General features: G+C 42.6%; 99 protein-coding genes (2 of these 99 cut by a window edge). 63 read left to right on the forward strand and 36 right to left on the reverse strand.

Annotated elements, in window-relative coordinates; genetic code table 11:
- On the forward strand, positions 1-539 hold the 3' portion of the coding sequence (gene trmD / locus BDE36_RS00270) for a tRNA (guanosine(37)-N1)-methyltransferase TrmD (protein WP_128769832.1). The gene continues 136 nt to the left of window position 1, outside the view; only the last 539 of its 675 coding nucleotides appear in the window; the start codon falls outside the window, past its left edge; its stop codon occupies positions 537-539.
- A 43-nt stretch (positions 540-582) separates the two neighbouring features.
- On the opposite strand, the gene BDE36_RS00275 is transcribed toward trmD, so the two are convergent.
- Positions 583-921, reverse strand: a complete 339-nt coding sequence (locus tag BDE36_RS00275) for a hypothetical protein (RefSeq protein WP_141813293.1) — start codon at positions 919-921, stop codon at positions 583-585.
- Positions 922-1,053: 132 nt separating this feature from the next.
- On the opposite strand from BDE36_RS00275, the gene BDE36_RS00280 reads away from it, so the two are divergent.
- From BDE36_RS00280 to rplS, 3 genes are all read left to right on the forward strand, one after another.
- Positions 1,054-1,320 (forward strand): hypothetical protein, encoded by a 267-nt coding sequence (locus tag BDE36_RS00280; RefSeq protein ID WP_128769830.1) that lies wholly within the window; start codon positions 1,054-1,056, stop codon positions 1,318-1,320.
- Position 1,321: 1 nt separating this feature from the next.
- Entirely contained in the window at positions 1,322-2,017 is a 696-nt protein-coding gene (locus BDE36_RS00285; protein ID WP_128769829.1) for a sensor histidine kinase, read from the forward strand.
- A gap of 116 nt (positions 2,018-2,133) precedes the next feature.
- Entirely contained in the window at positions 2,134-2,481 is a 348-nt protein-coding gene (rplS, locus tag BDE36_RS00290; RefSeq protein WP_128769828.1) for a 50S ribosomal protein L19, read from the forward strand.
- Between the two features lie 75 nt (positions 2,482-2,556).
- On the opposite strand, the gene BDE36_RS00295 is transcribed toward rplS, so the two are convergent.
- The 3 genes from BDE36_RS00295 to BDE36_RS00305 all read right to left on the reverse strand — a co-directional run bounded on the left by BDE36_RS00295 (position 2,557) and on the right by BDE36_RS00305 (position 6,044).
- Complete coding sequence (locus BDE36_RS00295; protein ID WP_128769827.1) at positions 2,557-3,216, reverse strand: phosphatidylserine decarboxylase family protein; 660 nt, start codon at positions 3,214-3,216, stop codon at positions 2,557-2,559.
- A 37-nt stretch (positions 3,217-3,253) separates the two neighbouring features.
- A complete protein-coding gene (gene hpt, locus BDE36_RS00300) occupies positions 3,254-3,808 on the reverse strand; it encodes a hypoxanthine phosphoribosyltransferase (RefSeq protein ID WP_128769826.1) in 555 nt (184 codons plus the stop codon).
- A 97-nt stretch (positions 3,809-3,905) separates the two neighbouring features.
- Positions 3,906-6,044: a biosynthetic peptidoglycan transglycosylase gene (locus BDE36_RS00305; protein ID WP_141813294.1), complete on the reverse strand. Its 2,139-nt coding sequence runs from the start codon at positions 6,042-6,044 to the stop codon at positions 3,906-3,908.
- 237 nt (positions 6,045-6,281) lie between these two features.
- Here BDE36_RS00305 and BDE36_RS00310 point away from each other — a divergent pair, with 237 nt between their 5' ends.
- The 3 genes from BDE36_RS00310 (at position 6,282) to BDE36_RS00320 (ending at position 8,419) form a co-directional block, all read left to right on the forward strand.
- Entirely contained in the window at positions 6,282-7,355 is a 1,074-nt protein-coding gene (locus tag BDE36_RS00310) for an Mrp/NBP35 family ATP-binding protein (protein ID WP_141813295.1), read from the forward strand.
- A 36-nt stretch (positions 7,356-7,391) separates the two neighbouring features.
- Positions 7,392-7,661: a NifU family protein gene (locus BDE36_RS00315; RefSeq protein WP_128769823.1), complete on the forward strand. Its 270-nt coding sequence runs from the start codon at positions 7,392-7,394 to the stop codon at positions 7,659-7,661.
- Positions 7,662-7,780: 119 nt separating this feature from the next.
- Positions 7,781-8,419, forward strand: coding sequence for a peptidase associated/transthyretin-like domain-containing protein (locus tag BDE36_RS00320; RefSeq protein ID WP_141813296.1), 639 nt, complete (start codon positions 7,781-7,783; stop codon positions 8,417-8,419).
- On the opposite strand, the gene def is transcribed toward BDE36_RS00320, so the two are convergent.
- The 8 genes from def to BDE36_RS00360 all read right to left on the reverse strand — a co-directional run bounded on the left by def (position 8,416) and on the right by BDE36_RS00360 (position 17,906).
- Positions 8,416-8,979: a peptide deformylase gene (def, locus tag BDE36_RS00325; protein ID WP_141813297.1), complete on the reverse strand. Its 564-nt coding sequence runs from the start codon at positions 8,977-8,979 to the stop codon at positions 8,416-8,418. The two genes, BDE36_RS00320 and def, sit on opposite strands and share 4 nt — an antisense overlap.
- A gap of 124 nt (positions 8,980-9,103) precedes the next feature.
- Positions 9,104-10,333: a M16 family metallopeptidase gene (locus BDE36_RS00330; protein ID WP_141813298.1), complete on the reverse strand. Its 1,230-nt coding sequence runs from the start codon at positions 10,331-10,333 to the stop codon at positions 9,104-9,106.
- 692 nt (positions 10,334-11,025) lie between these two features.
- On the reverse strand, positions 11,026-12,249 hold the full coding sequence (locus BDE36_RS00335; protein WP_141813299.1) for a hypothetical protein: 1,224 nt from the start codon (positions 12,247-12,249) through the stop codon (positions 11,026-11,028).
- Between the two features lie 329 nt (positions 12,250-12,578).
- Entirely contained in the window at positions 12,579-13,220 is a 642-nt protein-coding gene (gene msrA, locus BDE36_RS00340) for a peptide-methionine (S)-S-oxide reductase MsrA (protein WP_141813300.1), read from the reverse strand.
- Positions 13,221-13,293: 73 nt separating this feature from the next.
- Positions 13,294-14,832, reverse strand: a complete 1,539-nt coding sequence (locus BDE36_RS00345) for a YifB family Mg chelatase-like AAA ATPase (protein WP_141813301.1) — start codon at positions 14,830-14,832, stop codon at positions 13,294-13,296.
- Positions 14,833-14,908: 76 nt separating this feature from the next.
- Positions 14,909-15,382 (reverse strand): gliding motility lipoprotein GldH, encoded by a 474-nt coding sequence (locus tag BDE36_RS00350; RefSeq protein WP_141813302.1) that lies wholly within the window; start codon positions 15,380-15,382, stop codon positions 14,909-14,911.
- Entirely contained in the window at positions 15,375-16,760 is a 1,386-nt protein-coding gene (locus BDE36_RS00355; RefSeq protein WP_141813303.1) for a PSP1 domain-containing protein, read from the reverse strand. The genes BDE36_RS00350 and BDE36_RS00355 overlap by 8 nt, the downstream gene beginning before the upstream one ends.
- Entirely contained in the window at positions 16,761-17,906 is a 1,146-nt protein-coding gene (locus BDE36_RS00360) for a DNA polymerase III subunit (protein WP_141813304.1), read from the reverse strand. It lies immediately after the preceding gene.
- A 269-nt stretch (positions 17,907-18,175) separates the two neighbouring features.
- On the opposite strand from BDE36_RS00360, the gene ruvX reads away from it, so the two are divergent.
- The 9 genes from ruvX (at position 18,176) to ffh (ending at position 26,255) form a co-directional block, all read left to right on the forward strand.
- On the forward strand, positions 18,176-18,592 hold the full coding sequence (ruvX, locus tag BDE36_RS00365; protein WP_128770742.1) for a Holliday junction resolvase RuvX: 417 nt from the start codon (positions 18,176-18,178) through the stop codon (positions 18,590-18,592).
- Between the two features lie 8 nt (positions 18,593-18,600).
- On the forward strand, positions 18,601-20,421 hold the full coding sequence (gene recQ / locus BDE36_RS00370) for a DNA helicase RecQ (protein ID WP_141813305.1): 1,821 nt from the start codon (positions 18,601-18,603) through the stop codon (positions 20,419-20,421).
- A 73-nt stretch (positions 20,422-20,494) separates the two neighbouring features.
- A complete protein-coding gene (locus BDE36_RS00375; protein ID WP_128770740.1) occupies positions 20,495-21,130 on the forward strand; it encodes an O-methyltransferase in 636 nt (211 codons plus the stop codon).
- A gap of 4 nt (positions 21,131-21,134) precedes the next feature.
- Complete coding sequence (locus BDE36_RS00380; protein ID WP_128770739.1) at positions 21,135-21,809, forward strand: glucosaminidase domain and LysM peptidoglycan-binding domain-containing protein; 675 nt, start codon at positions 21,135-21,137, stop codon at positions 21,807-21,809.
- A gap of 6 nt (positions 21,810-21,815) precedes the next feature.
- A complete protein-coding gene (locus tag BDE36_RS00385; RefSeq protein WP_128770738.1) occupies positions 21,816-22,643 on the forward strand; it encodes a glucosaminidase domain-containing protein in 828 nt (275 codons plus the stop codon).
- A 58-nt stretch (positions 22,644-22,701) separates the two neighbouring features.
- A complete protein-coding gene (locus tag BDE36_RS00390) occupies positions 22,702-23,448 on the forward strand; it encodes a peptidase associated/transthyretin-like domain-containing protein (RefSeq protein ID WP_141813306.1) in 747 nt (248 codons plus the stop codon).
- A gap of 1 nt (position 23,449) precedes the next feature.
- Positions 23,450-23,779: a hypothetical protein gene (locus BDE36_RS00395; RefSeq protein ID WP_141813307.1), complete on the forward strand. Its 330-nt coding sequence runs from the start codon at positions 23,450-23,452 to the stop codon at positions 23,777-23,779.
- 48 nt (positions 23,780-23,827) lie between these two features.
- Positions 23,828-24,814 (forward strand): DUF3078 domain-containing protein, encoded by a 987-nt coding sequence (locus BDE36_RS00400; protein WP_170205908.1) that lies wholly within the window; start codon positions 23,828-23,830, stop codon positions 24,812-24,814.
- A 100-nt stretch (positions 24,815-24,914) separates the two neighbouring features.
- Positions 24,915-26,255 carry a signal recognition particle protein gene (ffh, locus tag BDE36_RS00405; RefSeq protein WP_141813308.1) on the forward strand — a complete coding sequence of 447 codons (1,341 nt, stop codon included), beginning with the start codon at positions 24,915-24,917 and terminating at the stop codon, positions 26,253-26,255.
- A gap of 462 nt (positions 26,256-26,717) precedes the next feature.
- On the opposite strand, the gene BDE36_RS00410 is transcribed toward ffh, so the two are convergent.
- Complete coding sequence (locus tag BDE36_RS00410) at positions 26,718-28,013, reverse strand: UDP-N-acetylmuramoyl-tripeptide--D-alanyl-D-alanine ligase (RefSeq protein WP_141813309.1); 1,296 nt, start codon at positions 28,011-28,013, stop codon at positions 26,718-26,720.
- A gap of 46 nt (positions 28,014-28,059) precedes the next feature.
- A complete protein-coding gene (locus BDE36_RS00415) occupies positions 28,060-30,477 on the reverse strand; it encodes an outer membrane beta-barrel protein (protein WP_141813310.1) in 2,418 nt (805 codons plus the stop codon).
- 204 nt (positions 30,478-30,681) lie between these two features.
- Here BDE36_RS00415 and BDE36_RS00420 point away from each other — a divergent pair, with 204 nt between their 5' ends.
- Positions 30,682-31,254 carry an RNA polymerase sigma factor gene (locus BDE36_RS00420; protein WP_128770732.1) on the forward strand — a complete coding sequence of 191 codons (573 nt, stop codon included), beginning with the start codon at positions 30,682-30,684 and terminating at the stop codon, positions 31,252-31,254.
- Positions 31,255-31,337: 83 nt separating this feature from the next.
- On the opposite strand, the gene BDE36_RS00425 is transcribed toward BDE36_RS00420, so the two are convergent.
- Positions 31,338-31,838 (reverse strand): hypothetical protein, encoded by a 501-nt coding sequence (locus BDE36_RS00425; protein WP_128770731.1) that lies wholly within the window; start codon positions 31,836-31,838, stop codon positions 31,338-31,340.
- A 305-nt stretch (positions 31,839-32,143) separates the two neighbouring features.
- Here BDE36_RS00425 and BDE36_RS23855 point away from each other — a divergent pair, with 305 nt between their 5' ends.
- Together BDE36_RS23855 and BDE36_RS00435 are read left to right on the forward strand one after the other, a co-directional pair.
- Positions 32,144-32,401, forward strand: a complete 258-nt coding sequence (locus BDE36_RS23855; protein WP_141813311.1) for a hypothetical protein — start codon at positions 32,144-32,146, stop codon at positions 32,399-32,401.
- Between the two features lie 161 nt (positions 32,402-32,562).
- On the forward strand, positions 32,563-34,320 hold the full coding sequence (locus BDE36_RS00435; protein WP_141813312.1) for a glycoside hydrolase family 3 protein: 1,758 nt from the start codon (positions 32,563-32,565) through the stop codon (positions 34,318-34,320).
- Here BDE36_RS00435 and BDE36_RS00440 read toward each other — a convergent pair.
- Entirely contained in the window at positions 34,317-37,172 is a 2,856-nt protein-coding gene (locus BDE36_RS00440; protein WP_141813313.1) for an outer membrane beta-barrel protein, read from the reverse strand. The two genes, BDE36_RS00435 and BDE36_RS00440, sit on opposite strands and share 4 nt — an antisense overlap.
- Positions 37,173-37,488: 316 nt before the next feature.
- Entirely contained in the window at positions 37,489-38,745 is a 1,257-nt protein-coding gene (pepT, locus tag BDE36_RS00445; protein ID WP_128770727.1) for a peptidase T, read from the reverse strand.
- 88 nt (positions 38,746-38,833) lie between these two features.
- Here pepT and BDE36_RS00450 point away from each other — a divergent pair, with 88 nt between their 5' ends.
- Positions 38,834-39,439, forward strand: a complete 606-nt coding sequence (locus BDE36_RS00450) for a rhomboid family intramembrane serine protease (protein ID WP_128770726.1) — start codon at positions 38,834-38,836, stop codon at positions 39,437-39,439.
- A 7-nt stretch (positions 39,440-39,446) separates the two neighbouring features.
- On the opposite strand, the gene BDE36_RS00455 is transcribed toward BDE36_RS00450, so the two are convergent.
- The 3 genes from BDE36_RS00455 to BDE36_RS00465 all read right to left on the reverse strand — a co-directional run bounded on the left by BDE36_RS00455 (position 39,447) and on the right by BDE36_RS00465 (position 43,567).
- Positions 39,447-40,370, reverse strand: a complete 924-nt coding sequence (locus BDE36_RS00455) for a hypothetical protein (RefSeq protein WP_128770725.1) — start codon at positions 40,368-40,370, stop codon at positions 39,447-39,449.
- A 73-nt stretch (positions 40,371-40,443) separates the two neighbouring features.
- Positions 40,444-42,966, reverse strand: coding sequence for a M1 family metallopeptidase (locus BDE36_RS00460; protein ID WP_128770724.1), 2,523 nt, complete (start codon positions 42,964-42,966; stop codon positions 40,444-40,446).
- Between the two features lie 112 nt (positions 42,967-43,078).
- Positions 43,079-43,567, reverse strand: a complete 489-nt coding sequence (locus BDE36_RS00465) for a thioredoxin family protein (protein ID WP_141813314.1) — start codon at positions 43,565-43,567, stop codon at positions 43,079-43,081.
- 160 nt (positions 43,568-43,727) lie between these two features.
- On the opposite strand from BDE36_RS00465, the gene BDE36_RS00470 reads away from it, so the two are divergent.
- Entirely contained in the window at positions 43,728-44,156 is a 429-nt protein-coding gene (locus tag BDE36_RS00470; RefSeq protein ID WP_141813315.1) for a DUF4890 domain-containing protein, read from the forward strand.
- Between the two features lie 194 nt (positions 44,157-44,350).
- A complete protein-coding gene (locus tag BDE36_RS00475) occupies positions 44,351-45,337 on the forward strand; it encodes a pyruvate dehydrogenase complex E1 component subunit beta (protein WP_141813316.1) in 987 nt (328 codons plus the stop codon).
- Between the two features lie 80 nt (positions 45,338-45,417).
- Here BDE36_RS00475 and BDE36_RS00480 read toward each other — a convergent pair whose 3' ends face one another.
- On the reverse strand, positions 45,418-45,894 hold the full coding sequence (locus tag BDE36_RS00480) for an Lrp/AsnC ligand binding domain-containing protein (protein ID WP_128770712.1): 477 nt from the start codon (positions 45,892-45,894) through the stop codon (positions 45,418-45,420).
- Positions 45,895-46,372: 478 nt separating this feature from the next.
- Here BDE36_RS00480 and BDE36_RS00485 point away from each other — a divergent pair, with 478 nt between their 5' ends.
- The 10 genes from BDE36_RS00485 to BDE36_RS00530 all read left to right on the forward strand — a co-directional run bounded on the left by BDE36_RS00485 (position 46,373) and on the right by BDE36_RS00530 (position 62,241).
- The gene (locus BDE36_RS00485) at positions 46,373-47,125 is read left to right on the forward strand and encodes a hypothetical protein (protein WP_141813317.1); all 753 of its coding nucleotides are present in this window, start codon (positions 46,373-46,375) and stop codon (positions 47,123-47,125) included.
- 170 nt (positions 47,126-47,295) lie between these two features.
- The gene (locus BDE36_RS00490; RefSeq protein WP_141813318.1) at positions 47,296-47,619 is read left to right on the forward strand and encodes an energy transducer TonB; all 324 of its coding nucleotides are present in this window, start codon (positions 47,296-47,298) and stop codon (positions 47,617-47,619) included.
- 583 nt (positions 47,620-48,202) lie between these two features.
- Entirely contained in the window at positions 48,203-52,324 is a 4,122-nt protein-coding gene (locus BDE36_RS00495; protein ID WP_141813319.1) for a hybrid sensor histidine kinase/response regulator transcription factor, read from the forward strand.
- A 116-nt stretch (positions 52,325-52,440) separates the two neighbouring features.
- Positions 52,441-55,524 carry a SusC/RagA family TonB-linked outer membrane protein gene (locus BDE36_RS00500; protein WP_141813320.1) on the forward strand — a complete coding sequence of 1,028 codons (3,084 nt, stop codon included), beginning with the start codon at positions 52,441-52,443 and terminating at the stop codon, positions 55,522-55,524.
- A gap of 17 nt (positions 55,525-55,541) precedes the next feature.
- The gene (locus tag BDE36_RS00505; protein WP_141813321.1) at positions 55,542-57,029 is read left to right on the forward strand and encodes a RagB/SusD family nutrient uptake outer membrane protein; all 1,488 of its coding nucleotides are present in this window, start codon (positions 55,542-55,544) and stop codon (positions 57,027-57,029) included.
- A gap of 67 nt (positions 57,030-57,096) precedes the next feature.
- Positions 57,097-58,158, forward strand: a complete 1,062-nt coding sequence (locus tag BDE36_RS00510) for a glycoside hydrolase family 130 protein (RefSeq protein ID WP_317132932.1) — start codon at positions 57,097-57,099, stop codon at positions 58,156-58,158.
- Positions 58,148-59,416 (forward strand): MFS transporter, encoded by a 1,269-nt coding sequence (locus tag BDE36_RS00515; protein ID WP_141813322.1) that lies wholly within the window; start codon positions 58,148-58,150, stop codon positions 59,414-59,416. The genes BDE36_RS00510 and BDE36_RS00515 overlap by 11 nt, the downstream gene beginning before the upstream one ends.
- Positions 59,409-61,121 (forward strand): hypothetical protein, encoded by a 1,713-nt coding sequence (locus BDE36_RS00520; RefSeq protein ID WP_141813323.1) that lies wholly within the window; start codon positions 59,409-59,411, stop codon positions 61,119-61,121. Before BDE36_RS00515 ends, BDE36_RS00520 begins: the two co-directional genes overlap by 8 nt.
- Before the next feature lie 69 nt (positions 61,122-61,190).
- Complete coding sequence (locus BDE36_RS00525; RefSeq protein WP_141813324.1) at positions 61,191-61,784, forward strand: GNAT family N-acetyltransferase; 594 nt, start codon at positions 61,191-61,193, stop codon at positions 61,782-61,784.
- 7 nt (positions 61,785-61,791) lie between these two features.
- Complete coding sequence (locus tag BDE36_RS00530; RefSeq protein ID WP_128770709.1) at positions 61,792-62,241, forward strand: DUF2059 domain-containing protein; 450 nt, start codon at positions 61,792-61,794, stop codon at positions 62,239-62,241.
- 12 nt (positions 62,242-62,253) lie between these two features.
- On the opposite strand, the gene BDE36_RS00535 is transcribed toward BDE36_RS00530, so the two are convergent.
- Both BDE36_RS00535 and BDE36_RS00540 read right to left on the reverse strand, forming a co-directional pair.
- Complete coding sequence (locus BDE36_RS00535; protein WP_141813325.1) at positions 62,254-62,751, reverse strand: hypothetical protein; 498 nt, start codon at positions 62,749-62,751, stop codon at positions 62,254-62,256.
- A gap of 27 nt (positions 62,752-62,778) precedes the next feature.
- Positions 62,779-63,099 carry a YidH family protein gene (locus BDE36_RS00540; protein ID WP_141813326.1) on the reverse strand — a complete coding sequence of 107 codons (321 nt, stop codon included), beginning with the start codon at positions 63,097-63,099 and terminating at the stop codon, positions 62,779-62,781.
- Positions 63,100-63,282: 183 nt separating this feature from the next.
- Between BDE36_RS00540 and BDE36_RS00545 the strand changes: the two genes are divergently transcribed.
- The 5 genes from BDE36_RS00545 (at position 63,283) to hflX (ending at position 68,276) form a co-directional block, all read left to right on the forward strand.
- A complete protein-coding gene (locus BDE36_RS00545) occupies positions 63,283-63,723 on the forward strand; it encodes a cytochrome B (RefSeq protein WP_141813327.1) in 441 nt (146 codons plus the stop codon).
- A gap of 229 nt (positions 63,724-63,952) precedes the next feature.
- Positions 63,953-65,383, forward strand: coding sequence for an anthranilate synthase component I family protein (locus BDE36_RS00550; protein WP_202618209.1), 1,431 nt, complete (start codon positions 63,953-63,955; stop codon positions 65,381-65,383).
- On the forward strand, positions 65,380-65,949 hold the full coding sequence (locus tag BDE36_RS00555) for an anthranilate synthase component II (protein ID WP_141813329.1): 570 nt from the start codon (positions 65,380-65,382) through the stop codon (positions 65,947-65,949). Before BDE36_RS00550 ends, BDE36_RS00555 begins: the two co-directional genes overlap by 4 nt.
- 212 nt (positions 65,950-66,161) lie before the next feature.
- Complete coding sequence (trpC, locus tag BDE36_RS00560) at positions 66,162-66,992, forward strand: indole-3-glycerol phosphate synthase TrpC (RefSeq protein WP_141813330.1); 831 nt, start codon at positions 66,162-66,164, stop codon at positions 66,990-66,992.
- A 108-nt stretch (positions 66,993-67,100) separates the two neighbouring features.
- Positions 67,101-68,276, forward strand: coding sequence for a GTPase HflX (hflX, locus tag BDE36_RS00565; protein ID WP_141813331.1), 1,176 nt, complete (start codon positions 67,101-67,103; stop codon positions 68,274-68,276).
- Here hflX and BDE36_RS00570 read toward each other — a convergent pair.
- Entirely contained in the window at positions 68,273-69,121 is an 849-nt protein-coding gene (locus BDE36_RS00570) for a universal stress protein (protein WP_141813332.1), read from the reverse strand. The genes hflX and BDE36_RS00570 overlap by 4 nt on opposite strands.
- A gap of 271 nt (positions 69,122-69,392) precedes the next feature.
- On the opposite strand from BDE36_RS00570, the gene rbfA reads away from it, so the two are divergent.
- Positions 69,393-69,767, forward strand: a complete 375-nt coding sequence (gene rbfA, locus BDE36_RS00575) for a 30S ribosome-binding factor RbfA (RefSeq protein ID WP_128770701.1) — start codon at positions 69,393-69,395, stop codon at positions 69,765-69,767.
- 165 nt (positions 69,768-69,932) lie between these two features.
- On the forward strand, positions 69,933-70,508 hold the full coding sequence (locus tag BDE36_RS00580) for an energy transducer TonB family protein (protein WP_161987505.1): 576 nt from the start codon (positions 69,933-69,935) through the stop codon (positions 70,506-70,508).
- A gap of 1 nt (position 70,509) precedes the next feature.
- On the opposite strand, the gene BDE36_RS00585 is transcribed toward BDE36_RS00580, so the two are convergent.
- Both BDE36_RS00585 and BDE36_RS00590 read right to left on the reverse strand, forming a co-directional pair.
- A complete protein-coding gene (locus BDE36_RS00585; protein WP_141813334.1) occupies positions 70,510-71,706 on the reverse strand; it encodes a DUF1501 domain-containing protein in 1,197 nt (398 codons plus the stop codon).
- A gap of 65 nt (positions 71,707-71,771) precedes the next feature.
- Entirely contained in the window at positions 71,772-73,163 is a 1,392-nt protein-coding gene (locus BDE36_RS00590) for a DUF1800 domain-containing protein (RefSeq protein ID WP_141813335.1), read from the reverse strand.
- 174 nt (positions 73,164-73,337) lie between these two features.
- Here BDE36_RS00590 and BDE36_RS00595 point away from each other — a divergent pair, with 174 nt between their 5' ends.
- The 7 genes from BDE36_RS00595 (at position 73,338) to aat (ending at position 79,430) form a co-directional block, all read left to right on the forward strand.
- Entirely contained in the window at positions 73,338-73,535 is a 198-nt protein-coding gene (locus BDE36_RS00595; protein ID WP_141813336.1) for a hypothetical protein, read from the forward strand.
- Positions 73,536-73,658: 123 nt separating this feature from the next.
- A complete protein-coding gene (locus tag BDE36_RS00600; protein WP_244939601.1) occupies positions 73,659-73,937 on the forward strand; it encodes an ISAon1 family transposase N-terminal region protein in 279 nt (92 codons plus the stop codon).
- Positions 73,930-74,913 carry an ISAon1 family transposase gene (locus BDE36_RS00605; protein WP_244939602.1) on the forward strand — a complete coding sequence of 328 codons (984 nt, stop codon included), beginning with the start codon at positions 73,930-73,932 and terminating at the stop codon, positions 74,911-74,913. The genes BDE36_RS00600 and BDE36_RS00605 overlap by 8 nt, the downstream gene beginning before the upstream one ends.
- Positions 74,906-75,715: a DUF3857 domain-containing protein gene (locus tag BDE36_RS00610; RefSeq protein ID WP_150309384.1), complete on the forward strand. Its 810-nt coding sequence runs from the start codon at positions 74,906-74,908 to the stop codon at positions 75,713-75,715. The genes BDE36_RS00605 and BDE36_RS00610 overlap by 8 nt, the downstream gene beginning before the upstream one ends.
- The gene (locus tag BDE36_RS00615; RefSeq protein WP_141813339.1) at positions 75,624-76,757 is read left to right on the forward strand and encodes a hypothetical protein; all 1,134 of its coding nucleotides are present in this window, start codon (positions 75,624-75,626) and stop codon (positions 76,755-76,757) included. The genes BDE36_RS00610 and BDE36_RS00615 overlap by 92 nt, the downstream gene beginning before the upstream one ends.
- Positions 76,754-78,691, forward strand: coding sequence for a DUF3857 domain-containing protein (locus tag BDE36_RS00620; protein ID WP_141813340.1), 1,938 nt, complete (start codon positions 76,754-76,756; stop codon positions 78,689-78,691). The genes BDE36_RS00615 and BDE36_RS00620 overlap by 4 nt, the downstream gene beginning before the upstream one ends.
- A 100-nt stretch (positions 78,692-78,791) precedes the next feature.
- The gene (gene aat / locus BDE36_RS00625; protein ID WP_141813341.1) at positions 78,792-79,430 is read left to right on the forward strand and encodes a leucyl/phenylalanyl-tRNA--protein transferase; all 639 of its coding nucleotides are present in this window, start codon (positions 78,792-78,794) and stop codon (positions 79,428-79,430) included.
- 86 nt (positions 79,431-79,516) lie between these two features.
- On the opposite strand, the gene BDE36_RS00630 is transcribed toward aat, so the two are convergent.
- Positions 79,517-82,411 carry a DEAD/DEAH box helicase gene (locus tag BDE36_RS00630; RefSeq protein ID WP_128770694.1) on the reverse strand — a complete coding sequence of 965 codons (2,895 nt, stop codon included), beginning with the start codon at positions 82,409-82,411 and terminating at the stop codon, positions 79,517-79,519.
- Positions 82,412-82,705: 294 nt separating this feature from the next.
- On the opposite strand from BDE36_RS00630, the gene BDE36_RS00635 reads away from it, so the two are divergent.
- From BDE36_RS00635 to BDE36_RS00655, 5 genes are all read left to right on the forward strand, one after another.
- Positions 82,706-85,111, forward strand: a complete 2,406-nt coding sequence (locus BDE36_RS00635) for a TonB-dependent receptor (protein WP_317132930.1) — start codon at positions 82,706-82,708, stop codon at positions 85,109-85,111.
- A gap of 88 nt (positions 85,112-85,199) precedes the next feature.
- Positions 85,200-86,849 carry an alkaline phosphatase PafA gene (gene pafA / locus BDE36_RS00640; protein WP_141813342.1) on the forward strand — a complete coding sequence of 550 codons (1,650 nt, stop codon included), beginning with the start codon at positions 85,200-85,202 and terminating at the stop codon, positions 86,847-86,849.
- Between the two features lie 127 nt (positions 86,850-86,976).
- On the forward strand, positions 86,977-87,612 hold the full coding sequence (locus BDE36_RS00645) for a thiamine phosphate synthase (protein ID WP_128770692.1): 636 nt from the start codon (positions 86,977-86,979) through the stop codon (positions 87,610-87,612).
- A 94-nt stretch (positions 87,613-87,706) separates the two neighbouring features.
- Positions 87,707-88,273, forward strand: coding sequence for a thiamine pyrophosphokinase (locus BDE36_RS00650; protein WP_128770691.1), 567 nt, complete (start codon positions 87,707-87,709; stop codon positions 88,271-88,273).
- A gap of 90 nt (positions 88,274-88,363) precedes the next feature.
- A complete protein-coding gene (locus BDE36_RS00655) occupies positions 88,364-88,849 on the forward strand; it encodes a GNAT family N-acetyltransferase (RefSeq protein ID WP_128770690.1) in 486 nt (161 codons plus the stop codon).
- A gap of 22 nt (positions 88,850-88,871) precedes the next feature.
- On the opposite strand, the gene BDE36_RS00660 is transcribed toward BDE36_RS00655, so the two are convergent.
- Positions 88,872-89,990 (reverse strand): DUF4407 domain-containing protein, encoded by a 1,119-nt coding sequence (locus tag BDE36_RS00660; protein ID WP_141813343.1) that lies wholly within the window; start codon positions 89,988-89,990, stop codon positions 88,872-88,874.
- A 168-nt stretch (positions 89,991-90,158) separates the two neighbouring features.
- Between BDE36_RS00660 and BDE36_RS00665 the strand changes: the two genes are divergently transcribed.
- Together BDE36_RS00665 and BDE36_RS24315 are read left to right on the forward strand one after the other, a co-directional pair.
- A complete protein-coding gene (locus BDE36_RS00665; protein WP_128770688.1) occupies positions 90,159-90,476 on the forward strand; it encodes a rhodanese-like domain-containing protein in 318 nt (105 codons plus the stop codon).
- A gap of 25 nt (positions 90,477-90,501) precedes the next feature.
- Positions 90,502-90,687: a DUF6358 family protein gene (locus tag BDE36_RS24315; protein WP_394366870.1), complete on the forward strand. Its 186-nt coding sequence runs from the start codon at positions 90,502-90,504 to the stop codon at positions 90,685-90,687.
- Positions 90,688-90,702: 15 nt separating this feature from the next.
- Here BDE36_RS24315 and BDE36_RS00670 read toward each other — a convergent pair whose 3' ends face one another.
- Complete coding sequence (locus BDE36_RS00670; protein ID WP_141813344.1) at positions 90,703-91,431, reverse strand: peptidase associated/transthyretin-like domain-containing protein; 729 nt, start codon at positions 91,429-91,431, stop codon at positions 90,703-90,705.
- Positions 91,432-91,596: 165 nt separating this feature from the next.
- Here BDE36_RS00670 and BDE36_RS00675 point away from each other — a divergent pair, with 165 nt between their 5' ends.
- Genes BDE36_RS00675 through nadD form a run of 3 tightly spaced genes read left to right on the forward strand, consistent with a single transcriptional unit; the run spans position 91,597 to position 93,678 of the window.
- Entirely contained in the window at positions 91,597-92,460 is an 864-nt protein-coding gene (locus BDE36_RS00675; protein ID WP_141816460.1) for a YicC/YloC family endoribonuclease, read from the forward strand.
- A 39-nt stretch (positions 92,461-92,499) separates the two neighbouring features.
- Positions 92,500-93,069: a guanylate kinase gene (gmk, locus tag BDE36_RS00680; RefSeq protein WP_128770686.1), complete on the forward strand. Its 570-nt coding sequence runs from the start codon at positions 92,500-92,502 to the stop codon at positions 93,067-93,069.
- 36 nt (positions 93,070-93,105) lie between these two features.
- Positions 93,106-93,678 (forward strand): nicotinate (nicotinamide) nucleotide adenylyltransferase, encoded by a 573-nt coding sequence (nadD, locus tag BDE36_RS00685; RefSeq protein WP_141813345.1) that lies wholly within the window; start codon positions 93,106-93,108, stop codon positions 93,676-93,678.
- 8 nt (positions 93,679-93,686) lie between these two features.
- Here the strand turns inward: nadD and BDE36_RS00690 are convergent, their stop codons facing one another.
- Entirely contained in the window at positions 93,687-95,282 is a 1,596-nt protein-coding gene (locus BDE36_RS00690) for an FAD-dependent monooxygenase (protein ID WP_141813346.1), read from the reverse strand.
- Positions 95,279-95,986, reverse strand: a complete 708-nt coding sequence (locus BDE36_RS00695; RefSeq protein WP_141813347.1) for an SAM-dependent methyltransferase — start codon at positions 95,984-95,986, stop codon at positions 95,279-95,281. Before BDE36_RS00695 ends, BDE36_RS00690 begins: the two co-directional genes overlap by 4 nt.
- Before the next feature lie 54 nt (positions 95,987-96,040).
- On the opposite strand from BDE36_RS00695, the gene BDE36_RS00700 reads away from it, so the two are divergent.
- From BDE36_RS00700 to lacZ, 7 genes are all read left to right on the forward strand, one after another.
- Positions 96,041-96,760: a hypothetical protein gene (locus BDE36_RS00700; RefSeq protein WP_141813348.1), complete on the forward strand. Its 720-nt coding sequence runs from the start codon at positions 96,041-96,043 to the stop codon at positions 96,758-96,760.
- Between the two features lie 142 nt (positions 96,761-96,902).
- Entirely contained in the window at positions 96,903-97,496 is a 594-nt protein-coding gene (locus BDE36_RS00705) for an RNA polymerase sigma-70 factor (RefSeq protein WP_141813349.1), read from the forward strand.
- 105 nt (positions 97,497-97,601) lie between these two features.
- On the forward strand, positions 97,602-98,768 hold the full coding sequence (locus BDE36_RS00710) for a FecR family protein (protein WP_141813350.1): 1,167 nt from the start codon (positions 97,602-97,604) through the stop codon (positions 98,766-98,768).
- Positions 98,769-99,035: 267 nt separating this feature from the next.
- Entirely contained in the window at positions 99,036-102,335 is a 3,300-nt protein-coding gene (locus BDE36_RS00715; protein ID WP_161987507.1) for a TonB-dependent receptor, read from the forward strand.
- Between the two features lie 17 nt (positions 102,336-102,352).
- Positions 102,353-104,101, forward strand: coding sequence for a RagB/SusD family nutrient uptake outer membrane protein (locus BDE36_RS00720; protein ID WP_141813352.1), 1,749 nt, complete (start codon positions 102,353-102,355; stop codon positions 104,099-104,101).
- Positions 104,102-104,128: 27 nt separating this feature from the next.
- Complete coding sequence (locus BDE36_RS00725) at positions 104,129-105,100, forward strand: BT_3987 domain-containing protein (RefSeq protein ID WP_141813353.1); 972 nt, start codon at positions 104,129-104,131, stop codon at positions 105,098-105,100.
- A gap of 104 nt (positions 105,101-105,204) precedes the next feature.
- Entirely contained in the window at positions 105,205-108,840 is a 3,636-nt protein-coding gene (gene lacZ / locus BDE36_RS00730; RefSeq protein WP_141813354.1) for a beta-galactosidase, LacZ type, read from the forward strand.
- A 62-nt stretch (positions 108,841-108,902) separates the two neighbouring features.
- Here lacZ and BDE36_RS00735 read toward each other — a convergent pair whose 3' ends face one another.
- From BDE36_RS00735 to BDE36_RS00755, 5 genes are all read right to left on the reverse strand, one after another.
- On the reverse strand, positions 108,903-109,529 hold the full coding sequence (locus tag BDE36_RS00735; protein WP_128770675.1) for an alpha-ketoglutarate-dependent dioxygenase AlkB family protein: 627 nt from the start codon (positions 109,527-109,529) through the stop codon (positions 108,903-108,905).
- A 15-nt stretch (positions 109,530-109,544) separates the two neighbouring features.
- Positions 109,545-110,399, reverse strand: a complete 855-nt coding sequence (locus BDE36_RS00740) for a bifunctional helix-turn-helix domain-containing protein/methylated-DNA--[protein]-cysteine S-methyltransferase (RefSeq protein ID WP_141813355.1) — start codon at positions 110,397-110,399, stop codon at positions 109,545-109,547.
- A gap of 73 nt (positions 110,400-110,472) precedes the next feature.
- Positions 110,473-111,579, reverse strand: a complete 1,107-nt coding sequence (locus BDE36_RS00745; RefSeq protein WP_141813356.1) for a hypothetical protein — start codon at positions 111,577-111,579, stop codon at positions 110,473-110,475.
- 40 nt (positions 111,580-111,619) lie between these two features.
- Positions 111,620-113,074, reverse strand: coding sequence for a sulfatase (locus tag BDE36_RS00750; RefSeq protein WP_141813357.1), 1,455 nt, complete (start codon positions 113,072-113,074; stop codon positions 111,620-111,622).
- Between the two features lie 424 nt (positions 113,075-113,498).
- Positions 113,499-115,343 carry the end of a hybrid sensor histidine kinase/response regulator transcription factor gene (locus BDE36_RS00755; protein ID WP_141813358.1) on the reverse strand. 2,196 nt of this gene lie beyond the right edge of the window, so 1,845 of the gene's 4,041 nt are visible here — the last part of the coding sequence; its start codon lies off the right edge, out of view — the gene reads right to left on this strand; its stop codon occupies positions 113,499-113,501.

Raw genomic sequence — 115,343 nt, forward strand, 5'->3', positions numbered from 1 at the left:
ATAAAAACGTCGACGACTACCCATTCGGCGGGGGGAGTGGCATGGTAATGTCAATCGAACCTTTTGCGGCTTGCATTGAAAAACTAAAGGGCGAAAGAGAGTACGATGAGGTCATTTTTATGACCCCTGACGGAGAAACCCTCAACCAATCTATCGCCAATCATCTATCAACGAAAAAGAACATTATTATTCTATGCGGGCATTATAAAGGCATTGACCAGCGCATCAGGGACATATTTGTTACACGTGAGATCTCAATAGGTGACTACGTCCTTTCGGGAGGAGAGCTACCCGCGGCCGTTTTGGTAGATGCTATCGTTCGGCTGATACCAGGGGTGCTTTCGGATGAAACGTCTGCCCTCTCCGATTCATTCCAGGGAGACTTGCTGGATGCACCAGTCTACACACGACCAGCGGAATGGCGTGGCATTAAAGTCCCCGATATCCTAATTAGTGGCAATAAGGCTAAGATAGAGGAGTGGAGATATGAACAGTCCCTGGAGCGTACCAGGCAACGGCGTCCCGATCTGCTTAAGTAAAGTAATCAGCGGAAATTTCTGCCACACAGTAATACTTCGTAAGTCAGGATTTGTTGTCCAGAAGATTAATTATTTTTTCTTTATCGCTTAGCTGACTCTTCAAAGCCTCAACAAGCTCCCGGCAGGAAGCCAGTTCACTCTTCAGCCCCGTATAAGGCACTTCCTCTTCCAAGACAACACTTTTTGGAGCATCTTCATTGAACAGCACTGAGGCGGGCACCTTTAAAATCTTCGACATCCGCTTCAGGTCGCTGTACTTAATTGACTCCTTAACAAGACTGAGCTTCAGGCCATCAAACGTCTTATCCATCTCACCCGCCAGCCAGCTTAATGAGCGGTTTTGTTGTTTAAGAAGCTGGTCTACTATCTTCTTTAGCTCCATTAATAAATATTTTTTGTAATAATTTAAATAATACCTACTTTTATTGGCAGATATTAACAAATATTTTTAGCTAAACCTCAATATTTTGGGGCAACACTTCAATATTTTGGTATAAATATACAATCTTTAATTATGTATAAGTACCGTATAAATGATCTTCTGTCTGAACTACCAATGAAGGACTACAGAAAGGCACTTAAAATAATACCTAAAGCCCTGGGGATTTCACCCAACACCTTTTCGAATTATCGAAATATCAGAATTTCGGAAGAGCGCGATATTCCTTATCAAAAGGCTTTATTGCTCGAAAAGATCTTCGAGCTAAAACCGGGGGAGCTTTTAAACTTCCAGCCCGAATACAAATCAATTAAGCAACTACTTAAAGAATACAAGGAATGAGATGACCAGATTAAAACCCAAACAAAAAGAGACACTTCCGTTTAAACTACTGGCGATGATCTCGCATGACATCAAAATCCCTCTGGATAACTTCGCTGCTTATCTCGCGGATCTCCCGATGTCGAAGCCTCTTCAAACAGGGGGTGATGAAATCGTTGAAGGTCTGACAAGTTATGTAAACAGCTGCCGAAGCCTTATGGATAACGTACTATTCTGGGCGAGATTGCACCTCAATGGCTATGGAATAATAAGCCAACCAGCACTATTAAGACTGCAAACTGATCTGATCATATTATCACTTAAGCATCAAGCTTTATCCAAAAGGCTGAACATATCGAACAAAATACCTGAAATGCCACAGGTAAAAATTAATCTCTCCGTCTTTGAATTTGTATTACGAAACCTCCTGAACAACAGCATCAAATTTACCCCGGCTTCAGGGCATATTGAAATAAGGAGCCGCACTGGCAGAGACAGTATCACAGTATCGGTATCCGACTCCGGGCCGGGTATTTCTGCAGATAAACTGGAACGTATCTTTAGTGCCAGGAAAGCAATAAGTTCAAGTGTAAATGGAAGTGGTATAGGGTTAATCCTGTGTAACGACCTGTTGAATATTTGCGGAGGAAGAATATGGAGCGAAAGCACCGAGGGTAAAGGAGCTACGTTTCATTTTAGTATTCCTGCAGAGTACTGATAATAAATCATATAATTTCAAATCTCTCTTTTAAATTTAAAAAAAAATCCCTAATATTGCACTCCGAAAAAAAGGAGCGGTCATTAAAGGTTAATACCGATTAATTACTTAAAATCATGGATTTAGTAAAATTTGTTGAAGAGCAGGCTGTAGCCAGGAAAGAAGTGCCTGCATTCAAATCTGGCGATACAGTAAGTGTGCATTATAAAATCCGCGAAGGAAACAAAGAGCGTATCCAGATTTACCAGGGAGTTGTAATCCAACGTAATGGTATTGGAAGTACCGAGACCTTTACTGTAAGAAAAATGTCGAATGGGGTTGGTGTTGAACGTATTTTCCCTATCAACTCACCTAACATTGACAAAATTGAGGTTAACAGCCATGGTAAAGTTCGCAGAGCTAAGTTATTCTATCTTCGCGCCCTTACCGGTAAAGCTGCACGTATTAAGACTAAAAGAGTTTAATCAGCATAAGCATAAAAAAGCCTGCTATACGCGATATAGCAGGCTTTTTTATGCTTATGCTTTTATTGATTCCTGTTATTTGAACGTAGCCAGCACAGTAATTCCACCTTTAACCACTTCACCCAGGTTCACATTAACAGGCGTTCCAACGGGAAGAAAGACATCCACTCTTGAGCCAAATTTGATAAAGCCAAACTGCTCGCCTTGTTTTACCTCATCTCCTTCCTTAACGTACCAAACAATTCTTCTGGCTAATGCACCTGCTATCTGTCTGAACAAAACCTGCACTCCAAGCTTGTTTTCTACTACCACTGTAGTTCGCTCATTGTCTGTAGATGACTTTGGATCCCATGCTACAAGATATTTCCCCGGGTGATACTTAAAGTACTGTACCACTCCTGATACCGGATTTCTGTTTACGTGCACATTTACCGGCGACATAAAAATTGAAACCTGCAGCCTTTTGTCTTTAAAATACTCTGTCTCTACAGTCTCTTCTATTACTACCACTTTTCCGTCAGCTGGACAGATCACCTGCTGATCATTTAGAGAAGTAACTCTTTTTGGATGCCTGAAGAACTGGAGGACTATGATGAAAAGGGCGAAAGAAAATATATATACCGCCCAGAGCAACCACTGTTTATCTGATGCATAATAATGCGTAAATGCATTTAAGATAAAAATTACAAGGACTGTAAGAGCAATGGACGTATAGCCTTCTTTATGGATGGTCATTGGTGTTCAATTATATTCAAAGATGTTAAAAAAAGTGTTATGTATCAGTTGGATCGGGAACGAAACGATAGATATCACGAAGGTTCCGGCCTAAGCCTTTATAATCCAGTCCATAACCGACAACAAATTCGTTAGGAATCTCAAATCCTACATAAGCAATTTCTTCAATTTCATGTTGAAGCGACTGAGGCTTCAGAAGCAGGGTACATATTGCTATCGATGCTGGCTCGTGCTTTTTTATAACGTCAAGAAGAAAACTTAGGGTGATACCGGTATCCACGATATCTTCCACGATAATCACATCCCGCCCTTTAAGGTCAATATCAAGGCCTATAACACTCTTAACTACTCCCGATGAAGTATCCTGCCCCATATAGGAAGAAACCTTGATAAAGCTCATCTCCGCCGTAACATGCACCTCTTTCATAAGATCTGCCATAAACAGAAAGCTGCCATTTAACACGCCTATAAAAACAGGTACCCGATTTTCGTAGTCAACGTTCAGTTGTATTCCGAGTAGGCGCGTGCGCTTCTTTATTTTCTCATACTCAAGGAAACAACTAAACTCCTTATCTTCTATTTGTACTTTCATTTAATTTCATCTATAAAACTGTTCTTCAAAGGAAGATGAGAGACCGTTTGAGTTAGAAGCGTCAGCTACTTAACAAGCATTTGCAAAGTTAGTATTTTTAGTCGTCGTTTCGACGCTGTTCACGCTCCTTTTTACGCTGCTCTCTCTTTAGACGACGTTTTTCAGCCCTGGATAATGTTGTGTCCTCCTGTATCACTTTCAACTTGCTCACCTGGTCGACATGTATAGTATCAGGCTTTTTACCCCCAAAAATATTTTTCAGAAATAGATCGGTATCTTCTTCATCGGCCTCAAAAAGAGAGTCAACCACCACTGAATCTGCAGGTGCAATCTGTTGCCGGAGGCTCTCTTTCAACCTTACACTATAAAATCCATATGCATTCGTATCCCGGGCAACGTAGCCCCTTGCAGCCATCAGATTACCAATGAGCTTAAAATAGCCTCTTAAACTAGTACGAAGACTTCCATCTGGCTGAAAGTAATACAGCGACTTCTTCGGACGGGGGATAATATTCGCCAAAAATATACTTTCACCAAGGTTGAGATTAGAAGGACTCTTATCAAAATAATACCTCGAAGCTTCGCCAATGCCGTACACATTGCGCCCCCATTCAATAAGGTTGAGATAAACCTCAAACATCCGCCTTTTATCAGAAATACGATTATTCTCAATTAACCATACTATAAGTATTTCTTCAACTTTACGGGCAAGGGTCTTTTGCCGGTTCAGAAAAACATTCTTTACCAGCTGCATGGAGATCGTGCTTCCACCTCTTTTGAAAGCCTTTTCCTTGAAATTGGTAGCTATTGAGCGCCTTATCGACTTTTCAACAAACCCCCTGTGCGAAAAAAACGACGGATCCTCGGCAGTCAAAACCGCATTTCTCAACTCTGGAGCAATCTGGTCGATAGGAGTATAATCAGGGTTTTCGGGCCCGATTTTTATATCACGCATGGGTTTGCCATATTCGTAAGGCGTATATATAAAAGGCGAGTTTATTTTCTGAAGATTAATCTTGCCCCATTTCAAAATCCTGAAGCCCTGCGGCTGCAAAGTAGAGCTGAACCTTACACTATCAGGCTGAGCAGCATCTAAAAAGAAGTCGAGACTATATTGCAGCTTCCCAGCTACTTTCATTCCCTCCAGCGATTCAAAAAGCCCTATAGGGAATGAATCAAAAACATGCTGAGCCTCCATCTCTTCTGTCCGAAGCTTGAGCTCATACGTTTTTGTTGGAGAGACAGTATATTTAATGTAAGGCCTGGCCTCAATGTCCCTGAGGTGAATTACAGAGGAGCTGTCTACCGCAATATAGTTTTCACCAATTAACAAGTCCGCATCTATAGATCCATAGGGCACAACTATATCATTAGCTGCAATTTTAGGATGATTAATAAGCAGGTTCTTAATCCCCCATGAACCATAAATATGAAATTCGTCGCCACTCTTTTTTGTGTTCTTTAACTGGGTATAAACCGTATCAAAGTTTAATTTCAGCCCAAGCTTTTGTTCTATCAGAGGGAGTTCAACCTTTTTCCCCTCTGCGTAAAGCTTAAAGTCCAGCTTATTGTCTGAGGGCTCGACAGTCCCGTCGATATGCCATACAGACTCTTTATTATTTATTAAGATGCTTGATCGCAGGTCGCCATCATCAATTACAGCAGAAGTCACATAAAACTTCATCCGGCTGTCGTCTCTCACAATAAGAAACTCAAAATTCCTCAGGTCCATATCATCCGGAATTTTGTATAAAAGCTGATTCAACAACTTGTTTGCCAGCTGTGCATAATTAGGCTTTGAGCTTACATTGGCATTATCGTCGTTCTTCTTTTTAAACAAAAAATCATAATTCCGGATACTATCTCTTTTAGTCAGCTGAACTTTACCACTTTTAACTTTCAGGCCCGACAGCTTGATGTCGCCTAAAAGAAGAGGCAACAACTTCACCTTTATGTGAAGATCGCTCATCTGAAGCAGACTATCCCTGTTTTCGGGAACGATAGAAACATCCGAAAAGGCGATAGTGCTTAAACCTTCGAAATGAGGATTGACGATAGCAAGGTTTAACCCATAATCTCTTTTTGCCTTTCCCTTCGCTTTTTGTACCAAAGTTTCAAGAATAGCTTCACGTTTAGAGTAGGCTATCAACCCGGCAACGAAGGCAATTACGATTAAAACCGCTACGACAACGCCACTTATTTTTATATATTTTAAATACTTAGAAGGAATATGCATGTATTCAACTGCTTAAATATCACAGGGATCCGCTTTAAGAACGCCATATAAAGGCGCTTGATTTCCATAGCGTAAATATCCATAAAAACACTAATCAATCAAGGTTAGTTTCATAAATTTCATTTGTTGCTGCTATGCCGGCCGAATCCAGCAGACACGGGCGACATTAATATGTTGTTTCCATGAAATTCCTCGTCAAAATTTTGTATATGTTTGCAGCTTTAAATGATTTCAGGAATGATAACAAAAGAAGAGGTTTTAAATGCCCTTCGTCATGTGGAAGAACCCGATTTGAAAAAGGATCTGGTGACCCTTAACATGATCGAAGATATAAAAATTGAAGGAAACAACATCAGTTTTACAGTCATACTAACAACTCCGGCCTGCCCCTTAAAAGGATTAATAGAGAACGCATGCCGGAACGCTATTGCACATTTTATAAGTGCAGATGCCAATGTCGACGTAAAAATGACATCAAGAGTTACTGCTCAGAAAAACCAGCCGCTAACCAACATCAACAATATTATAGTTGTGGCCTCCGGTAAAGGAGGAGTAGGAAAATCTACTGTCTCGGCTAACCTGGCTATCGGTCTGGCACAAACAGGAGCGAAAGTAGGATTAATAGATGCCGACGTATATGGCCCTTCTATCCCAATGATGTTCGGTTTGGAGGACACCAAGCCACTGGCAATGCAAACCGAGGACGGCAAAACCAGGATTGTTCCTGCCGAAAAATACGGCATTAAGATCTTGTCTATCGGATTCTTTACCAATCCGGATCAACCTGTGCCATGGCGCGGCCCGATGGCATCAAACGCCGTTAAACAACTATTTAACGACGCTGAATGGGGCGATCTTGATTATCTCATTGTCGACCTTCCTCCCGGAACAGGGGATATCCATATTACGTTAACACAAACCTACCCTGTAGCCGGAGCAGTTATCGTAACAACACCTCAAAATGTCGCTTTAGCGGATACCAAAAAGGGAATGGCAATGTTTCTGATGAATTCCATTAATGTTCCGTTGTTAGGTATTGTAGAGAACATGTCGTATTTCAGTCCGGCAGAGCTTCCCGAAAATAAATACTATATTTTTGGCGAAGGAGGGGGCCGAAAATTAGCTGAGCAGTTCAGCATTCCATTCCTCGGTGAAATTCCACTGGTACAAAGCATCAGCGCAGCCGGAGATTCGGGTGAACCGGTAATACTTCAGGAAAACAACCCTACTTCCAAAGCCTTTTCAGAGGTAGCAGAAAGAGTTGCACAGCAGGTATCTATACAAAATGCCAGCGAGGTAAAACGTTTTTAATCAGAATTTTTCGTAATTTTAGCAAAATTATTTGATATGGATTTGTTGCAAAAAGTGGAAAGTGCGTTGGATTCAATCCGGCCTTATCTGGAAGCAGATGGAGGAAACGTATCTGTTGAGGAGATTACTTCAGATAATATCGTAAAGATAAAATTGTTAGGCGCATGTGGATCCTGTCCCATGAGCATTATGACTCTGAAAGCAGGCATCGAACAAGCCGTAAAGAAGTCTGTGCCCGAAATTGCGGCGATTGAGGCAATTAACCTCACAGATATAGACGATCCGAATGCTGTGATGCCCGGATAGAGCTGAAACATTATTTGAAAATATTTATAAAGCGGATACGTTCTAAATGCGTACCCGCTTTTTTTCCATTTAACAGTATTTAACGAAAGAGTTGCACAATTTTTGGTAGGTTTACAACGATGAAATATTTGCTGACTTTATTAGCCGTTCTGCTTAGCCTGACCGCATCGCGGGCACAGGACAGACCGCTTGTACAGTTTTCGGGGGTGATTTATAACGTTGACTCCAATATCGTGGTGCCCTATGTTTCGGTAACAAACAGAAGCGACCGGAACAGAGCCTCTTCAGCAAATTTCCAGGGATACTTTTCTTTCGTTGCACACGAAAGAGATACCATCGTGTTTAGCGCAGTGGGATACCGGCGTGAGGCTATTGTTATTCCGTCTAATCTTAAAGATAAAAGCTATACGGTCATCATAAAAATGAAAGCGGAGGTTATCAATCTTCCCACCGTTGCTGTGCTGCCATGGGCAAGCGTCGACCAGTTCAATAAGGAGTTCATGGAATTGAAATTTGCTGACGACGATCTCGAAATAGCAAAGAAAAACGTAGCAAAAACATCCCTGTTAGCTATGGCGCGCGATCTTCCCCGCGACGGGCAGGAGATGCGTGGAATTAATTTCCAGAATAACCATATTGCTTTAACAAATAAAGCCATCAACCAGCGTTATGCCAACCCTCTGCTTAATCCCTTTGCCTGGGGCTCCTTCATTCAGCAAATTATACAGGGAGATAAAAACAGAAACAATTCGGATTAACGCTTTTTAGAAGCTGCCGGAAATTTCATCTTATAAGCTACCTTGATTGCTCCTCTCGATATAGCATCCAGCCTGCTTTTTATCATTGCCCGTCTTAAGGGGCTGAGTTTATCTGTAAACAGTTTTCCTTCGATATGATCGTACTCATGCTGAATTACTCTCGCTGGTAAGCCGGTGTACGTCTCTTCGTAATGCTGCCAGTTTTCATCATAATAAGATATTCTGATGGTATCAAGCCTCTTAATATCTTCCCTTACATCCGGTATGCTCAGACATCCCTCATTAAAATCCCATAAGGAGCCTTGCTCGTCGAGAATCTGCGCATTGATAAAGACCTTTTTAAAGTCTTCGAGCCCGGGTTCTTCTTTATCAGTGATGTCTATTACAAAAAGTCGTATAGAAAGTCCGATCTGAGGAGCTGCAAGACCAACACCACTTGCATTATACATGGTCTCAAACATGTCGCCTATCAACTTGTTCAACTCAGGATAATCAGCCGTAATATCAACAGCTTTCTTTTTTAAAACCGGATCGCCATACGCCACTATTGGTAATTTCATTTTACAAAATTATATAAAATTTGCTTATCCATTTTACACGAACAACAGACAAGCTGTTTTTCCTAAATTATAGAACCTCCCGAAGACAGAAGACGAACGTTGTTAGTACCTCAATAATAACCTGTTAATCCTCTTCAGGCTCAAACATCAGAGTGCTCATAGCAGCAGGACTACATATTTCGTTGGCAATTTCGAGAAGTTGCACAGAAGTAACGTTGTTTACTTTTTCAAAAACCTCGTTTAATGAGTCTACTTTGTTGTAGTCGATTAAGCTTTTTGCCATAGCTATAATCACACCAAGCCTGTTATCTTCTGCCAGCGCAACTAATCCATTAAGCTTCTTCTTTGCCCTTTCGAGAGTAAGGTCAGTCATCTTGTTCTCCCTTAAAAGCTTAAGCTGTTTATTTACCAGACTTAAAGCTTTTTCGGCCTTTTCGGCATCTGTCCCGAAATAAATAGAAAAAATACCGCTGTCGGATAAAGGAGTATAGTTCGATTCGATGGTGTACGCAATCCCATATTTTTCGCGGATCGTCAGGTTCAGGACAGAGCTCATACCACTTCCCCCGAGAATATTATTGAGAAGCAGCAAGCCGGTTTTGTGAGGATGATGAATGGAATAGGCCTGGTTACCTAATACACAATGAGTCTGAGCAATAGCTTTTTCAACCCTCTTAGTCTCCGCTTTATGTTGAGGCGCATTACGCTGAAGTGTTATCCTGTTATGAGGAATGCCGTTGTAATATTTTGAAAAGACCCTGGTAAGCTTCTTAAAATCGTAGTTTCCGCTCACTCCAATCACAATTTCCTCGGTATTATAACAGGAAGAAAGGAATGAAAAAACATCTTCGCGATGAAGGCCTTTAACCGATTCGGAAGTCCCGAGTATATTTCTTCCCAGGGCATGCCCGGCAAATAGCATATCCTCAAAATCATCCTGAATTGCTTCTTCCGGCTGATCCTGATAAGACGCTATTTCATCGAGTATAACGCTTTTTTCTTTTTCTATCTCTTTAACAGGAAATGCAGAATGAAACACCAGATCCTCAAACAAATCAAGCGCCCGGCTAAGGTATGGATTCAGGAACGATGCATGGATACATGTATACTCCTTGGTAGTATAAGCATTCAGATCCCCCCCTATATCTTCCAGATAATTTAATATCTGGCGGGTGCTGCGTCTTTCTGTCCGTTTAAACAAAAGATGTTCAATAAAATGTGCGAGACCATCTTTTGACTCCGGTTCATCCCTCGAACCGGCATTAATAACAATACAGGCATGAGTAATACTTGACTCTGAGGGCTTATACAAAAGCCTGATGCCGTTAGGCAAAGTAAAAACCTGATAATCCATTGAAGGGGCAAAAGTACGGAAAACATCATCCCTTTCTCAGGGTAAACACAAGCAGGAAGAAAAAAATACCTGCCAGCGACATAAGTAGCCCGCCTGCAATACCATCTGCCACAGGGAACCCAAAGCCCTCCGTTGTGGCGTATCCAGCCTACCTCTTATTCCGATTTGTTATCACTACCCTACCATAAGCTATCCCGCCACCATCTTCATTACGGCGGCAGTAACCAAATAGGCCAACTCTGCATCTGTCTTTTGTTCTTCTGTATTTTAGCCTTATTCCGATTTACCATCACCACCCTGCCATAACCGATCCTGCGGCCTTTTTCATTGCGGTCACAGTAACCAAATAGTCCAACTCTGTATCTGTCTTTTGTTCTTCTGTATTTTAGCCTTATTCCGATTTACCATCACCACCCTGCCATAACCGATCCTGCGGCCTTTTTCATTGCGGTCACAGTAACCAAATAGTCCAACTCTGTATCTATCTCTAGTTCCTCTATATTTCAGCCCTATCCCTTATTCCGATTTACCATCACCGCCCTGCCATAACCGATCCTGCGGCCTTTTTCATTGCGGCAGCTCTAAACCCTGTATCCGCAGGCTCTTTCAAAGCAATGAAAGCAGCCGCGAGTTTCTTTTTTGGTAGCTTTTTTCTTTGCGGTCAAAGAAAAAAGTACAAAAGCACAAACTCCTTAAAACCCAAATCTCTTGCCAATCACCACAAAAGAAGCCTCTTCATCACTTTTCGAAGTGCTGACAGCCTGCTTCTTTATACCGCCCGGGTCCCTTTCTTCAGTACCGTCCCCGGATCGCTTCCCCCGCCGCTGTTTCCTCTGACCTGCAGCCGCCAGTTCGGCCAGTTCGGCCATTTTCACTAACAAGGTATTCCCGTTGTACCCTTCCATCATTGAATAATCGTCCCAGGCCTGCTTCTTTGCTTCTGCCGATTGCCCCATAGGCGTCGCCTCAGCGATTTGAAACGCCGCTAAAATGGCTGCAGGACTGAACGAGAGGGTATTGATCAGCTCGATGGCATCGTCCGTACTATTCCGCATCAGGCATTCCAGCGACAAGGTTACCAACACCATACATCCCTGGGGAATAGTTCCTTCCATTTCGAAGTCCTGTGCCTCCAGGGCCATCCCGTTGATCACTGTCACATCCTTTACAGCTACATATTCATAGTATTCGCTGCGGAAGTTGAGGGCTGTGACCAGAAAGCGCAGCCGGAACCTGCCGGTCATCTCCCTGAACTTTGCCGGTACCTTCAGGTCTGTATTGCTGTGTAGGGCATCCATCTGGATGCGGATCCTGCCTTCAGGGCTAAGGGATACCACCGGTTTCACCTTCAGTGCTTCATTCAGGGGACTTTCAGCATTGAATTCAAAGCCCTTCAGGCAGTCCAGGTCGCCATCGTGCAGGTCACGGTTGCCCCGGGCAGCCGTTCTGCTTCCCAGGATGCTGTGGTATACCGCACTGTTGAAGCGGTTCACCATGGCCCCATCGTGACGGTTGCGGAAGACAGGCTTCAGGGCATCGCGGATAGAGGCCGCCGAGGTACTGGCCAGTCCGAACTCGCAGGCGCTGGCGCGGCTGGCCAGGGTCTGTCCTTTCTTTCTCTCGGGAAGCTTCTGCACTACCGTATGGGTACGGAACCTTCGGAATACTACCGTCCCTGCCGTTCCGCGCAGGGCACCATTTTTCTCTAAAATTGCCATAATCGTTATTAAAGGGCTAACTGAAGCGTCGTTAAGGCCCGGGGGAGAATGATTGAATCGAAGGTCCAGAGGGTCATGGGCGCCGGAGCTGCCGGTTTGCAAAGTAAAGTTGAGATAATACAACAGAAAGGTCAAGACAAATTCGCAATTTAAACAGAGTATAAAGAAGGCAACCAGATTACTGGCTAAATCGTGCATAAAGCCCGCCTTTATATATGAAAGGCGGGCTTTATGCGGAACATAAGCAGTATATCAGTGGCAATAATAAAGATCGGTCTATACCGGGGGCGAAGGTTGGCATAATTATTCTGCTTACGCTTCAAAACGATACTTGCATATCAGGCTATATATTTACCAGGAGAAGTAAATTGTGAGCCACCCTCAAGATCTTTCCCACGGGAAAAGAAAGTCATACGGATTGACGGCCTGCATGAGCAACTTACTAAAAGCAGCGGCTGAAGAGCAAGGGCAGGATTGAATCATTTGAACATATACGGACGCTGAAATACTGCTTGCTGTCCGCGCGCTTAATCCTTCTTAAACTTCAGCTTACATTCCCTCTTGAACGATTCGAAGCGGGGCCTGGAAACATTCTGTATATAGGAGTTATATGGATTTTCATTCGCGTAGTTCTGATGGTATTCCTCGGCCCGATAAAACGCCTTCAGAGGGGCGACCTCTGTTACAATCAAATTTTTAAAAGCAGGTGTCCATTTTTTGATTGCCTCCGCGGCAGCTTTCTGCTGTTCAGCGTTGGTATAAAAGATAGCTGAACGATATGATGATCCCTCATCCGGGCCTTGCTTGTTGAGCGTAGTAGGATCGTGGGATGTAAAAAATGCATCCAGGAGCTGGGAGTACGAGATCACTTTGGGATTGTAATAAACGAGAACAGTTTCGGCATGTCCGGTCTTTTCAGAGCATACCTCTTCGTAAGTGGGATTTTTTGTATGACCGCCGGCATAACCCGAGACAGCAGAATCCACACCAGCAAGCTCCTCAAAAATATGCTCAGAACACCAGAAACAGCCTTCTGCAAAGGCAGCGACAGCCTTTTTATTTACTGTATCAATCTTGACTGCAGCCGTCCCTTTTTGCTGCCCGGAAGAATTGCATGCAAGAATTACACTTAAGAGTAACGTTACAGGAAGGAGTTTAATCAGACTCATTCCTTTTAAACGTCAGAACCGGCATATAGATATATTACTCAGAATATTTGACAATTTGATTATGGTCAGCCTCTTATCCGGCCCACCCCTCGCGATCAAGGCTGCGGTAATGAATCGCCTCCGCGAGATGTTCTATTTTTATATCCTCAGAACAGGCCAGATCGGCTATAGTACGAGAAACTTTTAAAATCCTGTCGTATGCCCTGGCCGACAGTCCTAATCGCTCCATTGCTTTTTTGAGAAGCAGCTGCCCGGCTTCGTTAATGCGGCAGATCTCTCTTAGTGACTTAGAATCCATTTGGGCATTGCAATAAACCTCTTTCACTCCCTGAAATCTCTCTGTCTGGATCTCGCGGGCTTTTATTACTCTTTCGCGAATAGCATCGCTGCTTTCTGCCTTCCTTTCAGAGGTAAGCTCTGTAAAATTCACCGGCGTAACTTCCACATGCAGATCTATACGATCAAGCAATGGTCCGGATACCTTACTGAGATATTTCTGAACAGCTCCGGGCGGGCAGGTACACTCCTTTTCGGGATGATTATAAAAGCCGCAGGGACAGGGGTTCATTGAAGCGATAAGCATAAAGCTGGCGGGGTAATCAACCGTTAGCTTTGATCTCGAGATGGTTACTCGCCGTTCCTCAAGCGGCTGCCGCATCACCTCCAGCACTGTGCGTTTAAATTCAGGAAGCTCATCCAGAAACAACACGCCATTGTGGGCCAGCGAAATCTCTCCAGGCTGCGGATAAGATCCTCCTCCTACCAACGCAACATCACTAATAGTATGATGGGGAGACCTGAAAGGGCGTGCCGTCATTAACGAGTCGGCGGCTGCCAGTTTACCTGCTACTGAATGGATTTTCGTAGTTTCCAGAGCCTCGAAAAGGTTTAAAGGCGGCAATATCGTCGGTAGTCTTTTGGCAAGCATGGTTTTGCCGGATCCGGGCGGGCCTATCAGGATCGCATTATGTCCACCGGCGGCGGCGATCTCTAATGCTCTTTTGATGTTTTCCTGGCCCTTGACATCAGCAAAATCAGTGTTATAATTATTGATGTTATTAAAGAACTCTTCCCTTGTATCTACAACAGTTTGTTTTAATGTTCCGGTACCTTTAAAAAAATCGATAACCTCTGTCAGATTATCCGCACCGTATACCTCCAGATCGTTCACAATAGCAGCCTCACGTGCATTTGCCTTCGGGAGTATCAATCCCCTGAAGCCTTCTTTTCGTGCCTGAATAGCAATAGGTAAAGCACCTCTTACAGATTGCACCGTACCATCCAGAGATAGCTCACCGAGAATGAGATACTTCCCGAGGAAGTCGCTTTCGATCTGGCCGGAAGCATTCAGAATACCAATGGCGATGGCGAGATCATATGAAGAACCCTCTTTACGTATATCAGCAGGCGCAAGATTTACAACTATTTTTTGTCGGGGCATATGGTAGCCGCAGGTATTAACGGCACTCTCTACCCGAAGCATACTTTCTCTCACTGCATTATCGGGCAGTCCAACTATAAAATACTTGGTTCCGCTGGTAATATTCACCTCAACAGTTATTGTTGTGGCTTCTATTCCAAATACGGCACTCGAAAAGGTCTTTACGGGCATGAGATTTCCGGCTAAGTTAAAAAATGTTGCCTGAAACCGGATAGCTGAAAAAGATTTTAATGAAAATACTTCAGTTTTATTTTGCGACAGGTTCAACCCTCAGGCCTACATCACTTACCTCCCTCAACGGGTTATCGCGCATGTTCTGTTCAAATTCGAAAGTATATGTTCCTTTGGCCGGGAACTTGTAGTTTTCCCTGAACGGTAACTGATAGCTGTAGAAATTGCCGGAGCCGCTCCCGAGCCATTCGCCATCGGGATAAGCCAGCTTAAACTCTCTTCTTTCTGTCAGGTTCTTCATTCCGGGACCAGCCTGATGAATTAAAACAAAAATATTGGAATATTTATAGTCTGCTGTATGCCGGAGGTTCATGTACACATTATACAGCCGGTCGGGGTCCTTAATCTCTACGGGGATCCGAACCTTTTGTGGATAGCTCCAGTTACGGCTTCGTATTTCCTGATTCGTATCTATTAAAGCCACATCACTACAGCCCTGGATTGTAACCAGGAGGAGCAAAAAGCAAGAAAATATAACGATCTTACTCATTGCTTTTCGGGCGATTGTTATTCCTGTTTCTTCTGAAATGACGGGGGCCATGAGCTTTTTTACTCTGCTGGTCTGCCGGCTTATTCTGCTGGTCGGCCGCTGCGGGCTGCTGCTTGTTAGGCTGCTGCTGCTTGTTAGGCTGCTGCCGGGCAGGAGCATCCTGCGGCTTTGCTTTTACAACATCTCTATCTCTTTCAGAGGGCCCTCCAGCCTGAGCCTGAGCTCCGTTATTCTCCTGCCGGTTCCTGTTTTTTCCGCCGCGCTTCTTTTTCTTCTTATTGCTTTTTTCGTCAAGCCGCGTAATACTGTCTTGTCCGACAACATTCTCGTAATCAAGAATCTTTGCGACCGCAGCGGGTTCAATTTCAACCGCTTCATCCTTCAAATCTTCGGGCTTTTCGCCCTGTTTATTCATTTGCTGAATCTCACGTACGCGCTTAATATCCAGAGGAATCCAGCTTTCTTCGTTGGGGTAGCTAAACCACATGAGCTTCTTGAAGATATCTGTCTTCTGAAGCCGGGCCATTCCCTTAATAGTTTCGAGCTTGTCTACATCGTCGGGAATATCTCTCAACGCATCCATATAGGTGTCGAGCTCATAATTGAGGCAACACTTGAGCTTACCGCACTGGCCTGCGAGTTTCAGCGTGTTAAGCGACAAATTCTGGTAACGGGCCGCTGAGGTTGAAACGGTTTTAAAATCAGTTAACCAGGTACTGCAGCATAATTCCCTTCCGCAGGATCCAAGGCCCCCCAGACGGCTTGCCTCCTGGCGCATACCAATTTGTCGCATTTCAATACGGATCCGGAACGATTCAGCCATCTTTTTGATCAGCTCCCGGAAATCTACCCGTCCTTCAGCAGTATAGTAAAAGGTGGCTTTCGTTTTATCTCCCTGGTAATCCACGTCGCTCAGCTTCATCGAAAGCCCAAGGCTAAGTGCAAGGGTACGAGCCTTGTGCATGGTTTCCCATTCTAGATCTTTTGCTGCTTTCCATTTATCGGCATCAGCAGGAGTCGCTTTCCTGATGATCTTCTTGACAATATCTTCCAGTTTCAGATGCTTCTTTTTGATCTGCATCCTTACCAGTTCGCCGGTAAGAGAAATATGGCCGATATCATAGCCACCCGTGGCAGTTTCAACCACCACCAGCTCACCCATTTCAAGATAGACGTTTTCGTGATTAATGTAAAAGTCCTTTCTTGAACCTTTAAATTTCACTTCAACTACATTGAACGGCTTATAATTAGTTGGCATGTCCATATGCGACAGCCAATCGTAAACATCTAATTTGCTGCATCCATTAGTAAGGCAAGTGCCGTTACTTTTGCAGCCTGCAGGCGTACAACCGCCTGTTGAACATGATCCACATCCCATTTAAGTATATATATATTGAGTCCCTCGCGGGAGCGTATTAAACTTTAAAATTTTTATGAACTGCAAAGATACATCTAAAAATAAGATTTTAGGATTTGCATTCCTTTCGATGTGGTAATGTGCTTTTTCAAGTTCGGATACAAGCGCCTCGGTCTTAGCAAGATCTGCAGATCGCTTGAAGTTTTCAGCAAAAGCTTTTTCATTTTGGGGTAAATGAACGAGATCTTCTGCACCTGACAGGAGCATCATCACTTCACGCAGTAACTTTGTTCCGTAACGCAGAAAATTCTTTTGGTTTTCCCTGCCCATACGCGAAGCAGTTTCGGCAAACTCAATAACCTGTATTCCACGATTCGTAAAACACATTCTTAACCAATCGGTAAAAAGGCCGAAGTTATTATTACTTTCTTCCTTACTGAGGTTAATCGCCGTTTGCACATTGCCTTCGCTTAAATACGTTATCCTTGCAGCCTGCTCGTCCTGAATATGGAATTTATTAATCAGGAATTCCTTCACATCCTGATCCTTCAACCGCGGAACTTTTATTAGCTGTGTACGCGAGAGGATGGTATTTAATATCTGGTCCTGACTTTGTGCCACCAGCAGAAACAAAGTCTTTTGAGGTGGTTCTTCAATGATCTTTAAAAGTGTATTCCCGGCTTTGTCGAGATACTCGGGCAACCACATGATCAGCACCTTATACTCAGACTCAAAAGGCTTAAGGCTAAGCTTTTTTATTATCTGATGGCATTCGGCTATATTGATATTGGCCTGTTTATTTTCGGCGTCCAGTTGATTCCTCCACTCATCAAGGCCCAGGTAGGGATTGGAAAGGAACGCGTCACGCCACTCTTCTATAAAAGAAAGCGCCGTATCATCCTTATGCCGGGCAAAAAAAGGATATGAAAAATGCAGGTCGGGGTGAATGAGCCTGCTATACTTGCGGCAAGAAGCGCATTCACCACAACTATCTGTGGCAGTGCGATTTTCGCATGAAATATACTGCGCATAAGCCAGCGCCAGAGGAAGGCATCCTGCTCCCTCGGGACCGAGAAATAAGCGGGCATGACTTATCCTGTTCTCCTGAACAGTTTGAATTAATTGCCTTTTTATATCATGCTGCCCTATAATATCCCTAAACTGCATGCTTGCAAAATAGGAAATAGAATTGAGATATGAGAATTGAGAGGTGAGTTTTGAGAAGTGAGGTAATAGATGTGAGGGTTGAGATATGAGATTATAGATATGAGATTTAAGAAAGGAGATCTGAGATGAGGCTCTGATATTCTTTCTCTGGTATTATAGTTTGAGTATCTTTGCGTCTTTTTCTAGTATCTAGTATCTAGTATCTAGTATCTAGTATCTAGTATCTAGTATCTAGTATCTAATATCTAATAACTCATAACTAACACTCCATGGCCCGGTTAATTGCTTTTGATTATGGAACGAAACGAATTGGTATTGCCGTTACCGATCCATTGCAGATCATAGCGACCGGACTTACCACCATTCATCCGAAAGATATTTTAGATTTTCTGAAAAAATACATGCAAACCGAACAGGTAGAACGGTTTATTGTAGGCGAGCCGAAACAAATGGACGGCAGCGCCTCACAATCCGCAATGCATGTAAAGGGATTCATTACCCTTCTAAAGAAAAACTTCCCGGGCATCCCTATTGACAGGATCGACGAACGGTTCACATCAAAAATGGCCTCAGCTGCCATTGCTCTTAGCGGACTTAAAAAAGCGGATCGCCAAAAGAAGGAGCTGATTGACACGGTATCGGCTACTATTATTTTACAGTCGTATATGGAGCGGAAAAATTTTTAATTTTACGCATGGCTTTACCGGCTCACGAGATCCTGAAAAAATATTTTGGGTACGATCACTTCAGGCATCAGCAGGAAGAAATAATACAGAAAATAGTTTCGGGGAAAGATGTTCTCGTTTTAATGCCAACAGGAGGGGGTAAATCGGTGTGCTACCAGGTACCTGCCTTAATGCTCGATGGCATATGTATCGTAATCTCGCCGCTCATATCATTGATGAAAGACCAGGTAGACGCACTAAAAAGCAATGGAATTGCTGCTGCCTATCTGAACAGCTCACAGAATTATAAGGAGCAACAGGAGATACTTGATTCGTGTTACCGTAAGGAAATTGCATTATTATATGTATCGCCCGAAAAACTTATATCCGATTTAACGACTATCGTTCAGATGGCTAAACCTTCGATGTTTGCCATTGACGAAGCGCATTGCATCTCCGCCTGGGGGCATGATTTCAGACCCGAATATATACAGCTGGGCTTGCTACGGGAGAAATTCAGCCACATCCCTTTTGTTGCCTTAACTGCCACGGCAGATAAGGTTACCCGGAAAGACATCATAAAACAACTTAACTTAAAGAATCCAGAGGTATTTGTTTCATCTTTTGACCGGCAGAACTTAAGTCTTGAAGTCCGTATCGGTATTAAGCCGAAGCAAAAGCTTATTGAAATCATATCTTTTATCAGAAAGCATAGAAACCAGAGTGGCATAATTTATTGCCTGAGTCGTAATAAATGCGAAGACGTCACTTCTGCTCTCATTGAAGCGGGCGTTAACGCAGGATTTTATCACGCCGGAATGAGCTCTGCGGCCAGGGCAAAGGTTCAGGAAGATTTTATAAATGATGAATTGCAGGTAGTCTGCGCAACCATTGCCTTTGGCATGGGAATAGACAAATCGAACGTGCGGTGGGTGATTCATTTTAATCTTCCTAAAAACATGGAAGGTTACTACCAGGAAATAGGAAGGGCAGGCCGCGACGGGCTGCCTTCGGAAACTATTCTTTATTATAACTACGCCGATCTCACTATGCTTAACAAGTTTGCAGCTGAGAGCGGACAGGCTGAAATTAACCTCGAAAAACTTAAAAGAATACAGCACTATGCAGAAGCTGATATCTGCAGGCGTAAAATCCTTCTGAACTATTTTTCGGAGAATCTGGAAGACAACTGCGGCAATTGTGATGTCTGCAAAAATCCGCGCCGGCATTTTGACGGGACGATACTGGTTCAGAAAGCTCTTTCGGCTATTGCACGAATGGAAGAAAAGGAAGGGGCAATGATGGTAATAGATGTACTGCGCGGTTCTATGAAGGCGGAAATTATGCAGGCCGGGTACAATAAATTAAAGACGCATGGGGTAGGCTCTGAAATCAGCGCTTTTGATTGGCAACGATACCTGATGCAAATGCTTAACCTCGGCATACTTGAAATGGCATATGATGAGAATTTTGCACTCAAGATTACTGATCGCGGAAAAGAGATCCTTTTTGGTAAACGTAAAGCCGAACTTACCGCACTGCAGCCTATCGTTCGCAAGGAGAAAAAACAGGAGCTTAGGCAGGTTGAAACCGTAGATTACGATGATGAGCTGTTTAACAAACTACGCGAGATCAGGCGGCAGTTTTCTCTGGAAGAAGAGGTGCCTGCTTATATAATCTTCAGCGACGCCACGCTGCATCAAATGGCCAAAACGCAACCTGTAACGAGGCGTGAGATGCTGAATATAACTGGCGTTGGTGAACATAAACTTGAAAAATACGGATCAATCTTCCTCAATACGATAGATAATCACATCAAAAACCAGAGCGGCATCAGGCAACGTATTTGATTAGAAAGCTGATAATCTTCAGTTTACAGCCACAAAATTTGCATAAAAATATAAATTCATATATTTGCAGGCTATGGAGCTGCTTACTGAGGGACTGCAGACCTATCTTGAGCAACATTGCGAATCCGAACCGGAGTTGCTCAGATACATAAGTCGTGAAACGCATTTGAAGGTTGCAAAACCACAGATGCTTTCAGGACACTACCAGGGTCGTGTCTTAAGTTTTCTAAGCAAACTCATCTCTCCCAAACGAATTCTTGAGATCGGTACCTTTACCGGATATGCCACTATTTGCCTGGCGGAGGGACTGACGGAAGATGGCTTTATTAACACAATAGACGTAAATGAAGAGCTCGAAGACCGTGTAAGAGAATATTTCCGCAGATCTGAATTTGAGAGTAAGATAAGGTATCAGATAGGCGACGCCGCCGTCATAATCCCGGCTCTGAACGAACAATATGATATTGTCTTTATTGATGCGGATAAAAAAAATAATGGAACTTACTACGACCTCGTTTTTGATAAAGTGCGCAAAGGAGGCCTCATCATAGTAGATAATGTACTTTGGTATGGAAAAATAACCTCGGGTGCAACCGACAGCAGAAGTGTGCATATCCGCAGCTTCAATGAAAAAGTAATGAACGATCATCGCGTAGAGAAACTTATCCTTCCTGTACGCGATGGTCTATTGATAATCCGTAAACTGTAATACTATGCTTAAAAAGTTTATTTATGTTAGCCTTATAGTTTTAACAGCAGGCACTGCGTTTGGCCAGAATCCTGCAGATAATTACATCGATACCTATAAAGAAGCCGCCGTCAGCACCATGAACCAGCACGGAATTCCAGCCAGCATCGTTCTTGGTATCGCCATTCATGAATCAGCCAGCGGCACCAGTAAAATTGCACGTTACCTGAACAATCATTTCGGTCTTAAAGGTAAGGGCGGTCCAAAAAAGATCCGTTCATCCTATAAAGGGTACGAAAGTGTTGATGACTGTTACAATGATTTCGTAACTTATCTTAAAACCCGCTTTTCCGGATTATTTACGAAATATACTCCGGCAGATTACCGCGGCTGGGCACTTGGCATACAAAGAGGCGGCTACGCACACAGTCGCTCCTGGGCAAGTCAGGTAATGGCTATAATAAAGAAATACAGGCTTTATGAACTTGATGCAAATGCGGCAAACAATTCTGCAACATTTTCTGTACTAAAGCCATCTGAGCCAAAGGAAGAGGCTAATGATCCGGTGGTCTATCTCGTAAAAAGAGGGGATACACTACTTGAAATAGCCGAACGTTTTGGTACAACAGTAAAAGAAATAAAACTAAGGAATGGCCTTTCAAGCAGTTTGCTGCGAATAGGACAGCAGTTGCATTTATAATAGAGAATGAGAAAATACTTACTGGTGATTGCCTGTGCTGCATTTTTGGTATCGTGCAGCAGCAAAAAGGGTTTGGTGAAGGTTAATAAAACAGGAAAGAAGCCTGATAAAGTTATTTCGGATGACAAACTTGTAAAAGTATATTCTACCAACGGTTATATTGAGCGGTTTAAAGGCATAGCTGTAGAGGAGATGAACAGAAGCGGAATTCCCGCGAGCATTACGCTTGCCCAGGGAATGCTTGAATCGGCGAATGGAAACAGCTCACTGGCGCGCGAGGCAAATAATCACTTTGGCATAAAGTGTCATGCCGGGTGGCAGGGAAAAACGGTTACTAAAGATGATGACGAAGCAGGTGAATGCTTTAGATTTTATAATTCAGCTGAAGAATCGTACAGAGATCACACCGAATTCCTGAAACGACAACGATATGCTTTCCTTTTTGAACTTGACCGCAATGATTATAAAGGTTGGGCCCGTGGTCTGAAACAGGCAGGCTACGCTACGAACCCGAGATATCCTGAATTACTCATTGGATTGATAGAACGGTACGGCCTTGAACGCTTTGACCGTGGTGAAACTGTTATTGCCAAAGCTCAAAGAGAAGATCGCATTCAGGAGCAAATAGAAATAAAAGAGCAGCAACAACCTTCTGCACAACAAAGTGAACCTGCGAAATCTCCGGTAACCATGAAGATCTATGAAGTTACAGCTGGAGACACCTTATATTCGATTGGACGAAGGTTCGGACTAACGGTAGATGAAATTAAAATAATTAATTCACTTCAGGCAGGCGAAATCAAACCCGGACAGCTATTGCTTGTTTCAAAATGAGTTAATATTTGTTAAATGTTACATCATTTGCGAAGCAAATACCTTAGTTTTATCCTGCTTGAAACGACTACTTAGTGTTATATTGCTATTTTCCTGCTTAAAGCTAAGCGGGCAGGAACGAACGGTTGAAGGAATAGTATTCGACCGTGACAGTAAACAACGTATTTCCAGGGTATATATTTATAATCTGAGAAAACATACCGGCTTTTACAACAATATAAAAGGCGAATTTTCAACGAAAGTAGCAGCGGGCGACACTTTAATAGCTGCGGCGGAGGGATACCGGGTGGATACGCTTACGGTGAGGTCGCAGGCTGCGCTACTTTTTTATCTCAAGCAAACAAGCATTCACTTGCGGGAGGTTACGGTTACCGATACTGCCCGTCATCCCAGGGAACGGCTAAAGCAAATAAAAAGAGAGTATAAGGATATCTACAGGAAAGGTGACCCACAAGATCTTCTTGCGGTTGGTGGAGGTAACGGGACGGGCGGAGCGGGTTTGGGCATTGACGCTTTATATAGTTTACTCAGCAAAGAAGGCAAAAACGCCCGATACTTGCAGGAGATCATTGAGAGAGACTACCGGGAAATGATGATTAATTACCGCTATACCAAAAGCCTGATAAAAAATGTAACGGGACTTCCTGATGATAAGCTCGAAGATTTTATGCAGCAATACCGCCCATCTTATTATTTCATCCTTGAAGCAAGCGATTATTCTTTAATAAGCTTCATCAGGGATTGCTATAAGCAATATCTGAAAGACCCATCTGCCTACAGGCTTCCCCCACTCAAATCTCCTTGAAATGGCTGATTTTGGCATAATCCACATTTCCTTTCTGCCTGCAGAGGGGATGGCACTCTTTCCTTTTATACTTATCAAAAAGAAGACATATAAGACCGATGCACTTCTGATCAGGCATGAGAGGATACATCTACGACAACAGGCAGAAATGGCCGTCATTTTTTTCTATCTGTTTTATCTTCTCAACTACATCTTTAACCTCCTTCTCTACAGAAATCACCGGCAGGCTTATCTCAATATCATTTTTGAGAAAGAAGCCTACACGATGGAAGGGGAGGTAGATTATCTTAGGATGCGCAGGCCTTTTGCGTGGATAAAATTCATATTCTGAAGCTTTCGTTTTTATCCTTTGGCTTTTTTCGCTTATTTTGTTTCCGATATGCTGAAAAGGTTTTTGCTTCCTGTACTTTTATTTCTATCGTTTGCCGCTCTTAGCCAACAAGCTAGCGTGGATACTGCAGAATTAAATAACTTAAGAGAATACCCCAAGAAAAACAGTCTGCCGGTACGGCGGCCTGTTCTGCAGCTCCAGCCGGTTCAGCTTCCCGAATCGCAACTGAACCTCAAAGTTAATTACTGGCGTAACTGGGTGACCTTTGGCGTTAATATGAACCAGGCATCCTTTAGCAATAACTGGAAGGGAGGGGGAGTTAATTCAATAGCAATCGGAACTACCTTTAATTATAAAACTGATTATACCAAGGGCGACAAGAACTACGTATCCGAAGTTATTCTGCAATATGGAAAGATAAAAAACAAGGGGCAATTGCAACGTAAAAGTAATGACCGGATCTACTGGGATAATAAGGTCGGCCTGAAGTTGTCGCCCAGCTGGAACTTTTTCGGATCACTAAACTTTGAATCTCAATTTGACCGGGGGTTTTCATATTCAACAAAAGACGGTGTAGAAACGGCTAAAACCATCTCACGTTTTATGTCGCCGGGATATTTAACGGAGTCTATAGGTTTTGAATACAAGCCAAGCAAATATTTCTGGCTTCGTATCGGTACGGGAACCGCCCGCCAGACTTTTGTTTTAGACAAGGATCTGTATCTTAATAACGATAAGAACTTCGGGGTTGAACATGGTAAATCGTTCCGGAACGAGCTGGCCTTTCAACTTGTGAGCAGCTATGAGAGGGATATTATGGAAAATATATCTTTAAAAAGTCGCTATAGCATGTTTGCTAACTATGAAAAGCTTAAAAGTATTGACCAGCGCCTTGATCTCACTTTAATCGCAAAAGTGAACAGGCTTATTAACGTTACGTTTACTGGTGTAGGGCTGTACGATGATGATGCAACTGATAAAATTCAGGCAAGCCAGTCGCTTGCTTTGGGACTGACATACAGGTTTCCGAAGTAACGACTATTGGTCTTTACGCAATACATTTGCCTCAACTTAGCGCCGGCAACATACAAAAAAAATTTACTTAACTTTGCAGCCCGTAGAAGCTGATTAAAAGATGTTTGAAAACTTACAGGATAAACTGGACCGCGCCTTTAAGGTACTGAAGGGTCAGGGAACGATTACAGAGATAAACGTAGCAGAAACGATGAAGGAGATCCGGAAGGCTCTTCTTGATGCGGACGTAAATTATAAAACAGCTAAAACATTTACTGATGATGTAAAGCAAAAAGCGCTTGGACAAAACGTTCTCACGGCTGTATCTCCAGGACAACTGCTTACCAAGATCATGAATGATGAGCTCGCCGAGCTCATGGGTGGATCGGTAACAGAGATTGGCCTGACTAACAATCCAACCATTATACTTATTGCCGGACTAAATGGTGCTGGTAAGACCACGTTCTCGGGTAAACTAGCGAATTTCCTTAAAACTCAAAAAGGGAAAAAACCATTACTGGTAGCAGGAGACGTTTACCGTCCGGCTGCTGTTGACCAGTTACAGGTGCTCGGACAACAGATCGGTGTTCCGGTATATGCCAACCTCGAATCAAAAGATCCCGTCGGAATTGCCCAGGAAGGGATCAATGAGGCTAAAAAGAATGGAAATAACGTAGTTATCATTGATACCGCCGGACGGCTCGCTGTCGACGAAGAAATGATGAATGAGATCGCGGCAGTAAAGGCCCGTACAAATCCTCACGAAATCCTTTTTGTTGTTGACTCGATGACTGGTCAGGATGCTGTCAATACTGCAAAAGTATTTAACGACAGGCTTGACTTTTCGGGTGTTGTTCTTACAAAGCTTGACGGTGATACCCGTGGTGGTGCTGCTCTGTCTATCAAATCGGTTGTCAATAAACCAATAAAATTTATTGGAACAGGCGAGAAGATGGAAGCACTTGACGTGTTTTATCCTGACCGTATGGCTTCCCGGATTCTCGGAATGGGGGACGTGGTTTCACTGGTTGAAAGAGCACAGCAGCAGTTCGATGAAAAGCAGGCAGCCGAACTTCAGAAGAAAATACGTAAAAACAAGTTCGACTTCAACGACTTCATCGGGCAGATACAACAGATCAAAAAAATGGGTAACATGAAAGATCTGATGGGAATGATCCCCGGTGTTGGTAAGGCTGTGAGAGACATTGATATCGACGACAATGCTTTTAAACCGATCGAGGCTATTATTCAGTCAATGACTCCCTTTGAGCGGGAGAATCCTGATTCTATCAATCAGAGCAGGAGAGCTCGAATTGCAAGCGGGTCGGGAACAAATCTTCAGGAAGTGAATAAGCTTATCAAACAATTCGAGGATATGCGTAAGGTGATGAAGCAGTTTAGTAATCCCGCAGCAATGTCTAAGATGATGAGGGGGATGCCCCGAACTCCGTTTGGAAAGTAATAAGAGAATATACTTTAAGATAAAGGGCTGCCTGATAATTTTCGGGCAGCCCTTTTTGCTGGTTTGCATGTCGGCTATGTACTTTTTTCTTTGACCGCAAAGAAAAAAGCTACCAAAAAAGAAACTCGCGGCTGCTTTCATTGCTTTTATAAAGACTGCTTTTACCGGGTGTAGTGCCGCCGCAATGAAAAAGGCCGCAAATGCGGTTACGTTAAAGAACTATATAAGAATGTTATCCAGCCTTCTTTTTGTTTTCTGCTAGCTGAGTGTTTGTTTTTATTGCAAAGAAAGGCTACCAAAAAAGAAACTCGCGACTGCTTTCATTGCTTTGAAAGAGTGTGCTTTTAACGAGTTTAGTGTTGCCGCAATGAAAAAGGCCGCAAATGCGGTTACGTCAGTTGTTACGATAAAATCTGTTATAGATGACTCAATTATTTTCAGGCTGCCCTTTGTTATAACTTACTAAAGCAATTCGACGAGGGTTTCCATTTTCATACTTCTGGATCCTTTAATTAAAACTACTGAGTTGGTTATGGGGTTGTCCTTTAATCCATTAAAAGCATCTTCTGTGGTCATGTAAAACCGCGCATTAATCTGACTCCCCGCGTGGAAGAACTCCTTTCCGACAAATATTCTCTCATCGACATCAATGCTCAAAGCTTTGTCAAGGACTGCCTTATGTTCTGCAGCCGCATCTTCGCCCAGCTCAAACATGTCTCCCAGAATAAGGGTCTTTTTATTAGCTGAAATAGCAGCAAGGTTATCGATAGCTACTGCCATGCTCGAAGGATTGGCGTTATAGTAATCGCAAATAAGCGTATTCGACTCGGTCTTTATAATTTGCGACCTGTTATTCCCGGGGATATAGGAGTTGATTCCGGCGTTAATCTGATCTTCTGAAAGTTCAAAGAATAAGCCAACCGTGATCGCTGCAACTATGTTTTCGAGGTTATATGTACCAGTAAGATTGGTTTTTACACGATGAGTTCTTTCTCCGGAGAACCAGTCTATGGTTAAAAAAGGATCATTCTCCACTATTTCCCCCTTTACACCGTCGCCGGAAAGAGTTCCATAACGAACAACTCTTCCATTTCCGCTTCCGTACATTTCCACTAAGTGCGGGTTATCCTGATTTATAAACGTAACACCATCATTCTCTTTAAGAAAAGAATAAAGCTCGCCCTTTGCTGTTTTTACACCTTCAAAACCACCAAAACCCTCCAGATGTGCCTTCCCGACATTGGTGATAAGTCCGTGTGTAGGTCGCGCTATGGTACATAAAAACTCAATTTCCTTTTTATGGTTAGCGCCCATTTCGATGATTGCCAGCTCGGTGTCTTTAGGAAGAGAAAGGAGAGTGAGCGGAACCCCGATATGATTATTTAAGTTTCCGGTAGTGGCATATGTCTTGAACTTTTGGGAAAGAACAGACTTAAAGAGTTCCTTTGTGGTAGTCTTTCCATTTGTTCCTGTAATTCCAATAACCGGAAAATCAAATTGGCGGCGATGAAACCTTGCCAGGTCCTGCAGTGCTTCCAGCACGTCAGGTACGACTATATATCTTTCGTCTTTTTGCAGTCCGGCCTGATCAATAATCGCAAAAGCTGCGCCATCATCAAGGGCCTTTTGAGCAAAGAAGTTTCCGTCAAAGTTTTCGCCCTTCAGCGCAAAAAAGAGGCAACCGGCAGTAATCTTACGTGTATCAGTACAAATTACCGGATGTTCTGCATATAATTTATATAAAGCTTCCGTTGTCATTTTTCAGTTTGATTCTGCAAGTATAATACGATTTAAAGATACGGCTCTAATTATTTACTCTTTTACTTTCAGCTTCGTTACCAGCTTTTCTTGTTTTTGAGCCGGCGACTGTTTTCCTTCCAAATTTATAAGTGAGATTTAACCGGACCACTCTCGTTTCTATTTTATGTCGGCCGGTCAATTCGACCTCGGGCAGGTTAGAGGTATACCGGTTCCGATCAGAATTCAGAATATCGGAAACTGATAATTTTAGCGCGAGGTCGTTGTTTAGAAAGGTTTTCCCAACGCCAAAATCCAGCACATATACCGACTTAAAGTCATACATTCCTGATACCGTAGGGGATTCATAATTAAAATTACATTCCGCTCTGACATCTTTTTTTAACTTAAATGTATTTGAAGAGCTAAAGGAAACTAATAAACTGTTTCGTTGAACACTTCCGCCCTCGCCGATATTAAACTTCCTGAAATATCCCTGTATGTTCAAAATGGAATTAAACCAGGAGTTAACGGCAAGCGAATAATCAAATTCCATACCGATACTTCTTAATCCCTGCAGATTTCGCTTTATCGTACGGCTGACGCCGGAAGTATCGTTCTGTTCAGTAAACGACAGATAATAATCTCTTACATAATTATATGAAAGATTGCTTGTAAGCCTGTCTCTATAAATATCTGTCAGCTCAATAGAAGTAGAGTATTCGGGCCTCAGGTAAGGGTTTCCTTCCCTGTAGGTGTACTGATCAAGAAAATACCTGAATGGATTAAGATCGTCATAAGCAGGTCGCGTGATTCGACGGTTATACTCGAGGACAAGTTTGTGCTTTTTATTAAGATTAAAAGAGAAACTCGAAGATGGAAATAAGTTGAAATAACTCCTGTCAAGGTTGCTCCCCAAAAGTGAAGAACCCGAAGAATGTGTATACTCGCCCCTCAATCCCAATTCGAGTTTTACTTTTTTAAACTGCTGACTGTAATTTCCATAAACAGCCTGGATATTTTCCTTAAAACTGGACTCGTCATTAACAAAGGAGCTTGTCAACCAGTCAGCTTTATCGGCATTTTCTATTTCGCGCTTATTTTTATTTTCTACAATACTGCTTTTAACTCCAAACTGTAGTACCCTCCGGGCTGAAAGCGACATTGAATAATCCGCCTTTATTGACTGAATAGTGATATGGGAAGGAGTAAGGTTTTTCAAGCCAGAAGACTCACGATAGACGTTATTCTGATCGTTGTAAAAATTATACGTAAGGCTCTCATCTGATTTCCGGTTGTAAACCAGGTAATCTGCATCTACGGTGATAGCCGAGGATTTAAAATTAAGTTTATAGTTGAGGTTGAATGCATTATTTGATACAGTACGGCTTTCTTTCGAAAAAGTACGAATGGTTGAATCAACACGCCCACGATCACTTAAAATGGTCCGGTTTTCCTCATTCGAAAGCATACTGTTATACATTCCAGTGTACATCAATCCAAAAGTTTGGTTTTTAGATATATAAAAGTCCGTACCTACTTTGAAATTCTGGTTCGAAAGCGATTTTAAGTCGTGGTTATTTATATCAAATGCTTCATTCATTCCTTCAAAGTACACCATCCGGTTCATTTGATACCTGTCAGTCCTCCTGTAATCGTTCAACGTCCAGGAACCGTAAGCATTGAAATATTTTTGCCGATGGTTAAGTAAAAGGGCCCAATTAGACTTATAATTCTCTCCAAATCCCCCTCCTCCAGTTACACTTCCGTTGGTTCCGGTTTTCTTGTTCTTCTTTAACTTAATATTGACAATGCCACCGGCCCCGGAGGCATCATAATTTGACGATGGATTACTTATCAGTTCAATCTGATCTACCAGTTCTGCACTTATCCCTCTTAAGAACTCGGCAACATCACCAGAAGACAAACTAACAGCCTTACCATCCATCATAATGGTTATCCCCTGACGACCTCTCATTGATATTTGCCCGTCGGCTGCTGCCTGAATTCCCGGGACGCGCCGTAAAACGTCAAATGCATTGCTACCTGAAGCCATAATGCTCTTATCTACATTCAAAACAACTTTCCCGGCAGCTCTTTCTATATAAGTTCCTTCACTTTTTACCTCAACCTCTTTCAGCAGCAAAGAGTCCCTCGTAAGTTTGATATTACCAGCCATTATGTTGCTGTCTGGTGTTACCGTATAAGGGCCGCTGATATTCCGACGGTATCCGATAGATCCGGCGACAAGTACATACGTGCCGGCTGAAACGTTTCTAAATTCGAATAGTCCGAGCTCATTACTATTCACAGTCTTGAGTCGCAAAGAATCGGGCAGTTTAATGAGCTCAATAGTTGCAGACCCAACAGGACCTCCGTCAGAATCAAGCATTCTTCCCTGCATTACAACTCCGGTTTGAGCAATCACAACGGAATATACACTAAGGGTAGTCCACAAAAGGAGAAATTTCTTTTTATTCGGCATAGGTTATTCGCTAATTTCATAATTATCTTTCTAAAAACCCCTCTTTATTTAAAAAAATATTCAAAGCACTTTTTTCTTATCCACTAATCGTACGAAAACGGCCGTTATTGTCCGCTTTTGAACAGCAGATTTGTCTTAAGCATGGCGAAAAAGCACTATAGAGCAGTTTTTTAACTGGCATTGCATTTGAAACTGAAATGGCAAATGAATACAATCTCACGCTTCAAGGAGCTAAATAAGATGATCGAAGGCAGCCGGCAGAAAGATTCGAGACAGCAGGAATTATTGTACAAGGCTTACGCGGCAAAGATGTTTGTAGTCTGCCTTCGTTATGCCAGAGACCATATGGAGGCAGAGGATATCTTACAAACAGGTTTCATAAAAGCTTTCGATAAAATCGCTACTTATAAGAATGAAGGAACGTTTGAAGCATGGCTGCGACGAATTATGGTTAATACCGGTATCGAAAGTTATCGGAAAAGACAGCGTACCATTCAGATAGAAGCGCTCTGCGAAGAAAGTTTTCAAGTAACATATGGTTTGGCGGAACCCTCGCTCGATATTAAAGATTTGTTGAAACTGGTTCAGAAACTTCCCGATAACTATCGGACCATATTTTGTTTATACGCCATAGATGGCTATTCACACAAAGAAATCTCTGTTATGCTGAATACGACAGAGCTCGCGTCGAGAGCCGCCTTATGCAGGGCGAGAGAAGTGTTAAAAAAAGTTATTCTGAATAGCGAGAAGCTTGAAAGAGTGTGCCTGGCGTGTTAAACATTAACGCTGCTTCAATGTAAAAAACAAAAAAACCGGGATGTCCCGGTCTGCGATTTGTTCTTTTTAAAAAGAGGTTGGATTTACAAATTCTTAAGGTAAGAAACCTCTCCGTCGGGAGTAATTTTAACCACCATACTTTCCTCTTTATTTTTCAGACTTGCGAAGTAGATAGTACCATAATTCCTCTGCCCGCTTAAAAGGTATAAGCCAGAGTCGTTCTGACCATCGAAATCATAGCGAACTATCTCGTCAACAGAGTAATCAGCATAGAACTTTTGTAAGCGGCTTTTACTAACAGCTGGCAACTTGTTGAAATCTACATACTGAGTAGTAGCAATATAATCGCCATTCAAATCAAAAAAAGCCGACATCTTCACACCGTCTAACGTAAATGAAGCTTTCTGGAATTGATTTGTAACTGTCCATTTAACATTGGCAGCACTCTGATATTTACTAAGGAAATTGTTCTCTGCAAAATAAGAAACTTCAGCATCCTTCTTTTCACTTTTGTTTTTATCATCTGCGTAACTCTTACCAGATAAAGCCAGAACTAAAAAGGCCAGGTAAAACAACTTTTTCATATCACTTATTTTTTATTTCAGCAACAAAAGTATAAAATTATTAAGTAATGCTAAAATAATTATTAATTTTTATGAAATTATCATAATAAATAGCCTGTTTTATTAAAAAATTTAACAAGAGGCAATTTTTTGATATTTAGATTTAGAATTTCTTAAAAGCCACGGTAGAGACGGATACGCCCAAATACTATTCTATCTAATGGTTTTTCATCATAGTTTTAAATAATTCTCTTTTTATAAATCCATACGGCAAATTATTTGTTAGAGTCCTACAAACATTCTACATAAACAATTGAACAACAGCTATGAAAACAAAAGCTTTTATTTTGCTGCTAAGTGCCGCACTCGGCATGGCAGCTTGCTCTTCAAGCAGGGAGGGTCAATCAGGAACTGATGCAACCACAACCGACACGACGGGAACTGGAACAGGAACGGATACAGGAACCGGTACGGGAACGGACACAGGAACCGGTACGGGGACAGATACAGGAACTGGTACGGGGACTGGTACCGATACGGGGACTGGTACGGGAACAGGTACAGATACCACCGGAACCAGATAATGTAAAAAAGGAGAGCCATACAAATATGAGTTCTCCTTTTATCTTCTGTTCCTTCTACCTAATCCTTCTCAGATTCTTTCACCTTCAACATAAACGAAACAAGGCTGGCGCAATATTTGTAATAGGTTAAGCTCAATTGATTTCATTTAGACCGCATAACTATGACAGCCATCCGGCGCTTTTTACTTTTTACAATACTTTTATTTTCTTCTGATTTTCTTCCAGCCCAGACCCGTAGTCCGTTTTTGGAACAAACCATTGCCCAGCGACGATGGGTGGATTCGGTATTTAATACCCTGAGCCGGAAAGAACGGATCGCCCAGCTATTCTTTGTAAGGGCTCATACTGACAGAGGTAAAGCGTTTGAAGACTCTGTTGCTTCATTAATTAAAAAAGGGAAAATTGGGGGGCTTGTATTTTTCCAGGGAGGCCCGGTAAGACAGCTGTCTTTAACCAAGCGTTATCAGGAAATAGCAAAAACGCCTTTATTAATTGCAATGGATGCTGAATGGGGCCTTGGTATGCGTCTTGACAGTACAATCTCTTACCCTTATCAAATGACCCTCGGCGCCATTCGCGATACGGGACTCATTTATCAGATGGGAGTTCAGATAGCAAAAGATTTTAAGCAGATGGGTATGCACATTAACTTTGCTCCGGTCGCAGATATTAACAACAATCCTAATAATCCAGTTATTGGTTACAGATCTTTTGGCGATAGTAAATATAACGTGGCCGCGAAAACGCTTGCCTATATGAGAGGGATGCAGGATGAAGGAATTTTAGTAAGCATTAAGCATTTCCCCGGACATGGAGATACCAATGTTGACTCTCACAAAGATCTTCCTACGCTTAATTTTTCAAGAGCGAGACTGGACTCCATTGAGCTATATCCCTTCCGGGAGCTAATCAAAGCGGGAGCCTCCGGCGTTATGGTGGCTCATATGAATATTCCCGCACTGGATAATACGCCCCATCTTCCTTCGACTCTTTCTGTGCCAATTGTTACCGGCCTTCTTAAAAACGAACATCAGTTTAAAGGACTTATTATATCGGATGCTATGGAAATGAAAGGCGTTGTTAAATATTTCCCCAATGGAGAGGCAGATGTAAAAGCGATTATGGCGGGTAATGACATAATAGAACTATCAGAAGACACACGCCGGGCAATCAAGCTCACCAGAAAAGCAATACGTAAAGACCAAATAAGCTGGGATAGGATTAACGAAAGCGTAAGAAAAATATTAGCAGCAAAATACTGGGCAGGGCTTAATAGACCAATAAGCATCGACACTGCTGATCTGATTAAAAAACTGCACCGATCAGAGTCTGTGGCGTTAAATCAACGTCTATCGGATGCTTCGGTAACTGTTTTAAAAGGCGACAGTCTTTTGAGAAGCCTTGATCCAGCATCAAAGACGGCGGTTATCAGTCTCGGCGTAACAGAAGTTAGCTTATTTCAAAAAGAACTAAAAAAGACGTTTTCTAACTCCACCAGCTTCGTCCTTTCAAAAATCGCTTCGTCGAGCGATATCACTGCCATGCTAAGGGAACTGCGAAAATACGACCAGATTATTCTTGCCGTCCATGACTACAGAAAACGGCCGCTTAGCAATCTCGACTATAACAGCGAATTAAAGATCTTCATAGCAGAGCTTTCCAAGCTCAATACTGTGACCTGCGTATTTGCAAACCCTTACACCATTGCCGGCCTTCCCGGCATTGAGTCGAGCAAAAGCCTAATAGTAAACTACCAGAATAGCGAAGAAGAGCAACGTTCGGCAGTGAAGGTAATTTCAGGCCAAATGCAGGCAAATGGCCGCTTACCCGTTACGATCAATTCCTTTTTTAAATATGGCGACGGCATTGACTACTTTCCAGTTCCACGGGCGGTTACCGGACAGCTAACGGAGGATTAAAATCCTCCCGGCGGCCCACCTTCCGGCCTGAAGCCCCCTTCGCGCCTTCTTTCACCATCTCTACCTCCCGGACCACGATCTGACTGATTTACCCCGCCAAACCTGTTCAGTCGGTAGGCAAATGAAAACATGAAATACCGCGTCAGACGGTTGGTGCTTGATTCCATATACGTTCCGCTTTCAGAAGTGGAGGCTGTAACATTACGCGCCTCGTTTAACAGGTCGTAACCCTGAAACCTTAGTCTGCCCCTGCGGTTAAAAAACTGCTTCTCCAGGTAGGTATTAATTATAAATGGATTGGAGGTAATGGAGCTGCTGTAGCCCTTATTTATATTCTTACTCCCATCAAATCCGAAAATGAAAGTCTTCAGAAAATATATTCTTGCATTGAGATCAAGCGTCCAGGTAGTATTCTTTGTATCAAAGTTTGTAGGTAAAGAATAATTTACCCATGAATGCCTGTACGAAGTACCGGGAGTAATATCGATATTCTCATTGGGATTTATTTGCATTCGCAGACCCTGCGAAAGCGACCAGGTCTTACCTATATTCTTGAGGTTATCGTTATATGAAACATCATTGGTATAATTGGCTGAGCCATTTAACCGCAAGGTATATTTTCGCTCAGAGAAAGGTTTGGACCATGAGTAAAATCCGTTAGCCGCATAGTAACCGTCCACATTCAGATATTGGGTTTCCTGAATGAGATTATAACTTGTGCCTGTTGCTGTTATCACTGGCAACTGGTATCTGACAAGGTTACTTGTAATCCGGTCGTTTATAATATTTCCTCCCAGGCCCACTATGAAGAACGTGCCGGCAGCCGGATCAAAATTATTATACCGAATACTTATAGTCTGGTTAAATGCAGACTTAAGATCTGGATTACCCACAATCGGCCTTTGCGGATTACTCAAATCTACCACAGGCTGGATCTGGTTGTAGCTTGGCTCGCTACTCCTTCCTGAGTAATTGATATTAAGCGATCGCGATTTTGCAAAATTGTAAACGAACCTTGCATTGGGAAAAAAGTTGAAGTTTTTCCTTCTTACCCCCACATCATTGCTTTCTGAGTATCCTTCAAGCAAAGAAGGCTGAGCTGAAACACCGACTGAAAAATTATAAAGCTTTTCACGATCATACCGGTAGCTTAATCCGAAACGGTTGGTGGTAAAAGAATAATCAAAAACGTTACTTAATGAATCTACCGGAACATACCCCCCCGAGCCATCAAGTTCTGTAATCCTGCTGTTATCATATGAAGAACGATTATAATTATATGATAGATCGATCCTTGAATATATTCCTATAGGTTCGCTGTAAGTAACATTCGTCTCAGTATTAAACCGCTCATTATTGGTATAAATACGTCGGTTTGATACGGAATCGGTATATAAATTTAAGTCCTCCCGATTATAAAAGCGAAATTCGTCTTCTGCATCCTGATCGTTTTTGGTATTCGAATTATTGACAGAAAAACTCACTGAAAGATTTCTGCCCCGCTTAACAAAACGATGATTATAAAGAAGGTCACCTCCTATCGCCGGAGATCGTGAATCGGATAAAGATTGAGTATTTTGATCCTGTTTAGATCGCTCCATAATTACCGAAGTGTTATAGCTGTCGGAATTAGTACTGTTGTAATTAAATGACGGAGAGACCTTCAGGTAATTAAGCGAATCAATTTTGTATTCAAGATTAAAGTTGAGACGATGGCTATTATTGATACTGTTCGAATTTCTGATAGAAGAATTAGACACAGAGAATGTTGTATCGCGACCTGACGTTTGAGTTAAGCTGTTTTGGTAGGTATCGGTATTCCTGTTTTGAATACTGTAGCTTCCGTAAATACTTACTTTCTTACTGAGCTCGTCACGGAAGTTCAGGCCGCCGGCTTTCGTGTCGGTAATACCGGATCCACCACCGCCACCAACACCGCCACTACGAAATCTACCTCCCCGCTGATTGCCTCCCCCAGCAAAATCAAATAACGAAGCGTTGGTATTATTTAAATTAATAAGACCGGAAAGCTGCCTATCATTGTCCATTAACTGAACCATACCGGAAAGCTGATATCGTCCATCGTTTTGAACATTCGTATTTGTACCACTTCTGGCGTCACCTCCGCCGCCAGCTATGACGTTAGCAATTACACCTTTATTCCGGTTAGGACTTATTGTAATGTTCAGAATTTTATCAGGATCGCTGTCCCTTATCCCGCTTGCATTCGCCTGGTCTCCATAATCGTCAACGATCTGAATCTTTTCTATTATTTCTGCAGGAAGGTTTTGGGTAGCCGTCTTTAAATCACCGTCAAAGAAATCTTTTCCATTCACGCGCACCCTGGTAATGCTTTTTCCCTGGGTAGTTACATTTCCATCTTTGTCTACCTCTACCCCCGGCAACTTTTTAATTACATCTTCTACTACCGAATTTTCTCTCACAGGATAATCGCTGGCCCTGTACTCAACTGTATCTTCTTTAATTGTTACAGGTGCAGTGCCTGAAACGATAACCTCGTTCAGCAAATTACTTTGGCTTTTAAGTGTTATAGGGTCCAGTTTTAAAGGGCTAGTGGCATTTTTAAACAGATATCTTTGATTGAATCCCCGATAACCAAGACTGGTTACACTCAGCAGAAACTGGGATGACTGAACATTTCTGAATACAAACTTGCCGTCAACGTCTGTACGTGTAAAAAGGGAATCTTTAGATGATATTAGTTTTACGGTTGCTGCTATTACACTGTTTCCGGTGGAATCTTTTATTGTTCCGCTTACTTCGCGGCCTACCTGGCCATAGATTAAAGCAGGAGCCCCCAGAAACAACAGTAAAGCGATTAAATTCTTCATATTATGTATTGGACTAATTGTGTGTGCGTTTAGCGTTACAGTAAGACAGAGATTATGGCTCCAAGTTTAAAACTTATTTTCACCGTTTAGCAATAAAGATACTTACAGGCCTGATATTGCGACGAACGATTCTATTTTAATGCTGAACCTGTTTTTGCCAGTGACTGATATACAACAAAATAGACTCTTAGTATCGCTCGTTTATGAACAATACTAAGAGTCTATGCATTCTATTGTAACAATATTTATACAAAAAACGGTAGCCCTATGATATCAATAAGACCGATACCCGGGGTTTCTTTTTAATCTGGTTGCCTTAAAGAGTTAGCTCTTCCCAGACAATTGCGATATTAACTATAGTTTCCACAGCCTTCTGCATATCCTGTACAGATACCCACTCCTGCTTTCCATGAAAGGCGTGCTCACCCGCAAAAATATTAGGACAGGGCAAGCCCATAAATGATAAACGTGATCCGTCTGTGCCTCCGCGGATACTCTGCCGCTTCGGTTGCAGGCCGGCTCTTCGTATCGCTTCTTCAGCAAACCGGATAACATCCGGATGATCGTCCAGTACCAGCTTCATGTTCCGGTATTGTTCTTTTACCTCCAGAGTAAACGATGAATTGGGATAGCCTTCCAATACTTCCTCCGCAATTGCTTTCAGTATTCGCTCGTGATTCACGAGTTCTTTTTCATCAAAGTCTCGCAGAATAAACTCAACACTTGCCTCTTCAACTGTTCCCCGTATAGCGACAGGATGGATAAAACCTTCTTTATCGCTGGTACTTTCAGGCGAAAGCCGATCTTTAGGAAGGAAGGATACGATCTCAGATACTATTTTGAGCGCACTTTCCATATTTCCCTTGGCAAATCCGGGATGAGCGCTCACCCCCTTAACCTTAAGCAGCGCATAATCTGCAGAAAATGTTTCATTCTCCACAGAACCACAGGTTTCGCCATCCACGGTATAAGCATATTTTGCTCCCAGCTTCTCCAGATTGACCTTATCCACACCACGGCCGATTTCTTCGTCAGGGGTAAACAGCAGCCTGATCGTGCCATGTTTAATCTCAGGATGGCTGATAAGAAAATTCGCGGCGTCCATAATCTCGGCTAAGCCTGCTTTATTATCAGCTCCCAGAAGAGTTGTACCACTGGCTGTGATGATATCATTGCCCATCTGACTCCTAAGATCCGGATGATCTTTAAGCCTTAATACCTGCGCAGGATCATCGGGCAAAATCAAATCCTGCTTCTGGTAATTCCTGTGAATAAGAGGGACGACACCAGCTCCGCTGCAATCAGGGGAGGTATCCATATGCGAGCAAAAGCAAATCACAGGCACATCTTTTTCTGTCGTTGAAGGAACGGTAGCATAAACGTACCCATATTCATCCAGTTCAGCATCGGCAATTCCCATCTGCTGAAGTTCTTCAACCAGCAACCGGCCCAGGTTCTTTTGTTTTTCTGTAGATGGCGTGGTTTCGGAATAGGGATCAGATTGAGTATCTATAGTTACATACTTCATAAACCTATCCAAAACAGTAAACGAATAATTCTTTATGTTGTCCATTGTGAATCCAGTTTTATAATAGTATGTAAAAGTACGGATTGAAAACCGGGTTTAAAATTGCCATTCATTTTTCGTACTTTTCGGCCTTATGCAAGAATTTATCAGTCAAACACCGGTAGCTAGTATCATATTTATATTTACATTAGTAACAAGTATATATGCCTTCTCAAATCCGGGCATTTATGGAAAGTTCATGTTGCATCCTTACAGCGTAAGCCGGGGATCGCGTATTTATTCCATCTTTACAAGCGGGCTGATACATCAGGACTGGGGACATTTATTCTTCAATATGTTATCCTATTACTTTTTTGCTTTTCAGCTCGAAAGAATGATAGGGCACTGGCAATTTGGTGTCCTGTATATTGTCAGCCTGGCCTTAAGCGACTTAAGTACTATTTTAAAGCATAAAGATCATTATGGGTATAACAGCCTGGGAGCATCCGGCGCTGTCTCTGCCGTGGTATTCAGCTTTATTCTTTTCAATCCAGGCGCAACCCTTTTTGTATTTTTCATTCCGATGAATGCAGTATTATTCGGCGTTGCGTATCTTTTCTATAGTGCCTATGCATCACGTCAGTCGAGCCATATTAATCATGACGCTCATTTTTTTGGCGCCCTTTCGGGTATAATTATTACCATCATTCTATACCCCCAGATCGTAGCGTATTTCATCAGGCAGCTAGGCTTAGGATAAGCAAAAATCAAAGGAAACTGAGCGGGTTGTCGGGATCCTTGATAATTTCAAATAAGGTATAGCCCCACGGTTTCCAAAAGTTCTCGAGGACTTGCGCGTATGTTTTCACCTGCCATTCGTCATAAACCGGTTTACTTGCAATCCGAAGCGGCATCGCCTCGATATACATCGATTCTGCAGTTGACAATACAGAGTACTCGGGCAGCCGGTTAAACAGATATGCTGAATAAAAGAACCGCGCACAGATTTCTTCGAACTGAACGGGTTCAAGTACAGAATCTTTAGTCTTTGCCAAAGCCTCACGATGATAAAAGGCGCTTTCTCCATTGTCCTGCAAACAAACAATAAAACCGAAATCATTCATTCTCAGTGAAAATACCAGGGTATTAATTTCGTCGCGGTAAATGAATGTATCAGCAGGATTATTTACCGGAAACACGCGAATCGTCCACGGAAGAACGCCTTCAAACTCAACCGGCCGGATAAGTGACTGAAGCATCAGGTGCAGGTTTCCGAACTTATGCATTAGTCCCTGCGAAAAGTTAAACTGCTCGCCCATCGCTTTCTGCTGGCGCATGCCCGCCCTCACCTCGTAATGGATCATGCCGTATACCTGTTTGGCAGTCCATTGAAAAAGTTTTATTTCATCAAGTTCCTTAACCGACTGGTAGCCGGAATTGAACGCCTGCTCAATCTCTTCCTCCAGGTTATTAACCGACTCCAAAGTCTCCGAAGAAACTGGTATGCTGATATCATTGTATGTCACAACCGACTCATCCAGCATTTTAAATGGTTTATCCGCCAGATGAAACTGCTTCATCATCCACTGAGGAAAAACATTTAATTGACGCTCTGCTGGCAGGCCAGTTAAAAAGCATATTCTCTCACTAAAATCGAAATGCTCAAATGGACGAAAAAGAGGGGAATTCATTTAACAAAGGTAAAAGCTTAAAACAAAAAGAAGAATGCTCTTTTAATATCTTAAAACAGCACTCTCCGCACCGTTAATTCGCTTCCCGGAGCTCTTTAATAGATGCCGCAATTACCGTTATCTGCTGATTCAGAATTTCTTTAAGCTCTGGGCCGGCACTCTGCAGTTGTCCCTGCTTACGTTGCCGCAGTCCTTCGAATAATGATAGAATGAATTTATCTATACCGTACTGTTTGTATTTAATGCCTAAATCTTTGAACGTGCCGATTCTGTCCTTAATTACATTTACGTCATTTATCCTGCCAAGAATTCCCAGGTAGGCAGGAACCATTTCCACCTTGCTCTGCAAGTCGGCAGTCTCGTATGCTTTAGCGATATAGCCCAACTCCTCGGGTCCGCCATTTAAGGCATAAATAGTGGATATTGCCTTACTAAGGTCGCCTTTACTATCCTTTTCAAGACCTTTAGCAAGATTAAACGCGTCGGCAGGGCTGATCATAGTAATCCCTAACAGGGCGGCGCCCTGTACTGCATATGACTGGCTTTTTATAGCTACATCAAATAATTGCCGGTTTGAAGGATCTTTTAAAGAAGCGATAGCACCGACGGCCGCCGCCCTGACCAAGGTCTTCGGATCGTTTTTAGCTAGTTCCAAAAGGATAGGAAGAGCCGCTTCTTTAATCGATTCATTGGTCAGGTCGAGGGCATTTATCGCCACGATTCGTAAGCCATAATACTTATCTTTCAAAGCTGCCAACATTACACCGCGGGCACCTGCGTCCTGCTGTTGTTTTTCGGAGCTAGCCTCAATAGCTTCCAGGCGGTCTACATAAAGAGGAGCATTAAAATACTGGAATACAAACCCGGAGACCGACTTGTTATCCGTCTTACGGGCCAGAAGCACTTTATCTCCATCCACATTGACGAGGTCGGGTTTAGACGAGGCTCTAAAACTTAAAGTATCTGATTTGTTCCTCATCCAAACGGAATGCCGTTCCCTCTTTCCGCCGGTATAAATATCAATGGCAAGAGGCAAAATAAACGCTTCATCCTCCTGTTTTTGCTGAAGAATCACCTTTTGGGTTTTTGAGGCTTCATCCCACGCATAATCAATACTCAACACAGGATGCCCCGACCTGAAATACCATTGGTTAAAGAACCAGTTAAGATCTTTTCCGCTCACTTCTTCCAGGGCGAGTCTGAGCTGATGAGCCTCTCCATTTTTAAAAGCATTTTGCCTGAGATAAAGGTTTAGCCCTTTAAAAAAAGCATCTTCGCCCAGATAATTCCGAAGCATATTTAAAATACGGCCGCCCTTCTGATAACTTACGAGATCGAACATATCTTCTTTATCCCGATAGTGAAACCGTACAAGTTTCTTGGCTGAATCGCTTTCGGATCCGAGGTATGATTCCATGGACTTATAACCATGAGCATCACCTTTATCTTTTCCATATTTATATTCATTCCACAGCACCTCGCTAAAATCCGCGAATGATTCATTAACTGTGAGGTTGCTCCAGCTTTCAGTAGTGACATAATCGCCAAACCACTGATGAAATAACTCATGAGCGATAACGTCTTCGCCCTTGTTTTCGTCAAGAAGTTCACGGTCGGTTGCCTGAACAAATTCGCCGTGCAGTGTAGCTGTAGTATTTTCCATTGCACCGCTCACAAAGTCGCGCACAACAATCTGCGAGTATTTGTTCCATGGAAAGTCGACTCCGAGCTTCTTCGAAAAGAACTCCATCATCTCTGGAGTATTTCCAAAGATTTGCTTTGCATAGGGGGCATAGGCTGGTTCGAGATAATAATTCACTTCTTTATCGCGCCACTTATCTTTATATATTTTAAAGTCGCCGACAGCCATCATAAAAAGATATGGAGAATGAGGAAGGTCCATCTTCCATGTATCTGTACGGGTACCATCAATATTATTCTTTTGCGCAACCAGACGGCCATTCGAAAGAGTAACATATTTGGAAGCTACAGTCATGCTTAATTCAGAAGTAGTTTTCTGATTAGGCCTGTCTATTGTAGGAAACCATACAGATGAGGCCTCAGTCTCACCCTGCGTCCATATTTGTATAGGCTTAGACTTATCTTTACCATCGGGATTAATGAAATATAACCCTTTTGCATCGGAGATGGCGGCGCTGCCCTCTGCTTTAAATTCATCAGGCTTTGCGGTGTAATCCACAAAGACGGTATATTTTTCGGTCTGCCTGTAGCTCCGGTCGAGCTTAACAGAGATCTGCTTCCCGTTATAAACGTATTTAAGTGGCGTCAGTTTAGTACCCGCAATGAGAGCGACGTTTTTTATATCCATACCTTTAGCATCAAGCCGAAGGGAATCTGTGGAATAAAAATGAGGTTTTAATGTAATCCACGCTTTTCCGTAAAGGTATCTTTTAGCATAATCAAAGCTAACATCCAGCTTTGTATGTACCAGATCGTTAATCTTTTCGGGTGTTTCCCTGTAAATTTCTATTGCCGGATGCTGTCCTTTGATATCCTGGGCGAAGGTCTTCGCATTTAACGCTATTGCCGCAGCAAGTAACAGCACTTTTGCTGTCCTGATTACATCATTATTCATATGTTAAAAGCTCCAATACTAACACATTTTTAAACTTGTTAGTATAATAATATGCTAAAATGTTACAAGAGCTCAACAGAAATCAAAAAGGAGAGGTTTAAATTGCTATCCGTTATTTCTTATAGCTTTTAGGGTCAAGAGCTTTTGGTGTCCACGCATTCAAAAAATCCAGTACCTTTTTTGTGCTGTGACCTTCGCCCTGTTCCAGATATGCACTGTTTTGTGTGTGAAGGCGGTTACCCTTTCCGTCGAGAATTACAAAGACGGGAAAGCCGAACCGTTGCGGAAAGCCGAGTGTGGCAAGCGTCTCTTCATTCCTATTTTCCTTGCTATAGTTTACATGTACTACTATAAAATTTTTATTCATTACGGTGCTTAGCGTGTCGTTCTCTAGTATAAGTTGGTTAAAGCGTAAACACCATACACACCAGTTTCCTCCAATCTGAAGAAATACATGCTTACCTTCATTCCCAGCGCGCGATACTGCGTTTGCGATATCAGCTTTTGCATTGGCAAAAGGATTATATAGCTGCGGAGTCTGTGCAGAAGCATTTAATATAACCGCAACTGATAGAAGAAGTAACAAAATTTTTTTTTTCATATCATTAAAATATCCTGATTATAGATCGATTCCCGAATCGTTTCACAACCATCTTAGACAAAGATAACATGAGCGAGTTATTCAATCCTTAACATATTTTAACAATTCGGCTGTTAAACCATTCGCACGCTCAACTATCTATTCAATAAAACACAGAGAAATGAAAAAGATAATTTTTACTGCCCTTTTATTTATGGGCCTTGCAACCGCAGGATTTTCACAGGACAGACCTCAGAGAGAAAAGAAAACGCCGGAAGAACGCGCACAGTTAATGACTGATCATCTCGCTAAGAAGCTTTCGCTATCGGACAAACAAAAGTCAGAAATTTATAAGATCAATCTCGACCGGGCAAAAGAGATGGATAAATCAATGGCCAAAACGAGTGCCGAAAGAAAACAGGCTTTCGAGCAGCAAAAAAAACAGTTTGAAGCATCTGACGAAAAAATAAACAAAGTACTTACAGACGATCAGAAGAAAACCTATGCTGAGCTTAAAGCCCAGCGCATGGAAAAGATGAAGGCGCATAAAGGTGATTTCAGAAAAAAAGGGAGGAGTAAGAAGGCTGACGCATCTGAGAAAGAAGGCTAATTGAAAAGAGTTGGTGATTAAACAAAAAAGCGGCGGACATTCTGTCGCTTTTTTTTATTTTCTGAAGATTGCCATGAAACTGTCATACAATGAATATTAAACCGCATAAGCTTTTTACATCGCCAATCAACGTTTGTTTCTAGAACATTCCTGCGTATATTTGCGTTCCAAAAAAAATCATTTAGTAGCAAACAATGAGAGAAATACAGTTCAGAGAGGCGCTTCGTGAAGCAATGAACGAAGAGATGCGTAAAGACGAAAAGATATTCTTAATGGGTGAAGAGGTTGCTGAATACAATGGCGCATATAAGGTAAGCCAGGGTATGCTGGCTGAATTCGGGCCTAAACGAGTGATTGACACCCCTATTGCTGAACTGGGGTTTGCGGGCATTGGCACCGGAGCTGCAATGAACGGATTACGTCCTATCGTTGAGTTCATGACCTTTAACTTTTCTTTAGTTGCTATTGACCAGATAATAAATGGTGCAGCAAAAATTCTCTCGATGAGTGGCGGTCAGTTTTCTGCTCCAATTGTGTTCCGCGGACCTACTGGCAACGCAGGACAGCTTGGAGCGCAGCATTCACAGAATTTTGAAAACTGGTACGCTAACTGCCCCGGGCTGAAAGTTGTGGTTCCGTCTAATCCGTATGACGCAAAGGGATTGTTGAAACAGTCAATCATTGACCCTGATCCGGTGATCTTTATGGAGTCAGAAGTAATGTATGGCGATAAAGGAGAAGTTCCTGAAGAAGAATATTATCTGGAACTAGGAAAAGCCCACGTAGAAAAAGAGGGCACAGATGTTACAATAGTATCATTCGGCAAAATGTTGTCGCGCGCTGTGCATCCTTCTATAGAAGAATTAAACAAAGAGGGGATCAATGCCGAAGTGATCAATCTTCGCACTGTTCGTCCGATAGATTACGATACGATTATTAACTCCGTTAAGAAAACCAACAGGCTGGTAATTGTAGAAGAAGCATGGCCTCTTGCCTCTATTTCAGGAGAGATCGCATTTAAAGTTCAGAAGGATGCATTCGATTATCTTGACGCACCTGTTATCCGTGTTGTGTGTGCTGACGTACCACTCCCTTATGCACCAACTTTAATCAAGGAAGCATTACCAAATCCTGAGAAGGTAGTAAATGCTGTAAAAAGCGTATTGTACGTAGAAAAATAACAGAATATTTAATATACAACAAAAAGGCCGGCCTGAATAAGGCTGGCTTTTTTGTTGTATAAATGGGAGGGAAAAGAAGATTATAAATCCAGACTTATCTGGCGTTTAATGCTTTCTTCCAGCGAAATAAATGTTTCCGTGCGCGAAATGCCTTCAACGGTCTGAATATTTTCATTCAGCACCTCCCGAAGATGATTAGTGTCGCGACAAATAATTTTAGCAAACATGCTCCAGGCCCCTGTGGTATAATGCAACTCTACGATTTCTTTTATTTTGACCAGCTTGGCTACTGCATCTTTATAGGTTGAACCTTTTTCAAGATAAATGCCCAGATAAGCACAAACGTCGTACCCGATCTTTTGCGCATCTACAATCAAATTAGAGCCTTTGATAATTCCGAGATCCTGCATTTTCTTCATCCGCACATGTATCGTTCCTCCCGAAACAATCAGCTTTTTGGCGATTTCCGTATAGGGGATTGTAGCATCTTCCATCAGTATAGACAGGATCTGCATATCCAGATTATCAATTTCTAAATTAACGCTCTTCTTTTCCATGGAATATTTGAAAGATATTAATATACCCACGAAGTAAATAAAAACTTAGCAAAAATTAAAATATTTTGTTAAAATATTTGCAACAAATATCAGATACAGCCTATCTTTGTATAAGACAACCGGAAATACTAGTTGTTTATACACTGTAGGGTGGTGAAACAGGCAGACACACCTCCTTGTCTCGGTGGCGGAGAATATGGGAAACTGGCGACAGCTAACCACTCCTTGAAGGTTCGATTCCTTCCCCTACAGCTCCTTTCGTTTAATTTAGGTTTATAATTGGTTAGTTTGAGCTCTCGCCCATCGGGAGCTTAATTTTTTAATACACTTCCAGGTTTTCGCACTCATCCATAATCATTCTCCGACGTTTTGATATTTCCTGCGCAGGATCGTTTCTAAAAATTTATATTTGCCAGAATCTTACAGATTTACCTTTTAGGCAATCAAGGTTTCTCAGTAAGAACTAACATTCGAAACAATGAAAAGATACTTCTTGCTGATATTTGTATTCATCTCTATTTCTGGCTATGCTCAGAATAACCTTAATAATTACAGGTATATTATAGTTCCTAAAAAGTTTAGCTTCTTTAAAGAGGAGGATCAGTATAAATTAAATACCTTAAGTAAAGCACTTCTGGAAGCTAAAGGTTTTACAGTGTATTTTGACAACAGAGAGTTACCTGATGACATCGCAGCAAATAAGTGCAAGGCGCTTAGTTATGAACTACAGGAAAGAAAAACAATGTTTGCTACCAACCTAACCTTCTCTCTTAAAGACTGTAAAGGCAATGTGCTATATAAAAGCAAGGAAGGAAAAAGCAGGGAAAAAGATTTCAGGGCTTCCTATACTCTTGCACTGAGAGATGCTTTTGAACCGTTCAACGAAGTTCAGTATGTATATACAGCGCCTGCCGAAGCAACTGTTCAGCAGCAATCAAATATTCAAAACGCTGTAACAACCTCCGCAAGCACCCCGGTTCCGCAAACAGCCTCAGAACCTTCAGCAGCAGTGAGTGAAACACTATATGCACAACCGACAACCAATGGCTATCAATTAATTGACACCACACCAAAAGTGGTTTTAACCCTTCTTAAAACTTCCGTGGAAGACTATTTTATAGGTAGTACAAGTATCTCGAATGGTATCGTTTTCAAAAAGAATGACAGCTGGATTTTTGAATATTATACAAACGGTAAACTAATCAGCAAGAAACTCCTGATTAAATTTTAAACGTATTTAACAGTAATAAACGGCTAGTTTGGGCGCTCATATGCGAGAGCTTTTTGTGGATTATTCCAGTGAACTGCATCCACTAAATATGAACTACCCGAAATCACTTTTGACAACAGGCGTTATCCTGCGCTCAATTAAAAGCACAATCAGAAAGATCCGACACCATTTTGGCATGGACCTCCTGCTACTTTCCTCCCGAACCCTCCTTTCCCGGTGGCAACGCAGCAATGTATCGTTATTTAAAGAACACCATCAGGAGTACAAAATCTCCCGGCAGGAAAAGAGTTATAACGAGTTTCACAATTGGTGAAGACGGAAGCATCAGCGACTGCAAAATCTTCCGTGGCCTGAATAAAAAAACCGACAAGCGCATTCTTAAAAGCCTTAAAAATATGCCAGACTGGATTTTCCCCGGCATGGATAAAAGACGTACGTCTTATACGCTTCCGCTTTTATTTGAAGAGGGGAGATTGAAGACGCCTGAGGATTAGAGCAGATTATGAATTGCCAATTCGTTAACATTAGGTTAATATTGTTATTCGATTAATATTTTTTTAATTTTCTTATTGAAATTTTTGCAAAACAAAAACATACTCCTTATCTTTGTATCAACAAGTTCTTTAAAAGACAATATCAAATACTGTAGGGTGGTGAAACAGGCAGACACACCTCCTTGTCTCGGTGGCGGAGAATACGGGAAACTGGCAACAGCTAACCACTCCTTGAAGGTTCGATTCCTTCCCTTACAGCCCTTTCGTTTAATTTAGGTTTATAATTGGTTAGTTTGAGCTCTCGCCCATCGGGAGCTTATTTTTTTAAAAGCAATTGATACCGAACCCTGATAATTAATATAGTTAACAATTCCTTATAGTTTTACCAATGTTAAGTTATACTTAATAAGTCGTAAGTTTTAAGAATAAAGCGACAGATAGTCTTAACCTTATTAAAAAACAATAAATCATTTGACGATTATACAATTTACAAGTTATTACGTATAACTTAGTACTATTCAACTTTAGCTAAACAATTTGTATATTGATGCTTCATCTCAACTTATGAAGTCCGCTTCTCAAGATGGTCCAAAAAATCACATATTTCTGCCTGCTTTTTCTTCTGTGTTCATTTAAAAGCCAGGGGGCCAGGGGTAACAGCAGCTTCTACTTCCAACAACTCGACAATAGCAACGGGTTGTCCAACAGTGCCGTAAATGTAGTATACGAAGACAAAGACCTCCTTCTCTGGGCCGGCACCTGGGACGGTTTAAACATGTTCGATGGAACTGATTTTAAAGTCTATAACTACACAAACAACAGATCGGGCAGCAACGGTATAGGAAGTAATGTAATACAGGACATTACCGAAGGACAGGATGGGAATATCTGGGTAAATACCATAGGGGGAATTACCCGTATCGACAAAAGGGGAGGAGAGTTACATCAATATTTTTACAATAACAGCTCCCGGCGCAAGATAACCGAGAAGGAGTTCGAGCTTGTTGCTGACAGCCTCGGACAAGTATTTTGTTATAGTAAAACCGAAGGATTACTTCGGTTTGATCCCATAAAAGACACCTTTGTTAAAATCAATATACCATCACAGAACAGGAAGGTGATCAAAATGGCCCTTGACAAAAGAGGCCTGCTCTGGCTTCTTCAGGACAATGGCGAGCTAGCCGTTTGCAAGTACTACGGCAACAGGCTAAGGGCTCTGCGCGTAATTAAACACCCCTCCGGAATCGACAATTTCTTTTACGTCGGCGACATGTTATACCTCTATTGCAATGGCTATTTATATTCAGAAACCAAAGATACCTTTGTAAGAACCAATAGAAAGCTGACAGGCATTAAATCTATTTGCAGTTACAATTCTTATTATCTGGTGCTGTTCGAGAATCAGGAACTCAGAGTTTACGATAAGTACTTTCGGAGTTCCTCATTTATGGCCGGAGAGCTAAAAAAGCTGGCAGGTATCAAAGTGCTTCATGTACTTTCATCAAAGGAAGGCACATTATGGATGGGCACTGATGGCAATGGGCTGATCAGGATCTATCCTAAAAAAAACCTTTTCGGTCTGATATCAAAAGCAGAAGAGGCTGCATTTAATAAGCCGGCAAGAGCATTTTGCGAAGCTGAAGGTGATCTATGGATTGGCACTAAAGGCAAAGGGATTATCAGGTTGAAAGACTTTTGGACAACAGATAAAAACAAACTTCAAAGCAGTATCTTAAATACCGCCGGAGGACTCAATAATAATTCGGTATACGCACTGAAAAAGTCCTATCCATATGTGTATATCGGCACGGATGGCGCAGGCATAAACATCTACGATTTAAATTCAAAACGACTGATCCAATGGTCCGATATTGACGGGTCTGCGAAACTTCCGCCATTCAGTTCTGTATATGCTATTCAAAAAGACAGCGACGGCTCTCTATGGTTGGGAACCAGCGGCAGCGGCCTGATACACCTTCAATTGGGTACTACTACTACAGGCACCTTGTTTATTAAAAGCTTCGGACAGTACCTTTCGGAAAAAACAGAAGGACTGGCGAATGATATTATCTATGCGATCTCCAATACAGATGAAAGACATCTGTGGATAGCCTGCCGCTATGGAGGATTAAGCGTTCTTGACAAGGAGAATGGCCGCTTTAAGACATTCAAGGCATTCGGCGGACAAAACAGCCTCTCTAACAATGATGTTCTTTCCCTGTATTGCGACAAGCAAAAGGGTTTATGGATCGGGACTAGTTTTGGCCTTAATTACCTCAGTTATAGGGAATCATTGAAAGAGAAACCTCAGTTTGTCGGATTTACCATGGACGATGGGCTACCTAATAATACGATTCATGCAATAGAAGAAGGCGGCAATGGCGACATCTGGTTAAGTACCAACAAAGGGCTCGCCCGGCTTAGGGCCGGCACCAACATCATTACCACCTATAATGAAAACGACGGATTACAAAGCAACGAATTCAGCGACGGTGCAGTCTGGAAGTCCAACACCGGCTATTTGTTCTTTGGCGGTATTTACGGCTTCAATTTTTTCCTTCCGCAAAATATAAGAGGAGACAGCAGGCAACCGAACCTCCTGGTATCGCAACTGCAGGTTGGAGGAAAAAGTACAAATGAAAACCGCATTCAGGTTTTGCGATCTGCAAAAGACGAAGTTCCGGAATATGTAGCTGAGCGGGAAATGAATTTCTTCAGGCTTAACCTTAAATCAATCAGCTTTATCAATCCTGTAAAAAACGAATTCAGTTACAAGCTGGAGGGGATTGATAAAAACTGGAACTATTCAGCTACTAACGGGAGTATTGTTTATAATAGTATTCCGCCCGGGCATTATACGCTCTTTGTCAGATGGTCAAATGCAGAGGGCAACTGGACCATACCAACTCCCGTTTTCAAATTAAGAATCAAACAATATATCTGGCTCTCATATCCCGCGCTTGGCCTTTACCTCACTGTCCTTATCATTTCAGGTTACCTGTTTCATTTGTACCGGAAAAACAAGCTGGAGATGAAATATAAACTCGAAATGGAGTATCATCTGCGCCAGAAAGATGAGAGCATCCATCAGCAGCGACTAAATTTCTTTACAAACATAGCACACGAAATTCAAACTCCTCTGACGCTGATCACGGGCTCAGTAGAACATTTTTTGGTATCGAGAAAGAATGAGCTATTGAAGAATAAAGAAAACAACTACTTCCTGTCGCTTGTCTATCAGCATTCAGTGAGGCTTACCTACCTCGTACAGCAGTTACTTGAATTCAGAAAAGCGGAGGCCGGCTTTTTAAAGAGGACGGATCATTACATTGACATCAGCAAGATGCTCAACAGCCTTACATCCCTTTTTATCACCGAAAGCAGAAAGCTTGGAAAACCTTATAACAGGGAAATACAGGATGGCATCGCCGGTTTTGTTGATAAAGATAAATTGGAGAAAATTTTGTTTAATCTGCTGTCAAACGCTTTTAAACATTCCGGCCCGCAGGATGCAGTTACGTTTAAGGCAAGTTATAGCAAAAAACGAAACGAACTCTGCATTCGCGTAGTAAACGCTGGATGCAAACTAACGGATGAAGATGTAAAACTGCTTTTTAATAAGTTTTACACCAAAGATGGATCAAGCTATGAGAAACCCAGCACAGGCATCGGGCTGTCTTTTGCAAAAGAACTGGCAACGTTACTGAAAGCAAGCATTAGCGTTGAACTTCATGCAGGAACTATCGAATTTATCCTTTGCCTGCCCGTTAAAACGAGCTCAGGCGAGGTCGACGAAAATGAAGTTGCTACATCGGCTCCCTCATATCTCTATGAATCACTACTGCAGCACTATGAACAACCCGTACTTTTAAACAGTGATGAAGGCAACAAGATTAGTCTGATCGACGAACTGCATCAGAAAACAAAACATAGTATCCTGATAGTTGAAGATAACCTCGAATTACGCTACCTGATTCACCAGGTTTTAAAAGACCAGTATATCGTTTATGAAGCCGGCAACGGCGAAGAAGCATTGGCTCTATTAAAGAAAAACATGCCCGATCTGATTATCAGTGATGTAATGATGCCTGGCATGGACGGACTGGAGCTTTGCCGTGAAGTAAAGAATACACCAGCCACTGCCCAGATCCCTTTCATCATTCTTTCTGCGAAGGGAACTGAAGAGAATAAAGAGGAAGGCTATGAAGTAGGCGCCGATGCCTACATTCCCAAACCATTCAATATAAACTACCTTCAGGTAAGAGTGCGTAAGCTGATCGACTACCGGAGCCGCATGAAGGAATTGGTGAAAGACCAGAATATCAGCAGTCAGTTTATGAACACCGATATTGCCGAGGCCGATAAGGCGTTTCTGGAATCTATTTTAAAAGTAATAGAGAATAACCTCGACGAGCCGGGGCTTAACGCGAATACGATAGAGTCTGCGCTTTCTATCAGCAAAATGCAGCTTTACCGAAAGCTCAAGTCGCTCGCGGGGATGACACCCGCTGAATTTATTAAGAGGATCCGTCTTAAGCATGCCGCTGATATGCTCCGCAACTCGCAGTACACGGTCTCTGAAATTATTTACCGTACAGGATTTAACAGTAAATCGTATTTCTTCCGGGAATTTAAAAAGATCTATCAATGTGCCCCCAACGACTACCGCGCCAAACAATTTGAAGCAAACATACAAGACTCCTGACCAGGACAAAACCCAAAAAAATGCATTAAGCCTGATTCAGTGGACTAAAATGATACTATAGTGAACCACCAACCCGCTATGCCGGGACTACTTTTGCATCAACCAAACAAAATTATATGAAAAGTAATCGATACCTCTTTATTGGTTTTATAAACCTTTTTCTGATACTCGCCGCTTTCAGCAGCGTGGCTCAGGTAAAAATTACCGGGAAGGTTACAGACAACAGCAACCTTGGCCTGCCCGGTGTAGTAGTTCAGCAGACTTCTACTCAGAACCGCGTCCCGACAGATATTAACGGCAATTATGTCATTACCCTTCAGGCCGGCTCTCCTCAGTCGCTCGTCTTTACCTATATAGGATTCGACAAAACAACCGTTCCCTACAGCGGAAATGCTGTTATCAATGTGCAATTGAAGCCCAGCACTTCCAGCTTAGATGAAGTGGTCGTTGTGGGTTACACGTCACAACGGAAAGGCTCGATAAGTGGCGCTGTAAGCACCGTCAATATGGAAGACGTGGAAACCAGAAGAGTTCCAAATGTATCTCAGGTAGTGCAGGGGCAGATCGCAGGAGTCACGGTAACACAGGGCACAGGGGCTCCCGGCGACCCTATCCAGGTGCGTATCCGCGGCTTGGGAACCATCGGAGATAATGATCCGCTTTACATCGTCGATGGCAATCCTACAAAAGACATTTCATCGCTGAATCCTGCAGACATTAAAACCTTTACCGTTCTTAAGGATGCGGCGTCTGCTGCTATTTACGGATCACGCGCCGCTAATGGAGTAGTGGTGATTACCACCTTGCAGGGAATGGCAGGAAAGCCCGTCATAGAACTAAACTATTTTAACGGAGCTCAGCAGGTAACTAATCTTCCGCACATGCTCAACTCTACCCAGTATCTGAACAAGCAGGAAGAAGCCTGGAATAACGCTGGCTTCCAAAATAATCCCTACACAATAGCGAAGACGAGAACAGATCTTGCTAACACCGACTGGCTCGACGAGCTTTTTGAAACAGGTCATTCTCAAAGCGCTCAGCTGACAGCAAGCGGAGGAAGCGAAAAGGTTCAATATCTTTTTTCTGGCGGTTACTACAAGCAAGACGGAATTGTGGTATTCAACAACGACCAGTATGAAAGAATAAACTTCAGAACAAATATTAATGCCAGCCTTACAGACAGGCTCAGGATTGGGACAAACCTGCAGATCTCAAACGAAAAACAGGATTGGCTTTCATCCAGCGGCGATGCTCCGGGCATTATCAGGCATGCTCTGCTGCGTCCTCCTGTACTCGCAGTATACAAGGATCCTTCCGACCCGACCTATAGCGCTGCCGATCCCTTCACAGATCTTCCTCTTTATTATAAAGACGCTAAGGGCGTTGGTCAGTGGGATCAAAATCTCGAAAAGACTTCCAATCCTGTCGCTCTTGCATACTTTGCAAATGATAAAAGAAACAGGTTTAAAACATTTGGGACATTCTATGGAGAATATGCTTTTCTGGGCGATAAATCGCTAAAACTAAAAACGAATATTGGGATAGACCTGAGCTATTACCATAACAAAGCCTTTAACCAGAATTTTGGGGATGACGACAATGGTGGTGCTGAAAAGGACAAAGGCAAAGGAATGGGCAGGCAGAACAGACCTACCAACCTAAGCGAGGAGAGGGGACAAAACCTGAACCTCACATGGACCAATACCCTAAACTATGTGAAAACATTTGGAAGACATTCCCTCAATGCACTTGCAGGGAGTGAATATATTAAATTTACCGAATCTGGCATATCGGCTTCCCGGGCACGCTTTGATTATACCTCATCTTCTTTCCAATACATTGATTTCGGGAACACCAGTTCTGATCTGTGGAATGGCGGAAGTGGTTCTGAATGGGCTTTATTCTCTCTGTTTGGTTCGGCTACGTATGTTTACAATTCAAAATATATGATCACTGCCAATTACAGGGCAGATGCTTCTTCACGCTTTGGCGAAAATAATCAATGGGCCTATTTTCCCTCTATCTCAGCTGGCTGGACGATCTCACAGGAAAACTTCATGAAAGATCTTCCCTGGATCACTGATCTTAAACTGAGGGCAAGCACCGGGAAACTTGGAAATCAACAAATTGACAATTATGCTTTTCTCACGCTGTTAAGAAAAAATGGGGATCGTTATGTTCTGGACCGCTACGGAAATCCCGATTTAAAATGGGAGTCCACTTTGCAAAACAATATCGGTCTTGATTTGGGATTGCTCAGAAACAGCCTGTATTTCTCTTTTGATTATTTCACAAAAAAAACGAGTGATATGCTGCTGAAAATCCAGCTACCACGCCTGGTAGGGAATGTGAAGCCAACGTATGTAAACGCTGGTGAGGTACAGAATAAAGGGTTTGAGATGGCGGTCAGCTACCGGAATAAGATCGGAAAATTTCAGTATGGCATCAATGGAAACATTGCAGCGATACATAATGAAGTAAAAAAACTACATCCTAACAGTCCGGCGATAGTGGATGCGTACACCAAAACCGCGCCTGGACACCAGCTTGGCGCCTTTTACGGATATCAGATGGAAGGCATTTACCAAAATGCCGGTGAAGTGACCCAGCATCTGTATGCTACTAACAATCCTTCAGAAAAACCGGGCGACATTAAATTCCGTGACCTCGATGGTAACGGATTAATAGACGATAACGACCGCACTTATATTGGCAACCCTGTACCCAAGCTAAACTATGGACTGAACCTGTCGGGCAATTATAAAGGCTTTGATCTGTCGGTATTATTACAGGGAGTTAATGGCGTGGATAAGTATAACGACGGAAAGAAGATCCTTGATTATGACACCCGTCCGTTCAACTATACCACGGCAGTATTGGATAGCTGGAATGGCGAGGGCTCTACAAACAGTATCCCAAGGGTAAGTTTCACCGACAATGGCAGCAGTAGGGTATCCAGCATTTTTGTCGAAGACGCGTCTTATTTCCGGATTAAGAACGTAGAGATTGGATATTCCTTCGGCGCCTTACTTAAGAAGAAGATCCCCGGAATTCAAAACGTCAGACTTTACGTCTCAGGGCAGAACCTCTATACCAGTACAAAATACACGGGACTTGATCCCGAGACCACTGATCCTATAGACATGGGCACCTACCCGCAGTCGAGGGCATTTCTCTTTGGCATGAATGTTAAATTTTAAATCATAAGGAGTATAATATGAAACCGATATATATATACATCATAACCGCAGCCCTTGTTGTGTCTGCAGGCTGCCAAAAGGAACTGGATAAAGATCCGATAGGTTTAATCACTCCGGATCAGATCAATGCCACTCCAACAGTAAATACCATTACTACGACAGTTGATGGGTCCTACCAGATGCTTTCAAGTACCTTAAACCTGATTGGTAACTGGGCCTGGCCGGAAGGAACAGTAATCCGGCCCGACTTCGTTATCCAGGATATGGCCTCCGACGACATGCAGAAAAAATGGGCGCCCGATGGTGATCAGCCCTGGATGGATGAAGTTTCTGGATTTCGGTTCACTGCGAACAATGCCGCCTTTAACGGTATATGGAGCTTCGACTACGAAGGTATCGCAGTTACCAACCAGGCTATTAGCTATCTCACTAACAACGAGCTGATTTCATCCTTATCAATGAACGAATCGCTCAGAAACAGGTGTCTTGGTGAAGCTTATTTCCTCAGGGCCTTTTACTATTTCGATCTGGTTAACAACTTCGGAGATGTTGCCCTTGTATTGAAACCGCTCGAGAATTTCAACGAAGCCTACAAGGTAGCCATAAGGGTACCGGCCACTCAGGTTCGCGAGCAGATCAGTGCCGACCTTGCTGCAGCAAAACCATTGCTCCCCGCTGCCAAATACTCAAGTAACACAGAGAGATGGCGTGTGTCGAAAGGGGCTGTAACAGCCCTGCAAGCAAAGATTGCCCTCTATAACAAAAACTGGCAAGAGGTGATCAGTCTGGTAAATGAACTCGAAGCCTCGGGCTTTTACAGCCTTAATGCTCATTATTTCGATAATTTCAGTGTAGCTGAAGAGTTTACCGAGGATGAGGTAATATTCGCATACGACCATCAGAGCGGAAAACTACCGGCCAGAGGCAATGGACTAAGCGCCTTGCTCGACTGGGGCTTCGTAGCACCAACAGCTGGTTTTATAAATGAGTTCGAATCAAACGACCCACGGCTTCTGTACACGGTTAACAGCGCAACAAAAACTGTCAATAAACTTCTCGGCAGCACTAACGGCACCTACAAAGGAAACGACGACGCCCCCGGCAACAAAATATACATTCGTTTTGCAGATGTGCTACTATGGAAAGCAGAAGCTTATCTCGAAACCAGTAATTATCCGGCAGCAATAGCAATCATAAATCAAATACGGCAACGGGCAAGAACCACACCTGCAATAGATGGATCGGCTGTTCCGGCGGGAACACTACCCGCCAGAAATGCAACATCAACTAATAAAGATGAAATCAAAGGCTGGCTGATGCATGAAAGAAGGGTAGAATTGGGCTTCGAAGGACAACGCTTTCACGATCTGAAAAGATGGGGCATAGCCAAACAGGTCCTAACTGCTGCCGGAAAGAACTTTCAGGACAAAAACTATCTCTATCCTATACCCCAGGGAGAGATTGATAAAACAGCAGGAGTAATTACACAGAACCCAGGATATTAAATCGCACACTCTTCCGGCCAGAGGCCCACACGACTCCAGCCGGATATGAACATCCTAAATTTTAAAAATGATGAATGATAAAGCCCACAGATTTATAGAGAACCCTCTTCTTTCACCGTCCGACCTTGAACCAAGCTGGCCAGGACTCGAAATAACCTGCCTGCTTAATCCGGGAGTGTTTACTTTCCAGGGAAAGATTTGGATCATTGTACGGGTGGCCGAAAGGCCTGCTCAGAAAGAAGGCTTCATCTCTTTCCCGATCCTTACCCCAGAAGGAATTGAAATAATCGAGATCCCATCAAATGACCCTGATCTGAATAAAGAAGATCCAAGGATCATAAAATATAAAGGAGCCGACTATCTTACCACACTCTCACATCTGCGATTATTATGCAGTGAGGACGGCATCCGTTTTTACGAGCCCGAAGGATATGATATTCTCAGCGGTTCGGGCGACCACCAGGCTTTTGGAATAGAAGACTGCCGCGTTACATTCCTCGAAGGAACTTATTATCTCTCCTTCACCGCCGTATCTTCAAACGGAGTGGCGGTAGGAATGAAAACCACACATGACTGGAAAACTTTTACCGACGAAGGCATCATTATACCTCCTCATAATAAGGACTGCGCCATCTTTGAAGAAAAGATCGGCGGCAAGTTTTATGCACTGCACCGTCCGAGCAGTGTTGATCTGGGAGGTAATTACATCTGGATTGCCGAATCGCCTGATGGTATACACTGGGGAAAGCACAAGTGTCTGGTAAAAACCCGTGCAGATAAATGGGACAGCAAAAGAGTAGGTGCGGGTGCCGCTCCTGTTAAAACAGACAAAGGCTGGCTTGAGATATACCATGGCGCAAATGCACAACACCGGTATTGCCTCGGCGCGGTATTGCTCGATCTGGACAACCCTTCGGTTGTTCTGGCCCGGACAGACGAGCCGATAATGGTGCCTTCCGAAAATTATGAGCTAAGCGGGTTCTTCGGGCATGTGGTATTCACAAATGGCCATATAGTAAATGGCGACGAAATAACTATTTACTACGGCGCGGCAGACGAGTTTGTTTGTGGTGCCAGGTTTTCAATTGCTGAAATACTGGCTTCTTTAACCTATGATCATGTTAAATAAACTAAAGAAAGAGATCGCTTACTTTGGCGAACAAGACCTCAATTTCAGGATACTAACACTTACCAACCTCATATATAGTATTGTATTACCAGTAATCGATATTTTTGTAGCCGCTTACGTCATGCGGAGTTCAAACGATCCCACAAAAGTTGTAGTGTATCAGCTGACCATTTACTCGGGCATTCCCCTAACGTTCTTAATAAACGGATGGCTCCTTAACCGGTTTCCCATAAAGGTACTTTATTCTCTCGGGATGATCCTGAGCGGCGTATCCATGGCGATTATGATGTCGCTCAAAACACTTGACATCACCGGTGTTGGCATTGCTGGTATCGTTATGGGCATGTCCTTCGGCTTCTACTGGGCAAATCGCGATTTCCTGGCACTTTCTACCACGAATGACGAAAACCGCAATTACTATTACGGGCTCGAAACATTCTTTTATACGGTCATTGCCGTTATAATACCTGTTATGATAGGTTGGTTTATAGAGCTTTCAGCACGCTCAGGAGACGCAAAGATCGCATATAAAGCCGTAACGGGAATCGTTTTCGTTATCACCATTATTGCGTCTGCGATGTGCTTCAAGGGAAAGTTCAGTAATCCGGTTAACAAAAAATTTCTCTATTTTAAGTTCGATCCATACTGGCATAAGCTACTTTTCCTGGCTTCATTAAAAGGCCTTGTACAGGGATTTCTGGTTACTGCACCAGCCATGCTGATCATGCTGCTGCTTGGACAGGAGGGGGCGCTGGGGACTGCACAGTCTATAGGTGCTATATTTGCCGCTATTCTGATGTACATCATCGGGAGAATAACCAAGCCACACCACCGGGTTTACGTATTTGGCACCGGTTTGTTGCTATTTACCATTGCAGCTCTTATCAATGGCATCCTGTTCAATTCTACCGGCGTGATCTTATTCATGTTATTCCTGTTGCTCGCAAAACCTCTGTTAGATCTGGCCTATTTCCCCATACAGTTCAGCGTCATTGATATCCTTTCGAAAAAGGAAAAACGCAGCGAATTCGCTTACATTTTAAATCATGAAGCTGGATTATATCTCGGACGGCTTACAGGGGCCGGTACTTTTTTACTGCTAGCTTATTTTTTCTCAAACGAAGTCGCACTTCGCTATGCTATTATTATTGTAGCAGTACTGCAGCTTAGCTCATTTTGGGTAGCAAAAAGTATTATCCGCGACGGGAAGTCAATAGTAACACCATTAAATACTCAAGTCCAACAACAATATGTATAACAGAAAGATCATCTTCACTATACTATACCTGCTCCTTTATATTGGTAGCTACGCACAGATAAAGCAAGTGCAGATCCCCAGAGTCGACAAGATGCCCGATATGCCTCAGCCGCTTCAGATTATCGACTGGAAAGACATGGCTCTTCGTTTCGATAAAACAGTGTACGATTTCAATGCGACCGGTAAATATTGGCCCCTGGTTTGGATAGATACTACCGGTAAGAACTTTAAGCAGCCTGTTGTTGGGATGTTTACTGCGATCGGAGATGTACGACAAGGTTCGGGGATCAACAAGGGTATGTTTCATGAAGCATTAGCCAATATGGGTTCTGTACTTGGAGCTACCCTCTCAGGAATCGACAAAAGCAATCAGAATAAAATGAACTACGTCGGGATGCTTAAAAACTATTTCAACAGCGGTACCGGCTGGGATATTATGATGAATAATACTGCCCCTGAAGTTGCATTGCTTGGCGGGGGATACGGCCGCGACTGGTGGTACGATGTATATCCAAATGTACTGTTTTATGCCATCTATGAACGATATCCTTCGGAACCCGACTTCGACAGACTTGCAAAAAGCATTGCAGAGAAGTTCTATAAAGCTGATTCGATTTTAAACGGTAATTATAATTATTCCTATTTCGACTACGGAAAAATGAAGCCGATGGTTAATAATATCTGTGCTCAACCTGATGCAGCAGCAGGACATGCGTGGGTGTTATATTCTGCATATAAAAGATTCGGTGATAAAAGATATTTGCAGGGAGCCATCAGTGCGATGAAGGCTTTGGAAAAGAACCAGGTGAATCCGACCTATGAATTACTCATGCCATTTGGAGCCTATATGGCCGCTGCCTTAAATGCAGAGCAGGGTACCAGTTTTGATGTTCAGAAAATGCTTAACTGGTCGTTTGACGGTACAGCAGTGTGCCGTGAAGGCTGGGGCGTGCTGATAGGAAAGTGGAACGGCTACGATATTTCAGGTACCGTAGGCAGTACCGTAGATCATGGAGGTTATGGATTCCTGATGAATACCTTCGACGCAGCATGGCCGTTACTTCCACTTGTAAGGTACGAGCCCGCCTACGCTAACGCTATCGGAAAATGGATGCTCAATGCTGTAAACGCTTCCCGTCTTTTCTATCCGCAATTTATTCCAGCTGAACACCAAACTATTCCCGAACGTGCCGAAGTAACAAAAGGAGTTATCGCTTACGAAGGTATTGCCAAAGCTTCTACATTCGACACTTTGTATCAGTCGTTGGAAGCCCCGGTAGCACAAGGCGACGGTCCCAAATGGGTACAGGGTAAAAATCCGGCAGAGTCGCAATTCAGCGTTTATGGCAGCGCCCATGCCGGCATTTTCGGTGGCACCGTCGAGAAGACTGATGTAGAAGGAATTCTAAAACTCGACCTGCTCGCCACCGACTTCTTTCATCAGAAAGCTTACCCCACCTTCCTTTTTTACAACCCCTACCCGTCAAAAAAAACAATAGCCTTCAAAACAAACGAAAACATAGATATATATGATCTGATTACACAAAAGTTCATAGCAAGAAATGTAAAGAAATCTGTATCAATAACGATACCCTCGGCGCAATCTGTAGTGCTGGTGTCTGTCCCCCCGGGAAAGAAGTCTGTTATAAAAAATAATAAACTGTTAGTGGACGGCGTGGTAGTAGACTACAAAAAGACCAGGTAATCATTCGCGGCGGCTAACATATATTTGCATATCAAATAATTTCAATTAAGTTTGAACAGTATTTGCGCCATGCAGTCAACGAGAGCTCATCTGATGAATTTGAATCTTAATTTTGATCCTTTCCCCGTACTTCAGACATCACGTCTGACGCTGAGAAAGCCCCTGCTTTCTGACGCAGCGGCTTTATTCAGGCTACGTTCAGATGACTCGGTACTTCAGTACCTCGACAGACCCAAGATGGCCTCGTTGGATGAAGCCCGAGAGTTTGTTGAAAAGATACACGACAATTTAGACAACAACAATAGTATCAATTGGGCCATTACACCCAAAGATACCAATGAACTAATAGGGACTATAGGGTTCTGGAGGATTGAGAAAGAGCATTATAGGGCTGAAATAGGCTATATGTTATTTCCTGAATATCAACGTAGGGGACTAATGCAGGAGGCACTGTCGGAAGTTATAGCATTTGGCTTTAATACGCTTAATCTTCATTCGGTGGAAGCAAATTGCAATCCGGCGAATGTCGCATCTATACTACTGTTAGAGAAAAACAACTTTGTAAAAGAAGCCTATTTCAAAGAGAATTACTACTTTGCCGGTAAATTTCTCGACAGTGTAATTTTTTCTCTTGTTAATACTAACCCAACAATCATTAAATAAAGAAATCATGAAAAAACTCCTTATCACATCCGTAATTCTTCTTACATCATTCAATCTTTCTTTCGCACAGAGCAACGACAGTTATAAGAGCACTCTCAGGAAAATGTTACAGACCGCAGGCACTGAAGCTACTTTTTCAACAATGGTTAAACAGATGTTTACGATGTTTAAGCAGCAAAAGTCAAATGTGCCTGAATCTGCCTGGATAGAGATCGAAAAAGAATTTTCGCAGACTTCTCTGGACGACCTGGTAAACATGTTTGCCCCTATCTACCAGAAACATTTTACTGAAGCCGATTTGCGAAAATTAATTGAATTTTATCAAAGTCCTATCGGTAGAAAGCTGGCAGAAAAGACGCCGCTTATTACGCAGGAATCGATGCAGGTAGGTCAGGAATGGGGCAAAAAGCTCGGTGAGCAGTTTCATGAAAAGTTAAAAGCCAAGGGATATAATTAACCGTACTTTCGGTTAAAAAACCAGGCCCAAATTAAATGTTACTCCCCTAAAGGTTCGTTTGAAGCCTTCATCCTGTACGTTATGAAAATCAAAGCCGAGGCCTACCATCAGTTTTTGCTGGCTATTCAACTCAATCTTTGACCCCAATCCCGTGTTCAGATTAAAGCCGGTCGATGATCGGTCTGACACTTTTACAGCATAGCCTGGCGTAAAGAAGAAATTCGAACCGGCACCGCTGCCTTTAAAATAGTATCGTAAATCGGCCAGAACGCTGCTAAAGTTAAAAGTTCTGATTCTGTTATCAAACCATATGTCGTGTGCTATCCCCGCTCCTGCAGTAATATGCTCACCGGCAGCAACGCTTCCTATATACTTTAAGCCAACAATACTTCCGTCACCCCCGCCTGAAGAAGCGATATAACTAAACTGGAAAAGATTACTAAACTTCGACTGGGAGAAACAGCAAAAAGAAAGAGATAAAAAAAATACTAACAAAAGAGAACTCCGCATATTTCAAAATTTACAAATGCAAATCTGCTATTTATATTCATACGTGCAAAACATTGGTAAATGATTTACGCTCAAGTTACATGCTGCTGTTAGCGTCCCTATGGCTACCAGCAGCACGCCGATAATTGAGGAGTAAGCTTTTCCCGGAAGTCCTGTGCTGTAGCTACTATCGCCCAGAACAAAGGAAATCTGCCGAATAAACGGCGCAAACTTAACCACAACAAACCCAAAACCCATTAATACGATGCTTGTCCTTATCCAGGCCAGAAAAGTCCGCTCGTTCGCAAGATGATTATTTACCGACGTCGACTCTTTTTCTATATATTGATCGGTATGTTCTGAGTTCATTTGATATCTTTTACATTCTTATAAGGTAACAGGGAGAATTCTGTTTCACAACATAAACCACTGTAAACAGCATTCAGGAAAGTATGGTTCTATTGTAATCTTATTTACTACAGGTTCACCAAGCTGGTAATATTCTTTTTATCCGTACATTTTTTGTTTCTTTGGATATTAATTAGCGTTTTTATGTACGAGATTTTATTTCAGGCCCATTCCGGACTACGTTTTGTTGTTTTTTTTGCATTGGTAATCGCTGTTATTCTTGCTTTTGCGGGCTGGTTTGGAAACAGGGATTATACCAAGGGGAATAAAAGTCTTAATCTGATCACACTTATCTCTACGCACCTGCAAGTTGTGCTCGGCCTTGTTCTTTACTTTTATAGTCCTTTCGTTCAGTTCGGAGGTGCAACAATGAAGGACAGTACACTTCGTTACTGGACCGTAGAGCATGTTGCAATGATGTTGATTGCCGCAGTGCTCATCACTATAGGGAATGCCAAATCAAAAAGGGCACTGAACAATGTTGCAAAACACCGTTCTATAGCTATATATTTTGGCTTGGCTTTACTTATAATTGTTATAGCGATCGTTCTGGGAGGCCGACCTCTTTTAGGTATCAGTCGTTAATATTACAAAAAGTTTGCTATTTCAATTTGCTTTAACTTCATTTGTAAAATGTTAATCATAAAACATACTCAAAACTGGTGGTGGCACGCTATAAGCAGCGCCGGGAACAGATATGTTTATACTGAATAGTTTTTGCAACCGAAACAGATAATAAATATAACCCGACGCTAAAACGCCGGGTTTTTTATTTCCCGGTAGTCGTAAACGAAACAGAAAACAGCTTAATATTATGTATAGATTATATACTTCCTATAAGAAATTGCTTGCGGACACTACGACTCCGGTAAGCATTTATTTACGTCTCCGCGACGTTTTCCCCAATAGCATCCTGCTTGAAAGTTCAGATTACCACAGCCGCGAGAATAGCATGAGTTATGTTTGCTGTGATCCTATTGCAGGAATAACTCTTGATAAAAATGCTTTTAGGGCCTATTATCCCGATGGATTATCCAATGAGATAGCAACACAGGAACTCAATCTCCAGGAGCAGGTAACCTATTTTCGCAACCAGTTTGAATATGATGACGATAGTTCTTTTAAGTTTATTTCCAATGGACTGTTCGGATATTTCACATACGAAACAATTCAGCACTTTGAAGATATCCGTTTAAACTCGCCTCTTTCGGAAGAACGGAGCATCCCGATGATGCAGTATCATATCTATCGCTATGTAATTGCGATCGATCATTTTAAGAATGAGCTTTATCTATTTGAACACAAAACAGAGAAAGACGGACAGGGAGGACTGGAGAGGCTTCAGTATCTGACTCAGAATAAAGATTTCCCCCAGTATCCTTTCGAAACGATAGCTGTAGAAAGCTCGAATCAAACAGACGACGAGTTTATCCAAATAGTAGAGAATATGAAAAAACACATCTACCGGGGAGATGTGTTCCAGATAGTTCCTTCGAGAGGCTTTTCAAAACCATTTCTTGGCGATGAATTTAATGTTTACCGGGCTCTTCGTTCCATAAACCCCTCGCCCTACCTGTTCTATTTTGATTATGGGAACTTTAAGTTATTCGGATCTTCTCCGGAAGCCCAACTTACTATTAAGAACGGGGAGGCAACGATCTACCCTATAGCAGGTACTTTCAGACGTACTGGAAATGATATACTTGACGCCCAGCTTGCTGAAAAACTTGAGAACGATCCCAAAGAGAGTGCAGAACATGTGATGCTTGTAGACCTGGCCCGCAACGATCTGAGTCGTCACTGTAATGAAGTGCAGGTAAAGGCGTTCAAGGAAGTGCAGTATTATTCGCATATCATTCACCTGGTTTCTAAAGTAACTGGCAGGCTACAATCAGAAGCAGATCCGTTTTATGTAGTAGGCGATACTTTTCCCGCCGGGACCTTAAGCGGTGCACCAAAATATATGGCCATGCAGCTGATAGACCGTTATGAAAATGCGGGACGTGGCTTCTACAGCGGAGCAATCGGGTATATGGGATTCAACGGCGATTTTAATCATGCGATCATGATCCGCTCATTCATGAGTCGGCATAATGTACTTCATTATCAGGCCGGCGCCGGGATAGTGGCTGACTCAGATCCACAGAGTGAACTGACTGAAGTGAACAATAAGATCATGGCCTTACGGAAAGCTATCGAAATGGCAGAGAGCATAGTTCCTAAAATTCAAAAGATTGAAGAATGAAGATATTAGTAATAGATAACTACGATTCGTTCACGTTTAACCTTGTACACCTGCTCAATGAATGCGGCCATCAGCCCACCGTGTGGAGGAACGATAAGTTTAAGCTGGAGGATGTAGAACAGTTTGACAAGATTGTATTAAGCCCCGGACCTGGCATCCCCTCGGAAGCCGGTTTACTTCTGGATGTAATTAAGACCTACGCTACGAAAAAGAGTATTTTAGGTGTATGTCTCGGAGTCCAGGCAATTGCAGAAGTATTTGGCGGTAGCCTCTATAACTTGTCGTATCCGGTACACGGAAGAGCGACAGATATGCAGGTACTCGATAATCAAGAGCCTCTGTTTAATGGGCTGCCTGCAACGTTTAAAATCGGCAGATATCATTCCTGGGCTGTAAATCAGGAAGATCTTCCTGATGACCTCAAAATTACTGCCAAAGACACAGAAGGCGTGATAATGGCCCTAAGGCATCTAAAATATAATGTGAAGGGAGTGCAGTTTCATCCTGAATCGGTTCTTACTGAATATGGAAAAGCAATGATCCAAAACTGGCTGGCCGAGGGTTAAGTATTGCAGGTCGTACTAGAAAGTTAAAGGTGGAAAGTTAAAGGTGGAAAGTTGAAGGCTAAGGGGAGAAAGCAGAAGGTTAAAAGTGGAAAGTTAAGAGTTAAAAATGGAAAGTATTGCTAACAGTCAATTACCAACTGCTAAAGGCCAATTGCTGATTGCTGAAAGCCAACAGCAATTGGCCAATTAACAATAGCTAAAAAAAATTAAGTATGTATATATCAGATTCTTCATCTCCATTTAAGCGACCGGGAGGTATTCTTGACGAGATTGTATCTCACAAGCTTATAGAGATTAAAGAAGCACGGGCATCGGTACCTATAACGCGGTTGGAAGAAAGCGAACTGTTTGAAAGAAAGTGTTATTCGCTGCGGGAATTTATGCTTGCGCCTGAAAGGACCGGCATCATTGCCGAGTTTAAACGGGCCTCACCATCGAAGGGCATTATTAACAATAAGGTAGAAGCGTCAATGATAACCAAGCAATACGCTGATGCGGGAGCCTCGGCCCTATCCGTGCTGACGGACCAAAAGTTCTTCGGCGGCAGTATCAGAGACCTGGTAGAGGCAAGGGCGGTGAACACCATTCCTATCCTGCGAAAAGAATTTATTCTTGATGAACATCAGATCATCGAAGCAAAGGCCATTGGCGCAGACATCATTTTACTCATTGCCTCCATCCTGAAGCCCCAAACTGTTGTTAAGTTTGCCCGGCTGGCAAAAAGTATTGGATTGAACGTATTGCTTGAAGTACATAATCTGCGGGAACTGGAAGAGAGTATTTGCGACGACTTGGATGCTATAGGGGTAAACAACAGAAATCTGAGTGATTTTTCGGTTTCTGTTCAGCATTCTTTTGATCTGGCAGATAAAATTCCCGACCGCTTTTTAAAGGTGTCAGAGAGTGGTATTAGCAACCCTGAAACAATTGCTGAACTAAAGAAAGCAGGTTTTAATGGATTTCTCATTGGAGAGAATTTCATGAAAGAGGTCAATCCGGGCGAAGCTATGAGAAATTTCGCAGGTAAAATCCCAGGGGTATAAGTTAAACGTTCGGGTATTTAACCTCCTGAACATAAAAAAATATAAATTGTTATTGAGAGAAAGCCGGAGAAGTACAATCTTCGAACTCTTGATTCTTGAAATAGATAAATGGCGAGACAAAAATTTTATGATACGGCGATAAAGCCGGAGCGGGCAGTCCTGGTTGGTATCATTACTCCTGATGAGACCGAAGAACTGGAACGTGAGTACCTTGAAGAACTAGAGTTTCTGGTTGACACCGCTGGAGGAATAACAGAGAAAACCTTTACGCAAAAAATGCTAAGGGCCGACAGGGCCACGTTTGTGGGAAAAGGAAAGCTTGAAGAGATAGATGCATATGTAAAATCGGAAGAGATAGATCTTGTTGTTTTTGATGATGAGCTTTCACCTTCGCAACTTAGAAATATAGAGCGGGAACTACAGGTAAAAGTACTCGACAGAAGCAACCTCATTCTCGACATTTTTGCACGGCGCGCACAAACAGCCCAGGCGAAAACGCAGGTTGAACTGGCTCAGTTGCAATACTTGTTACCACGGTTAACACGCATGTGGACCCACCTTGAACGGCAAAAAGGAGGGATCGGGATGCGTGGTCCGGGAGAATCGCAGATAGAAAGTGACCGCCGGATGATCCAGAATAAAATAGCCCTATTGAAGGAAAAGCTCAAGCTAATTGACAAGCAGAATGAGACACAGAGAAAGAACCGGGGAGAACTAGTAAGGGCCGCTTTGGTTGGCTATACTAATGTAGGCAAATCAACTATCATGAACATGATCTCCAAATCGGATGTCTTTGCGGAAAACAAGCTATTTGCTACCCTCGACACCACGGTGCGTAAAGTGGTGATAGAGAATCTTCCGTTCCTTCTGTCGGATACCGTCGGCTTTATCCGAAAGCTGCCCCATCACCTTGTAGAATGTTTCAAATCAACACTTGACGAAGTGCGTGAGGCAGATATCCTGATTCATGTGGTAGATATATCACACCCTAACTTTGAAGATCAGATACGGACAGTGAATGAGACGTTAAAGGACTTAGGCGCTGCAGATAAGAATACTATTACAGTATTCAACAAGATAGACGCGTATACCCATGAAGGATCTGAGGAGAGCGGCACATTGACTCTTGACGAATTCAAAAACAGCTGGATGAGCCGTCATGTCAGTCCGGCAGTGTTTATCTCTGCATTAAATAAGGAAAATGTAGAGGAATTCAGACAACTGATATACGAGAAGGTGAAAGACCTGCACTTACAGAGATATCCCTATGCTCCTTTAACCTAATAAGCTCTTAAAAGTAACACTGGCTTGTCAGAGCGAAAGGTTAATTTAGTAGATATGCTATCGTGAAGTATAGATTCAAAAAAGCTATACTTCCGGGGCAGGGAAATAATAATCTGTGCCTTGCTATCATGTGCATATTCCAAAATACCTTCAGCTACATTCCGGTTGCTGGTGAACTGATACTCGTGATCCAAATCATTTAGCATCTGATCAAGCAAGGCCTGCTCCCGAAGCAGATCTTCCTTCAGCTGCTCGCCTTTAGGGTTAACATTCAAAACCTCGAGCTTTGCACCAAAGGTTTTAACTATCGTCTTAAGGCTGTCAACCGGGATGAGTTCGGTGATCTTCCTGAAATCGCATGCTAAAACCACTTTTTCAACAGGCTTAAACATGGCATTTGGAGGAACAACTAAAACAGGCTTGGTTGATGTTTTTGCAATCCGTATAGTATTTGTTCCAAGCACTCTATCATTCAAATCGCTGCTTCCATTACTTCCAATGATCACAAGGAACGGCTTTTCGTGTGCATTAATTTCGTTAATGATGGCTAAAAGGCTCCCTTCTTCAATACTAATATCAATTGGGAGGTTCTTTCCGCAGAGTGACGACAAACGATCTTTCAGATTATTTAACTTCTTAAGGAAAGAGCGGTGCATTCTTTGAATATCTTCATCACCGTACTGTGTGTAATCAACGGAGGGAAGAATAGTTTCATAATATCCAACACGCACTGTATGAAGAAGCAAAAGCCGGCAATTACCAATTTGTTGCGCTATTCGTAAAGCATATTTAGCAGCGTGGTCCGATGTTTTCGAAAAATCAACAGGAACAAGAATAGTTTCCATATATGATGATTTTATAAGTCAAAAATTAGGTTTTCAAATCAGTTTTCATCCGGCATCGCCGGAAATAAAATAAAACGTATTTTATTCTGATTGATGTAAAGTTACAAAAATCAGCTTTGCCGCGAAATGATGGATGTCACAGTATGCCGATCTGATAAAATTGGCCAGGGTGCTCCCCCAACCCGGCTAACTGCAAACTAATTTCCTTACCTTTGGATTGAAAGGAATTGGATTTTCTCCAACTTTCGGTTACAGGTAACGTTATAATAAGATGGAAAGCAAACGACAGCAAAAATTTGCAGGAGTAATTCAGAAGGATCTTGCGGAGATCTTTCAGCGTGAAGGGATGAGCTTCTTGCCTAATACACTGGTTACTATTACTAAAGTGAGAGTGACTCCTGATCTTGCTATTGCACGTATATTTTTAAGCTTCTTTAACAATCAGAATACCTCCCTTGCGTTGAATACCGTTAAAGCTCATGCGAACGAAATCCGGTATAAGCTCGGAAGCCGGATTAAAAATCAGGTGCGCATCGTCCCGCAACTCGAGTTCTTTGTAGACGACACGAACGAATACGTGGAACGTATGGATAAGATCTTCGATAAGATTAGCAAGGAACCCAGACAGCCTGATACAGAGGAGTAAGGCTTGCCCATTCTTGGTCACACCTTTCAATAAATCGGTTGTTATTTCGTTATATAAATTATATATAAGGATATGATACTGACGTGGATATTGTTATTGTGGACTTCCTTTTTTGCTTCATTTAAACAGGGGGAAGGCCCAGTTTTTAAAGGAGGCAGAAAAGATATGGCAAAGTTTATTTCTGAGAACCTTATTTATCCCGGCTTTTCAAAACAAAATTGTATTCAGGGCACAATAGAAGTTAGCTTTAAACTCACACGTGAAGGTAAAGTATTTGGCTCTAAAGTTCAGAAAGGTATGGGGATTGACCTTGACGAAGAAGCGTTAAGAATTGTACGTTTAACATCAGGAAAGTGGAATATGCCGGCTTCTTTTGACACCACCACGGTGTTGGTCATGCCAGTTAGTTTTTCACTCAGCGATTCTAATTGTGCAACCCGCTCACCTGCCGAAATAAGAGACGCCATTAACGCCTATCGGGCACAGGAAGAGTTAACGGGTGCCATCACTAATTTCTATGCCAAAAGAGAGCAGAATAATTTCAGTGCCGAAGACGAGCAAAAGATCCTCCGGTTGAAGGAACAACTTGGTTATGACGATGAGTTTATCGACGACCTTATCGAGCAAGCCCGTAAGAAACTGAAGCAAGGTGATAAAGACGGGTCCTGTGAGGACCTTCAGTTTGTCAGGAAGATAGGGAGTAACAAGGCAGACCGTTTGATTGAAGCTTCCTGCAAATAGTTTATATAAAATCCAGTCCCGAAAATTGCCTGTTTAAAATATTGCTATTATTAACATCCAGCCATTTATCGAGTACGGTTGCATATACTTGTCTGAAGTCGATCTTATATTTTAAATCGCCATTATCAAGATTATTCAGATCTGGGGCATCGTTATAGATTCCTGGCTTTTTCAACTTTCCGCTAAAAACAAAAACATTATTAGCAGTCCCGTGGTCAGTCCCGTTACTCGCATTCTGCTCCACCCGTCGGCCAAATTCAGAGAAAGTGAGCACCAGCGTATCATTTAGCTTTCCAGTGCTTTTCAGCTCATTCAAAAAAGCAGCCATGCCTTCGCTGTACTGTTTCAATAAGCGTCCCTGCTGGTCTTTTTGCCCTGTATGAGTGTCAAACCCACTTAACGACACATAATAGACCCGTGTTTTCAACCCGCTGTTAATAAAGCGGGACACGGTTTTTAGCTGATTTGCAAAACCGGTTTGAGGATAATCGCCCTTACTTTCGTACGTTTTCGACGTCTTCTGAATATACCCTGCAGACGAATATGTCTCGATCATCGTCTTATAAAGATATCCCAGGTTATCCTCGTTCAGGTGCTTATCGTGGTTCTCTATTACTTCCCTAAAAAAAGGTTCTCTGGTGTTATTGTATAATTTCGCCGGGTCCTTCACCGCAATTCCCTTGCTGGATTTACCTTTAAGCGCAAGGGAAAGAGTATCGTCAACCTCAATAGCAGCATATGGATCCTTGCAGCTCTGACAATTAGAATCGAGATACCGGCCTATCCAACCCGTAGTAAGATATTCATCAGAATTGCTGGCCGTTTGCCAGATGTCCATAGAACGAAAATGCGACCGATCGGGATTGGGATAGCCCACACTATTTACCACCGTCATCCATCCCTGGTCATAAATTTCTCTTAACGCTCCCATATTCGGATTCAGGCCCTGAAGGTCATCCAGTCTGATCAATTCACTCTGCGGCAGGGCAATACTCCTTCGTTTCTGATAATAAACATCCATGCCATAAGGAACCACGGTATTAAGTCCGTCGTTCCCTCCAGAAAGCTGAACAATAACGAGGTTCTTATAGCCTGACAGCTCATCCAAAGCAAGTGACTCAAAAGGTTTAAGGAAAGACGGAATCAGAAATACCCCCGACGCCAATGTTGTACTTTTTAAAAAATCTCTTCTTTTCATAATTGTTAATTAATATGAAACACCTTTTCTCTTGATACTTGATACTATATACCTGATACTAGAATTCAGCAGAGCTGATATTCAGGAGTGCTCAGCAACTGTATCACCATATTCTTAATGTTCCCCGTATCGATTCTGTTCAAGGCCTCCTGATTAAGATCTCCTGCGATCAGAAGATAAGCGAGGTCCTCTCTGGTAATTTCTTCGGGGATCTCTTTAAGAAACAATTCCCAGCCGGGCTGTGCTCTAACTCGCTTTTCGATATTTAACCTTTGTCTTTTCGCAGCAGATATAAAAGCCTCGTCTTCAGGATCGGCTTTCCCATCCGATTCAATAATGCCTCCATTGAGCAGGACGGAAGGCAGTTTCATACGTGTAAGAAGAGAAGAACTGTCTATCCAATTCTGACCACCGGCCCAGCCTGCTACATTTGGAGGATAGAACACAGCCTGTCCCATTGAACGTTGCAATTGCAGCAGCACCTTCGTGCTCTCATATTGAATATTAAACTGCCTGTTTAAACCGGCAAGGAACTCTACCGGAGACTTAATCTTATTTCCGACATTTTTCGTATCGTAAAACCATGCACTCGTAAAGATCTTTTCGACGAGAGGCCTTATTTCATATCCCGACGAATAAAAAGCTTCACTTAACTCTTTCACATGCTGAGGGTTAGGAATGTCATTCACAAAGAACTTATATAGTTTTTCTGAAATAAAATAAGCCGTTTTCTTTTTTTCAAGGATCATATCAATAATGTCCTCACCCGAAAAGTTTCCGGTTTTACCGAAGAAGGTCTTGCTGCCGTCATCATGCTGCTTCTGATTAAAGAAGAAGTCGCCGGTCGCGCCTTTATACTGCCAGCCAGTAAATGCTCTTGCCGACTGTTTTACATCGTTCTCTGTATAGTTCCCTCGTCCCAGCGTGAAAAGCTCCATCAGCTCACGGGCAAAGTTCTCGTTGGGCCGTCCCTTCCTGTTTTGCTGGTTGTTTAGAAATGAGAGCATAGCAGGCGCCTTAGCGACCTCTGTCAACAAGGTTTTGAAATTACCCAATGCATTTCGGCGATGCACATTATTTAACTGCTGTAAATAATAACCATCGTTCATGCGGCAAGCAAAATGTCCGTGCCAGAAGAGAGTCATCTTCTCTAGAAGCGGAGCTTCAGTCTGAGCAAAGCGCTTTGTCCACGCGATGTTTATGGCTGTCTCCTGTTCGTTCCTCTTCCTCAAATATTCTTTTATCACTTCTTCAGACGGGTTTTCAGCCCGTGGCGGCCGCTGAAGGCGCTCGGATACTTCATTCAGCGGCTCTACATTTTCAGCTTGCTTTAATAATCTCCTGACCGCTTTCGCGGGAGATATGCCCGAAAGTTTTTCTAGTTCAGCGTAACGGATCCCAAAGGAAGCCCTCGAATACAAATGTTTAATCTGATCTGTGTTCTTTGATCTTTTCATCGGGTATTGGTTATAAGCGGCAGATATTGTTATTATTCTTTGACCCCATAAATGCTGTTTGGTTTAATTACAGGAACTTTTCAAAATACCAGCGAGATAGAGAAAAAATAATTCAAAAATGAATTGTCATTTAAAATTCATTTAATAACTTTATGCTGACCTTTCACTTTAAACATGAAAAAAACCTTCTTTCTGATCCTGCCTTTTCAGATGCTGCTTTTCATAGCGTATGCACAAACTGAAACGATGCCTTTCGGCAAAATTGACCCCTCCGACTTCACCTTAAGCGAAGCGTCTTTTGAAAAGGACGCCAATGCAATGGTATTATTCGACAAAGCCGGGATCAAGCGGAATACTTGGGGGATACAATGAAAAGTTGTTTTTTTGCGGAGAGTTAATAACACGTAAAAAGAGTAACCCTTGCAAGATCCATACCTACAGTTAGCGAGCATATTATTACCGAAAGGCATCTTAGAATTTTTTGAATTAACACAGGTGCTTCAAAGTGCAGCAGGCCTGCATATATATCTTGAAGAGAAGAATATCCTTCCCCAGGAATATCACAACCAAAAGCTGGAATCCAAGGGGTTCATGCCCGAAATCACCATTCAGGACTTTCCTATCCGGGGCCAGAAGGTAAACTTGTGTATAAAACGGCGCAGATGGGAAGTAGCAGATAAAGGGACTATAGTAACCAGAGACTGGGATTTAGTACAGAAAGGAGCGCGGATGACCACAGAATTCGCCGCTTTTTTAAAAGGAATATTTGGATAATTATCCGGTAAGCTGTCATCAACTGGGACACTATTTTAGGATTGACGGTAAACAGTTACAGGAACAATATAAAGATCATATCAGTACATTCCATCAGTGGGAACAGAAAGATCATGCTGCCGAATGGATGATATTCCCGGCCAACATGGGAGAATACCTCAGTATAGATGAAACGGCCCTCTCTGGCGGAGAATTGTATACTATAATCACTAATAAGGCTGCAAGAGGGAGAAAAGGGAGCATTGTAGCCATGCTGAAAGGCACTCAGGCCGATCAGATCATTGCAGTTTTAGAGCGTATATCATTCCGCCTGAGAAAAAAAGTAAAAGAAGTAACCCTGGATATGGCTGCAAATATGGCCAAAGCTATCCGAAGATGCTTTCCATCTGCCCGCCGGGTCATTGACCGGTTCCATGTACAAAAGCTTGCCAGCGATGCTGTTCAGGAGCTCAGGATCAGATACCGGTGGGAAGCTTTGGAAGAGGAGAACGGACGGATTGCCCAGGCCAGGAAAACCAAACAAAGCTATCAGCCTGAGGTGCTTCCTAATGGCGATACCCTCAAGCAGCTCCTGGCCCGAAGCAGATATCTGCTCTTTAAACACGAAAGCAAATGGACTCCATCACAAAAAGAACGTGCAGACATCCTATTTCCCCGCTATCCCCTGTTACATAAAGCCTATCAGTTAGCCCTCAGGTTAAGTAACATCTTTACCATCTGTAAGAGCAAGACACAGGCTTTTAAAAGACTGGCCATGTGGTATAATGATGTGGAAACTTCTGCTATTGATTCTTTCAGCACAGTAGCCAGATCGGTACAAAGCCATTACGAATATATCCTGAACTTCTTTGACAACAGAAGTACCAACGCCGCTGCTGAATCTTTCAATGCCAAGATCAAGGCTTTCAGAGCTACCTCCAGAGGTGTTAGAGATACTGCTTTCTTCTTATTCCGTCTTGCTAATATTTATGCTTAATAAAGCCTTCCCCCCAGGAATTCCGCTTGATCCCAAAGCCGACGTTTACTTTGATCAGAACTTCGATATCATCATGGAGCGGCATAAGCGAATTAAGATCTTCAATGAAAAAGGAAAAGACGAAGCAAACGTAAGGCTTGAGTATTATTCAGGCGGCCATTATGAAGACCTCTTTAGCTTACAGGCTCAGACAATTAATAACAGAGACGGGAAACCCATGATAACCAAGCTTGAGCGAAAACAAATTTTCACAGAAATCATCGATAAAAACCGTACGGCTCTGGTTTTCACGTTCCCGGATGTCCAACCGGGATCGATAGTAGAGTTTAAATATCAATGGAAAACGCCGTCTTATGGCAACTTTCCGTCCTGGGTCTTTCAATCTAAAATACCAGTGAGATATAGCGAACTGCGGACTTCTGTTCCTGACATGCTGTATTACAAAATACAACAACGGGTACACCAGCCTTTTTGTAAAAACAAATCGATGTCCGAATCAAAATCTATTCCTAATGGGGCTAATTCTTTGGGATATAACGTTAATATAAGATTGCTAGCATTACAGAATGTTCCGTCGTTAAGTGATGAGCCATTCATGACTTCGAGAAATGACAATCTTCAGTCCGTTTCTTTCCAGCTTACCGAAATTAAACCTATTGGCGGCTTCACTCAAACATATATCGATACCTGGCAAAAGGTGGCAGGGATGCTTGCTGACGACGAAGACTTCGGCGCTCAGTTCAAAAAGATTACAGGAAGAGGACGTTATCGTTGCCAAAGCAAAAGCATTGAAATCAAATGACGAGAAAATTGCATTTCTGTTTAACGAAGTGAGAAATAGCATGAAATGGAACGATGTAGACGTATGGTATACAAATGATGGCGTATCTAAGGCATGGCAAAAGAAAACAGGTAACTCGACCGAAATAAACCTCATATTATACCGGCTTTTAAAACTAGCCGAAGTAGGAAACGTTTATCCTATGATAGTAAGCACCCGCTCCAACGGCAGAGTGAACATCGCCTTCCCATGGCTTCGTCAATTCAACAGGACCGTCGTTTATATTCCTGTCGACAGCACCAGAAAGTATATCCTTGACGCTAGTAATAAATACCAGCTGTATAATTCTATCCCCGACAATCTTCTAAATTCTTACGGATTAAGCTTAAATAAAGACAATAAAACGTATAATTTGATAAATATCTCGTGCCCCAATACTTCAAGGAAAAATATATTTATCACTGCGGATATCAAGCCTGACGGAAAAATAAACGGCAATGCAAAAATTTACGACTTCGACTATCATAAAATGAATTCTGTCCGGCTCTACAAAACAGAGGGAGAAGAAAAGTTCAAAGAATGGCTCACTGAAAAGGACAATAGTATAAAAATAAAAAACATGAAAATAGAGGGCGTTGATGTTGATTCCCTTCCTCTACAGGAACTCTTGGATTTTGAAATGGAGCTGAAGGGAGTAGATGGCGACTATATTTACTTTAATCCGAATCTGTTTACTTCTCTTCGAACTAATCCTTTTTTAACAGAAAACCGCTCAACAGTGGTAGATTTTGGTCACAAAAAAAAATATACATTAACTGCTTCTTATGGAATACCCCCAAACTACTTAGCAGATGCTCTTCCTAAAAGCCTCAACCTAGTGATGCCCGACAAAAGCATCAGCTTTCAGAGGATCGTAAGCAACAGTGAGGGACAAATTATTGTGAGGTATGTGATCGATTTTAAGAAAGCTCTATATGTGCAAGATGAATATCCACTGTTAAGGCAGTTTTATAAACAAATGTTTGAAATGCTGAACGAGCAAATTGTACTTAAGAAGTCATGATGGTATCGGTATTAAAAAAAAGTCTGGCAGCCCTGACTTTATTGTTATCCACTGCCACATATACCTATTCGCAAAAAACAGGCATTGCTGCAGACCTATATAATTCTTCAGGAATTCCCGACTCGCTTAAGAAAGATGCAAATTCGGTAGTACGATATTACTCAATGGAAATGACGGTCAAGGGACCGGCCAGGGCGACCCTAAGACAGCATTCCGTTGAGACCATCCTCAATGAAAAAGCCGAGGAGAAAGCATTAATGGTAATCGGTTATAATAAGAAATTTTCGTCTGTGAATGGTGCGGAGATGATCGTATACGACGCCAGTGGGAAATTGATCAAACGCTATAAGAAAAGCGATATGTATGACCGATCCGCGGTTGACAACATTTCGATCATTACAGACGGAAGAGTGCTTGTGACAAAGCACAATATTGTTAGTTATCCCATTACTATTGAAAAAATATACGAGAAGAGCCTGAACAGCTTCCTCGACCTGGGAGACTGGAACGTCCAGGAGGAGGAAGAAGCTGTTCAGAACGCTTCTTTCAAAGTTTCTGTTAATCCGGGTGTCGGCTTCAGATACAAAGTTAAAAACATAAAGCTTCAGCCGCGAAAAAGCACTGAAGACGGCATGGATGTGTTTTCCTGGGAAGTAAAAAATCTGAAAGCCATCAAACCGGAGGAAGACTCAAAACCTTGGAAAGTACTCCCGCACATCTCTTTCGCAACAAACAATATAGAATTCGACGGATTACCCGGCGACATGAGTACATGGAAGGGCTTTGGAATCTGGCAGCAGACGTTAAATAAAGACGTATCCTCTTTGAGCCCTCAACGAGAGGAAGAAATTAAAAAGATGGTAGCTGGCTTCGCTAATGATAAAGAAAAAGCCAGGTTCTTATATGAGTACATGCAGAAAAATACTCGCTATGTAAGCATCCAGCTCGGAATAGGCGGATTAAAGCCCTTCTCCGCAGCCTTTGTAGATGAGAAGAAATACGGCGACTGCAAAGCGCTCACCAACTATATGTATACACTGCTTAAAATCGCTGGTATTAAGTCATACTATACGCTTATCAGAGCAGGAGAGAATGAAGAACCAGCAGATGAAGATTTTGTCAACGACTCCTTTAATCATATTGTTCTTTGCGTTCCCTTTAAGAACGACACAACCTGGCTGGAGTGCACAAGTACAACCAATCCGTTTGGCAAGCTCGGCACGTTTACTGAGAACAGGAATGCTTTAATAGTGACGGAGGAAGGTGGCAAACTGGTGAATACTCCGGCAAGTAAGCTGGATGATAATGTTTTTGACAGCCAAACGACGATCACTGTAGGAGACGATGGCATAGCCAGGACAAAAATTGCTATTAAAGCAACCGGTGAATATCGCGACATGTACATCCATATGTCGACCCTTAAAGCGGATGAGCAAAAGAAATTTCTTATCAATGCGCTTAATCTGCGGCAACCCGATCTATTTGAACTTTCGCACCAGAACGACAAAGACGGCATAAAGGAAATACTGCTTGATCTTGCGTACACAGACCTCAGCGACATGAAAGCCGGAAATAAATATTTCTACAAACCACGGGTTTTCGATATATATCATGCCACATTTCCTCCAACAGAGAATAGGAAAACAGACTTCTATTTCCCTCATCCGATGCTTAAGAAGAATACCACTTCTATCGTCATTCCGGGCGATTTTGAAGTTGAATCGCTGCCTGCCGATGTCGACATGAATTTTAGTTATGGAAGCTATAAGGTTAAATACTTATACGATGCCGGGAAACATGAGATAAATAGCACCACTATCTTCACTTTAAAAAACCACGTTATCCCCGCCGCCAAATACAGTGAGATGCAGAAGTTCATGGATGACATTTCTAAATCGATGAGTAAAAAGCTTGTAATCAAAAAGAAAGCATGACCAATTATGTCTATCGAGGAGTATTTTCTTGATAGTTCGATTATGCAGATATGCAGGTTCACGGGATTCTGTTATTTTTGTCAAAAGCATCCCCGTCAGTATGATCTTCCAGTTGGAGAACCACAACATCTCTTTTCCCCCTCCCGAACTTGCAGAAGACGACGGTTTACTTGCAGTAGGAGGCGACTTATCACCCCAGCGCTTGTTGCTTGCTTATCGTTCGGGCATTTTCCCCTGGTATTCTGATGAAACGCCAATTCTATGGTATTCTCCCCACGAACGTTTTGTTCTTGTTCCTGAAAAGGTAACAATATCAAAAAGCATGCGACAGCTAATAAAAGCCGACAAATTTGTTGTCACCGAAAATACCGCCTTCTCCGACGTGATTCGGGCCTGCGCTTCTTCGCCAAGAAAAGATCAGGACGGTACCTGGATTACTTCAGAAATGAAAAAGGCATATACCAAACTTCACCAAATAGGCTTTGCTCATTCTGTAGAGGTATGGTACAAAGGAACTCTTGCGGGCGGCTTGTATGGAATTTCAATGGGTCCCGTGTTTTGCGGCGAAAGCATGTTCAGCTTCATCAGTAATGCGTCTAAAGTTGCCCTTATATGGCTTTGCCAAAATAGGAATTACCGTTTGATCGACTGCCAGATATACAGCGGGCACCTTGAACGCATGGGAGCGGAGCTCATTTCAAGAGAAGAATACATGATGGAATTGACAAGGGACAGTTGACAATGGAGAATGAGAAAATGAACAAATTGTATACTGGTTAAGTTATCTGTTTACTGAAGCTACGAAATCTCATTGTCAACTGTCCATTAATTAAGTATTTCCCTGATATCATCTGCGCTTAAAGATTTCACGAAACTTTCCTCTGTTGTGATTAATGAATCAGCAACCGCACGTTTCCTGATTTGCAGGGCCAGTATTTTCTCTTCTACGCTGTCTTTGGTGATAAACTTATAGATGAAGACATTTTTTGTTTGACCTATACGGTGAGTGCGGTCTACCGCCTGCTGCTCTACTGCCGGGTTCCACCAGGGATCCAGCATAAATACATAATCTGCTTCCGTAAGGTTCAGCCCAACTCCCCCGGCCTTAAGCGAAATCAGGAATAACTTTATATCACTGTTCTTTTGGAATTCCTCTACCACTTCACCCCGGTTTTTCGTCGCTCCATCCAGATAAGCGTAAGGAACCCGCTCGTTGTCGAGGTATTTTCGATAAATGTCCAGCTGCTTCACAAATTGTGAGAAAACCAGTACTTTATGTCCTTCAGCTAAAACGTTCTCGAGGGTATGAATAACATTTTCAAACTTACCCGACTCGCCCTCATAACTGTTGTCCACCATAAAAGGATGATTGGCTATTTGTCTTAATTTAGTCAACCCCTGGAGCACCTGTATCTGCGATCGGGCAAAAGTACCGTCTTCGAGCGTTTTCAAAAGCTCGTTACGATATTCAGATTTAACCTTTTCGTAGTATTCTGCCTGCTCCTCACACATACTGCAATAGAAAAGCTGTTCTGTTTTTTCGGGGAGTTCTTTAGCGACCTGGGTTTTTGTGCGACGCAAAACAAATGGCTTAATAATAGCCTGCAGCTTCCTCGCCTTGTCTTCTTCTTTCTTTTTTTCTATTGGAGTAACGAAGTTGTTCTGAAAGAAATGCTGGTTTCCCAGCAAACCGGGATTAATAAACGACATCTGTGTCCATAGATCATTAACGGAATTTTCAACAGGGGTGCCGCTTAATATAAGCTTGTGTTTCGACTTTAACGTTTTTACCGACTTATAAGCCTTAGAATCCGGGTTCTTAATATTCTGGCTCTCATCAAGAATGATGTAATGAAAATACAAGTGCTCCATGAGCTCGGCATCCACGCGTGTAATCCCATAAGTAGTAAGAACTACATCATACTGAAGAAATCGTTCCACGTCTTTATTTCTGAAACTTCCTGTATGTACCAGTATCTTCAATCCGGGCGCAAATTTCCCCGCCTCGTTCAGCCAGTTATAGATAAGAGACGTGGGCATAATGATAAGAGAGGTAGAACTTGTTCCGTCCGTATCGCCTTCTTCCTTAATTTTCTGAAGTAAGGCAAGTGTCTGAACTGTTTTACCGAGCCCCATATCATCGGCAAGACAGCCACCAAAATTGTATTTTCTTAAGAAATGAAACCAGTTATAACCAGCTTTCTGATAAGAGCGTAGAGTCCCTTTAAAGTTCACCGGAATAGGTGCATCTTCAATTTCATGAAAGTCAGAAAGCTTCTGAAGTTTCCTGTCTATTGTTACAGTCGCCAGTTCACTGTCGGCGAAATCAGCTATTAGTCCTATATGGTGCTTCTTCAACCGCAGGTCGCCATGGCCTTTTTCCGTAAAGCTAAGCAGGTTACTATACTGCGAAAACCATTCCTCAGGAATGATAGCCACTTCTCCTGAAGGCAAAACAAATTCACGGATCTTATTTAAAATATGATGTTTAAGTTCAAGGAAGGGAATAGAATAAGGTCCAAAACGAACAAAGGCCTTCAGATCAAACCAATCATTATTCTCTTGAATTTCAAGATTGATAGAACTTTGCCCGAAAAGGAATCGCTTATTTCCGTCAGGCTGTTCAATTATAAAGCCTCCTGCACTTAATTCCTCATGGTGCGTATTCAGCCAGTTAATTACAGAGAAAGCAGGATCTTCGTCGGTCTTTTGTTCAGTTTCCAGGTAAACAAACATTCCACCGGTAGTTTTGAGTCCCAGTGATAACAGCTCCTGTAACTTTGTCTTTTCCCTGTCAATCGACCGTTTAATGCGATGGAAGATATAATTATCTTTCTCCTTCTCCATCTTTACAGAAACTTTCCTATCGCTACCGGCGGAAAATACATAATCGCCATACCTAAAGTAAAGCTGTAACTGAGATGTTCCACTGGGTATAAATATGACCTTTAGAACTGGTATCGCTTCGAATCGTTCTGTATTGATGGAAAATCCCTCAGCATAAACATGGTGTTTTTCAATCAGGGGCGCAACGAACCGTTCAAAATATGTTTTCTCTGCCGATTTAGGAATCGATATATACCGCTTATTAAGAAAGGGCTGAAGCTTTTTTCCTTCGATATCGCCTTCAAAAAAATACAGTACATTTTCAAGAAGAAGCCAGGCAGGATCATTACAGATGACCTGTGCATCTTTAAACATAAACTCTATCCTGATTCCCTGGTATTTTATCGTAGGAAAATAACGGGTCTCTTCTTCATTCTTCCTGAAGTGAAACAACACGGTGGCAGGCTCTTCTGCAATAGAAAGCGGGCGCTCCACCGGCCAACCCTCCTTACTCATCAGATATATTTCTTTGCTCTGAAGCAATGAAAGAGCCTCGACAATCCTCTTTTCTATTTTTGGCCTGATCGTGTTATGGAGCTTCTCGTCGTATATCTTACTGAAAAATTCCATCGGACGAATGGCTTTTTTATAATAGCGTTTTATAATATGTCCTTGCTCTGTCTCTTCGAGAAGTTTAACGAGCTTGAAATCACTTTCATCAAAGCCGGCAGAAAATTCCTTAGCGGTATTTGTGAACAGCCTTTGATGGGTAAGAGAAAAATCGCCGTCCGGATTTAATTGAACAACGTGCGGTTCAATTAAGAATCCCAGATACTCATGCCTGCATAAGGAATATACTACTTTATATGGTTTTGTACTTTCAACCCTTAACATTGGTAAACGACTCAGTAAAGCTATTAAGCTGTAAGCTAAAAGGGGATAAACATAAGGAGAATTATGGCGAATTCAAAAATTTACTATCTTTACGCCGTCTTAAGGGGTGCCTTGTTGAGGAAAAAACATATAGCGTTTTTCTCCGACACAAACAAAGGCTGAGATTATACCCACCGATAGTAGCACAGCTACTTCGGGCACCTGATCCGGATAATGCCGGCGTAGGGAATGGTAAAGTTAAAAAAGGTACGTGACCCTTGCGTACTGAATGTTTAACTGTTTTTAAAAATAAAAGTGAGAAAAAATCATCTTATCGCCTTACTGGCGATGCTGCTGCCATGTGTTGCATCAGCCCAGTTCTCTATCAAAGGAAAAATTACCGACCGCAGCTCTCATCAGCCGCTGCCAGGAGCAAGTATCAGTATTGGCAACCGCTCTTCAACCAGCAACTCCAATGGCGACTTCAGCATCACCTTTCTGGAGGAGGCATCGTATCAGGTTCGAATACGCTATATCGGTTACAAAGAATATAGCAGAACCATCCGTATCAGCGGCGATCAGACCTTAGACGCTGCTCTGGAGAGAAACAGCTTCATAACAGATGAGGTTATAGTTAAAGCTACCAGAGCTGGCGAAAATTCAGCCACTACTTATCGTAACATGAACCGGCAGGAAATAGAGAAGAATAACATCGGTCAGGATCTTCCCTATCTATTAAATCAAACGCCTTCTGTAGTAGTAAGCTCCGACGCCGGCACGGGAATCGGATATACGGGAATCAGAATCCGTGGGAGTGATGGAACCCGCATAAATGTCACACTGAACGGTATTCCGCTAAACGATGCAGAGAGCCAGGGCGCATTTTTTGTAAACCTGCCTGACCTGGCTTCTTCCGTCGACAATATCCAGATTCAGAGAGGTGTAGGCACTTCCACCAACGGGGCTGCCGCCTTTGGCGGGAGCCTTAATGTTCAGACAACTACCCGACGTGACTCAGCATATGCTGAAATTAACAATACATATGGATCATTCGAAACCTGGAAAAATACGGTAAGTGTAGGTACCGGCCTGATTAACGACAAATTTACGTTCGATGCCCGGGTATCTCGGATTAAATCAGACGGTTACATTGACCGGGCATCTTCCGATCTAAAATCCTTCTTCCTTACCGGTGCTTTTTACGGCAAAAAGGACTTGATTAGGGCGAATGTTTTCTCAGGTAAGGAGAAAACGTATCAGGCATGGAACGGAGTACCCGAATCAATACTCGACACTAATCGCCGGTATAATGAGTTTACTTACGAAGACCAAACAGATAACTACCAGCAGGATCATTACCAGCTCCTTTATACTCATACTTTTAATGATAAATTATCTCTCAATACAGCTTTGCACTACACCTACGGAAGGGGTTATTACGAAGAGTTCAAAGATGCTGATTCGCTTAAAAATTATAATATATCGCCTGTAGTTATCGGCGGTACCAAAATAGAAACAAGTAATCTTATCAGAAGAAGATGGCTCGACAATGATTTCTATGGTCTTACTTATTCGTTGAACTACAAACCACAAAACACACTGGAACTTATACTCGGTGGCGCTTATAACGAATACAGAGGTGATCATTTTGGAGAGGTGATATGGGCAGAAGTTCCTTACGTCGATCCGGCTAGCAACTACACCAGCGCCAAAAGGAGATATTATGAAGATAATGCAGTAAAAACGGATTTCAACAGTTACTTAAGGGCCAACTATCAGAGCGGTAAACTCAACGCTTTTTTCGATCTTCAATACAGAAGAATCGGGTATTCTTTCCTTGGTTTCGACCGGAATCAAAGGAATGTTCAGCAAAAAGATAATCTCAATTTCTTTAATCCTAAGATTGGTCTTACCTGGCTTATTGATTCAAGAAGCAATGTTTACGCTTCCTTTGCAGTGGCCAATAAAGAGCCTAATCGCGACGACTATACTGAATCTACTCCCGAAAGCAGGCCTGAAGCAGAAAACCTAAAAGATATAGAAGCAGGATACCGTATCAGAGGGGAAAACTTTCAGGCAGGGATCAATGCTTACGGAATGTTCTATAAAGACCAGCTGATCCTTACCGGAAGGATCAACGATGTCGGGGAATACACACGCCGGAATGTACCAAGCAGTTATCGTACTGGTATAGAGCTCGATGGACAATGGAGGATTTTACCACAGTTAACCTGGGCGGCTACCGCAAGCCTGAGCCGTAATAAGATCAGGAACTTCACTGAATACGTTGATGATGATAACGAACAGCGAACGTTTGAGTATAAAAACACGGATATCGCATTTTCGCCGTCATTCATCGGCTCCAGCGAAATCAGCTTTCGTCCGGTATCCAACACTGAAATAGCTTTTTTAAGTAAATATGTTGGTAAACAGTACCTTGATAATACATCTAACAGGAGCACAGTCATCGACGACCCTCTTAACCGGGACAGGGTACTGAGCGCTTTCTTCGTTAATGATCTGCGACTCCGATACAACACAGGAGTGGGAAGCATCAAAGACATCGGTATCGCCTTTCAGGTCAACAACATATTTAGCGAGCTGTATGAAAACAACGGATATACCTTTAAATACATTTATGAAGGCGCTCTTTATTCAGGCAACGGCTTTTACCCACAAGCCACAAGGAATTTCCTGCTATCTCTAAATGTAAAATTTTAGTTATTCAGCCTGCTGACACTAACAGCAGGCTGAAGTTTTCAGGCTACAGAATTTTATTTTTATAGAATGTCCTTATCTTTATCCAACCATGAAGATTAAACACACATTCCTTATTGCTTTAGTATTAGCAATAGTCAGCAATTTATCGCTTGCCCAAAAAAAACCAATTCAAAACACATCTGTTCCCAGACCCAAATTAGTTGTGGGTATAGTAGTGGACCAAATGAGATGGGATTATCTTTACCGCTATTATGACCGATACAGCAACGGTGGCTTGAAACGTCTGCTGAAAGACGGTTTTAGCTGCGAGAATACCAATATTGATTATATCCCTACCGTTACCGCTATTGGCCATTCGTCGATATACACGGGATCAGTCCCGGCGATTCACGGCATAGCCGGGAATGATTTCATCAATCAGAAAACCGGAAAAACAATGTACTGCGCCGGAGACACCGCTGTTCAAACCGTTGGAAGTACCAGCACTGCCGGACAGATGTCGCCCCGTAACCTGCTAGTAAGCACTGTAACAGATGAACTTAGACTAGCTACCAACTTCCGTTCAAAAGTAATTGGCATAGCGCTAAAAGACCGTGGTGGAATTTTACCCGCAGGACATTCTGCCAATGCGGCTTACTGGTTTGATGACCAAACTGGAAACTGGATCAGCAGCACTTATTACATGCAACAGCTCCCCGACTGGGTTAAAAACCTGAATGCCCAAAGACTCCCGGAAAAATACCTTAAACAAGACTGGAATACTCTATATCCAATGAACACATACGCTCAGAGTACCAAAGACGATAACAGGTATGAGGGGAAATTTAGCGGCACTTCTGCGCCTGTATTTCCTATTAAGACGTCGTCGATGTTTGAAAAGGATTTCGGCATCCTAAGAACGACACCCTATGGCAACACTTTTACATTTGATTGCGCAAAGGCTGCGATAGAAAACGAAAAACTTGGGCAGAATACAGTTACCGATTTCCTTGCGGTAAGTTTCTCGTCAACGGATTACATGGGGCATCGCTTTGGGCCTAATTCTATTGAAGTTGAGGACACCTATCTACGTTTCGACCGAGATTTGTCGAGCTTTCTCAGCTACCTGGATAACAAAATTGGCACAGGAAATTATACCGTATTTCTTACTGCGGACCACGGCGGAGCACACAACCCGAATTTCTTGATAGATCAAAAGATTCCTGCAGGTATTTTGCCTACCTCAAAAATTCAAAAAGAGCTGAATGAAGCTCTGTCCAAAGAATTTAAAGAATCTAACATTGTAGTGAGTATTGGAAGTTATCAGGTGAGTCTCAATAACTCCCTTATTGCAAAAAACAACCTCGACGAAGCAGCCATAAGAACTGCATGTGTCGAGTTTTTGAAAAAGAGAGACGATATATTGTTTGCGGTCGATGTAGATAAAGCATCAGAGGCAGCTATTCCTGAAGTATTAAAAAAAAGAATCATTAATGGCTACAACAAGGAGCGCAGCGGGGTTATTCAGATCATTCCGAAGCCGGGATATTTCAGCGGCTCACCGCTGGGAACAAATCATGGCGTATGGAACCCTTATGACGCCCATATCCCGTTTGTCTTAATGGGTTGGGGCATCAAACAGGGCAGTACCAGCCGCATGGTAAAAATGACGGACATCTCACCAACTATTGCCGCCCTGCTGCATATTCAGGCCCCTAACGGAAACATAGGTGAGCCGGTTGTTGAAGCACTAAAGTAAATTGAGAGTAGTAAGTGTAAAGTTGAAAGTATCCGATTGAAATTTCGAACCGCCTTCAACTTTACACTTCTTCAAAATATTCCCGCTCTCCCGGCATAAATATCCACCGGGATTACCCCAGAATGATATGAAAAAGTATATCTCCAGATTTCACTATCTCACCCAGGATCTGCCCGACAGAAGCCATATACAACAGGCGCAGACAGCCTGCGAAGCCGGCGCTAACTGGATTCAATACCGTTGTTTTTCAAAAGGAGATGACGAGCTTTTGGAAGAAGTTAATCAGATTGCTGCAATCTGCGACGACTGGGGAGCTACTCTGATTATAACCGACCATTTACATCTTCTTGATAAGGCAGATATACAGGGTGTGCATATAGAAGATATGCAGGCTGACTTCAAAGTTATTCGTCAAAAGATAGGACAAGATAAGACATTGGGGGCGTCGGCCAACACCATCGGAGATATTATCCGTATAGCTGAAAGTAATTCAGTAGACTATATAGGGTGCGGCCCCTTCGCTTTAACGCTGACAAAACCTAATGATTACCCTCTGTTAGGAATGGACGGATACAAAGCCATAACCGACAGCATGGTTCAAAAAGGCATTGCCATTCCTCTTTTGGCCGTTGGAGGAATAACAATAGATGATGTTGAGGATTTGCTTAAAACGGGGATATATGGCGTTGCGGCTTCGTCTGCAATCAACCTCGCTCCTGATCCTGCAAAAGCATTTAAAGAGATTTATCGAAAGGTACTGTAAGATAAAAGGTTAAAGGATAGAGTCAAAAGCTTTTTCTTTTAGCATTCGTTACTTATCTTTATGCTTTAACCTCTATAGCTCTTACCAAAAAATCATGTCATCTCACCACATTGTACGCGAAAAACAGGAACCCGCCTTACTCATAATGGATTTGAACGGCTTTAACGATGAACACCTGGGCCAGCTACTCGAATGGAACCCCACAGTACTTGTTAATGAACCGGTTTATGAAGCAGCAGATTCTCTCGGAATAAAGATAGACGGAGTGATAAGCAGTTCGATATCTTCTCCGCTGCAGCACAAGACCTTTGTGATCCATACCGGGAACTCACCTTTGCTTGACGCTCTTAAATATCTTGCAGGAGAACAGTATCACGCTGTGAATATAATCACCACAAGTTTCAAGCTAAAAGATTACGCCTTATTCGCCGATAGTATCACCCTTGTTATCCTTACTCCGCAAAAAAGGATTTTCACAGCAAAGCCGGGATTTAGTAAGTGGAAGGTTGCCGGCGAGCAAATTGAAATCCTTTCTGAAGTTAAGAACCTACATACAATGGGACTTCATAAAATATCGGGACATACTTATAAAACCGAGAAAGAAGGATTCTATACACTGACTTTTGAACAGCCATTTATATTCATTGCCGAAGAACTTTAAATCACAAGCACCCTGTATGTCCTATCAGATTGTTTTTTTAAAACTCTAAGTTGTGATGTTATTTTTGCAATGTAAATCCATATACCAGATATGACAATCAGAGTTGCAACCGAAGAAGATATCCCGGCAATACGTAAACTGGCGCACGATACGTGGTGGCCAACGTACCAAAGTATCCTTTCACCGGAGCAAATCAGTTTCATGCTTGACACGATGTATTCCGAACCAGCTCTAAAGACTCAGCTTCAAAAGGAGACTTTCTTAATCACAGAAAGAGACCTTGAGCCTGTAGCTTTCGCCTCGTTCTCATGCTCAGATCCGGAGAGACGCATTTTCAAGCTTCATAAAATTTACATCCTGCCCTCGGAACAAGGAAATGGTACCGGCCGGAAACTTATTTCAGCTATAGAAGAAGAGGCCAGAAAAGAAAAAGGCGAACTACTCGAACTCAATGTAAACAGACAAAATCCCGCTTTCCATTTTTATAAAAAGCAGGGGTTTGAGGTTTACCAGGAAGCTGACATTCCGTATTATAATTATTATATGAACGACTATATCATGCGGAAGAACGTGTAGTTTACGCTCAAGAACAAGCCGTTTAGCTCAAATCAAAATCCTCAATTTCACGTAAAGACCTGGCACGGATAATCTTTTTCTGCTTATCTATTTCGGTTTCAACCCTGGTATCATGTACGCCGTCGGTTACAGCGATGTCATAATCTTTATTCTTATAAGAACCATAAATCGCCGCTTCCTCTATATTTTGAAGGGCGATATCATACGGACCCTTGTCGCTCATCAGCTTTACAAACACCGGGAGGCATTCAAACAAAATAAACAGAAGCCCGATGAACATAATGGCAAGATATGTCCCAATATCACGGCTCCCGTCGGCATTAAAACTCAGCTGGCCAAGAGCCCAGTTCCGGTCTGCAAAACCCGCCACATTCGAAAGGCTGTCAAGCTGTCTTCCGCTGAACAACTTTTCGCTCGTTATACCATCGATATCTTTTCTTCGATTAACGTAATTCTCAAGAACATTTATTTCTGATCGTACCGATTCAAGTCGGGACGCCTTTTCATTTAATACTGCCTCTTTCTGCTTAGCATAAGTACCAAAACCCACTTTCCCTGAAGTTTGATTAGTTTTGTCACCGAAGATCTCCTGATTAAGAACGTACCTGGATCTGTTGATATCCCTCTCCAGCGAATCCTTCTCGCTATTAAGGTCCTTCAGTTTATTGATCTGTGCTCCGTATTTATTCTCAAATGTATGATTTAATGTATCAATTTTGGAACGCTGCCCATTGAGGTAAGTAGTCTTAAGCTTTTGCCTGATCTCCTTATCGAAGATCTTCAACTCCAAAGGTCTCGAAATGACAATACCAATCATTATAGCGAGCAGGATACGGGGTGTAGCCTGCAATATTTGCCGGTTCGCAGATCCGTTCTTATTAATACTCGACACGATATACCGGTCCATATTAAAAATAGCGAGGCCCCACAGCAAACCAAACAGGAAAGCAAAAAACACAGCAGCGCTACTACCAGCAAAAACAAAATACATGGCATATCCTCCCGAGAGAGCTGCAAACAGGGCTGTAAAGAATATAGTGGCCCCAATACCTACATACTTATTATGCTCAGTTGGAAAATTCCTCAAAGTTCCGGCATGCGCACCTGAACAAAACCAGAAAAAACCGTTAACTTTCTTCATCAAATCACAATTGATCTCTTATAAAACGAGTAGTGAGGCAAGTTGTTACAGATTAGCCACAAATAAAGGGATCAGAAGCGAATTTTCTTTCGTATTTTACATAATCCTGATTTCAAAAACCAAAAGCTGACCGTTATATTTCCTATCTTTGATTTTAAATCCCGCGTTATGAAAGAAATTACAGTTGAAGAATTAAAACAAAAAATAGATAAAGGCGAAGATTTTCAGCTTATAGATGTTCGTGAACCTTTTGAATATGAAGTATCCAATCTTGGCGGCGAAAATATCCCTCTTGCCGGAGTGCTGATAGAGTCAGATAAGATTGCCACAGACAAACCTGTTATAGTTCAATGTCGCAGCGGGAAACGCAGTGCCGCCGCTATCATGCAGCTCGAACAACAATTAGGATATGAGAATCTTTATAACCTGGAAGGTGGAATCCTTGCATGGAAAGAGAAGTTCGATCCTGATATGCAGATATATTAAGTCAGTAGCGATAATGTAATCATAGATGGTAAAGAAAGTATTGCTCAATGTCATATATAACCTTGCGATAATAATCCTGATATTCTGCCTTTTCTGGAGTATAAATCGCAGTTTCTATATGCTTTCTGCTGCTGTTGTCTTTCTGATTGCATTAATCGCCTTCCTTAAAATCCGACTTATAAAAGAAGTGAAAAAGGCAGGCAGGAAATAAGGTACTAAAGGATGGCTACTTCTTATTATCCAGTGCCTGTCTGCTTTTCTTAAAATCCTGGAACGACGTTTTAATATACACCACAAGATCGTAGTCGTTCCATCTCCTTATTTGCTCAAGGCCAGGCATATACTCTGCCCGAAATTCCGGCAATTCCTCGGGTGTTATAGGAACGGCATTTTTGATTACAAGGTCATTGAAACGACGACTTACTTCCTGGTACTCCAGTTCACGTTCAGCATATTCGCTAAATCTGCGGGCTCTTTTAGCATTCTTTCCGAAGAGCTCATTAATGGCAGTCAGCGGATGAAATACTGAAGCAAGAAGAGGCGGTTTTCCGTTATAGTAAACTCCTTTACTTCGATAACCATCCTGAACCTCCTTAAGCTCGTTTTCCAACGATTTACCTTTTACGATCACTTCACTTAGTTCGGTTATCGGAATAAGATAAATAAGTGCATCTTTGAAATCAGAAACCACAATTACCTGCGGTGTATATCCGGTAGCCAGGACTTCAATGGTGTCGCCTGGTGCTGCCAGTATACTGAAAAAACCAAATTGGTTAGTAGAAACAGAAAAATTACTTCGCTTATTTTGTACCACCGCTCCGCTAATCCTCACTCCGCCACCTCTCTTTAATACAGCCCCCTGCTGCGGCTTGATACTCTGTGCAGAAACACTATTAAGTGATAGCACAAGAAAAGCAAATGTTATTGCGACAGATATGCGTTTTAAATAAAACATAATCATTGCTAAGCTAAAAGATATTTACTCATACCTGCGGTATTTAACCAATTTTAACATAAACCAAGCCAAAAGAGTTATTTTTCCAGTAAAAAAACATACTGCTTGTGAATATCCAAACAGTTCGAATCTGAATAAATAGTATCTTTGCCCATGATTAAATCCATGACTGGTTACGGTATAGCCTCTAAAGATCATGCGAATGCAAAATATACCGTAGAGATAAAATCACTTAATAGCAAATTTCTGGAACTTGCATTAAAGCTTCCTAAAGCTTTTTCCGATAAAGAACTGATTCTTAGGAATGATTGCAGTAAGCAGATAGAGCGTGGAAAAGTAAATATTGCTTTCACTATCGAGTATCCGGAAAATGAAAAAAAGACTGCTTCGATTGACAGCACACTTTTGAAGCTTTATTACCAGCAACTAAAAGCCTCAGCTGAAGAATTGAACGACAATGGCAACAATTTACTGCAACTAGCCCTCAACTTTCCGGAGGTTATCAAATACGACGAAGACATCGTATCTGAAGAGGAATGGCAGCAACTTTATAGTACTTTCTCTTTGGCACTGGCGAATTTCCAAACCTTTAGAGCTGATGAAGGGAATGTTCTGCAAAGAGACCTTATCCTCCGGATAAATAATATTCTGGAGGCGCTTAAACAGGTTGAAGAGCAGGACCCAAAACGTCTGCCTGTTATACGGGAACGGCTCATGCAACTTCTGGATGAATATGTAGGCAAGGAAAACACCGATCAGAACCGCCTCGAGCAGGAGTTAATATTCTATATTGATAAACTCGATATCACGGAAGAGAAGATCAGACTTAAAAGCCACTGTGACTATTTCCTACAAGCCCTCAAATCATCTGATGCAAACGGTAAAAAACTGGGATTCATTTCTCAAGAGATCGGACGGGAGATAAATACCATGGGTTCTAAAGCAAATGACGCCCGCATCCAACAGATCGTAGTCGGAATGAAGGAGGAGCTTGAAAAAGTGAAAGAGCAGCTGCTAAACGTGCTTTAACAGTTTTAACACACATACTTTCAGATACACAATTTTTATATGACTCAAGGCAAGCTTATTATATTCTCAGCACCTTCCGGGGCTGGGAAAACTACAATTGTTCACTACCTGCTAAAAAAAATACCCGAACTTTCATTCTCTATATCTGCAACAACCCGTGAATCCAGAGGCATCGAAATGAATGAAAAGGACTATTATTTTATCAGTAAGGAAGAGTTCCTTCATAAGATTGCCAAGCACGAATTTGTAGAATTTGAAGAAGTATACTCGGGTACCTTTTACGGAACCCTTCGCTCCGAAATACAACGTATATGGAATGAAGGGAAACACGTTGTATTTGATATCGATGTTCAAGGGGGCATGCGTTTGAAAAAGAAATTCGGAGATCAGGCGCTCTCTATATTTGTCCAGCCGCCATCCCCGGAGGTTCTTGTCCAAAGGCTCGCAGGCCGGGGCACCGACAGCGCCGAAAAGCTAAAGGAGAGGATTGCCAAGGCAGATAAAGAACTGACATTTGCAAGTCACTTTGATGTGATACTTCCTAATTTTGATTTGCAGACCGCCTGTAGCCAGGCTGAAAAAATCGTAAGAGAGTTTATCGGAAAATAAAGACAGCTTCAAACTGAGCAAAAGACAGTGTAATCTATGAAAATAGGACTTTTCTTCGGCTCCTTTAATCCCGTTCATACGGGACATCTGATCATAGCCAATTATATGGCTCATTATACCGATATGGATAAAGTGTGGCTTGTTGTATCGCCACACAATCCCTTAAAGGATAAAAAAGCGCTTATTAATATGTACGACAGGCTGGAAATGGCCAAACTCGCTACAGAACATGCCTCTGGCATTTTTGTGAGTGATGCCGAATTTAAGCTTCCTAAACCTTCTTATACGATTGACACCCTCACTCATCTGCACGAACGGTACCCCGGGCACCAGTTTTCCCTAATTATGGGAGCTGATAACCTCGTATCACTAAAGAAGTGGAAAAACTATGAGCTCATCCTGCGCGACTATCACGTTTATGTATACCCAAGGCCTGGATTTGAAGATTGCGATCTGAACGGCCATCCTTCAGTGACGATAACCGAAACTCCCGTTATGGAAATCTCATCTACGTTTATCAGGAAAGCCCTTAAAGAAGGAAAAAATGTGCAATACTTCGTTCCCGATACCGTACTGGACTTTATAGAGGCGAAAAACCTATACAGATAAAACCTGTGTTATTTCCTCCATCCAACAGTCTCTTTCAGATAGATATCCAGGAGTTCTATATCAACAATATCATTCATATAACCGATATGCATGTCGGGTCGTATGATTAACGCCTTGTTTCTATCCTCTTTTATTTCAAGGAAATCAAATATATGCTGATTAGGCTTCGAAGGCGGGAGATAGTAAAAATTCAAATCCAACGGATAAGCAGACTTAATCCATTTTGCGAGCAGATGAACGTCCCGCTGGCTGAGAAACCCAATAACCAGGAGAGTGAAGCCAGGTTTTGAACACCATGAATGAAGATCACTATCTTCCTTCAGCTTTTCATCAAAAAGGCGCAGAAAAGGGAGGCGATCACCCGCTTTCACCCGGCCCGACTGGCTGTGATGGACAGACAGGGGACTACTCCTGTATTGAATTCCCGTCTGCGAAATCCGTGCAAACAGCTTAACCGGAATATTTCTGTCTCTCCAGAACATCTGAAGGATCTTCGGCAGAAGCCAGTTTCTGATCCTGCTAATAAGCCAGTTCTGTGTGGCTGCGATTGTAAACAGGCGGTCAGTAGTCTTTAACAGCGCTCTTGCAACAGGCATCCGCTCGGCGGCGTATGTATCCAGTATCCCTTCGTTATATTCCTTCTTCAGCACTCCACTTAGCTTCCAGGCAAGATTATAGGCATCCTGCAACCCTGTATTCATCCCTTGCCCTCCGGCTGGTGAATGAATATGAGCGGCATCGCCAATTAAAAAGCAGCGCCGGTTACGAAAGCGTTCAGCCATCCTGTGATGAAGCTGATAGGTCGAAAACCAATAACATGACTCTTCCTCAAGGGGGATTCCAGAAGCGTAGGTTATATAAGGCTTGATATCCTCGAAAGTAACACTCTCCCGGCGCCTTAAGGTTCGTGGCAGGATCCCAATAAACCGGTAATTATTACGCTGCATAGGAAAAATACCGGTAAAGCCTTTATCTTCAAGAAATACACGCACGTCACCACCATCCGGCTGGCCTTTAAGATTTATATCTGCGAGATAAAACTTGTTCAGATACGTGCCGCCGGTAAAGGCAATACCCTGGCTTTTCCTTACACTGCTGGATGCTCCATCAGCCCCGATAAGCCAGTCGCATGTCAGCGTTTCATCAACATCCCCCCGTCTCAGTCGCACAGCGACACGGCGCTCCGTGGAAGAAACACCTTTAAGCTCTGTATCCCAGTATACGGGGCAGGTGTTGGAGGTAAGATAATCAAGAAGTAATTTCTCAGTCTTATTCTGTTCCAGGATGAGCACATAAGGGAAAGGACTAATCCCTTCGCCGACAGAAGTGAGATCAAGATGAGCCACCTCTTCTGTATCTTCATGAATAGCAAGCCCCTTAACAGCGTTTCCTTCCTCCAATACAGCGGCATCTACACCCAGCTGCCTCATAATCTCAAGTGACCGGGCCTGAACCGCTAAGGCCCGTGAGTTACTTGTCAACCCTGTCTTACTGTCTATGATCACCGGATAGACACCAAAGCGCAGTAACTGGGCGGCCATCATCAAACCTGACGGTCCGGCGCCCACTATTAGAACAGAACAATGTGAGGGTAGAGAATTCATTTATAAAGCAGGAAGATGGTCGGCTTCTTATGAAAATCATACGACCGTTTCCGCCATTGTTCAACAGGTAAGGAGATAATTTGTTCGTCATCTGAGGTAAGGTTGCAGGCAACACATACCCGAGTTTGGCTTTGACAGCTTCTCAGGATCTCTTCCAAAAGCTGATTATTCCTGAAAGGCGTTTCTATGAATATCTGTGTTTGCTTGTGCCTCTCCGATATGTTCTCAAGCTCTTTTATCCTCTTAGACCGCTGTACCTTATCAATCGGCAGGTAACCATGAAATGTAAAACTTTGGCCGTTAAAGCCGGAGGCCATCAGGGCAAGCAGTATCGAACTCGGCCCAACCATGGGTACCACTTTGATGTTCCTTCTGTGTGCTTCGGCAACAATCTCTGAACCCGGATCGGCAATCGCAGGACAACCCGCCTCACTCATCAGTCCCACATCCGTTCCGGTCTCCAGCGCCTTAAAGTAATGTGCAATATCCGTTTTCTCCGAATGTTTCCCATACACATGGATCACCAACTCACTCTGAGGCGTCTTGAGTCCCATATTTCTGAGCCAGTAACGGGCGGTCTTTTCGTTCTCAACAATATAGGTATTTATGTTGTTTATTAGCTGGCCTTGCCAGGCTGTGAGCGTCCGTTCAGCTGAATTCTCAGCTAAGGGCACCGGAAGAAGAAAGATTGTTCCTTTAGGCATTGTTGCAAATTTGATCTTTTTTCTGTATTTATTGTATATGTAAAAGGAGGATTTATGACGACATTAAGTGTAAACTGGTTTATCGAAGGATCTCTCGACTTTGAATATAAGAAATATCAGCTTCTCGCCTATTTACAACACATCAATAAACGTTTTAATAAAACCAAACTATATCCAGACCTCAACGACCTTATTTTCCATTACAACAATCTGCTTAAATTTAAAGAAAGTAAAACAGTGCTTCAGAAGTCATTTCCCGAGCGTTTAACAAATGCCGATATAGAAGCCGTAAAACTCACCTACGAGAAGATGGTTCAGGATGACTCACTGATGCAGGAAATAGAACACATTATTAATTACTCGTTAAAAAAGATTGATCCTGCGATAAAGGCCGGTAAGGAAATATACGATTTTGTTGAAAGTCAGCTGCATATAGAAACCATAGGGGTTATACCTCTGTATCCTTACCATGGCTATCTTCTGCTACGTAACGGAGACACGAAAGAGACAAACGTTTATGAGTTTAAGGTTACAATTTTCCAGAGCCGCGATGAGAAATATCGCGGCATTAATACTCAATACGTTACAAGCTATGAAAGAAACTTCGTCTATGGAACCCCAGAGGCGATCAGGAAAGACCTGATCCATACCCGTAGGGAGTTCCCCAACCCGGCAGTATACCATATAGAAACGGATATCACATTCCCGCTGGAACAAACACTACTGCCTTTGGCTAAAAAGAATCTCGTAAGACATATTTCAACGACAACCTGAAAGAATAAGCTTATGTTTCTACCTCTTTCGGCTGATATAAACTCCCGGTTTTCTAACGCATACCAAAATCGCGCAACAATTTTAGTTGTATTATACAATAAAACTCTTTTAATTGCAGGCACTGCTGCTTAAATTAGTGGTTATGCCGGGGAAAGAAACACAGTTGTGGACTGATACAAAACTTCTTGAGCTTGTTAAGGAAAATAACCTGACAGCTTTTGAAATGATATACAATAAATACTGGTCCAGGCTCTATCTCTCGGCCTATAACATTTTGCGTGATCAACAAGCCGCAGAAGACATTGTTCAGGAGATTATGACAGACCTGTGGGCAAGGCGTACCACTAAACAAATAGAATCTCTCAATTCATATCTGTACGCGTCAATTCGGTATAAAGTGTTTAAGGCAATAAAATCAGGAAAGATCAGGGATGGCCTTTACGAAGAGATTGAACGGATGTCGGTTGCAAATCAAACAGAGGATTTGCTTGCAGAGAAAGACATAAACAAGCTGCTTGAACTTGCCCTCTCGCAATTACCACCCAAATGCAGGGAGATATTCTTATTAAGCAGAAAAGAACACTTATCTACAAAAGAGATTGCAGAGCGCCTCGGCATTTCGCCTAAAACAGTGGAGAGCCAGATCACCATAGCAATACGCCGACTCCGTCCCGTTTTAGGTGAAGTGATATTTCTGGCAATGTTTGTATTCTCCTCTCACTTTTTGAAAAACTAAAAGGATTCAGATCGGACATCTCCCTGCCATAATACCTTTTTTTAAAAAAAATCATTCGCCTTTCGGGGTACTTATCCTTTTTTGACACATACAGTAAACATTCTTGTGAAAAGAGAAGACTTTCAGGAGTTAATAGAGAAATATCTTGATGGATCCATCGATGAAAAGGGGAAACAAATCCTCTTTTTATATTACGATGAGTTGCAGAAGAATAAAGAAACATGGGACGAAGAAGTATTGGGCAGTCGCGAAACGGTACGATTAAGATTGTTAAACAAGATACTCACGGATATAAAAAGTCACAAAAAGAATACCTGGTCAAAGAAAAGGAAATGGCTTTCTGTTGCCGCCATGTTTCTTATGGTCATGGCGGGAACTACTTTTCTTTCCCGTTACTATTACAATAACCACAGATCTGCAAATTCCAAAAAAAACGATATTCTACCCGTCGGCAACCAGGCTGTACTAATCTTGTCAAATGGCTCTAAAATTATACTTAAGGATAGAGAATCAGGAACGCTGGCCAGGCGAGGCAATACGATTATCAGCCAGTCCCGGCCAGGACAACTGATTTACGCCATAACAAGCAATATTGATAATAAAAAGGAGCCTGAATACAATACGCTTACCACTCCAAGGGGAGAAGGATATCAATTGGTATTGTCTGATGGCACCAGGGTATGGCTTAATGCCGAATCTTCTATTACTTTTCCTTCTTTTTTTACAGGCAAGGATAGGATAGTAAGTACAACCGGCGAAGCTTACTTCGAAGTAAACACAATTGCAAAAAGATCTGGATTAGAAAAAATACCCTTTATAGTTAAAACGCGCGGACAGGAGGTAAAGGTACTTGGAACTCACTTTAACATTAATGCATACCCCGAAGAAGGGTCTAACAAAACCACGCTTCTTGAAGGCAGCGTTCAGGTACTGGGAAACGGTGCCTCTGAATCAAGAGTGCTCAGACCTGGCCAGCAAGCTTCACTAAAACCAGGGAGCGGATATATTTCAGTCGAAAATGTTTCACTGGACAAAGTAGTTGCGTGGAAAGACGGACTATTTATTCTTGACGAAACAAACATTACCGACATTATGAAGCAGCTCGAAAGGCTATATGATGTAAAAGTAGAATACGAAGGTAAAGTACCTTCCGTTCGTTATACCGGAAGCATTCCCAGGAAGAGTGCATTGAGTAAGGTACTTCGTATGCTGGAAAGAACCGGCTCTGCCCGGTTTAAAATGGAAAATAACGTAATTATTGTTTTAAAATAATCATAAATAAGGAGGACGAAAATGAAAAAAAATTGACCTGTCTGAATTGCATTACCCGGTAAAAAAAGCCGGAAACGGTGAGAGGTTTCCGGCAATTAGAAAGGGTTAGCTCTAAAATAGAAATTAAGAACTCCAATTAACTTTTAACCCAATCCCTGCAAAGGTATGAAACATCTTGTACTTTCCCTGAATTCCTGTGGACTGTTCTGTACGCCCTTAAAAAGGCAAACGACTCACCTGCAGAAACTTAAAAAATTAATACTGATTATGAAATTAGTGGCAGTTTTACTTCTTGTTACATGTATACAAGTAAGTGCTTCTGTTTACTCGCAATCATTATCCCTTTCAAAAAAGAATGCTTCTCTGAGAGAGCTGTTTAATGAGATACAGAAGCAAACAGGATATAACTTTTTATACAGTAACGAAACTATTAACGATACTAAAACATTTACGGTAAACTTTAAAAAGGCCAAAATTGACTACGTATTAAATAGCTTGCTAGCCGATCTTCCGTTAGAGTACAGCATTGAAGAGGGAATTATTCTTATTGTAAATAAAGAAGTCAAATCGCCCGTAACGCCTGCAAAGGCGGATCCGATTATTATCACCGGTAAGATTACAGACGAAAAAGACGAACCTCTGCCCGGTGTAACTGTACGTCTTAAAGGAACCAGCATTGGAACCAGCGCAAACGCCGATGGGGTATACTTCTTAAAGATCCCCGAGATGAAGGGGACGCTTGTGTTTAACTTCGTCGGTTACCTGACTGAAGAACGGGCTATTCGGTCGGAAAAAACCATAGACGTAAAGCTACGGCCCGATTCAACTGCATTGCAAGATGTAGTGATCGTTGGATATGGCGTGCAGAAAAAAATCACAACCATAGGAGCACAGTCTTCAATAAACGTGGAATCCCTTAAGCAGCCTGTTGCGAACTTAAGTAACGCTATCGCAGGCCGGGTAGCAGGAGTAATAGGGGTACAAAGGAGCGGTGAACCCGGTTACGACGGATCACAGATATATATAAGGGGAATATCTACCTTCACCAGCAGCAGCCCCCTTGTGCTGGTTGATGGAGTAGAACGCGCCTTTAGCAATATTGACCCTGAAGATATTGCGAATTTCACCGTATTAAAAGATGCCTCCGCTACTGCAGTGTATGGAGTTCGCGGTGCAAACGGCGTTATCCTGATCGAAACTAAAAAGGGCCGCGCAGGTAAACCCAAAGTAAACCTGCAGATTAATCAAGGTGTCACTCAATTCACCAAGATACCCGAATTTGCAGATGGAGTAACCTATTTGCAGATCGCAAACGAAGCTTATCATAATAGTAATCCCACAGCAATGCCTTTATACTCCGAAGAGAAAATTCTGGCCACTGCTAGCGGTTCAGATCCCGATCTTCATCCAAATGTAAACTGGATGAAAGAGATGTTTAACGATTTCGGTCAGAACAGACGCGTTAATCTAAATGCAAATGGCGGATCGGATCGTGCCACATATTATCTTTCGGTCGGATATTATGATGAAAACGGGTTATATAAGACGGATGAGCTGGCCCAGTATAATTCTGCAATCAAGTTTACCCGGTATAACTTTACGAGCAATCTCACCCTGAAATTATTCAGAGATACAAAGGTGGATTTTGGCGCGTCCGGGTGGATATCAGATGGCAATTATCCGGGCAGAAGCGCCAGTTCAATCTGGAACGCAGCTTATATCATGCCACCCACAGTTATTCCTGTGAAATATTCAAACGGATCTATACCTCAGCCCCGGGGAGAGGAGTCAAACCCATACGATATGTTAACACAAAGCGGTTATGTTAACAATGTAACCAGCCAGCTTTGGTCAAATATAAAAATCACCCAGGATCTAAGCCCCTGGCTAAAGGGACTTTCGGCCTATGGTATGTTTTCATTTGACAATAACAATTATCATCAGATCTCAAGAACCAAGACTGTAGACACCTATTTCGCTTCTAATCGCGATGAAAACGGCAATCTGGTATTCGACCAAACCCGGGTAGGTTCCAGCTATTTAGGATACGAACGGTCAAATGGGGGGAGCCGGCAATTCTATACAGAGGCTGCGCTTAATTACAGCAATAGTTTCGGCGATAAAAAGCATGATGTGAGCGCTATGCTGCTCTATAACCAGAGCGACCGCACAGACGCCTTCTCAAATGATTTTATCAATGCCATACCTTATCGATATCAGGGCATTGCCGCCCGTACGACATACGCCTACGACAACCGGTATCTGGCAGAGTTCAACCTGGGCTACAACGGCTCAGAAACTTTTAACACAGGGAAGAGATTTGGATTTTTTCCCTCCTACGGTATAGGATGGGTAGCTTCCAACGAAAAATTTTTCAAGGCTCTTTCAGGAACCATTCAGTTTCTTAAGTTCCGGGGTTCATATGGCATTGTGGGTAACAGCAATATCGGAGGACGTCGGTTTGCCTATATCTCCACTGTAGCATCCAGAACGGGATATTCTTTTGGAAGAAATACCGACAATAATTTCGGAGGGCTTGATATTGGTGAGTACGCCGTAGACGTTACGTGGGAACAGGCAAAAAAAGCAAACGCAGGACTGGAACTACGCACTTTGAAAGAATCACTATCGCTCACTCTCGATCTGTTTATGGAAAAAAGAGAGGGTATTTTCAAGCCGCGGGGCGACGTACCAAACTACGCAGGAATTCAGGCTACGCCTTATGGAAACCTGGGAGCGGTTCACAACAAGGGATTTGACGGAACTGTAGTATTCAACAAACAGCTAAGCAATGACTTTTCATTAGAACTCAGAGGCAACGTAGTCTGGAACCGGGCCATTATTAAGGAAGATGCCAATGCGATCTGGCCATATCCCTGGCAACAGGTGATTGGCCGGAAACTCGGCCAGCGGTTTGGCAAAACAGCCATAGGGCTTTTTCGATCAGAAGAAGAAATTGCAAACAGTCCTACCCAAACCGGCAGTATCAAGCCCGGGGATATAAAATACAAAGATCTGAATGGAGATGGCAAAATAGATAATTACGATGAGGGTCCTGTGGGTTACGGATCTATACCTGAGATAGTGTATGGCTTTGGGCCTTCTTTTACTTATAAGGGCTGGTCGCTGGGTGCATGGTTCAAAGGAATCAGCAATGTAGATATTTCGCTTAACGGCGAGGGCTTGCAACCCTTTCAGAAAGAAGGCACACGCGGCAACCTGTTTAGCAATATTACCGACAGATGGACACCGGACGGTTCGAATCCCGACCCCTGGTATCCGAGACTTACCTATCCATCGACATCAAACTCAAATTACGACAACAGTACATGGTGGATCAAGAACGGCGCTTTTATGCGGCTGCAAAACGTCGAACTTAGCTATGCATTTCCTAAAAAGAGCTGGCTCGAAAAATTCGGAATGTCCAACTTCAGAGTGTATGCAGTTGGATACAACCTCCTCACATTCAGCAGCTTTAAACTATGGGATGTAGAACTCGGTGATGGTAAAGGAGCCCAATACCCATTAATGAAAACGTATAGCGTTGGCATTGATTGCCGGTTTTAAAAATAACCCCTAATCAAATGAAAAAGAACAAACTATCTCTTCATATAATTTTAGTACTGTTTGTAACAGTGCTTTATTCCTGTAACAATTATTTAGATCAGGTACCCAACGACCGTCAAACTATAGAAGAAGTATTTCAAAAGAAACGCCCTTCTGAAGAATACCTCGCCAATGTATACAATTTCGTCAGAGACGAAAGCGACCAGTGGAATGGCAATCCCTGGACCGGCAACGTAGATGAAATAAATGTGTCCTGGGCAAAGTGGACGATTTACCAGTTAAATGTTGGTAACTGGAGCCCGGGGACTTCCCCGTTTTATACCTGGCAGTCATATTACAACGGAATACGGTCGGCTACATATTTCATGAATCACATAGACGGCAATCAGGAAATTCTAAACCTCAACGGCCAGGAGCTTATCGACCAATATAAAGCAGAGGCACGCTTTCTGCGTGCTTATTTCTATTTTATGATTCTCCGTCAGTATGGGCCTGTCGTCCTCATTGGCGAACAGGAATTGCCGCCCGATGCAACTGCCACCGACATGCAACTGCCCAGAAGCTCCTATGATGCATGTGTTGACTACATCTCTTCCGAGCTTGATAAAGCAGCCGAAATACTTCCTGTCGTTCCGGCAACCGACCGCGAATATGGCAGAGCAACGAAAGGGGCAGCGCTTGCTCTCAAATCACGTCTGCTATTATATGCTGCCAGTCCCGAATTTAATGGAAATAGCGATTTCGCAAGTTTTGTCAATCTCGACGGCACGCCGTTTATATCTCAAACGGCGGATCGCGAAAAATGGAAAAAAGCGGCCGATGCGGCGAAAGCAGTTATTGATCTGAATGTCTATCAGCTGTATGAGGACCCGTCAGGCAATCCCGTTAAATCCTACCGTGGAATACATCTGGTACCATGGAACAACGAGTGCATTTTTGTCCGTAAGAGTAATGGGTTATGGAACTGGGACTATAACTGTTCATTGCGTTCGGCGGGAGGGTGGAACGGCATATCTCCTGTACAGGAAATGGTTGACTCCTATTTCATGAAAGACGGAAAGCCCATTTCTCAATCAGAACTGTATTCAGAAACCGGTTTTACCAACAATGTATACAACATGTATCTCAATCGCGAACCGCGTTTCTATGCCTCCATACTATATAACGGTGCCCGCTACAAAGGAGGAGCTATAACCCAGGATTCTATTACGGTTGATATGACCTACTCCGGACGTGATGGTAAAAAGAACGGAGGAGAGGACTACTCCCATACCGGTTATCTCGTTATTAAAAACGTCTCTCAAGAAACAAACCGCATCGCCGGTATCAGCAATAGTCGACCCTATATACTAATTCGTCTGGGCGAGATTTACCTCAATTATGCAGAGGCTATGGCTGAATATGGTGGTAATGATGCTGAAGCACTTAAGTATCTCAATCTGATCAGAAAAAGAGCGGGGATCCCTCAATATGGTTCAGCCGGTCTGCCTGCAGTTTCAGGAGCCGAGCTTATCCAGAAAATACGCGATGAGCGACGAATAGAACTGGCTTTCGAAAGCCACAGATGGTTCGATGTCAGAAGATGGAAGATTGTAAAATCTGTAATGGGAAATCTGCATGGGATGAATATCGACAAAGACGGTACTGAATTCTATAAGCGTGTAGTGGCCGATAATCATTTGTGGAAAGAGGCGTACTACTGGTTCCCTCTTTCGCAATACGAAATGGACCGTGGCCTTAAACTGGTACAAAACCCTGGTTGGTAACTGGATTAACAAGCAAAGAAAAAGAATATGAATACTAAAATAATAATCAAATATCTGTTCATTGCTCTGGCTATAGTAACTTCAAGCGGCTGCGAACAAATTGATATACCCAAAGAAGATCTAACCCCCGGTTATGATAGGATATACATGGCGGCGGCAGCGAGAAACCCCAATGCCGTTAAAATCAAGATGGCCGATTCTGTATACCACATCACCTACGGCGCTAGCTTTGGCGGTTACGGAAAAGCAAATCAGGATATTGAGGTGACTTTTGAAATAGACCCTTCAAAGGCTGATCTCTTCAATGTCAAAAATGGCACCAGCTATCCCCTCTTACCTCAAGATTCATACGAATTTAGTCAAACATCAGCCCTGATAAAAAAGGGAACGATCAGTACAGAGCCGTTAAATGTTAAAGTCAACCCTTTTGAAAAGCTGGAACTATTTAAACAATACATCCTGCCAATAACTATTAAAAGCGTTAGCAGTGGGATAGCATTAAATGAATCTTTAACAACCGCCTATTACCTCGTCCAGCCTTCCCTTGACTTTGCCGATTTCCCGGATTTCAATCGCAGTAAATGGAGTGTTGTTGATGTCTCTACTGAAGAACCTGCAGAAGGAGAAGTTAACGGAGGCTTAGGCATCCACATCATTGATAATAAAACCAGTACCTTCTGGCATTCAAAATGGGACGGAGGAGAGGCACCGCTACCCCACTGGTTTATTGTAGATATGGGTGAAAGCCATCTTTTGCGGGGACTTTCATTTATCGGGCGACAGTCATCTAACAATGGAAAACCGGCTTCAGTGAAGGTGGAAACAAGCATTGACAGAACAAGCTGGAAAGAGGCCGGAGTGCTTAATCTCCAGAACACAAATAGCCAGCAGAAATTCTTTTTGTCGTCCTTTAACGAGAGCAGATATATCAGAATAACAATCCTTTCTACCCATGGAAACACCCGGTACAGCCACCTGGCAGAACTGGGTGCATTTTAATACCAGGCACTTAAACATTACATTCAACTCATTCAGACTCCCTCCCGGAGTTTGAATGAGCTTTTGAACCCGGAACCTTAAAAATTGTGAATGAATATTATAAAATGAAAAAAACACTTTTCTCTCTGAGGATAATAATCACCTTATTGGTGGCAACCACATACTACATTAGATGTCAGGCACAAATCATCCCATCAGGCAATTATAAACTTGTAAGTGAAAATCGGCTTGTGGCCGACATAAGGAGCAATCCATCGAACTTTAGTAGGGTTTATTTAGGCAAAGACCAGGATCGTAACCCCTCACAAGCCTGGCTGCTGATCCCTGTGAGTAATAACCTATATAAAATCGCTACCCCCGATGGTTTAAAAAGTCTTGACAACGGCAATAAATCCTCAGCTAAGGGAAATGCTATCCTCTTATGGGATAATGAAGAAGGAAATAACAACCAGTTATGGAGGTTATCAAAAAAGTTAAACGGCGCATATACTATTACGAGTATAGCATCTAACCTGAACTTAGCAGTCAGGACAGAAGGTAATGATGTCAGCCTGTTCCAGGTAGCTCCCGATAATGGCGACAAAACCCAGGAGTGGTGGATCAAAAGAATAACCGCTAAAATAAAAATTGAACCGAGGGAAAAGAAAACAGAATGGGAGAACGAAGAGATCTTTGCTGTGAATAAAGAACCCGCACACACCACCTATATTCCCTTTCCTGCCGAAACAAGCTTTAAGAATGACCCGGTTTATGCACATCCCTGGCTCGACACCCGTTCGCCGCTCCACATTTCCTTAAACGGAAGCTGGAGCTTTAAGTGGTCGAAACAGCCATCAGAAAGACCGCAGGACTTTTATAAAACAGACTACAATGTTTCTAACTGGAAAACCATACCAGTACCTTCTAACATGGAGATGCAAGGCTATGGCACACCTATATATACCAATATCACATATCCCTTTCGCAATGACCCTCCCTGGGTAATGGGAGAGGTCCCCCAAAATTGGACTGCAGCCAAGGAACCGAATCCGATTGGCTCTTACCGCCGCGATTTTGAAATTCCTTCCTCTTGGAGCGGAAAAGAAATCCTAATCCATTTCGACGGCGTTATCAGTGCAATGTACCTTTGGATAAACGGGAAAAAAGTAGGATACAGCGAGAACAGTTTTAGTCCTGCCGAATTCAATATTACGCCCTATATAAAGACGGGAAAGAACACCCTTGCTGTTGAAGTTTACAAATATAGTGATGGCAGCTATCTTGAGGATCAGGACATGACCCGTTTTAGCGGGATTCACCGTAGGGTCTACCTGTGTGCTTTACCCAAAGTTCATATAAAAGATTTTTTTCTTAAATCCAACTTTTCAGGCGACTTTAAGTCTGCACAGTTTACCGCCGACGTTAAGATCCGGAACTCTGCGAAGTCCCGTTCCACGGGAACTTCCCTGGTAGTTAAGCTGTACGATCCTATGGGTACGCTTGTTTCAAACCGCTCTATAGATTCGGCCATCCTTTCCGGGAATGCCAAAGAACAGGTTGTTCATTTATCAGGCAATGTTCGCAATCCAATTCTCTGGAGCGCGGAGACACCTGCTCTTTATACTGCCGTACTGCTTTTGAAGGGAAAGGACGGAAAAAATGAAGAGCTGGTGAGTTCTAAATTCGGGTTCAGAAAAGTAGAAATAAAAGACAGTCAGCTTCTGATCAATGGAGAACCGGTATTGCTTAAGGGCGTGAACCGTCATGAAATCCATCCCACCTTGGGGAAGTCTGTAACTACAGAGAGCATGATTCAGGATATTCTTTTGATGAAGCAGCATAATATTAATACGGTGCGAAGTTGCCATTATCCCAACGACCCTGTCTGGCTTCAGTTATGCGATAGCTACGGACTGTATATTATCGACGAGGCAAATCATGAAACCCATGGGCACCAGAAAATTTCATCCTACCCATCGTGGAAAGCGGCCATAATAGACAGAGAAGTACGTCTGGTAGAAAGAGATAAAAACCACCCCTCGGTCATTATATGGTCACTCGGCAATGAAGCGGGCAATGGCGACAACTTTGTAGCTGCGCGCGAAGCTATAAGAAGCCTTGACCTGTCCAGACCTATTCATTACGAGGGAAGAAACAGCGTGGCCGACATCGAATCAAATATGTACCCCTCTGTTCAGAATATCATCGATAAAGGCCGGCAAGCTTCAGAGAAGCCATACTTTATGTGTGAGTACGCCCATGCGATGGGAAATGCAGTCGGTAATCTCAAGGAGTATTGGGACGCGATAGAATCACACAAACGGTTGATTGGCGGATGTATATGGGAATGGGTGGATCAGGGCTTAAGTAAACCAATTCCGGGAGACCCTTCAGGAAAAACGTTCTTCGCGTACGGTGGAGACTTTGGTGATCAGCCCAATGATGGTACGTTCAGCATTAAAGGACTGGTAACATCCGACCGGATAGTAAAACCGGCGCTTGAAGAAGTAAAAAAGGTTTATCAGTATATCAAGTTCGACGGAACCGGTATCCTGAACAAAAAAATCAAGCTAACAAATAAATATGATTTTCTGAATCTTAACCTGTTTGATCTAACATGGTCCCTGTCGGAGGATGGAGAGATCATTCAGTATGGAGTGTTGGATCAGACGAATGTGGAGCCAAATGCGTCGGCAATCTTATTTATCCCTTTCAAGGACCCAATACTGAGGCCGGGAGCAGAATACCATATTAAGGTTGAAGTGAAGACAAAAGAGAAACTGCCCTGGGCAGACAAAGGTCATGTCGTTGCATGGTCCCAAGCGGAAGTACCATTTAACGTTCACGAAGCGGCCGGTCCGTCAATAAAGTCGATCCCTGATCTCGCGGTACAGCAAGATGATAAACAAGTCCGGATGTCAGGAAAGAGTTTCAGTCTGCATATCGAAAAGACATCCGGCAAGATATCCCTGTTAGAATACGGCTCTAAAAGGTTCATCAAAAATGCGATGGAAGGGCTCGAGTTCAACCTCTACCGTGCAATGATAGACAATGACCACACTGGTGACTGGGGACAGGAATACGATACGCGGAAATTTGGATTCGACAGTCTGAAATATGTATTGCAAAGCCTTGACGTCAAAGAACTCAGCAAAAAAGAGCTATCCCTCACTACGGTGACGCAAGCCATTAGTAAATCTGGGTTTAAAGTAGTGAGCCGTTTAAAATACCATGTTTACGGCGACGGTAGAATTGATGTTGAAGCCACATTTACTCCCGACACTACCAGCAAGTTTATAACCCGGCTGGGATTGAGAATGATCCTGAATGAAGGACTCGAAACTGTAGAATGGTATGGAAGGGGACCTCACGAAAACTATATAGACCGCAAGGAATCGGCGCCGTTTGGCAGGTACTCGCGCAGGGTTAGCGCCATGGTCGAACCTTATGAAAAACCGCAGTCTATGGGCAACAGAGAGGACGTAAGGTGGATAAAGCTGACAGGAACCGATCGTTCAGGCATCGAAATACAGGCGAAAAGTAAATTAAGTTTCACGGCCCTGCATTTTACCGATCAGGACTTAGGGAAAGCCAGACATATGTATGAGCTGAAGCCCAGAAAAGAAACTATTTTGAGCCTTGACTATCAACAAATGGGCTTGGGCAACGGCAGTTGCGGACCAATACAGCTTCCAGAATATCTGGTGCCAGCTGCGCCTGCTTCTCTATCTTTTACTATTCGTCCCTGCATTAGCAGATAAAAGTCACTTAAATAATGTCGGGAGGTTTGTCGTTTAATGATTGATCTCCCGGCATTTGCGCCTTACAGAACGCTTGTTGCCCTTACAATCGTTCGGAAAGTAAGATTCACTCTCGGAGCTGAAACAAGCTTTGTGGGAGGAAGCCTGTGCAGCCAGTGATCTTGCGTAGCATCTTTCATTACCAGCATACTGCCATGCTCCAGTATCAAAGAAACAGTCTCTTTGCTCTTCTTGTGCTTAAACATAAACTTTCGCTCGGCGCCAAAGCTCATAGATCCTATCGCGCCATGTTTCTTTAGGTCTTTCTCTCCGTCGCTATGCCAGGCCATCCCTTCATCTCCCGCATGGTAGAGGTTCAGCAGACAGGAGTTAAACTGCTCTCCTGTTACACGTTCGGCAATTTCTTTCAATTCCAGCAATTCCGGCGACCACGGCAATGCCCTCTTTGTAATATTTGAATAAGTATATTCAAATTCCTCATCACCATACCACGCTACCTTCCTCTTTGTTGTGATCCGTTTTCCAAAGATTACAGCCTCATCATGTTTCCATTCAATCCTATGAATAAGCGTGTTGAAATATGCATCTGCTTCCGGCAATTGTATAATACGACCGTAGTAATTTACAGTGCCTTCATAGGGCAACAAGTTTACACTCCCGTCATACTCCCTTTCAAACAATTCATTCATTTTCCCGGCTGCATTTTATGATATACTTTCAACATTTACTTTTGCACCTTCCCAGCCAATAATCGCTGTTTTACGGGTGCTACCCCACATATAACCTCCAAAGATTCCGGTTGACTGTATAACACGGTGACAGGGGATCAAAAATGCAACGGGGTTACTTCCTATTGCTGTTCCCACCGCCCTCGAGGCCGTCGGAGCCTCTATCTTTTGAGCAATTGAACCGTATGTACTAAGCCGCCCCATCGGGATTTTCAATAATGCTTCCCACACTTTTAACTGAAAGTCTGTGCCTTTCAGATGGAGTTTAATCTGCGGTAAACTGCTCCAGTCGTTTTTAAAGATACACAGGGCATTTTGTTGCAGTATATCGGTCTTCTTATCAAAATGTGCACTGGGGAATTTCAGTGTCAGTTTTTCGAACGCAATTTGTTCATCATCCTCAAACGCCATATAACAGATCCCCTTTCTAGTTGACGCAACTATTACGCGGCCAAACGGACTATCAGCAAAGCTATAATTTATGGAAAGGTCTTGTCCTCCATTCTTGTATTCTGCCGGTGTCATACCTTCAATATTAACAAACAGATCATGCAGCCGGCTTGTTCCCGAAAGGCCGGTTTCAAATGCAGTTTCAAAAAGTGTGGCACGGCTTTCCTTGAGCAATCTCTTGGCGTATTCAACACTTACAAATTGCAGAAACTTCTTTGGTGTAGTTCCAGCCCATTCGCTAAAGAGCTTCTGAAAATGGAAAGAACTTAAATGTACTTTCTCAGCCACCTCGTTAAGGTTCGGCTGATCCCTGAAATTCTGCCTGATATAGTCTATCGCGTTGGCTACGCGACTATAATTCATCTTCTCCTGCTCATTCATTTTAATCAATTAAACCACAAATATCCGCAGTATTCCCGCATTATAAAATCCGAAACTTGCTGTTTTCGTCCCATCAGGATCCTGTCGAAGATCCCGGGAAAGAGCTTATATCCGTTTTTGCTTTCAGCATAGCGCCAATCATTTCAGTCAACTCCAGATGCGAAGAAGCCGACCGCTCGGTAACATTGAACTCCGACATGTTCAACAGGAAAGATTTATCAGGGTACATTACAGAAAAAAGCCCTCTCACCTCCATAAGCCTTTCTGTTACCATCGGCAGCTGATTAGGACTAAAATACCAGTGTACAATGATCATATCTGCATTATTACCACATCTCTCTGCCAATGTCCGCCACCACTTGGCATCGCCCGTGGTTACAGGCAGAACTGTATTGGCTTTCACAAATTCCTCATATTTGCGATGATCTTCCCGACTGTTGATGTTACTTCGCAAATGCATCATCTGAGCGTATGAACCGGTTTTAATACGTTCCTTTGTACCTACAAAATCAACGCTCCAATGCCCGTTGATACCGAGTATAACAGAAGGATCAATACGTTTGAGGGTATCGGCATATACATTTACTAAGTCTGCATATTCTTCCGCCGACATAATCGGATGCCAGTACGTTTCATTTCCTATCTCCCAGTATTTCACTTTATATCCCTTGCTTCTGCAATATCGTAACCAGTTTGCTGCTTCGTGAGCTCCACCGGCAATATCCTTCTTTACAAACCACGTCTCCGTATTTAAAACGCAGGAAGGCTCTGCTCCAATTTTACGGCATGCCGCCATGAACTCGTCAAAATCCGTTTCTGCGGCTCCGCTTTCGTAAGGAAACATGTTAATGTTATCAAGCGTACTGCTCTTCCAATGAAAATTGTCGGCAATAGTACCACCCGGATATCTTAACAGCTTGATATTCGCTCTATTCAAATGCGACACGATTTTACCATTGGCTAATGACGCATCATCGTCTATCCAGTATAAAAAATTAGTTCCCCAAAAAGAGGGGTTCACCCGATGAAGCGCTTTATCAGTATGCAGGATAATCTCAGTCTCACTCGTAAGATCCACTAATCCGGGTTTCTCCAATTCCGTAAATGCAGACGTTTGCGCCTTAACCGTAAAACCTGCGAACAGAGCCGCAGATATTAACACTATCAGGTTTTTTCTCATTTATATCAGACTGACTGGATATTCCGATGCCGGGATAACACTATTCCTCAACTTCCCGTTTCTTCTTTTGAGAAGGACTAGCTTTACTACCGTACAAAGGATTCTGCTGTTGAGGTATTATTGCTCCGGTTTCTTTAACTTTTTTGAATAATTCATTGAGTAGCTCATCCCGTTTAGCCGTATTAATAGTTGCGAGATTTCTTTTTTCCCCAATATCATCTTTCAGATTATATAATTCTATGGCATTATTCGTACTCGCCTTATCCTTTCCGCCGTCGAGCACCCATTCTTCATGGTAGAGCAGGAGCTTCCAATCACCTTTTCTGATTGTTGTAACAGGCCTCGTCCGAAAATCCTGATCCCGTGATCCAGGATTAGCATTATCCAGATATCCGGGGAAGTGCCAGAATATAGTTTGCCTTCTCAGGGCATTATTGCCCTTAAATAATTTCACCAAACTTTCGCCGTCCAGTATTTTATCCTGAGGTTTCTCAATGCCGCCAGCCTCCAGGAAAGTAGGAAAAAGATCGACATTAATTACTGGTGTGTTATTAACAGTTGCAGGCTTTATTACCCCAGGCCACCGCGCAATAAAAGGAACACGGATTCCACCTTCATAGTACATCCCTTTAAACCCACGTAGCGGATTCTGGGGAGACTGCGGCAAACCGCCATTATCCGTAGTAAAAATCACCAGCGTATTACTTTCAATACCCAGGTCTTTTATTTTTTTAAGAAGAATACCCACGCCATCGTCCATCTGAGCGTTCATTGCAGCATACCTTACATTCCTCTGGTATTGACCAGACTTTCCCCTAAACTTAGCATACATATCATCATTAGCCTGTATTGCCATATGCGTGGCATGATGCGAAACGCAGAGAAAAAATGGCCGGTCTTTGTTTTCTTCCATAAATTTGGCCGCACCATCGGTAATACGATAAATTCCCTTAGGATCTTTAGTCGATGAAAATTCCGCTTCGGATGGAGGGCTAAAAGACCCGTCAACATCAAAACCCTGGCTCTTAGGGATGACGTACGCTTTGGTTCCCAAATGCCACTTGCCGAACATCCCGGTCTTATACCCGCCGTCCCGCAGTGCTTCCGCCACTGTGTAAATCGCAGGATTCAGTTCTTCCGTGTTTGGTACAGGCTTAAGACGCATTTTATTTTGAGGCCCTCTGTTCGTGCTTCCAACTGCATAGATCCCATGTCGGGGAGTATACTGCCCCGATATCAGGCAAGCCCTGCTCGGGGCGCAATTACCCGCAGCGGCGTAGGCATTGGTAAAAACCATCCCTTGTTTCGCCAATGCATCGATGTTGGGAGTTTGATAAAAATCGCTGCCGGTAAAACCGGCATCTTTCCAACCCATATCATCAATAAAGATCAATACGATATTAGGCTTTTGTGATTGTGCCTTGAGAAGATCTGCCTGTACCAGCAGGAACAGAAACAGCAGAAGCTTATTCACAGTTGAAAGTATTCCTTTCATGACGGTTTATGATTAATTAACATCACTAAATTATCCGTTGCCGGCGTTCTAAAATCCGAGTAGGTTTCATCCTTTCACAAATACAATTCCCTTATTTGTTACTGCCTGTCGTCCTCCATTAACACAGCAAACGCATTTCCTTAAAACCATCAAGCGCCTGTCGGCTTACCTTGCTAATGTTAACCGTTGGACAATCCTACTTCTTCTAATCAAACATAAGAGTTTAATTAAAACGTTTTGAACGCAAAGACAAAAGTTACAATGTCTTCTACAATAGTTAACACGAATGCCCGGGTTGAGCAAAATCCTGTTTCTTTTTGTTTCAGAAAGCGTGGCCGGATATTCTTTCAGGTAATTTTCTCTGGGTATTCAACGTGTACATATTGCGTCAGCTTCATCTTCCGAATGCCCCTCACGCAAATAATTATAACGGAGTTTTGGATGCATATTCTGAAGGGGTCATGTGATAGTACTTTTTAAATTCCCTACTGAAATACTTGCTACTGTCGTAACCAACAATATAGGAGATTTCGTACACGGTATACTTGTTTTCCCGCAACAACCCGGCAGCCTTTTTTAATCTCAGGGACTTAACAAATTCATTGGCAGACAATCCTGTAATAGCCTTTATTTTTTTAAACAACACAGGCTGGCTCATCGCTGCCATTTTTGATAACATAGCAATTCCAAATTCCGGATCATCCAGCTTTTCTTCTACCATCCGGATCATTTTGTTAATGAAAGCTTCATCCAGAGGATGAATGGAAAGATGCGTAGTTTCTGGCTGGAGATCTACCCGCGGAAGATCGGGCTTTATCTGCCTGTCGAACTGTTTCCACAAAGCTTCCCTTGCCTTAAGCAGGTTAAAGATATGCAACGAGAGGATCTCGACACTGAAAGGTTTCGTAAGGTAGATATCTGCACCCGTTTGCAATCCGCTTATCTGACTGGCAACCGCATTCCTGGCAGTCAACAGGATCACGGGAATATGACTGGTCCGTTCATCAGATTTAACTCTCCTGCACAACTCGAGGCCGTCCATTTCAGGCATCATGACGTCGCTTATAATCAGATCAGGAATCTGATCAGCTGCTGCCAGCCAGCCTTCAAGCCCGTTTGTGCTTTCAATGATCTTATACCTGCCCTGAAGCGCTTCTTTTATAAATCCCCTGATTGCCTTATTATCCTCCACGAGCAGCAATGTATGCTTTATACCTAAAGCCTGATAGCCTGCCGGAGATTCATTGGAGGCTTCCGCCATACCGGCATCAGCTTGCTCAGCAGGTTCAGCCTCTTCCTCAATTATTTGGCTTTCAGAAAAGTGTCCCCGACCTTTCTGCAGCCTTACAGTAAAACAGGTATAGTTTGGTTCTGACTCACTGGTTACCGTAAGTTCGCCTCCATGAAGTTCAACAATACTCTTCGAAAGCGCTAAGCCAATGCCATATCCAGTGTTATTCTTCCCGTAGTCGTCCTCTTGGAAATAATTGTCAAACAACTTCCCCATATTCTCTCTGGAAATAGCCTTACCTTTATTGATAACGCTTATATATGCACCGGATGATCTTTCTTCAATCCTGACTGAAATATAGCTACCGTCGGGGGTAAACTTATAAGCGTTGGACAGGAGGTTGTAAAACACCTTTTTTAACTGTTCGGGATCAAAATATAACTTTATATCATCTGAAGAACTTATGAAATCCGTTTGTATATGCCTGGAAGCCGATAATGAATGAAAAGAAGCGTAAATAGACTCAATAAAAGGCACAATATTCATGGATAAGATGCGCAGTGACAGATGACCTGTTTCAGCTTTACGGAAGTCCATCAGTTCATTCACCAACTGCAGCAGGCTCTCTGAATTATTTTTTATAGTTACTAATTGCTGATTATCCTCAGGTGCCTGTTTTTTACCTGTTATCAATTTATCCACTGGTCCTATTATCAGAGACAAGTGCGTTCTTATTTCATGAGAAATATTTGTGAAAAAATTCAATTTAAGCTGAGTGAGCTCCTGGTTCTTTTTGTAAAGCGCCCTCAAAAAGAAATATCTTGAAATCAAAAAGATTAACCCGGCTACCAACAACACATACAGTGTATAGGCCCACCATGTTTTCCAGAAAGGGGGAGAGATGACTATGTTTAAAGTTGCAGGTTTGCCCCAAATATTATCGTTATTAGATCCCTGCACAATAAACTGGTAATTACCGGGGGGGACATTCGAATAAACCGCCGAAGGAACACCTGTCGTATTCCATCCTTTATCATA

This window comes from Arcticibacter tournemirensis (assembly GCF_006716645.1).
Lineage (GTDB): Bacteria > Bacteroidota > Bacteroidia > Sphingobacteriales > Sphingobacteriaceae > Arcticibacter > Arcticibacter tournemirensis.

What these genes read in the sequence shown, in the direction of transcription:
- BDE36_RS00275 (WP_141813293.1), bottom strand. Translation starts at nt 921, where the DNA reads ATGGAGCTAAAGAAGATAGTAGACCAGCTTCTTAAACAACAAAACCGC.
- BDE36_RS00280 (WP_128769830.1), top strand. Translation starts at nt 1,054, where the DNA reads ATGTATAAGTACCGTATAAATGATCTTCTGTCTGAACTACCAATGAAG.
- BDE36_RS00285 (WP_128769829.1), top strand. Translation starts at nt 1,322, where the DNA reads ATGACCAGATTAAAACCCAAACAAAAAGAGACACTTCCGTTTAAACTA.
- rplS (WP_128769828.1), top strand. Translation starts at nt 2,134, where the DNA reads ATGGATTTAGTAAAATTTGTTGAAGAGCAGGCTGTAGCCAGGAAAGAA.
- BDE36_RS00295 (WP_128769827.1), bottom strand. Translation starts at nt 3,216, where the DNA reads ATGACCATCCATAAAGAAGGCTATACGTCCATTGCTCTTACAGTCCTT.
- hpt (WP_128769826.1), bottom strand. Translation starts at nt 3,808, where the DNA reads ATGAAAGTACAAATAGAAGATAAGGAGTTTAGTTGTTTCCTTGAGTAT.
- BDE36_RS00305 (WP_141813294.1), bottom strand. Translation starts at nt 6,044, where the DNA reads ATGCATATTCCTTCTAAGTATTTAAAATATATAAAAATAAGTGGCGTT.
- BDE36_RS00310 (WP_141813295.1), top strand. Translation starts at nt 6,282, where the DNA reads ATGATAACAAAAGAAGAGGTTTTAAATGCCCTTCGTCATGTGGAAGAA.
- BDE36_RS00315 (WP_128769823.1), top strand. Translation starts at nt 7,392, where the DNA reads ATGGATTTGTTGCAAAAAGTGGAAAGTGCGTTGGATTCAATCCGGCCT.
- BDE36_RS00320 (WP_141813296.1), top strand. Translation starts at nt 7,781, where the DNA reads ATGAAATATTTGCTGACTTTATTAGCCGTTCTGCTTAGCCTGACCGCA.
- def (WP_141813297.1), bottom strand. Translation starts at nt 8,979, where the DNA reads ATGAAATTACCAATAGTGGCGTATGGCGATCCGGTTTTAAAAAAGAAA.
- BDE36_RS00330 (WP_141813298.1), bottom strand. Translation starts at nt 10,333, where the DNA reads ATGGATTATCAGGTTTTTACTTTGCCTAACGGCATCAGGCTTTTGTAT.
- BDE36_RS00335 (WP_141813299.1), bottom strand. Translation starts at nt 12,249, where the DNA reads ATGCACGATTTAGCCAGTAATCTGGTTGCCTTCTTTATACTCTGTTTA.
- msrA (WP_141813300.1), bottom strand. Translation starts at nt 13,220, where the DNA reads ATGAGTCTGATTAAACTCCTTCCTGTAACGTTACTCTTAAGTGTAATT.
- BDE36_RS00345 (WP_141813301.1), bottom strand. Translation starts at nt 14,832, where the DNA reads ATGCCCGTAAAGACCTTTTCGAGTGCCGTATTTGGAATAGAAGCCACA.
- BDE36_RS00350 (WP_141813302.1), bottom strand. Translation starts at nt 15,382, where the DNA reads ATGAGTAAGATCGTTATATTTTCTTGCTTTTTGCTCCTCCTGGTTACA.
- BDE36_RS00355 (WP_141813303.1), bottom strand. Translation starts at nt 16,760, where the DNA reads ATGGGATGTGGATCATGTTCAACAGGCGGTTGTACGCCTGCAGGCTGC.
- BDE36_RS00360 (WP_141813304.1), bottom strand. Translation starts at nt 17,906, where the DNA reads ATGCAGTTTAGGGATATTATAGGGCAGCATGATATAAAAAGGCAATTA.
- ruvX (WP_128770742.1), top strand. Translation starts at nt 18,176, where the DNA reads ATGGCCCGGTTAATTGCTTTTGATTATGGAACGAAACGAATTGGTATT.
- recQ (WP_141813305.1), top strand. Translation starts at nt 18,601, where the DNA reads ATGGCTTTACCGGCTCACGAGATCCTGAAAAAATATTTTGGGTACGAT.
- BDE36_RS00375 (WP_128770740.1), top strand. Translation starts at nt 20,495, where the DNA reads ATGGAGCTGCTTACTGAGGGACTGCAGACCTATCTTGAGCAACATTGC.
- BDE36_RS00380 (WP_128770739.1), top strand. Translation starts at nt 21,135, where the DNA reads ATGCTTAAAAAGTTTATTTATGTTAGCCTTATAGTTTTAACAGCAGGC.
- BDE36_RS00385 (WP_128770738.1), top strand. Translation starts at nt 21,816, where the DNA reads ATGAGAAAATACTTACTGGTGATTGCCTGTGCTGCATTTTTGGTATCG.
- BDE36_RS00395 (WP_141813307.1), top strand. Translation starts at nt 23,450, where the DNA reads ATGGCTGATTTTGGCATAATCCACATTTCCTTTCTGCCTGCAGAGGGG.
- BDE36_RS00400 (WP_170205908.1), top strand. Translation starts at nt 23,828, where the DNA reads ATGCTGAAAAGGTTTTTGCTTCCTGTACTTTTATTTCTATCGTTTGCC.
- ffh (WP_141813308.1), top strand. Translation starts at nt 24,915, where the DNA reads ATGTTTGAAAACTTACAGGATAAACTGGACCGCGCCTTTAAGGTACTG.
- BDE36_RS00410 (WP_141813309.1), bottom strand. Translation starts at nt 28,013, where the DNA reads ATGACAACGGAAGCTTTATATAAATTATATGCAGAACATCCGGTAATT.
- BDE36_RS00415 (WP_141813310.1), bottom strand. Translation starts at nt 30,477, where the DNA reads ATGCCGAATAAAAAGAAATTTCTCCTTTTGTGGACTACCCTTAGTGTA.
- BDE36_RS00420 (WP_128770732.1), top strand. Translation starts at nt 30,682, where the DNA reads ATGAATACAATCTCACGCTTCAAGGAGCTAAATAAGATGATCGAAGGC.
- BDE36_RS00425 (WP_128770731.1), bottom strand. Translation starts at nt 31,838, where the DNA reads ATGAAAAAGTTGTTTTACCTGGCCTTTTTAGTTCTGGCTTTATCTGGT.
- BDE36_RS23855 (WP_141813311.1), top strand. Translation starts at nt 32,144, where the DNA reads ATGAAAACAAAAGCTTTTATTTTGCTGCTAAGTGCCGCACTCGGCATG.
- BDE36_RS00435 (WP_141813312.1), top strand. Translation starts at nt 32,563, where the DNA reads ATGACAGCCATCCGGCGCTTTTTACTTTTTACAATACTTTTATTTTCT.
- BDE36_RS00440 (WP_141813313.1), bottom strand. Translation starts at nt 37,172, where the DNA reads ATGAAGAATTTAATCGCTTTACTGTTGTTTCTGGGGGCTCCTGCTTTA.
- pepT (WP_128770727.1), bottom strand. Translation starts at nt 38,745, where the DNA reads ATGGACAACATAAAGAATTATTCGTTTACTGTTTTGGATAGGTTTATG.
- BDE36_RS00450 (WP_128770726.1), top strand. Translation starts at nt 38,834, where the DNA reads ATGCAAGAATTTATCAGTCAAACACCGGTAGCTAGTATCATATTTATA.
- BDE36_RS00455 (WP_128770725.1), bottom strand. Translation starts at nt 40,370, where the DNA reads ATGAATTCCCCTCTTTTTCGTCCATTTGAGCATTTCGATTTTAGTGAG.
- BDE36_RS00460 (WP_128770724.1), bottom strand. Translation starts at nt 42,966, where the DNA reads ATGAATAATGATGTAATCAGGACAGCAAAAGTGCTGTTACTTGCTGCG.
- BDE36_RS00465 (WP_141813314.1), bottom strand. Translation starts at nt 43,567, where the DNA reads ATGAAAAAAAAAATTTTGTTACTTCTTCTATCAGTTGCGGTTATATTA.
- BDE36_RS00470 (WP_141813315.1), top strand. Translation starts at nt 43,728, where the DNA reads ATGAAAAAGATAATTTTTACTGCCCTTTTATTTATGGGCCTTGCAACC.
- BDE36_RS00475 (WP_141813316.1), top strand. Translation starts at nt 44,351, where the DNA reads ATGAGAGAAATACAGTTCAGAGAGGCGCTTCGTGAAGCAATGAACGAA.
- BDE36_RS00480 (WP_128770712.1), bottom strand. Translation starts at nt 45,894, where the DNA reads ATGGAAAAGAAGAGCGTTAATTTAGAAATTGATAATCTGGATATGCAG.
- BDE36_RS00485 (WP_141813317.1), top strand. Translation starts at nt 46,373, where the DNA reads ATGAAAAGATACTTCTTGCTGATATTTGTATTCATCTCTATTTCTGGC.
- BDE36_RS00495 (WP_141813319.1), top strand. Translation starts at nt 48,203, where the DNA reads ATGGTCCAAAAAATCACATATTTCTGCCTGCTTTTTCTTCTGTGTTCA.
- BDE36_RS00500 (WP_141813320.1), top strand. Translation starts at nt 52,441, where the DNA reads ATGAAAAGTAATCGATACCTCTTTATTGGTTTTATAAACCTTTTTCTG.
- BDE36_RS00505 (WP_141813321.1), top strand. Translation starts at nt 55,542, where the DNA reads ATGAAACCGATATATATATACATCATAACCGCAGCCCTTGTTGTGTCT.
- BDE36_RS00510 (WP_317132932.1), top strand. Translation starts at nt 57,097, where the DNA reads ATGATGAATGATAAAGCCCACAGATTTATAGAGAACCCTCTTCTTTCA.
- BDE36_RS00515 (WP_141813322.1), top strand. Translation starts at nt 58,148, where the DNA reads ATGTTAAATAAACTAAAGAAAGAGATCGCTTACTTTGGCGAACAAGAC.
- BDE36_RS00520 (WP_141813323.1), top strand. Translation starts at nt 59,409, where the DNA reads ATGTATAACAGAAAGATCATCTTCACTATACTATACCTGCTCCTTTAT.
- BDE36_RS00525 (WP_141813324.1), top strand. Translation starts at nt 61,191, where the DNA reads ATGCAGTCAACGAGAGCTCATCTGATGAATTTGAATCTTAATTTTGAT.
- BDE36_RS00530 (WP_128770709.1), top strand. Translation starts at nt 61,792, where the DNA reads ATGAAAAAACTCCTTATCACATCCGTAATTCTTCTTACATCATTCAAT.
- BDE36_RS00535 (WP_141813325.1), bottom strand. Translation starts at nt 62,751, where the DNA reads ATGCGGAGTTCTCTTTTGTTAGTATTTTTTTTATCTCTTTCTTTTTGC.
- BDE36_RS00540 (WP_141813326.1), bottom strand. Translation starts at nt 63,099, where the DNA reads ATGAACTCAGAACATACCGATCAATATATAGAAAAAGAGTCGACGTCG.
- BDE36_RS00545 (WP_141813327.1), top strand. Translation starts at nt 63,283, where the DNA reads ATGTACGAGATTTTATTTCAGGCCCATTCCGGACTACGTTTTGTTGTT.
- BDE36_RS00550 (WP_202618209.1), top strand. Translation starts at nt 63,953, where the DNA reads ATGTATAGATTATATACTTCCTATAAGAAATTGCTTGCGGACACTACG.
- BDE36_RS00555 (WP_141813329.1), top strand. Translation starts at nt 65,380, where the DNA reads ATGAAGATATTAGTAATAGATAACTACGATTCGTTCACGTTTAACCTT.
- trpC (WP_141813330.1), top strand. Translation starts at nt 66,162, where the DNA reads ATGTATATATCAGATTCTTCATCTCCATTTAAGCGACCGGGAGGTATT.
- hflX (WP_141813331.1), top strand. Translation starts at nt 67,101, where the DNA reads ATGGCGAGACAAAAATTTTATGATACGGCGATAAAGCCGGAGCGGGCA.
- BDE36_RS00570 (WP_141813332.1), bottom strand. Translation starts at nt 69,121, where the DNA reads ATGGAAACTATTCTTGTTCCTGTTGATTTTTCGAAAACATCGGACCAC.
- rbfA (WP_128770701.1), top strand. Translation starts at nt 69,393, where the DNA reads ATGGAAAGCAAACGACAGCAAAAATTTGCAGGAGTAATTCAGAAGGAT.
- BDE36_RS00580 (WP_161987505.1), top strand. Translation starts at nt 69,933, where the DNA reads ATGGCAAAGTTTATTTCTGAGAACCTTATTTATCCCGGCTTTTCAAAA.
- BDE36_RS00585 (WP_141813334.1), bottom strand. Translation starts at nt 71,706, where the DNA reads ATGAAAAGAAGAGATTTTTTAAAAAGTACAACATTGGCGTCGGGGGTA.
- BDE36_RS00590 (WP_141813335.1), bottom strand. Translation starts at nt 73,163, where the DNA reads ATGAAAAGATCAAAGAACACAGATCAGATTAAACATTTGTATTCGAGG.
- BDE36_RS00595 (WP_141813336.1), top strand. Translation starts at nt 73,338, where the DNA reads ATGAAAAAAACCTTCTTTCTGATCCTGCCTTTTCAGATGCTGCTTTTC.
- BDE36_RS00610 (WP_150309384.1), top strand. Translation starts at nt 74,906, where the DNA reads ATGCTTAATAAAGCCTTCCCCCCAGGAATTCCGCTTGATCCCAAAGCC.
- BDE36_RS00620 (WP_141813340.1), top strand. Translation starts at nt 76,754, where the DNA reads ATGATGGTATCGGTATTAAAAAAAAGTCTGGCAGCCCTGACTTTATTG.
- aat (WP_141813341.1), top strand. Translation starts at nt 78,792, where the DNA reads ATGATCTTCCAGTTGGAGAACCACAACATCTCTTTTCCCCCTCCCGAA.
- BDE36_RS00630 (WP_128770694.1), bottom strand. Translation starts at nt 82,411, where the DNA reads ATGTTAAGGGTTGAAAGTACAAAACCATATAAAGTAGTATATTCCTTA.
- pafA (WP_141813342.1), top strand. Translation starts at nt 85,200, where the DNA reads ATGAAGATTAAACACACATTCCTTATTGCTTTAGTATTAGCAATAGTC.
- BDE36_RS00645 (WP_128770692.1), top strand. Translation starts at nt 86,977, where the DNA reads ATGAAAAAGTATATCTCCAGATTTCACTATCTCACCCAGGATCTGCCC.
- BDE36_RS00650 (WP_128770691.1), top strand. Translation starts at nt 87,707, where the DNA reads ATGTCATCTCACCACATTGTACGCGAAAAACAGGAACCCGCCTTACTC.
- BDE36_RS00655 (WP_128770690.1), top strand. Translation starts at nt 88,364, where the DNA reads ATGACAATCAGAGTTGCAACCGAAGAAGATATCCCGGCAATACGTAAA.
- BDE36_RS00660 (WP_141813343.1), bottom strand. Translation starts at nt 89,990, where the DNA reads ATGAAGAAAGTTAACGGTTTTTTCTGGTTTTGTTCAGGTGCGCATGCC.
- BDE36_RS00665 (WP_128770688.1), top strand. Translation starts at nt 90,159, where the DNA reads ATGAAAGAAATTACAGTTGAAGAATTAAAACAAAAAATAGATAAAGGC.
- BDE36_RS24315 (WP_394366870.1), top strand. Translation starts at nt 90,502, where the DNA reads ATGGTAAAGAAAGTATTGCTCAATGTCATATATAACCTTGCGATAATA.
- BDE36_RS00670 (WP_141813344.1), bottom strand. Translation starts at nt 91,431, where the DNA reads ATGTTTTATTTAAAACGCATATCTGTCGCAATAACATTTGCTTTTCTT.
- BDE36_RS00675 (WP_141816460.1), top strand. Translation starts at nt 91,597, where the DNA reads ATGACTGGTTACGGTATAGCCTCTAAAGATCATGCGAATGCAAAATAT.
- gmk (WP_128770686.1), top strand. Translation starts at nt 92,500, where the DNA reads ATGACTCAAGGCAAGCTTATTATATTCTCAGCACCTTCCGGGGCTGGG.
- nadD (WP_141813345.1), top strand. Translation starts at nt 93,106, where the DNA reads ATGAAAATAGGACTTTTCTTCGGCTCCTTTAATCCCGTTCATACGGGA.
- BDE36_RS00690 (WP_141813346.1), bottom strand. Translation starts at nt 95,282, where the DNA reads ATGAATTCTCTACCCTCACATTGTTCTGTTCTAATAGTGGGCGCCGGA.
- BDE36_RS00695 (WP_141813347.1), bottom strand. Translation starts at nt 95,986, where the DNA reads ATGCCTAAAGGAACAATCTTTCTTCTTCCGGTGCCCTTAGCTGAGAAT.
- BDE36_RS00700 (WP_141813348.1), top strand. Translation starts at nt 96,041, where the DNA reads ATGACGACATTAAGTGTAAACTGGTTTATCGAAGGATCTCTCGACTTT.
- BDE36_RS00705 (WP_141813349.1), top strand. Translation starts at nt 96,903, where the DNA reads ATGCCGGGGAAAGAAACACAGTTGTGGACTGATACAAAACTTCTTGAG.
- BDE36_RS00715 (WP_161987507.1), top strand. Translation starts at nt 99,036, where the DNA reads ATGAAATTAGTGGCAGTTTTACTTCTTGTTACATGTATACAAGTAAGT.
- BDE36_RS00720 (WP_141813352.1), top strand. Translation starts at nt 102,353, where the DNA reads ATGAAAAAGAACAAACTATCTCTTCATATAATTTTAGTACTGTTTGTA.
- BDE36_RS00725 (WP_141813353.1), top strand. Translation starts at nt 104,129, where the DNA reads ATGAATACTAAAATAATAATCAAATATCTGTTCATTGCTCTGGCTATA.
- lacZ (WP_141813354.1), top strand. Translation starts at nt 105,205, where the DNA reads ATGAAAAAAACACTTTTCTCTCTGAGGATAATAATCACCTTATTGGTG.
- BDE36_RS00735 (WP_128770675.1), bottom strand. Translation starts at nt 109,529, where the DNA reads ATGAATGAATTGTTTGAAAGGGAGTATGACGGGAGTGTAAACTTGTTG.
- BDE36_RS00740 (WP_141813355.1), bottom strand. Translation starts at nt 110,399, where the DNA reads ATGAATGAGCAGGAGAAGATGAATTATAGTCGCGTAGCCAACGCGATA.
- BDE36_RS00745 (WP_141813356.1), bottom strand. Translation starts at nt 111,579, where the DNA reads ATGAGAAAAAACCTGATAGTGTTAATATCTGCGGCTCTGTTCGCAGGT.
- BDE36_RS00750 (WP_141813357.1), bottom strand. Translation starts at nt 113,074, where the DNA reads ATGAAAGGAATACTTTCAACTGTGAATAAGCTTCTGCTGTTTCTGTTC.